Raw genomic sequence first — 115,343 nt, 5'->3', positions numbered from 1 at the left:
CTTCCGGCATCCGCACCTGGACCTTGCTCAGGGTGCTGATCACTTCATATTTCAGTGACTCAAGCATGGCGGCAAACATAGCGAACGATTCACGTTTGTACTCCTGCTTCGGATCCTTCTGCGCATAGCCACGCAGATGGATGCCCTGACGCAGATAATCCATCGCCGCCAGATGCTCTTTCCACAGCGAATCCAGCGTCTGCAACATCACGCCTTTTTCGAAGTTACGCATCATCTCAGCACCAACCACCTCTTCTTTGGCGGCATAGTTCTCCATCGCATGGGTCATGATGCGCTCACGCAGCACTTCTTCATGCAGATCGGGCTCTTTATCCAGCCACTCCGCAATCGGCAGATTAAGATCGAAGTCAGTACGCAGGCGCTCTTCCAGCCCTGGTACATCCCACATCTCTTCCAGTGACTGCGGTGGAATATAGGTATCAATAGTCGCTTTGTAGACGTCATGACGGATGCTGTTGATGGTTTCGCTCACATCCGACACATCCAGCAGTTCGTTACGCTGGCTGTAGATGGCACGACGCTGATCGTTGGCCACATCATCATATTCCAGCAGCTGCTTACGAATATCGAAGTTACGGCTCTCAACTTTGCGCTGCGCATTGGCAATCGCTTTGGTCACCCACGGGTGCTCAATCGCTTCACCCGGCTTCATCCCCAGTTTGCGCATCATGTTAGAGACGCGATCCGAGGCGAAAATACGCATCAGCGCATCTTCCATCGACAGGTAGAAACGGGAAGAACCGGCGTCGCCCTGACGGCCAGCACGACCACGCAGCTGGTTATCGATACGGCGCGACTCGTGGCGCTCAGTACCCACGATGTGTAAACCGCCGGAGGCCAGTACCGCGTCATGGCGAATCTGCCATGCGGCTTTAATCTCTTCGATCTGTGCTTCGGTCGGGTTTTCCAGCTCGGCTACTTCGGCGTGCCAGCTGCCGCCCAGCATGATGTCAGTACCACGACCGGCCATGTTGGTGGCGATGGTGACCGCGCCCGGCTGACCTGCCTGTGCCACGATTTCCGCTTCGCGGGCGTGGAATTTGGCGTTCAGAACGTTGTGTTTGATACCGGCACGTGTCAGTTCGTTAGAGACCACTTCCGATTTCTCAATCGAGATGGTCCCGACCAGCACCGGCTGGCCGTTGGCGGTACGTTCACGGATATCTTCGATGATCGCGTCGATCTTCTCTTTCTCGGTCATGTAGACCAGATCGGCCAGATCTTTACGCACCATTGGACGGTTAGTCGGTACCACAATGGTATCGAGCTTGTAGATAGAGCTGAATTCGAACGCTTCGGTATCCGCGGTCCCGGTCATACCGGCCAGCTTTTCGTAGATACGGAAATAGTTCTGGAAAGTGATAGAGGCCAGCGTCTGGTTCTCGTTCTGGATCTCTACCCCTTCTTTGGCTTCAATTGCCTGATGCAGTCCGTCTGACCAGCGACGCCCCTGCATGGTACGACCGGTGTGCTCATCAACAATCACCACTTCGCCATCTTTCACGATGTAATCCACATCGCGGGTAAACAGCGCATGGGCGCGCAGCGCCGCAGTAACGTGGTGCATCAGCATAATGTTGGTCGGTGAATAGAGTGATTCGCCGGCTTCCATAATGCCCTGGCTGACCAGCAGCTCTTCGACCTTAACCAGTCCACGTTCAGACATGTGCGCCTGACGGGCTTTTTCATCCACCCAGAAGTCGCCTTCACCCTGATGGGTTTCAGTGTCTTCTTTATCCTGACGAATCAGGTGCGGAATGATTTTGTTTACTTTGGTATAGAGCTCAGAACTGTCTTCCGCAGGTCCCGAAATGATCAGCGGGGTACGCGCTTCATCGATCAGGATGGAGTCAACTTCATCCACCAGTGCGTAGTGCAGTTTACGCTGCACGCGCTCTTCCGGGCTGAAGGCCATGTTGTCGCGCAGGTAATCGAAGCCATATTCGTTGTTGGTACCGTAAGTAATGTCAGCGGCGTAAGCTTCACGCTTCGCTACTGCAGGCAGACCCGACATGTTGATGCCGACGGTCAGACCGAGGAACTCAAACAACGGACGGTTATTCTCGGCATCACGCTGTGCCAGATAGTCGTTGACGGTAACGACGTGAACCCCTTTACCGGAGAGCGCATTCAGATAGGCTGGCAGCGTGGCGGTCAGGGTTTTACCTTCACCGGTACGCATCTCGGCGATGCAGCGATCGTTCAGTACCATGCCGCCGATCAGCTGGACGTCGAAGTGACGCATGCCGAACACGCGCTTACTCGCTTCACGCACGGTAGCAAAAGCTTCCGGGATCAGGCTTTCCAGCGTCTCGCCTTTTTTCAGGCGTTCACGGAACAGTTCGGTTTTGCCTTTCAGTTCATCATCAGAGAGCTTTTCAAAGTCCGGCTCCATCTTGTTGATGACATCCACCACTTTACGCATACGACGCAGAGTACGATCGTTACTGCTACCAAAAACCTTGGTTAACATTTTGATTAACATAGTAAATATATTCTCAATTCAGCCGGATCATTCCGGACTGCAAAATCTAAACAGAGTGAATAAAACCAAAAATATTAGCAGGACAATTGGGTGGGTCCGGCGCGGATGCCATGAACGCGGGCATGCCATTCAACCCATGAGCGGGTTACAGCCGTAAACAGCGGTGGAGTCGGGGTCATCTGCGGCACAGCACGCAACGCAGAGTGTGACGTCAGTAAGTCATGCAGCGAATCGATCAGCGCCAGCTTTTGCGCCGCCAGCGGCAGAGTTTGTTGTTCCGCCTGCGCCTGGGGCGTTAGCGTGAAAGAGAGGTGTCGAATAACGGTGCGGATGGCGTGCTGGTGCCAGTAATCCACATTGAAGCTGGGGCGGCGTGCCGCTTCCTGCAGGCGAATCAGGTGATCAAACCGCGCGGCGTTGCCCATGAACAGGCTACTGGCCGGCGATTCAGATGAAGCATTGAGTTCAGAACTTTGCGCACAGGCAGGTAAGCCGAGACTGGCCGCGACCATCCCTAACAGGAGATGAGGCCAGAAATAGCGTCTACCTAATTGTCGCCAGCGCAGAAGAATTCCGATCACAACCTTTCCATCGCGCATGCTCTGTTGCGCTTCCGTTTTCGTTCGCCCGCCGCGAGCGGCAGCGGTATTCAGCCTGTAAAAGCGCCAGAGATAGTATCACTAATGTGGGGCATCCACACCTGGGATTAAAGTGGCGGTGCGAGAAATTGCGCGCGTTTGTTCAGCAATTCAGCAAAACGGACGGCGCGATGCGAGCAGGCTCGACATCAGCAGAGGCGGGGACCGGAGCAATAAAAAAACGGCTGGCGCCGCTGACCGGAGAGGGTGTCAGCATAACCAGCCGTTTCACGTTCTGAGGTAATTAAGCCAGAACCAGATTCGGTGCTTTGAATGCCAGCGGCAGTTCAGCTTCGTCTTCGAAGGTTGCCCATTCCCAGGCTTCCTGCTTAGCCAGAACCGCTTGCAGCAGCTTATTGTTCAGCGCATGACCCGATTTGAACGCCGTGAAGGCGCCAATGATATTATGGCCACACATAAACAGGTCGCCGATAGCGTCCAGCATTTTGTGACGGACAAATTCGTCCTCAAAACGCAGGCCTTCTTCATTCAGTACGCGGAAATCATCCAGACCTATCGCACAATCTAAGCTACCGCCCAGGCACAGGCCTTTAGACTGCAGATATTCGATTTCACGCATAAAGCCAAATGTACGCGCCCGGCTGATTTGACGAACAAAGGCGTCAGCAGAGAAGTTCATCGCATAACGCTGCGAGCTGGAATCGATCGCCGGGTGTTTGAAGTCAATGGTGAAGTCGAGCGAGAAACCGTTGTACGGTTTGATCTCGGCCCATTTGTCACCCTCTTCCACACGCACGGTCTGCTTAACGCGCACAAATTTCTTCGCGCTGTTGAGCTGCTCAATGCCTGCATCCATCAGCAGATAGATAAACGGTGCTGCGCTGCCATCCATAATCGGGATTTCCGGTGCATCGACTTCAACAATGATGTTATCGATACCCAGACCCGCCAGGGCGGCATTAAGGTGTTCAACCGTTGAAATACGCACGCCTTCATCATTCACCAGGCAGGTACTCAGCATGGTGTCGCGCACGTATTTTGCATCAGCCGGAAAATCTACCGGTGGATTCAAGTCGGTGCGACGATAGATGACCCCGGTATTAGCCGACGCAGGGCGTAATGTCAGTGTGACTTTCTTGCCGGTATGTAAACCGACACCAGTCGCCTGAACAATACGTTTTAGTGTCCTTTGTTTGATCATCGTATTATCTCGCAATATTACCTTTCCGACCGCTAGTATACTTTACCAGCGGGCAGACACTTTAGCACAAAGAGCGGGGAAACCCAATTATAGGGTTAATCCTAGTCGGCCTGCTTACGCAAAAATGCCGGAATATCAAGGTAGTCTGGCTCTTTGTTTGACTGCGCAGCCTGGTCGTTAACCACTTTAGCTGCCGGTTTCTGCTCCTGCGGCAGCGGTGACATACCGTGCTGCTGATAGCGATGATCCATAACCGGCTGGCTGGCTGGCTTATTGGTCACCAGGGTGATTTCCGGACGTTTGTCCATGCCGATACCGGTTGCCACCACGGTGACGCGCAGTTCGTCATTCATTTCTGGATCCAGTGAAGTACCGATCACCACTGTCGCGTTGTCAGAGGCGAAGGCGCGGATAGTGTTACCCACGGTTTCGAACTCATCCAGACGCAGGTCGAAGCCAGCCGTGATGTTGACCAGCACGCCGCGCGCACCAGACAGGTCGATATCTTCCAGCAGTGGGCTGGAGATCGCCATTTCAGCCGCTTCTTCAGCGCGGTCTTCACCACAGGCAACGCCTGAACCCATCATGGCGTAACCCATTTCGGACATCACGGTACGCACGTCAGCAAAGTCGACGTTCATCAGACCCGGACGGGTAATCAGTTCGGCGATACCCTGAACCGCGCCTTTCAGCACGTCATTGGCTGCGCCAAAGGCGTCCAGCAGGGAGATACCGCGACCCAGAACTTTCAGCAGCTTGTCGTTTGGAATAGTAATCAGTGAATCGACATGCTTAGAGAGTTCCGCGATCCCCTGCTCAGCAAACGCCATGCGTTTCTTGCCTTCGAAGTTGAACGGCTTGGTGACAACGGCCACGGTCAGGATACCCAGATCCTTCGCCACTTCCGCTACCACAGGCGCTGCACCGGTACCGGTACCGCCGCCCATGCCTGCTGCGATGAAGACCATGTCTGCCCCTTCCAGCGCAGAACGCAGTGCTTCGCGATCTTCTTCTGCAGAGTTACGGCCGACTTCCGGGTTCGCACCCGCACCCAGACCTTTGGTAATGTTATTACCGATCTGAATCGTCTGGCCGACAGCTGTTTTACGCAGCGCTTGCGCGTCGGTATTCACAGCAAAGAATTCCACACCTTCGATACGCTCGCGTACCATGTGCTCTACGGCGTTGCCACCGCCACCGCCGACGCCGATGACTTTAATCACCGCGTCATTGGTTAATTCCATAGGTTCAAACATGATTTCTCTCCGTTATGTGCCTGTCGCCTGGAGATCACTAAAGAAAACAGCATGATCCCCTTTTACAAAAATTAAAACTCTTTTTTCAACCAACTATTGATGCGCTTGAACCAGTTGCCTACCGAAACCCGTTTTTCGGTCTCTGCATCGCCGTTCATGTGCGACTCTTTGCCGTAATGCAACAGTCCCACCGCGGTGGAGTAGTACGACTCCTGCGCATAGTCAGTTAAGCCGGTAATATTCAGCGGTTGTCCGATACGCACCTGCGTATGGAATACGCGTTGCGCACAGGCCGCCAGTCCTTCGATTTGCGCGGCACCGCCGGTCAGGACAATGCCCGCCGCAAGATGGTGCTTCACGCCCTGCTGACGCAGTTGTTCCTGTAACTGCAGAATCTCGTCATTGACCAGATTCAAAAGCTCGGTATAACGCGGCTCAATCACTTCGGCCAGCGTCTGACGCTGCAGGCTGCGCGGCGGACGTCCGCCCACGCTCGGCACTTCAACGTTCTCATCTTTGCCGACAATCGAGCCCAGCGCGCAGCCGTGACGCACTTTGATCGCTTCCGCATCGGTTGGCGGTGTGCCAAATGCATAGGCGATGTCGCTGGTGACCACGTTGCCTGCATAAGGAATAACCTTAGTGTGCCGTAAAGCACCGCCGGTATATACGGCAATGTCCATTGTACCGCCACCGATGTCGACAACACAGACACCCAGCTCACGTTCGTCTTCGGTCAGAACCGCAAAACTGGATGCCAGGCCGGCAAAAATCAGTTGGTCAACTTTCAGGCCACATCGTTCAACGGCTTTAACAATATTTTTCGCCATATCGTTGTGACAGGTGATCAGATGCACTTTTGCCTGCATCCGCACCCCGGAAAGCCCGACCGGATTTTTGATCCCTTCCTGATAATCAATGGCGTATTCCTGAGGAATAACATGCAGGATGCGATGCTCGTCACGCACACGCACCGACTTAGCGGTATGCACTACGTTCTCTACATCATCCTGAGTCACTTCCTCTTCGGAAATCGGAACCATCCCGATTTCGTTCTGACAACTAATATGTTTGCCCGATAACGCAAGGTAGACGGAGGAAATCTGGCAATCTGCCATCAGCTCAGCCTGATCGATGGCGCGCTGTACGCATTTCACCACCGACTCAAGGTCATTCACGCCACCTTTATCCATACCGCGGGACGGGCAGCTGCCCACCCCAATAATATTGACCATACCATCGGGCAGAATTTCCCCAACCAGGGCGGCAACCTTCGCGGTGCCAATTTCGAGTCCAACTACCAGTTTTCTGTCCGTTGCCTTGATCATTGTTGTTTAGCCTGTGCCTGGTTCTGTTGCTGATTACTGTCCTGTGGCTCCATCACGACCGGCGTCCAGCCAACAGAGGCGCCCGAGTCGTATCGTAAATCCACGTAGCTGATACGTTTGCTCTCGTTCTGACCTTGCTGTTGCAGCACCGGGTAGAGCTCAATAAAGCGGTTCAGACGCTTCATGGTGTCGCTGCGCCCCAGTTCGATGCGCACATCGTCACTGGTAACCAGCTGCCATGAACGCCGGGCCGTCATCGACGCGACCTTCAGGGTAAACTTTCTGGCCTTCAGTACATCGTCCATGCTGTGATAACCCGCCAGCACCTCTTTCTCACTGCCTTCTGGTCCATACAGCATCGGCAGGGTTTCTTTGCCGATATGGTTAGCCGGGACGCTGAAGGAGACGCCATCCGCGTCAACCATATGCAGATCGTTCCAGCGCGCCACCGGGGTATATTCCACCAGATGGATCTTCAGCTCGTCCGGCCACTGTTTACGCACGCTGACCTGCTTAATCCACGGCAGCCTCTCTATCTGCTGCTGCAGAATATCCACGTCCTGCGACATGAACGTGCCCGGCGCGCCAAGTGACAGAATCGCCTGGCGAATGTCATCGTGGGTGGTGTAATGGGTTTGCCCGGTCACCACCAGTTTCGATAACGGCAGACGTGATGCATCGTTCATCCACTTCAGCACCACCAGCCCGCCAGAAATCATAATGCCTATCACGATCAGCAAAAAAACGATGCCGAACAGTCGGGCTCCGTTACTGCGCCCGGTGCGTATACGCTCCTGCGGTTCACGGTTTCGAACTCTCATCGCCGCCTGTGACATATCAGTCGGCCAACTCCAGAATATGCGCAACCAGCTGCGCGAAGCTCATGCCGGCCTGTTTCGCCGCCATCGGCACCAGGCTGTGGCTGGTCATTCCCGGTGAGGTATTGGCTTCCAGCAGCTGGAAATTGCCCGCACCATCGGTCATCACATCCACCCTGCCCCAGCCGCGACAGCCAAGCGCACGCCAGGCCGCCAGCACCAGTTGCTGTAATTCAGCTTCACGCGCCGGGCTCAGGTCGGCCGGACAGACGTACTGAGTATCGTCAGAAATATATTTTGCTTCATAGTCATAGAACTCGCTGGCGCTCTTTATTTCGATAGAGGGCAGGATGCGATCGCCCACAATCGCCACCGTGTACTCCGCGCCGCTGAGAAACGCCTCGACCAGCACGTTATCGTCGTGCTCAAAAGCGGTTGCCAGCGCGTCAGGCAAGGCGCTCAGCGCATTGACCCGGCTGATTCCCACGCTGGAACCTTCACAGGCGGGTTTGACGAATAACGGCAGTCCGAGCGCAGCAATGGCCGCTTCCGTCTCTGCATCCAGCCCGGAATCGAACTGCTGGCGCGTCAGCCAGACAAACTGCCCGGAAGGCAAACCGCGTCCCTGCCACAGCAGCTTGGTGCGCAGCTTGTCCATGGTGACCGCTGACGCCATCACGCCGCTGCCGGTGTAAGGCAGCTGCAGAAATTCCAGCACCGCCTGTAGCGTGCCATCTTCGCCGCCACGACCATGCAGAGCGATAAACGCTTTGGTAAAGCCCTGCTCTTTGAGCGTCAGTACCGACACATCGCGGGTGTCGACAGCGTGCGCGTCAATCCCGCTTTCACGTAGCCCGGCCAGCACCGCCTGACCAGACATCAGCGAAACCTCACGCTCGGCGGACGTCCCGCCCATCAATACTGCAACTTTGTCAGCCATGACGATCCTCCGCTTTACGTTCCGGCTGGAGCTTACAATCCGCCAGCTTGCGGGCAACCTTGCCGACGTTACCGGCACCCTGCACCAGAATCAGATCGTTGCCAGACAGCAGCGGTGCCAGCATTTCTGGCAATGCGTCATGCTCAGGCACCAGAATCGGATCAACCTTGCCGCGATTGCGAATCGCACGGCACAGCGAGCGACTGTCAGCACCAGGAATCGCCGTCTCGCCGGCAGAGTAGACATCCAGCATCAACAGGACATCGACCTGTGACAGCACGTTAGCGAAGTCATCAAACAGATCGCGGGTACGGGTATAGCGGTGCGGCTGAAATACCATCACCAGCTTTTTATCTGGCCAGCCGGCGCGTGCCGCTTTAATCGTCGCATCGACTTCGGTCGGATGATGACCATAATCATCCACCAGCATCGCACTGCCCACCTGACCGTTTACCGGTTCGGTCGGGAATTCACCCAACAGATCGAAACGGCGGCCGGTGCCCTGGAAACTCTCCAGCGCGGCCAGAATCGCGTTGTCATCGATGCCCTCTTCGCTAGCCACGGCTACGGCCGCCGCCGCGTTCAGTGCGTTATGACGACCCGGCGCATTCAGGGTAATCTGCAGCAGCGGTTTATCCTGACGGACCAGCGTAAAGTGCCCTTGTGAGCCGCGCTGATGATAATTTTCAATGCGGAAGTCCGCATCATCACTGAAGCCGTAAGTGGTGATTTGACGTCCCACGCGCGGGATCAGGTCACGAATAACCACATCATCCACACACATCACTGCACGGCCATAAAACGGCAGGTTGTGCAGGAAGTTAATAAAGGTCTGCTTCAGGTTCTCGAAGTCGCCCTGATAGGTATCCATATGGTCGGCTTCGATATTGGTGACAATCGCCACCATCGGCTGCAGGTGCAGGAACGACGCATCGCTCTCATCGGCCTCCGCAATCAGGTAACGACTGCTGCCCAGGCGCGCATGGGTACCTGCGGCTTTCACCAGACCGCCGTTAACAAAGGTCGGATCGAGACCGCCCTCTGCATAAATACTCGACACCATCGCCGTGGTGGTGGTTTTGCCATGGGTACCGGCAACGGCAATGCCATGACGGAAACGCATCAGTTCAGCCAGCATTTCGGCCCGGCGGATCACCGGGATGCGCTGCTCACGTGCAGCGACCAGCTCAGGGTTGTCCTGCGCAACGGCGCTGGAGACCACAACCACACTGGCGTCGGTCACATTCTCAGGGCGATGGTTGAAATAAATGGTGGCACCCAACGCAATCAGGTTCTGGGTCACCGGGTTAGGGGCCAGATCTGAACCGCTGATATGGTAGCCTTCATTTGCTAACACTTCGGCAATACCGCCCATGCCAGCACCGCCGATGCCGACAAAGTGGATGTGCCGGACGCGACGCATCTCGGGCACGATAGTTCGCAGTTTTGCCAATTGTTGTGTATTCATCGCTCTCAATTACCTGCTCTTTCAGTTTGTGCTCAACCCGAGCACGGGTCAGACGCGCTGACCGGAATGATTACTTTGCGGCGCGAGCCACTTCCTGCGCGACCCGCTCGGTCGCATCGGGGATCGCAACCTGACGGGCCTGTTCGGCCATCGTCAGTAATGTCGGGCGATCCCAGTGGCGCAGCAGATCCGCTACCGCCTCCGCCGTAAACTGCGGCTGCTCAAAAATTCGGGCCGCGCCCGCTTTCTCCAGCGGCAGCGCGTTCCAGTACTGCTGGCGATCCTTGTGCTGAAACGGCACAAAAATCGCCGGTAAACCGGCAGCAGCCACTTCGCTCACCGTTAAGGCGCCGGAGCGACAGACCACCACATCAGCCCATGCATAGGCTGCGGCCATATCATCAATAAACTCGGTCACCTTGTGCTGGGTCTGACCGACCTGCTGATAGGCTTTTTCAACTACCGGCAAGCCGCCTTTCCCGGTCTGGTGCCACAGCGTGATCTGATCACCCAGTTCAGCGGCAACCTGCGGCAGCGTCTGGTTCAGCACCCGCGCGCCCTGACTGCCACCAATCACCAGTACCCGTATCGGGCCACTGCGCTGGGCCAGACGTTCAGCCGGCAGCGGCAGCGCCAGCACATCGGTACGCACCGGATTGCCGACCACATCCGCCCGGGGAAACGCGCCGGGAAATGCCTGCAGCACTTTGGTGGCGATTTTCGCCAGCCACTTGTTGGTCAGGCCGGCAATGCCATTCTGCTCATGCAGCACCACCGGGATACCGCAACTCCAGGCCGCTAAGCCGCCCGGTCCGGAGACATAACCGCCCATCCCCAGTACTACATCCGGTTGCCAGGCTTTCATGATGCGACGCGCCTGACGCCATGCGTTGAAGATGCGCAGCGGAGCCAGCAGTAACGCCTTAACGCCTTTGCCGCGCAGTCCGCTGATGCGAATGAAATCGATGTCGATGCCGTGCTTCGGCACTAAATCCGCTTCCATACGGTCGGCAGTACCTAACCAGCGGACCTGCCAGCCCTGTTCCATCAGATGATGGGCAACAGCCAGACCGGGAAAGACATGCCCACCGGTTCCGCCTGCCATCACCATCAATCGCTTACTGCTCATCGACCACCTCGGGTAAACGCCTGCGCTTTCGCCAGGCGCGTTTCATAATCTATGCGTAACAAAAAGACGATGGCGGTCGACATAATAATCAGACTCGACCCGCCGTAACTGATCAGCGGCAGGGTCAGACCTTTAGTGGGCAGCATACCTGCTGCCGCGCCGACGTTAACCAGAGCCTGAAAGCTAAACCAGACACCAATTGAACAGGCCAGAAAGCCGGAAAAACGCTGATCCAGCTCCAGTGCACGGCGGCCAATCGACATCGCACGAAAAGCGACGAAGAATACCATTAACAGCGCCATAACCACACCGATGTAGCCGAGTTCTTCACCGATAATCGAGAAAATAAAGTCGGTGTGCGCTTCCGGCAGATATTCCAGTTTTTGCACCGAGTTACCCAGCCCCTGGCCCCAGAATTCACCGCGGCCAAATGCCATCAGCGACTGGGTCAGCTGGTAGCCGCTGCCGAACGGATCTTCCCACGGGTTCCAGAACGATGTGACGCGGCGCATACGGTACGGTTCGGCGATAATCAGCAGCACCACGGCAAAAATGCCGGAGCCGATGATGGCCAGGAACTGCCACAGTTTGGCACCGGCCAGGAAGAGCATGGCCAGCGTGGTGACGAACAGCACCACCACGGTACCGAGGTCCGGTTGCGCCAGCAGCAGTACTGCCAGCACCACCATCACGCCCATCGGCTTACAGAAGCCCCAGAAGTTGTTACGCACCTCTTCCACTTTGCGCACCAGATAGCTGGCGAGATAGCAAAACAGGGTAAGTTTGGATAACTCGGCTGGCTGGATACGCAGCGGTCCGAGGGCGATCCAGCGCGATGCACCGTTAACCGAACTGCCGACCACCAGTACAATCAGCAGCATGGCGACGGATGCCATTAACATCACGTTGCTGTAGCGCTGCCAGAAATCCATCGGCACCCGCAGCGTGACCAGCGCCATACCGACCGCCAGCGCGATATAAAACGCATCACGCTTGGCAAAATAGAACGGGTCATCGTTGAGACGCTGACCAACCGGCATTGAGGCGGAAGTCACCATCACAAAACCAATCACTGCCAGGCCGAACGTCAGCCACAGCAGCGTGCGGTCATACAGCACCAGCGAGGTATCATCGCTTTCGCGCGATCCCATCACCCAATCTTTCAGACGACCCGAGAAGAACCGCGCCAGACCCGCGCCAGGAATATGCATCAGCTCAGCTCCTTCGCCAGTTGGGCGAACTGTTCGCCACGCTGTTCAAAGTTACGGAACTGATCAAGGCTGGCGCAGGCGGGTGACAACAGCACCATATCGCCTGACTTCAGCTGCGGGACGATCTGTTCCAGCGCCTGACGCAGGGTTTCGGTGCGCACCGCAATCTCCGGACGCAGCGAAGCCAGCGCATCGCCATCGCGGCCAAAGCAGTAGGTCCGCACGTTGTCACCCTGCAGATAAGGCGTCAGCGGTGAAAAATCGGCTGATTTACCGTCGCCGCCCAACAGCAGCCACAGGGTGCCGGTAACCTGCAGGCCATTCAGCGCCGCCTCGGTACTGCCCACGTTGGTGGCTTTGGAATCGTTGATCCAGCGCACGCCCTGATGCTCAAGCACCAGCTGGAAGCGATGCGCCAGACCATTAAACTGGGTTAATGCAGCCAGGCTGGAAGCGCGCGGCAGCCCTACTGCATCGGCCAGCGCCAGCGCCGCCAGCGCGTTGGTGTAGTTGTGTTGTCCCACCAGCTTCATTTCAGCGGTGTTCAGCACCTTCTCGCCTTTCACCCGCAGCCAGACATTGCCCTGCTGCTTATTAAGATGATAGTCACCGAAGTCAATGCCAAAGCTGACGCAACGCGCATCTGCGCCGCGTACCGGCATGGTCAGCGCGTCATCTGCATTGACGACGCACACCTTCGCATTTTCATAAATACGCAGTTTGGCAGCACGATACTGCTGCATGCCCAGCGGATAGCGATCCATATGATCTTCACTGACGTTAAGTACCGTCGCCGCTGCCGCTTTCAGGCTGTGAGTGGTTTCAAGCTGGAAGCTGGAAAGTTCCAGTACATAAAGTTGCGCCGGTGACTGCAACAGGCTGAGCGCCGGCAACCCGATATTGCCGCCCACGCCGACCTGCCAGCCGGCCGCTTTCGCCATCTCACCCACCAGCGTAGTCACGGTGCTTTTACCATTGGAGCCGGTAATCGCCACGATCGGCGCCTGGGCTTCACGGCAGAACAGCTCAATGTCGCCGACGATTTCAATGCCGGCTTCTATCGCTTCGCTCAGAATCGGATGGGCCAGCGCGACGCCTGGGCTGGCGACAATCAGGTCGGCATCCAGCAGCCAGTCACCGTTAATGCCACCCAGATGGCGTTCCACCTGCGCCGGCAATTTCTCCAGCCCCGGCGGCGACACACGGGTGTCCATAACGCGAGGCGTTACGCCCTGCGCTAAAAAGAAATCAACACAGGAGAGACCGGTCAGGCCTAACCCGATGATGACAACTTTTCTTCCCCGATAGTCAGCCATGATTAACGCACCTTCAGCGTGGCCAGGCCAATCAGCACCAGCATTAGCGAAATAATCCAGAAGCGCACAATGACGCGCGGTTCCGGCCAGCCCTTCAGTTCATAGTGGTGATGGATCGGTGCCATGCGGAAAATACGCTGGCCGCGCAACTTAAACGATCCCACCTGCAGGATCACCGACAGCGTTTCAACCACGAATACGCCACCCATGATCACCAGTAAAAACTCCTGACGCAGCAGCACCGCAATAGTGCCCAGTGCGCCGCCTAACGCCAGCGAACCCACATCGCCCATAAAGACCTGAGCCGGATAGGTGTTGAACCACAGGAACCCCAGCCCTGCCCCGACGATAGCGGTACAGACAATCACCAGCTCACCGGCATGACGCAAATAAGGAATATGCAGATACTCGGCAAACTTCACGTTCCCGGTTGCCCAGGCCACCAGCGCGAAGCCAGCCGCCACAAATACCGTTGGCATAATTGCCAGCCCATCAAGGCCATCGGTCAGGTTGACGGCATTGCCGGTGCCGACAATCACAAAGTAGGCCAGCAGCACATAAAACAGCCCCAGTTGCGGCATGATGTCTTTGAAAAACGGCACCACCAGTTGCGTTGCGGGGGTATCCTTGCCGGCGACATACAGGGCAAACGCCACGCCGAGCGAAATCACCGACATCCAGAAATATTTCCAGCGGGCGATCAGGCCCTTAGTATCTTTGCGCACCACCTTGCGGTAGTCGTCGACAAAACCGATGATCCCGAAGCCGATCAGCACCACCAGCACGCACCAGACATACGGGTTTGACGGATAAGCCCACATCAACACCGAAATGGTGATTGAGGTAAGGATCATGATGCCGCCCATGGTCGGGGTGCCGCGCTTGCTGAAGTGCGATTCCGGGCCATCGTTACGAACTACCTGACCAATCTGCAATTTTTGCAGCCAGGCAATCAGGCGCGGCCCCATCCACAGGGAGATAAACAACGCGGTCAGCAGGCTGACAATGGCGCGAAACGTCAGATACGAAAAGACGTTAAAGCCCGAATAAAAAGCGACCAGATGCTCGGCCAGCCAAACTAACATGTTCCTTTCTCCTGTAAGCTCTGTACTACCTGCTCCATGGCGGCACTACGCGAACCTTTAATCAAGACAGTCATTTCTTTGTGTTCGGACAACAACTGACGTAAACGTTCAGTCAGGGCGGTTTTATCGCTGAAATGTTCGCCAACGCCGCTGCTTTCGCTGATCAACTGGCTAACGTTCCCCACGCTCAGGACCTTATCGATACCGGCAGCACGCGCCGCCAGCCCGACTTCACGGTGACACTGTTCGGTCTCTTCACCCAGTTCCGCCATATCGCCAGTGACCATCACCCGATAACCCGGCATTTCTGACAGTACCTGCGCCGCAGCGGTCATCGATCCGACGTTAGCGTTATAGCTGTCATCCAGCAGCAACTGGTGCGCAGATAAACGTATCGGGAACAGGCGGCCCGGCACCGACTGCAGGGTTTTTAGCCCTTGCTGTATCGCACTCAGCGGAGCATCAACCGACAGCGCCAGAGCCGCCGCGGCCAGCGCGTTGGCGACGTTATGCCGTCCCGGCAGCGGCAGCGTAATCGCCACCTCACCGCGCGGCGTCACCATCACAAAGTGGGTGCCATCATGCGCAATGCTGATATCACGAGCAGAGAAGTCACATCCGGCCGCCTGCGGCGAGAAGCGCCACACCGTCTGGTCCTGCAGATGCGCCTGCCAGTTCGGCCAGTCATTGCTATCCGCATTAAGGATCGCCGTACCGTTGGCGGGCAATCCCATAAATATTTCACCTTTGGCTTTAGCGACGCCTGCCAGCGAGCCAAATCCTTCCAGATGCGCCGCCGCCAGGTTGTTGACCAGCGCGCTCTCCGGCCGCACCAGATCGGTGGTGTACGCGATCTCGCCCTGATGATTAGCACCCAGCTCAATCACCGCATACTGATGCTCTCTGGTCAGACGCAGCAGCGTCATCGGGACGCCAAAATCGTTGTTAAGGTTACCGGCGGTATAGAGGGTTTCACCGCACTGGCGCAGGATCGCTGCGGTCATCTCTTTGACCGACGTTTTTCCGGATGAACCGGTCAGCGCTACGACCCGGGCTGTCGCCTGCTGGCGTACCCAGGCCGCCAGCTTGCCAAAGCCCAGTCGGGTATCTTCAACCACTACCTGCGGAACGGCGACAGGTAAATGCTTACTCACTAACAGCGCCTGCGCGCCGCTAGCAATTGCATCACCCACAAAGTCATGGGCATCAAAACGTTCGCCAACCAGCGCGATAAACAGGCTGCCTGCCGTTACCTTGCGGGTGTCCGTGGTGACGTCCGTCACGGTTAAATCACTGCCATACAGCGTGCCGCCGGTGATGTCAGCGAGCGTCTTTAAGGAAACCGGGATCATGCCGCGCCTCCCAGCAGCGCCGCTACCGTGGCACGATCGGAGTAATCCAGCCGGCGATTGCCGATAATCTGGTAGTCTTCGTGGCCTTTACCCGCCACCAACACGATATCTTCCGGCTGCGCCTGCATGATGGTGTTGGTCACCGCCTGCGCACGCCCGGAGACGACGCGGGCGCGACCCGGGTCCAGCAGGCCGGTCAGGATATCTTTCACAATCGCCTGCGGATCTTCACTGCGTGGGTTGTCATCGGTGATCACCACTACATCGGCGAATTGCTCAGCAATGGCGCCCATTAACGGACGTTTGCCTTTATCACGATCGCCGCCGCAGCCAAACAGGCACCACAGTTTTCCTGTGCAGTGCAGGCGTGCGGCTTCCAGCGCTTTTTCCAGCGCATCCGGGGTGTGGGCATAATCAACCACTACCGTCGGTTTGCCATCAGCACTAAACACTTCCATCCGGCCGTTGACCGGCTGCAACTTCGATGCTGCGTTGATCAGTGCGTCAAGCGGATAGTCAAGTGCCAGCAGCGTCGCCAGCGCCAGCAGTAAGTTGCTGACGTTGAACGCTCCCATCAGACGGCTGTCGATCTCGCCTTCGCCCCAGCTGGAGCTGAAGCGGATGTTCGCGCCGTTATCGTGATACTGCACCGCGTCGGCTTTCAGCCAGCGGCCGTGGCAGCCAGGCTGTAAATTATTTTCCATCGTCACGGCAACGGCATCAGGCAGGCTGGCCAGCCAGCGACGGCCGACTTCATCATCGGCGTTCAGAATCGCCTGACCAACCTGATGCTCAGAGAACAGCAGCCATTTGGCGGACTCATAGCGCTGCATATCGCCGTGATAATCGAGGTGATCGCGGCTGAGATTGGTGAATACGGCGGCCGCAAACGGCAACGCCGCGACACGGTGCTGAACCAGGCCGTGTGAAGAAACCTCCATCGCGGTCAGTGTGGCACCTTGTTCCGCCAGATCGTGCAGCAGATGCTGAACATCGACCGCTGAGCCGGTGGTGTTTTCCGCCGGCACAAGCTGGCCGATCAATCCGTTGCCCACCGTCCCCATCACTGCACTGGTTTCGCCCAGCAGGTTGGCCCACTGCGCCAGCAACTGGGTGGTGGTGGTTTTTCCGTTGGTGCCGGTGACGCCGATCAGCGTCTGTTTTTCGCCCGGCTGCTGATAGAAACGTCCGGCTAATGCTGACAGACGCTGATGCAGCTGCGTCAGATAGATAACCGGTACGCCGTGCATTTCACGGATTTCGCCATCGGCCGCTTCCCCTTCGGCTTCGGCCACCACGGCGGCAACGCCTTGTGCAATCGCCTGCGGGATGAAACGGCGTCCATCGGCCTGATGGCCTGCAATAGCGACAAACAGATCGCCGGAAGCCGCGGTACGGCTATCCAGTGTCATGTCACGCAGTGGACGCGCCGGCGCGCCTGGCACCCAGGGGCCGAGTAAGTCGCGCAGGTTACGATCTGTCACTTGATTCCTCACTTCTGTTAGTCACCAACTCGTTCTTGTCATTGGTTGGTAACGCATCCGGCTCGATGTTCATGGTGCGCAGTACGCCGCCCATGATGGCACCAAACACCGGCGCAGAAACCGCACCACCGTAGTACTTGCCGGCCTGGGGATCGTTGATCACCACCACCAGCGCGAATCGAGGATGACTGGCAGGCGCGACGCCTGCGGTATAAGCAATGTATTTATTGACGTAGCGTCCATCCGGCCCGACTTTTTTAGCGGTACCGGTTTTGATGGCGATGCGATAGCCTTTAATCGCCGCTTTCACCCCGCCGCCGCCGGGCAGCGCCACGCTTTCCATCATGTGCATCACGGTTTTAACCAGTGACTCATCGAAAACGCGTTGTCCCGCGACAGGGGGATCGACCTTAGTGATCGACAGCGGACGGTTGATGCCGTAGCTGCCAATGGTTGCGTAGACTCGCGCTAACTGTAACGGCGTTACCATTAGCCCGTAGCCGAAAGAGAAGGTGGCCCTCTCTATGTCGGACCACCGTTGTTTTTGAGGGTATAAGCCACTGCTTTCCCCGACCAGCCCCAAATTGGTCGGTTTACCTAGCCCAAAGCGCGCGTAAGTATCTACCAGCGCTGAGGAAGGCATCGCTAACGCCAGACGTGAAACCCCGACGTTACTCGATTTCTGTAAAACCCCGGTCAGGGTCAGTTCGCTGTAGCGCGCCACGTCTTTGATCTCATGACCATTGACGCGGTACGGCACGGTATTCAGTACGCTATTCTCTTTGACCACACCGCGCTGCAGGGCGGTCATCACCACCATTGGCTTGACGGTAGAACCCGGCTCGAAGATGTCGGTGATGGCGCGGTTACGCATCAGATCTTTCGGCGTGTTGCTGAGGTTATTCGGGTTGTAAGCCGGGCTGTTGGCCATCGCCAGCACTTCGCCGGTATTCACGTCTACCAGCACCGCAGTGCCCGATTCAGCTTTGTTAAAGGCGACGGCGTTGTTCAGTTCGCGATAGACCAGCGCCTGTAAGCGCTCATCGATGCTCAGGGTCAGGTTATGCGCAGCGCGGCTATCCACCGAGGAGATATCTTCGATTACCCGACCAAATCGGTCTTTACGCACCGTTCGTTCGCCCGGTGCACCGGTCAGCCATTTATCAAAGCTTTTTTCGACCCCTTCGATACCCTGACCGTCGATATTGGTAAAACCAATCAGATGAGACGTGACCTGCCCCGCCGGGTAGTAACGGCGTGACTCTTCACGCAGATGGATACCAGGCAGTTTCAATTTTTTGACGTACTCGCCGATGGCCGGATTGACCTGGCGCGCCAGATAGACAAAGCGGCCTTTGGGATTGGCGTTAACCCGCGCGGCCAACTGGTCGAGCGGAATCGAAAGCGCATCCGACAGCGCCTTCCAGCGGCTGTCCAGCGTTACGCCGCCGCCGGCATGCAGCTCTTTGGGATCGGCCCAGATAGCGTTGACCGGCACGCTCACTGCCAGCGGTCGTCCGGCGCGGTCGCTGATCATACCGCGCGACGTCGGCACCGCCTGAACGCGCAGCGAGCGCAGATCGCCCTCTTTCACCAGCCTGTCAGGATTAATCACCTGCAGCCAGGCAACACGCGACAGTAATCCTCCCAGTGCCAGCAAAATACAGCCGCACAGCAACGCAAAACGCCAGCTTACAAAGCTGGCTTTATCTTCCGGTTTCTTCAACTTCAGCGTTCTGCCTGCGCCGCTCATTCGCTATCTGAGGTCCTTATTTCTGCACCACAATATTTTCTTGTGAAGGATCAACATGCTGCAATTGCAACTTCTCGGTTGCGATTCGTTCAACACGACTGTGATCGCCCAGGGCGTTCTCTTCCAGGATCAGGTTGCGCCATTCGATATCCAGCGCATCCCGCTCCAGTACCAGCTGTTCACGTTGCGCCGTCAGCAAGCGCGTTTTGTGCGTGGTGGTGACCACCAGTACCGCAGAAACCAGCACGGCGATCAGCAGCAACACCGGAATCTTGCCTTTCCGCAGCAGATCGCCGCCAATCACGCCAGGCAGGCTGTGGCGCTCATTACCGATCATGCGTCGGTCTTCTCCGCGATTCGTAATACCGAGCTGCGCGCGCGTGGGTTTTCAGCCACTTCAGCCTCGCCCGGCGACAGTTTGCCCAGCAACTTAAGTTCTCGTCCGCCCAGCGCGCGTAACTGCTGTTCCGTCATTGGTAATCCAGCTGGCACCTGCGGCCCGCGGCTCTGATCGCGCATAAAGCGCTTCACCAGCCGATCTTCCAGTGAGTGGAAGCTGATGACCGACAGACGTCCCTGCGGTGCCAGCACCTCAACCGCGCCTTTCAGCGCGATGTCGATCTCTTCCAGTTCACTGTTGATCCAGATTCGAATCGCCTGGAAGCTGCGCGTCGCCGGATGCTTAAATTTATCTTTCACCGGCGTGGCGATGGCGATCACCTCAGCCAGCTCTTTGGTGCGTGTCATCGGCTGCTCGCGGTTGCGCTCAACAATGGCGCGGGCGATACGTTTGGCGAAACGCTCTTCGCCATAGGTCTTCAGCACGAAAGCGATGTCGGCTTCTTCAGCGTGGAGCAACCACTCAGCGGCGGAATGACCCCGCGACGGGTCCATTCGCATATCCAGTGGTCCGTCGCGCATAAAGGAGAAGCCGCGTTCGGCATCATCCAGCTGCGGCGACGACACGCCTAAATCCAGTAAAATGCCGTCAATTTTGCCGACTAATCCCCGTTCAGAAACGTACTCCGCCAGCGCGGAAAAAGGACCATGAATAATGGAGAAGCGCGGATCGGTGATCTCAGCGGCCGCGGCAATAGCTTGCGGGTCACGATCGATAGCGATGAGCTTTCCCTTCGCCCCAAGCTGCGAAAGAATTAAGCGCGAATGACCGCCACGACCGAATGTGCCGTCGATGTAAATCCCGTCTTCCCTGATATTGAGGCCGTTAACCGCCTCATCCAACAGCACGGTGGTATGTTTAAAATTTTCCTGCATAGCTATAGCGACAAGTCCTGCAACCGCTCAGATAAAGGCTCCTGAGCCGACTGTTCTGCGTCAATATCGTCCCTGACTTGTTGATACCAGGTCTGTTCATCCCACAGTTCAAACTTATTGAACTGTCCAACCAGCATCACTTCTTTGGTTAATTTAGCGTGTTGGCGAAGCGTATTCGCCAGCAACAAGCGCCCTGCATTATCCATCTGACACTCACTGGCATGGCCCAGTAACAGGCGCTGCACGCGGCGCTCAAGTGGATTCATACTGGATAAGCGGGCCAGCTTTTTTTCAATGATTTCCCATTCGGGCAGGGTATAAAGCAACAGGCATGGCTGGTGGAGGTCGATGGTACAGACCATCTGCCCCTGAGACTCGCTGTTCAGTAAATCGCGATATCGCGTTGGTACTGCGAGCCGCCCTTTACTGTCGAGATTGACTAACGTTGCTCCGCGGAACATGCCAGCCTTACCCCCCGCTCACCCATTTGCGCCACTTTATCCCACTTTTTACCACGAAACGAGTTTAAGGACCCGATGAAATCCTTGTCAAGCCGGAGCGGCAGTTGAATATCACTATTTGCAGACCGGTGAATTAGCGTCTGGCGACGTTATATTCAAATAAAAGGCAAAAATAAAAATTAAGCTGATGAATACCTGAATAAAAATAGCGGGCCGGGGAAAAACGGCTAAAAATGAAACAATGTAAAGCGCTAAATATTTATCGCAGTTTCTGAGACAGCGGCGGCATTTTAGGGGATTTCTTAAAGGAAGCCCAGCGGCTTCAGGCGGGACGGGAACAGAAGGTTTGTTGAAGTTGTAAACAAATAATAAAAAATAAAGCTTTTTGATTTGTTAGATTCAGTGAGCAGAATTTACGCTTTTTTACCTCCTCCCGCTATCAGAACCGCCAAAGGCCACAATTTAAAACAGGCGGGCAGCTTAATACTGCCCGTCACTCATTTAACTTTTCGGCTTAATTGTCCGCGACGGTATAAATTACGCCGGATGCGGGTTAACCCCGGTTTCGGTTTTCTCGGTTCGTCTAAGGAGGCTAAAACTAATTCCAGTACCCGCTCCGCCACGTCACGATGGCGCTGACCCACCGCCAGCACCGGACACTCAAGAAAGTCCAGTAATTCGTGGTCGCCAAAGGTCGCGATAGCCAGCTCGGTCGGGAGCCGTCCGTCACGTTTCAGCGTCACATCCATCACGCCCTGTAGCAGGCCAAACGACGTGGTGAACAGCGCCTCAGGCATCGGATGATCTTCAAGGTACTTTTCGAACAGCGCCGCAGCAGCGGTACGCTCAAAACTGTTGCAGTAGATGTAGTCGATTGGACGACTATCCTCTTTCCACGCGTCGCGGAAGCCCATCTCACGCAGGAAACTGACCGACAGTTCGGGTAGCGCGCCGAGAAACAGCACATTTTTAACCTCGAGCTGACGTAATTCGGCGGCCAGCGTATAGGCATCATCCTGATCGGCACCCACCACGCTGGTGAAGTGCTCGCGATCGAGGGCGCGGTCTAAGGCGATGATGGGCAGAGGATCGTTGATCCAGCGCTGATAAAACGGATGCTCTGGCGGTAATGAAGTAGAAACGATGATCGCATCAACCTGCCGTTGCAGCAGATGCTCAATGCAGCGCATCTCATTATCCGGCTGATCTTCTGAACAGGCGATCAGCAACTGATAACCTCGCTGCCGTGCCTGACGCTCAAGATAATTCGCGATGCGGGTATAGCTGGTATTTTCCAGATCGGGAATGACTAAGCCAATGGAACGGGTGCGCCCGGCGCGCAGTCCGGCCGCCACTGCATTCGGGTGGTAATTGTGCTCACGCACCACCGCCATCACTTTCTCAACGGTTTTGTCGCTGACACGATACTGCCGCGCTTTGCCATTAATCACATAACTGGCCGTGGTACGCGACACGCCCGCCAGACGCGCAATTTCATCCAGTTTCACGATAACCCTCAATCAAAGCCGTTCGCACGACTAAAATAGCCGCAGTTAAGCTATGGACAACTCATGGTTATCATCTAACAGCAGAAAAGTGCGCGGAGCAACCGCTTTTCTGAATGTAACTGGTCTGGCGCATAAAAAATAAAAAAACCCGGCATTTCGCCGGGTTAGAGTCATCCTGAGTGATTACGCAAGGTGATTAACGCATGATGCGATCGCCACGCGACACCCCGACGATTCCGGAGCGTGCCACTTCGACAATTTCCGCCACATCGCGCACGGTATTCAGGAATGCGTCCAGTTTGTCGCTGGTGCCGGCAAGCTGAACCGTATACAGCGTCGGGGTCACATCAATAATCTGGCCCCGGAAGATTTCCGCATTGCGCTTCACCTCTTCCCGGCCGTAGCCGCTGGCCTGAATTTTCACCAGCATAATTTCACGCTCAACGTACGCGCCCTGCCCCAGTTCGGTCACGCGCAGCACATCAACCAGCTTGTGCAGCTGCTTCTCGATCTGCTCCAGCACCTTCTGATCGCCGACGGTCTGTATCGTCATTCGCGATAGCGTCGGATCGTCCGTTGGCGCAACGGTCAGGCTTTCGATGTTATAGCCACGCTGTGAGAACAGGCCGACCACGCGAGATAATGCGCCGGATTCGTTCTCCAGCAGAACCGATAAAATGCGACGCATAGTTATGTCCTCTCCGTTTTGCTTAACCACATCTCATCCATGCTGCCACCGCGAATCTGCATCGGATAAACGTGCTCACTGCCGTCGACGGTGACATCCACAAATACCAGCCGTCCCTGCGCCAGTGTTTCCAGCGCCAGCGTCAGCTTCTCTTCCAGCTCCGCCGGATGCTCAATGGCGATTCCGACATGCCCATAGGCTTCTGCCAGACGGACGAAATCAGGCAGCGATTCCATATAAGACTGGGAGTGGCGGCCGGAATAGATCATGTCCTGCCACTGTTTCACCATGCCGAGGAAACGGTTGTTAAGGTTCAGCACCAGCACCGGCAGATTGTACTGCAGCGCGGTCGACAGCTCCTGAATGTTCATCTGGATACTGCCGTCGCCGGTGACACAAATAACGGTTTCATCCGGCAACGCCATTTTCACGCCGAGCGCGGCAGGCAGGCCAAAGCCCATGGTGCCGAGACCGCCGGAGTTGATCCAGCGACGCGGCTTATCAAACTGGTAGTACAGCGCCGCAAACATCTGATGCTGACCGACGTCAGAGGTGACATAAGCGTCGCCTTTGGTCAAGCGGCAGATGGTTTCAATAACCGCCTGCGGCTTAATTTTTGCGCTGGTACGATCAAATTCCAGGCACTGACGGCTGCGCCAGCTTTCAATCGATTGCCACCAGTCACGCAGGCTGTCGAGCGGCTGTTTGCTGTCAGTCTGGGCCAGTAGCTCCAGCATCTGCTGCAGCACCTGGCGGGCATCGCCAACGATCGGGATATCGGCCGCCACCGTTTTTGAGATGGAGGTGGGATCGATATCAATGTGCATCACCGTGGCATCCGGGCAATATTTTGCCAGGTTGTTAGTGGTACGATCATCAAAGCGAACCCCAACGCCGAAAATCAGGTCGGCATTGTGCATGGTCATATTGGCTTCGTAGGTGCCGTGCATCCCCAGCATGCCGACGCATTGACGGTGAGTACCAGGAAACGCGCCCAGCCCCATCAGCGAGGTGGTGACCGGGATGTTCAGGCTCTCCGCCAGCTGCAGCAGTTCCGCCTCACAGCCTGAGGTGATCGCGCCGCCACCGACGTAGATCACTGGCTTATGGGCTGCCAGCAGCGTATTCAATGCACGTTTGATCTGCCCTTTGTGCCCCTGAATCGTTGGATTGTAAGAGCGCATGCTCACTTCTTCCGGCCAGTGATAAGGCAGTTTATTGGCCGGATTAAGAATGTCTTTTGGCAGATCGATCACCACCGGTCCCGGACGTCCGCTCGACGCCAGCCAGAACGCCTTTTTCAGCACGGTCGGGATCTCTTCGGTGTTTTTCACCAGGAAACTGTGTTTCACCACCGGACGGGAGATGCCGACCATGTCGCACTCCTGAAAGGCGTCATAGCCGATCAGCGACGAAGGCACCTGCCCCGACAGAATCACCAGCGGGATTGAATCCATATAGGCCGTGGCGATACCGGTAATCGCATTGGTGGCGCCGGGTCCGGACGTCACCAGCACCACGCCGACTTCGCCGGTCGCGCGCGCCAGGCCATCGGCCATGTGCACCGCGCCCTGTTCATGGCGCACCAGAACGTGGTCGATTCCCCCGACCGTTTGCAGCGCGTCGTAAATATCCAACACCGCGCCACCCGGATAACCGAATACCTGCTTAACGCCCTGATCGATTAACGAACGGACGACCATTTCGGCTCCTGACAACATCTCCATCTTCTGCCTCCAGGCGTGAGGGCCAGGCTGCGTTAACGCGCGTGGTGCGTTACGTCATCCAGGCACCTGCTTTGCCAATGTAAGATCAAAACCTTATGTTTATGCCAGCAGGGCGGAAACGCGTTCCGCCCAGCGGATACAGAGAAATCTGTTGAGTTCATTGTTTTGAGAGTAGGACGATTACCATAACCGCAGTTAACCTGGCAGGCAAACCGCAAACTCGCGCAAATTAAACCGCGCCAACGTAAAGGCTCTGCGCGATAAGAAAGGGCTACGCGGAATACACTAATCACGTCGCACAACCGCAGAGGAAAATGCTGGCGATGAAATTATTTTCAGCGTGATCTAAGAAATAGCGAAAAGTTATTGCCGCTTACCGCAGCCCACAATTTGCTGTGGCATTTCTTTTCTGGCGTAATTAACCTTAAAATCATTAAAGTTCATACGATTATGCTGAAGCAGCGAAAATAAATCCGGTCACTCCGACTGAAAGATAAATTATAAAATCTTTTAATTTCAGTTAATTAATAAAATACAAAGCCACAGCCAGCCGCCACCGATCGTCTGTTTTAACCCGCGCCGCGTGCGCAGTTGTTCAATACGCTGGCTGGCCGATATCTGACAGAATATTTTCCTTATTTAGCCGCATAAATAGCCCTTCATTGAAGGTTGACATCCCTCCGGGATTCCAGTACCAATATGTGCAGCACACAATTTTATGAGGTTTGAATCCATGTTTCGTTCTTCTCGCCTACTCGGTCTACTACTAAACGCATTCAGTTTGCGCGGTAGACTTGTGGGCGGAATCAAACACTGATTCAAACCTGCTGAAAGTTAAAAACCCGCGCCTGTCGCGGGTTTTTTTATGCTCGTTGCAAGGCAAGAAATGCATAAGGATGAATACGATGAGCCAGCAAGTCATTATTTTCGATACCACTCTGCGCGACGGTGAACAGGCATTACAGGCCAGCCTGAGTGTGAAAGAAAAATTGCAGATTGCGTTAGCGCTGGAGCGCATGGGCGTAGACGTGATGGAAGTCGGTTTTCCGGTTTCCTCACCCGGTGATTTTGAATCTGTACAAACCATTGCGCGGACCATCAAAAACAGCCGGGTTTGCGGCCTGGCGCGCTGTGTAGAAAAAGATATCGACGCCGCCTACGAGTCACTGCGCGTTGCTGACGCCTTCCGTATTCATACCTTTATCGCCACCTCACCGATGCACATCGCCACCAAACTGCGCAGCACACTGCCCGAGGTCATTGAACGTGCAGTGAAGATGGTGAAACGCGCCCGTAACTACACCGACGACGTTGAGTTTTCCTGTGAAGACGGTGGCCGTACCCCGATTGACGATCTGTGCCGGATGGTTGAAGCGGCAATTAATGCCGGTGCTCGTACCATTAACATCCCGGATACCGTCGGCTATACCCTGCCGGGTGAATATGCCCACATCATCAGCCAGTTGATTCAGCGCGTACCGAACATCGATAAAGCGATTCTGTCAGTACATACCCATGATGACCTGGGCATGGCGACCGGTAATGCGCTGGCTGCGGTTCAGGCAGGCGCCCGCCAGGTTGAAGGCACGCTGAATGGATTGGGTGAACGTGCCGGTAACTGTGCGCTGGAAGAGGTGATCATGGCGATCAAAACCCGCCAGCAGATCATGAATGTCCACACCAATATCAATCATCAGGAAATCTACCGCACCAGCCAGATGGTCAGTCAGATCTGTAATATGCCGATCCCGGCTAACAAAGCAGTGGTCGGCTCAAACGCCTTTGCCCACTCCTCTGGTATTCACCAGGATGGCGTGCTGAAGAACCGCGAGAACTATGAAATCCTGACCCCTGAATCGATTGGCCTGCACAAAATCCAGCTCAACCTGACCTCTCGTTCTGGCCGCGCCGCGGTTAAACACCGTATGGAAGAGATGGGCTATGCAGAGCACGATTACAATCTGGACACCCTGTACGACGCCTTCCTGAAGCTGGCCGATAAAAAAGGTCAGGTATTTGATTACGACCTGGAAGCGCTGGCCTTCATCAATAAACAGAATGAAGAGCCGGAATATTTCCAGCTGAACGAATTCAACGTCCAGACCGGTTCGAGCATTACCGCCACGGCCTCGGTCAATCTGGGCTGCGGCGAGAGCACCAAATCAGATGCCGCCACCGGCAATGGTCCGGTTGACGCCGTTTATCAGGCGATCAATCGCATCACCCAGCTGGATGCAGAACTGGTTAACTACAAACTGACCGCGAAGGGCCACGGCGAAAATGCGCTGGGTCAGGTGGATATCGTGGTGAGCTACAACAACCGTAAATTCCACGGCGTCGGTCTGGCGACCGATATCGTCGAATCTTCTGCCAAAGCGATGGTTAACGCCCTGAATAACATCTGGCGTGCCAGACAGGTTGAACAAGAATTGCAGCGCAAATTTAAAGATCAGAAGGAAACGGTATAACTATGTCCAGCTCTTCCCATATTGCAGTTTTATCGGGTGACGGTATCGGCCCGGAAGTGATGGCGCAGGCAATGAAGGTGTTAGATGCGATTCGTCAACGCTTCGACATGCGCATCACTACCAGCGAATACGCGGTTGGAGGCATCGCCATCGATCAACACGGCGAGCCGTTACCGCCAGCTACCGTGGCAGGCTGTGAGCAGGCCGATGCTATTCTGTTCGGTTCGGTTGGCGGGCCAAAGTGGGAACACTTACCGCCAGCATCTCAGCCTGAACGTGGTGCGCTGTTGCCGTTGCGTAAACACTTCCGTCTGTTCAGCAATCTGCGTCCGGCAGCACTCTACAGTGGACTGGAAGCTTTTTGCCCGCTGCGCAGCGACATCGCCGCCCGCGGCTTCGACATTCTGTGCGTACGTGAACTGACTGGCGGCATCTACTTCGGCCAGCCGAAAGGCCGCGAAGGCAGCGGTCCGCACGAGCGGGCATTCGATACCGAGGTTTACCACCGTTTCGAAATCGAACGCATCGCCCGCATCGCGTTTGAGTCGGCGCGCAAACGTCGTCATAAAGTGACCTCAATCGATAAAGCCAACGTGTTGCAGACCTCGGTAATGTGGCGCGAGATCGTCAACGAGGTTGCTAAAGATTATCCGGATGTACAGCTGAGCCACATGTATATCGACAATGCCACCATGCAGCTGATCAAAGACCCGTCGCAGTTTGACGTGCTGCTCTGCTCTAACCTGTTCGGTGACATTCTCTCTGATGAGTGCGCCATGATCACTGGCTCAATGGGCATGCTGCCTTCCGCCAGCCTGAATGAAGAGGGTTTTGGTCTGTTTGAACCGGCCGGTGGCTCTGCGCCAGACATTGCGGGCCAGAACATCGCCAACCCGGTGGCGCAGATCCTGTCACTGGCGTTGCTGTTACGTTACAGCCTGAATGCCGATGACGCCGCCGACAGCATTGAGCGCGCCATCAGCCGGGCGCTGGAAGAGGGCTACCGCACCAAAGATTTAGCCGGCGACGGCCCTGCGGTCAGCACCGATGAGATGGGCAGCATCATTGCCCGCTTTATCGCCGAGGAAAAATAAAATAATGAAAACCTTATACCAGAAGTTATTTGATGCACATGTCGTCCACGAAGCGCCAGATGAAACGCCATTACTCTACATCGATCGTCATCTGATCCATGAAGTGACCTCGCCACAGGCGTTTGATGGCCTGCGCGCGCACGGACGTAAAGTTCGTCAGCCTGAAAAAACCTTCGCCACCATGGATCACAACGTCTCAACCCAGACCAAAGATATCAACGCATCGGGTGAGATGGCGCGTATTCAGATGCAGGAGCTGATGAAAAACTGCGCCGAGTTTGGCGTCCAGCTGTATGACCTGAATCACCCGTTCCAGGGCATCGTTCACGTTATCGGTCCTGAGCAGGGTATGACCCTGCCGGGCATGACCATCGTCTGCGGCGACTCGCACACCGCCACACACGGCGCGTTTGGCTCGCTGGCCTTTGGTATCGGCACCTCAGAAGTCGAGCATGTGTTTGCCACCCAGACGCTGAAACAGGGTCGGGCGAAAACCATGAAGATTGAAGTGCTGGGCGAAGCCGCGACCGGCATCACCGCCAAAGATATCGTGCTGGCGATCATCGGCAAAACCGGCAGCGCGGGCGGTACCGGTCACGTAGTGGAGTTCTGCGGTCCGGCGATTGAAGCGCTGAGCATGGAAGGCCGTATGACCCTGTGCAATATGGCGATTGAGATGGGTGCCAAAGCGGGCCTGGTCGCGCCGGATGAGACCACATTCAACTACCTGAAAGGCCGTCAGTTCTCGCCAAAGGGTGAGAAATGGGAACAGGCTGTGGCCTACTGGCGTACCCTGAAGTCAGATGAAGGCGCGAAATTTGATGCAGTCGTCACTCTGCACGCAGAAGAGATCGCTCCTCAGGTCACCTGGGGCACCAATCCAGGCCAGGTGATCGCCGTCGATCAGGTGATCCCGAATCCCGCCTCGTTCGCCGATCCGGTCGAGCGCGCCTCGGCGGAGAAAGCGCTGGCCTACATGAACCTGCAGCCAGGCATTAAACTGACCGATGTGGCGATTGATAAGGTGTTTATCGGCTCCTGCACCAACTCACGCATTGAGGATCTGCGCGCTGCCGCCGCCATCGCCAAAGGCCGCAAAGTCGCGCCTGGCGTGATTGCCATGGTGGTGCCAGGTTCCGGTCCGGTCAAAGCTCAGGCTGAAGCCGAAGGTCTGGATAAAATCTTCCTCGACGCTGGCTTTGAATGGCGTCTGCCCGGCTGTTCAATGTGTCTGGCGATGAATAATGACCGTCTGAATCCAGGCGAGCGTTGCGCCTCAACCAGCAACCGTAATTTTGAAGGTCGTCAGGGCCGCGGTGGCCGGACCCATTTAGTCAGCCCGGCGATGGCCGCCGCCGCCGCCGTTTCCGGCCATTTTGCCGATATCCGTCAACTGACGACAGGAGCTTAACCGATGGCGAATAAATTCACCCAGCACACCGGTATTGTTGCGCCACTGGATGCGGCTAACGTCGATACCGATGCCATTATTCCTAAGCAGTTTTTGCAGAAAGTAACCCGCACCGGTTTCGGCCAGCACCTGTTCCACGACTGGCGTTTTGAAGATGATGCCGGCACCGTACCGACGCCCGGTTTTGTGCTCAACAAGCCCGAGTTCAAAGGCACCAGCATCCTGCTGGCGCGTGAAAACTTCGGCTGCGGCTCATCACGTGAGCATGCGCCCTGGGCGCTGACCGATTTCGGTTTCCACGTGGTGATTGCGCCGAGCTTCGCGGACATTTTTTACGGCAACAGCTTCAATAACCAGCTGTTGCCGGTGAAATTAAGCGAACAGGAAGTAGATGAGATGTTTAAACTGGTGGCGTCGCAACCCGGCATTCGCTTTACGGTCGATCTGGAAGCTCAGACGGTCACTGCGGGTGAGAAAGTCTATCCGTTCGAACTCGACAGCTTCCGCCGCCACTGCATGATTAACGGCCTCGACAGTATTGGCCTGACGCTGCAACACGAAGCGTCGATCTCGCAATATGAGCAGAACCAGCCCGCTTTCCTGCGCTGATTGAGTTAAAGCAGGGCGACATCGGGTCGCCCTGCTGTTACTGACAACCTCTGCTCTGCCCCAGTGGTTAGACCGAGCCTGCGAAGGGAACACAGTCAGATCGGAAAGTCGCGTAAACCATCCCTGGCCGCTCGTCCCGCGCCTTCCCTGCCGCGGGACGCCTTCCTCCTTTGCCGGTGTTCTCTGCGAATAGAGCTTGTCAGCTGCGGTCTGGTTCACCCGGATTTGGGTTTATCAGCACAATGAGGGCGGCATCCTGTCGCCCTTCTTCTTTATACGTTGCGTACCCGCGCTGACATAATAAAAGCCGCTATCGCCAGCACAAATGCCAGCCAGTAGACCGCTTCATGTCCCAGCCGCTCACTTAACGTTCCCTGAATAACCCCAGCCAGAATCATGCCGGTCGAGATCGAGTTGGTGAACATCGTTGTCGCGGCACCTGGCCGCCCCGGCATTAAATCCTGGAACCACAACATTCCGATGCCAGCGATAATCCCGACAAACACCGCATTAAACAGCTGTAGAACCATCAGTGAGGTGCGCGAGTTGAACAGCACCAGCCCGAGATAAAACAGCACCCCTGCCGCCACCGCCAGCAGCATCAGCCGCCGCTTGCCCAGCCTGCGGGCGTAATGCCCGGCCAGCAGCATCACCGGAATCTCCAGCCCGGCCGCGGTCCCCATCAGCAAACCGGCCAGCTTTTCCGGCAATCCCAGCGTGGTACTGATGTAGAGCGGCATGTCGATGATGTACATGGTGTTGCAGGTCCACATGGTCACCGAGGCCAGAAATAGCAGCCGCACATCCCGGTCACGCCAGCCGCTTAACGGCAGACCACCGCTTTGCAGCAGCGGCTCAGCACGCGGCACCGACGGCAGGGTAAACCACACCAGTACGATGCAGATCAGGAACAGCGCCGCCGCCACCATAAACAGCGTCACGAAACCGTAGTTCAGCGCCAGGGCGAACGACAGCGGCGGTCCGATCACCCACGCCAGCGACAGCTGCGCACGCATCACCGAACTGAACATCACCGCTTCCCGCGCCGACTGGTCAGCATATTCACGCGCCAGCGCGAACAGCTGCGGCATCGACACGCTGGCTAAGGCAGACAATAGCACCCCGAGGGTAATCAGCGTCAGATAATGACGGGTAAAGGCAAACAGCAGCGCATTGACCAGCGCCATCAGGCAGCAGAACAGAATGATGTTGCGGCGATCGCCGACGCTGTCCGATCGCTTTGCCACCAGCATGCTTACCACGATACCGGCCACCGCATTGATAGTGAAAAAAAGCCCGACCCAGAATGGGCGGGCCTGCACCTCACGGGTCAGAAACAGGCTGAGGGTCGGTGCCTGCAATGCGCCCGCCACACCGAGCATGAACGAGGCGACCATAAAAGCGAGGTAAACCGGATTGATGCGGCGCTGCCGCGTTAACAGCGATTTCATACCGAAATCCCTTACAGGATGAACAGGGGAAGAGAAGAAGGGTAGACGATACCGTGCGGCATGAAAAAAGCCAGCAGAGATCATCTGCTGGCGGTGTAATTGCACCCTACTCAGAAAAGCATCCCGCTGAACAGCGGCATGAGGGTCGAACGCCATTCATAGCTGAATGCCTCCCGCTCTTCCCATAGAGCAAAGTTTGCCCTTAAAATGAGGCAAGAAAAACAGAGCGCTTTTCACCGGGAGTTCCCCTTTTATGTCCTCATCTCGCCTGAAGCAGCAGTTCATACGTCTGTGGCAAAGCTGCCAGGGTCAGACGCAGGAGATCACCCTGAGTGAACTGGCTGACCTGCTGCACTGTTCACGTCGTCATATGCGCAACTTACTCAACCGGATGCAGGCGGCTGGCTGGTTAATCTGGCAGGCCGAAGCCGGACGCGGTAAGCGCTCACAACTCACCTTCTGCTACACCGGACTGGCGCTACAGCAGCAGCGCGCTGAGGATCTGCTGGATCAGGATCGCATCGATCAGCTGGTGCAGCTGGTCGGCGATAAGAATCAGGTCAGGCAGATGATTGGTGCTCACCTTGGCCGCAGTTTCCGTCAGGGAAAACACATTCTGCGGGTGCTTTACTACCGCCCGCTGCTGAATCTGCTGCCGGGCTCCGCCCTGCGCCGCTCCGAAACCCATATTGCCCGTCAGATTTTTAATGGCCTGACGCGCATAAATGAGGAAAACGGGGAAATTGAGGCCGATATTGCCCATCACTGGCAGCAGACTTCCCCGCTCCACTGGCGCTTCTTTCTGCGTCCGGCGATTCGCTTTCATCATGGCCGCGAACTGGAGATGGCCGATGTTATCGCCACGCTGGAACGTCAGCGTCAGCAGCCGCTGTTTTCCCATATTCAACAGCTCGACTCGCCCGCTCCGTGGACGCTGGATATCACCTTAAGCCAGCCCGACGACTGGTTACCCTGGTTGCTGGCCAGCGTCAGCGCGATGATCCTGCCACGCGAATGGCCCACGCAGCCTGACTTTGCCCGCCAGCCGATCGGCACCGGTCCTTACAGCGTGATCCGTAATCAGGAAAGTCAGCTGAAGATAGAAGCCTTTGATGATTACTTTGGCTTTCGCGCGCTGATTGATGACGTCTCTATCTGGGTATTGCCGGATATCAGCGATGAGCTGGTCTACGCGGGCGTGCGCCTGCAGGGCGACGGCGCGGATGAGATCCAGGAAGAGAGCCGGCTGGAAGAAGGCTGCTACTATTTGTTGTTCGATCAGCGTTCGGAAAAAGGCCGTGACGAGGCGATACGGCGCTGGGTCAGCTATCTGTTTAATCCTATCGCCCTGCTCAACCACGCCGGCGTCGGCTATCAGCGCTACTGGTTTCCGGCGTATGGTCTACTGCCGCGCTGGCATCACCGCCGCGATCTGGCCCCGGTCGAAAAGCCGCCCGGCCTGACTCATCTGACGCTCACCTGGTACAGCCAGCACGTTGAGCACGAAGGGATCGCTAATGCGTTACGTCCGCTGCTGGCGCAGCACGGCGTCACGCTGGAGACGCGCGAGGTCAGTTACGAATGCTGGCATCAGGGCGACGCCGATAGCGACATCTGGCTCGGCAGCGTGAACTTCACACTGCCATTGGCCTGGTCGCTGTTCGCCCAGCTGTATGAGGTCCCGCTGCTGCATCACTGCCTGCCGATCGACTGGCACGCTGATGCCGCCCGCTGGCGTGAAAAAACGCTGCCGCTGGCCGAATGGAGCAAGCGGTTAGTGGAAGAGGCCGGTCTGCATCCGCTGTTCCATCACTGGCTGCTGCTTGAAGGTCAGCGCAGCATGCGCGGCGTGCGGATGAATACCCTCGGCTGGTTCGATTTTAAATCTGCCTGGTTTGCGCCGCCCGCGCTGTAACGCTTTCGCGCTGACGCTGAAATGACTAGAATGTGACGTTCTCAACGGGGTGCCGCCTGCTGACCGCAAACGGCTGAGAGAGACCCGTCGAACCTGATTCGGTTAATACCGACGTAGGGATTTGAGAGACCTGCTGCTCAGATCCTTTGCGACTCATCCCCTATTCTCCTGAAGGAGCGCAAAGTGTTTAACAAAGTTCTGCCACTGCTGCTGTTACTTTCCACCCCGGTACTGGCTGCCAAACCGGTTCTGACGGTTTACACCTACGACTCCTTCTCCGCTGACTGGGGCCCCGGTCCGGCGGTCAAAAAAGCCTTTGAAGCCCAGTGCGATTGCGAACTGAAATTTGTCACGCTGGAAGATGGCGTGTCGCTGCTGAATCGCGTGCGAATGGAAGGCAAAAACAGCAAAGCGGATGTGGTGCTGGGACTGGATAACAATCTGGTGCAGGCGGCGCAAAAAACCGGTCTGTTTGCCGCCAGCAAGGTCGATACCGCACAGCTGACGCTGCCGGGCGGCTGGCACGACAGCACCTTTGTTCCGTTTGATTATGGCTATTTCGCCTTCGTCTATGACAAAACCCGTCTGAAAAATCCGCCGAAAAGCCTGAAAGAGCTGGTAGAGAGCCCGGAAAAATGGCGGGTCATCTATGAAGATCCGCGTACCAGTACCCCGGGATTAGGTCTGCTGCTGTGGATGCAGAAAGTCTATGGCGATCGGACCCCGCAGGCATGGCAAAAGCTGGCGCAGAAAACCGTGACGGTAACCAAGGGCTGGAGTGAAGCCTACGGTCTGTTCCTGAAAGGCGAAGGCGATCTGGTGCTGAGCTATACCACCTCGCCGGCCTATCACATTATCGAAGAGAAAAAAGAGAACTACGCCGCCGCACCGTTTGCCGAAGGCCACTATCTGCAGGTCGAGGTTGCTGCGCAGTTAGCCAGCAGTAAACAGCCGAAACTGGCGCAGCAGTTCATGCAGTTTATGGTCTCGCCGGCGTTCCAGAACACCATCCCGACCGGCAACTGGATGTATCCGGTGATCGATACCACCCTGCCTGCTGGCTTCGCCACGCTGCAGGTGCCCGCCACCGCGCTGCACTATTCGCCGGAAGAGGTAGCCAGCCAGCGCTCTGGCTGGATTAGCCAGTGGCAACGCGCCGTCAGCCGTTAATGCCGCGCTGGCTGATCCCCGGTTCGCTCGCCACGCTGCTGTTAATCAGCGTGGCGCTGTTCGCCTTTATCTCACTGTGGAATGCCGCACCGGTCACCGACTGGCGTAGCGTGCTGCTGGATGAGTACCTGCAACACGTTGTGGCGTTCTCCTTTGGTCAGGCGCTGCTCTCCGCCCTGCTGTCGCTGCTGCCTGCGGTGCCGCTGGCGCGCGCCCTCTATCGCCGCCGCTTTCCCGGCCGTCAGCTGTTGCTGCGTCTGTGCGCCATGACGCTGGTGCTGCCGGTGCTGGTGGCGGTGTTCGGCCTGCTGACGGTTTATGGCCGCGTCGGCTGGCTGGCACAGTTGTGTCAGTGGCTGGGCATCGACTATCACTTCTCGCCCTATGGATTGCAGGGCATTTTGCTGGCGCATGTCTTTTTTAACCTGCCGCTGGCTACGCGCCTGATGCTACAGGCGCTGGAGAGCATACCGGCGGAGCAGCGTCAGCTGGCCGCACAGCTTGATCTGCGCGGCTGGCACCACTTTCGCCTGCTGGAATGGCCGTGGTTGCGACGTCAGCTGCTGCCGACCGGCGCGCTCATCTTTATGCTCTGCTTCGCCAGCTTCGCCACCGTGCTGTCGCTGGGCGGCGGCCCCCAGGCCACCACCATTGAACTGGCGATCTTTCAGGCACTCAGCTACGACTACGATCCCGGTCGCGCCGCATTGCTGGCGCTGATTCAGCTCAGCTGTTGCCTGACGCTGGTGCTGCTCAGCCAGCGATTCAGTAAAGCGATACCCGCCGGCACCAGCCAGCTGCACGGCTGGCGCGATCCGCAGGATTCGCGTCTGGCCCGGCTAACGGATGGGTTGCTGATTCTGCTGGCGTTACTGCTGCTGCTGCCGCCGCTGGCGGCGGTAGTGGTGGATGGCTTGCACGGCGGACTGCGCGGCGCACTGGCCCAGCCAGCGTTGTGGCAGGCGACCCTGACCTCATTGCGCATCGCGGTCGGTGCCGGCCTGCTGTGCGTGATACTGACGCTGATGCTGCTGTGGAGCAGTCGCGAATTGCGTCTGCGTCAGCGCCCGCTCGCCGCACAGCTGATCGACACCAGCGGCATGCTAATTCTGGCGATGCCCGGCATCGTGCTGGCGACCGGCTTCTTTTTGCTGTTTAACGCCACCGTTGGCCTGCCGGCGTCGGCAGACGGGCTGGTGATCTTCACTAATGCGCTGATCGCCATTCCCTATGCGCTGAAAGTGCTGGAAAACCCGATGCGTGACGTCGCCGAGCGCTACGGCAGGCTATGCGATTCACTGGATATCCACGGCTGGAACCGGCTGCGGTTGATAGAACTGCGTGCGCTGAAACGTCCGCTGGCACAGGCGCTGGCGTTTGCCTGCGTGCTGTCGATCGGTGATTTTGGCGTGGTGGCGCTGTTTGGCAATGCCGACTTCCGCACCCTGCCGTTCTACCTTTATCAACAGATCGGTGCCTATCGCGGTGCCGACGGTGCAGTGACCGCCCTGCTGCTGCTGCTGCTCTGTTTGTTGCTGTTCACCCTGATGGAAAAATTACCGGGCCGCCATGCTGACACTGAATAACCTTACTTACCTTTATCAGCATCTGCCGATGCGCTTCAGCCTGCACGCCGAACGTGGCGAGCGGCTGGCGATCCTCGGGCCAAGCGGTGCCGGAAAAAGTACGCTACTCAGCCTGATCGCCGGTTTTCTGCCGATCCGCCAGGGCACGCTGATGATTGATGGTCAGGATCATAGCCACAGCGTGCCAGCCAGACGGCCGGTATCAATGCTGTTTCAGGAGAACAATCTGTTTCCGCACCTCAGCGTGCAGCAGAACATGGCGCTGGGCTTGCACCCGGGACTGAAGCTCAACGCGGAGCAGCGCCAGCAGCTTGCTGCGCTAGCCGAACAGGTGGGATTAGGCGATCTGCTGGCGCGACTGCCGGGCGAGCTGTCGGGGGGCCAGCGTCAGCGGGTGGCGCTGGCACGCTGTCTGCTGCGCGATCGCCCGGTGCTGCTGCTGGATGAGCCCTTTTCGGCGCTGGATCCGGCGCTGCGCAGCGAAATGCTGCAGCTGGTGCGCTCGGTGTGCGAAGCCCGCAGCATCACGCTGCTGATGGTGTCGCACAGTCTGGAAGATGCGCAACAGATCGCGCCGCGCAGCGTGGTAATTGTTGATGGACGGGTTTACTGGGACGGCGAGACCCGACAGTTGCTGTCGGGCGAGACGCGGGAGGCTGATGTCCTGGGCATCCCGCGCCGCTAACCGGTGATTATTCGAAAAAGACCTGCCACAGCAGATGACGGAAAATCGGCATCATCGGATGGAACTGAATGCCGACCAGGGCGGCGATGGCGATCACCAGCCCCAGCGGTCCCAGCCAGCGCAGTCGTTCCGGCGGCAGCCAGGCGGTCGCCCAATCCTGACTCTTGCCGCTGCGCCACCAGCGCCAGCCTAACCAGCCGCCCAGCCACACCACTATCGCTGCCGTCAGCAGCAGCCACTTAAAGTTACCGCCCTGCGCCGCCTCGGGCACATCGACTGCCACACCAGCCAGAATGCCGGGCAGCAGATAGAGCGGTGGCCACAGCAGGCAGCCAATCAGATTCGGCGGCAGGAATTTACGTACCGGCAATTCCAGCATACCGGCCGCCAGTGGGATCAGCGGGCGCGTCGGGCCGACAAAGCGTCCGACCAGAATGGTAAACATACTGTGCTGATGCAGCGCGTGTTCGGTTTTATCCAACAGCCCTTTGTACTTTTGCAGATACTTCCAGCGATGCAGCGGTCCCTGAAATTTCCAGCCGATACCGTAAGAGACCCAGTCGCCAATCAGGCAACCGGCAAACCCGGCCGCCCAAGCCGGATAGAGACCAATTTGTCCGCTCCCGACCAGCGCGCCCAGACTCGCCATCAGCACGGTTCCCGGCAGCAACAGCCCGACCAGCGCCAGTGATTCCAGAAAAGTGACCAGCGCAACCGCAAACAGCGCCCACTCCAGCGACTGCGTAAACAGGTGTTGAACCCAGGCTTCCATAAACTTCCTTAGAAAAAGCAGAAGGCTGGATTGTCCTGAGCCAGCCGCACAGCGTCAAGGCAAGAATTGTAGGACAATATTGACAAAAGCCAACCGCGGGAACTGTATAAATATCCATGTTATACTGAGCGGGTTTTATCACCGTTCAAAAATCCTGAGTCTGGAGACGATGTGAATAGACCCCGCGCAGGTTTTCTGCTTACCCGCCACTGGCGCGACACCCCGCAAGGCAGTGAAATTGTTCTCTGGCTCGCCACCGATCAGGGTGCCCAGCGCGTGGTGCTGCCGGCTCAAGAGTCGGTCGCGTTTATTCCGCGTGAGTTTCAGTCTCAGGTCAGTGAGCTGCTGAAAGATGAGCGTCAGCTGCGCATCCAGCCGCTTGAACTGAAAGATTTCCGCCAGCGCCCGGTAGCCGGGATCTACTGCCGGCAGAATCGCCAGCTGCAACGCATCGAAAAGCTGCTGCGCGAACAGGGCATCCCGATCTATGAAGCCGATATCCGCCCGCCCGAGCGCTACCTGATGGAGCGCTTTATTACCGCGCCGGTCTGGTTTGACGGCGAGCCGCAGGGCGACAGCGTGGTAAATGCCCGGCTGAAACCGCATCCCGATTATCGGCCGCCGCTCAAGTGGGTTTCGCTGGACATTGAAACCACCCAACATGGCGAGCTTTACTGCATCGGGCTGGAGGGTTGCGGCCAGCGCCAGGTCTATATGCTGGGTCCGCCCAACGGCGATGCCAGCGCGCTCGATTTTGAGCTGATCTATCTGGAGACGCGTCCGCAGCTGCTTGAGGCGCTGAACCAGTGGTTCGCGCAGCACGACCCCGATGTGATCATTGGCTGGAACGTGGTGCAGTTTGATCTGCGGGTATTGCAGAAACATGCCGATCGCTACGCTATTCCGCTGCGTCTGGGCCGTCAGCAGACGACGCTGGAGTGGCGTGAGCACGGCTTTAAGCCCGGCATATTTTTCGCCCAACTCAGCGGCCGGCTGATCATTGACGGCATCGATGCGCTGAAATCCGCCTTCTGGGATTTCCCGTCATTCAGTCTGGAATCGGTGTCGCAGCAACTGTTGGGAGAAGGCAAGGCGATCGATAACCCGTGGCAGCGCATGGAGGAGATCAACTGGCGCTTCGCCAATGATAAACCGGCTCTGGCGCGCTATAACCTGAAAGACTGCGAGCTGGTCACCCGGATTTTCCACAAAACGGCGATTATGCCGTTTCTGCTGGAGCGTGCGGCGGTGAATGGCCTGGCGGTCGATCGTCACGGCGGCTCCGTCGCGGCATTCAGCCATCTCTATATTCCGCGGATGCACCGCAGCGGATTTGTCGCGCCGAACCTCGGCGATGTGGCACCGGAAGCCAGTCCCGGCGGCTACGTGATGGATTCGCGTCCGGGACTCTACGACTCGGTGCTGGTGCTGGATTACAAAAGCCTCTATCCGTCGATTATCCGTACCTTTCTGATCGATCCGGTTGGCCTGGTGGAAGGGCTGGCGCATCCTGACGATGCTGATTCGGTGGCCGGCTTTCGCGAAGCGCGCTTTTCCCGTCATACCCACTGCCTGCCCGCCATCGTTGAGCAGATCTGGCTGGGCCGCGAAGCCGCCAAACAGCAGGGCAACCAGCCGCTGTCGCAGGCGCTGAAGATTATCATGAACGCCTTTTATGGCGTGCTCGGCACCAGCGCCTGCCGCTTTTTCGATCCACGGCTCGCCTCTTCGATTACCCTGCGTGGCCATGCCATTATGCAGCAGACCCGCACGCTGATTGAGGAAGAAGGCTACGATGTGATTTACGGCGATACTGACTCGACCTTCGTCTGGCTGAAATCCGCCCACAGCGAGCAGGACGCCGCCGCGATTGGTCAGCAGCTGACGCAAAAAGTAAACGCCTGGTGGCGTGACCATCTGCAGCAGACTCAGGGGCTGACGAGCACACTGGAGCTGGAGTATGAAAATCACTTCTGCCGTTTCCTGATGCCCACTATCCGTGGCGCCGAACAGGGCAGTAAAAAACGCTATGCCGGACTGATCCGCGAAGCGGCGGGCGAACGTATGGTGTTTAAGGGACTGGAATCCGTTCGCACCGACTGGACGCCGCTGGCACAGCAGTTTCAGCAGCAGCTCTACAGCCGTATTTTTCGCCGTGAGCCGTGGCAGGACTATATTCGCACCACCGTAGCGCAGCTGCTGGCCGGCGAACTCGACGATCAGCTGATTTATAAGAAACGTCTGCGCCGTCCGCTGATAGAGTATGAACGAAATGTGCCGCCGCACGTGCGCGCCGCCCGGCTGGCGGATGAGCAGAATCGCAAATTAAACCGGCCGTTGCAGTACCAGAAGGGGGGCCGGATTCGTTACGTGATGGCGACGGCTGGCCCGGAGCCGCTGGAGGCTCGCACCACGCCGCTGGATTATGATCACTACGTCAGTAAGCAGTTACAACCGGTTGCCGACGGCATTTTACCCTTCGTCGGAGGGGATTTTGCTACACTGATTACCGGGCAGTTGGGTCTTTTTTGACAGGTGACGAATGCCCTGCCATCCAGTACCATAGCGCCCTTCCTGAAACTCACCGCGCTAAGAGAGACTCTCCAGACCTTTTCGTTTGGATGAAATGCTATTGCCTGAGTATCCGGGAACACCTTCAAAAACGTTAAAAATTCGAGCTAAAAATATATGGTTTTTACATTAGGTCAGCGCTGGATTAGTGATACGGAAAGTGAACTGGGACTGGGCACGGTGGTGGCGGTCGATACCCGCATGATCACCCTGTTGTTCCCGGCCACCGGGGAAAACCGCCTCTACGCCCGCAACGATTCGCCTGTTACCCGCGTCATCTTCAATCCGGGTGACACCATCACCAGTCATGAAGGCTGGCAGATGCGCGTCGATGAAGTACGCAACGAAAATGACCTGATGACCTATATCGGCACGCGTCTTGATACCGATGAAAGCGACGTGATGCTGCGCGAAGTGATGCTCGACAGCAAGCTGGTCTTCAGCAAGCCGCAGGATCGCCTGTTTGCCGGCCAGCTCGACCGGATGGATCGTTTCGCCCTGCGTTTCCGCGCCCGCAAATACCAGAGTGAGCAATATCGTCTGCCGATCAGCGGCTTGCGCGGTATGCGCACCAACCTGATCCCGCATCAGCTGCATATCGCCCATGATGTGGGCCGTCGCCACGCGCCACGCGTGCTGCTGGCGGATGAAGTCGGTCTCGGGAAAACCATTGAAGCCGGGATGATCATTCAGCAGCAGCTGCTGGCCGGACGTGCCGACCGCGTGTTAATCGTGGTGCCGGAGACCCTGCAGCATCAGTGGCTGGTCGAGATGCTGCGCCGTTTCAACCTGCGTTTCGCGCTGTTTGATGACGATCGCTATACCGAAGCCCAGCACGACAGCGATAACCCGTTTGAAACCGAACAGTTAATTATCTGTTCACTCGACTTTGTGCGCCGTAACAAGCAGCGTCTTGAGCTGCTGGCCGATGCCGAGTGGGATCTGCTGGTGGTGGATGAAGCGCATCATCTGGCGTGGTCAGAAGGCCAGCCGAGCCGTGAATATCAGGTGATTGAACAGCTGGCGGAAAAAACCGCCGGGGTACTGCTGCTGACCGCGACCCCGGAACAGCTGGGCATGGAGAGTCACTTCGCCCGCCTGCGCCTGCTCGATCCTAACCGCTTCCACGACTTTGCCGCTTTTGTTGAAGAACAGCAGCATTTCCGCCCGATCGCCGATGCGGTGACCTCGCTGCTGGCTGACCAGCCAATCTCACAGGATGAGATGAACCGGATTAACGATCTGGTCGGCGAGCAGGACATTGAACCGCTGCTGCAGGTTGCTAACAGCGATCGCGACGGCAAGCAGGACGCGCGCCAGGAACTGATTTCAATGCTGATGGATCGCCACGGCACCAGCCGTGTGCTGTTCCGTAACACCCGTAACGGCGTCAAAGGCTTCCCGAAACGCGAACTGCACCAGATTCGTCTGCCGCTGCCGGCGCAGTATCAGACCGCAATTAAAGTCTCCGGCATTATGGGTGCCCGCAAAAGCGCAGAAGAACGCGCGCGTGACCTGCTCTATCCGGAACAGATTTATCAGGAATTTGAAGGCGACAGCGGCACTTGGTGGAACTTCGATCCGCGCGTGGAGTGGCTGATGGGTTATCTCACCAGCAACCGCAAAGAGAAAGTACTGGTGATCTGCGCCAAAGCCGCCACCGCACTCCAGCTGGAGCAGGTGCTGCGTGAGCGCGAAGGTATCCGGGCGGCGGTGTTCCATGAAGGTCTGTCGATCATTGAACGTGACCGTGCCGCCGCGTGGTTCGCCTCAGAAGAGAACGGCGCTCAGGTGCTGCTCTGCTCGGAGATTGGTTCTGAAGGCCGTAACTTCCAGTTTGCCAGCCGTCTGGTGATGTTTGATCTGCCGTTCAACCCGGATCTGCTGGAGCAGCGTATCGGGCGTCTTGATCGTATCGGTCAGGCGCACGATATCCAGATTCTGGTGCCGTGGCTGGAGAAGACCGCGCAGGCGGTGTTACTGCGCTGGTATCACGAAGGGCTGGATGCGTTTGAACATACCTGCCCGACCGGCCGGACCATTTATGACAGCGTGCATTCACAGCTGATCGACTATCTGGCCGCACCAGAAAACAGTGACGGCTTCGATGCCTTTATCACTGACTGCCGTAAGCAACACGATGCCCTGAAACTGCAGCTGGAACAGGGACGCGATCGCCTGCTGGAGCTGAACTCCAACGGCGGCGACGCTGCTCAGGCGCTGGCTAACGCCATCGGCGAGCAGGACAACGATACCGGTCTGGTGAACTTCGCGCTCAACCTGTTTGATATCGTCGGTATCAATCAGGAAGATCGCAGCGATAACCTGATCGTGCTGACGCCGTCCGATCACATGCTGGTGCCCGATTTTCCCGGCCTGCCGGAAGATGGCTGTACCATCACCTTTAACCGCGACCAGGCGCTGTCACGCGAAGATACCCAGTTCATTACCTGGGAACATCCGCTGATCCGTAACGGTCTCGATCTGATCCTGTCGGGCGACACCGGCAGCAGCGCTATCTCGCTGCTGAAGAACAAGGCGCTGCCGGTCGGTACGCTGCTGGTCGAACTGATCTACGTGGTCGAAGCGCAGGCACCGAAGCATCTGCAGTTGACCCGCTTCCTGCCGCCGACGCCCATTCGTCTGCTGCTGGACCGTAACGGCACTAACCTTGCGGGCAAGGTGGAGTTCGAAAGCTTTAACCGTCAGCTGAATGCCGTCAATCGTCACACCGGCAGCAAGCTGGTTAACGCGGTACAGCAGGATGTGCATGCCATTCTGACCCAGGGTGAAGAGAAAGTGGTCAGCGAAGCGCGCGCAGTGATTGATGCTGCCCGTGCCGAGGCGAACGAGAAGCTGGGGGCGGAACTGGCCCGTCTTGACGCGCTGAAAGCGGTTAATCCGAACATCCGTGAGGATGAAATTGAGGCGCTGGAAAGTAACCGTCAGCAGGTGCTGGAAAGTCTCGATCAGGCTAACTGGCGTCTCGACGCGCTGCGCCTGATTGTGGTGACTCACCAGTAAGCTCAGGGGCCGGGATGAATCTGGCCGCAACTGAGAAACTCAGGATGCAGGGAAAGGAAAGCGTCCCGCGCCATAAATGGTGCGGGCCGGGCCTGTCAGGGATGACAGCTTTTGCGTCTTTCCGATCTGCCCGTGTTTCCTGCGCTGGCACGCTATCACAGCTAATCGGGCCAGACTTTGTAAACAATCTCAGCCGCAGGCCCCTTATTTTTGGAAAGAACCATGGAACCCTACAATCCACCGCGTGAACCCTGGCTGCACATTCTCTATCAGGATGCGCACATCATGGTGGTTAACAAACCCAGCGGCCTGCTTTCGGTGCCCGGCCGGCTGGACGAACATAAAGATAGCGTGATGACACGCATCCAGCGTGATTATCCGCAGGCGGAATCGGTGCACCGGCTGGATATGGCCACCAGCGGCGTGATTGTGGTGGCGCTGAACAAAGCCGCAGAACGCGAGCTGAAACGCCAGTTTCGTGAGCGTGAACCCGCAAAGACCTATGTGGCCTGCGTCTGGGGCCATCCGGCCGCGGAGAAGGGAGTGGTTGATTTGCCGCTGATTTGTGACTGGCCAAACCGTCCAAAGCAAAAAGTCTGCTTCGAGACCGGCAAAGCCGCGCAGACCGAATATCAGGTGCTGGAGTACCGGGCTGATAACAGCGCACGCGTATCGCTCAAACCGATTACCGGCCGTTCACACCAGCTGCGGGTACACATGCTGGCGCTGGGCCATCCGATTCTGGGCGACAATTTTTATGCTCATCCTGAGGCTAAAGCGATGGCGCCGCGCCTGTTGCTGCACGCCGAGTCACTGACGATTACCCATCCCGCATTCGGTAACGCCATGACCTTCCGTCAGCCCGCCGACTTTTAATCTCAATCTGACCTTGCGCCCGTGACGTCTGCCCCAGGGCAAAACGTCACGGTAACCTGGATTTATTTAAAGCCTTTTTCTTTGCGGATCAGGTCATAAGCGGCCTGAATTTCCTGCGCTTTCTGCTTGGCCATCTCCATCATCTCCGGCGGCAGGCCTTTCGCCACCAGCTTATCCGGATGGTGTTCACTCATCAATTTACGGTAAGCGCGTTTGATGGTGGTGGCGTCATCGCTGCTCTTCACGCCCAGCACGCTACAGGCATCTTCCAGCGTCGGTCCGCGTTGCGCCTGCTGGAAACCGCCCGCAGAACGCTGGCCGCCGCCAAATTGCTGACCGCCTTCCATCATCCGCAGGAACTGATCGAACTGACCGCGTGAAATTCCCAGCTCTTCCGCAATCACATACAGCACCTGGCGCTCATTAGGATGCAGCGAACCGTCCGCGAAGGCGGCCTGAATCTGAATCTCAAGGAACATCCGAATCAGGTCAAAGCGGCCGAAACAGGCGCTACGCAATTCACGCAGTTTGCTGCGCAGCGGATAATCGGCCTGTTTACCCTCACGAAACGCCCGCTGAGCAGCGGTACGTGACTCCCCGTGCAGCTGCATCCGCTCCATTAACAGCGAGGCAATCTGGATATCCGCTTCGGTGACGCGCCCTTTTGACTTGGTCAGATGGCCCATCACCTGAAAGGTGGTGCTGAAAAACAGCGTCTGTCGGGTTTGATTATTTGAGAAGTAAGCCTTGCCTTGTGCGCCGCGAACTTTGTCAATCATATGGCCAATGATCAAACCGATCACAATACCCCAAAAGCCTGCGCCGGAAAGTAAACCCAGTGCCAGACCCACAACTTTTCCCCAGTAGCGCATAAACTCCTCAATTCGCCATGCTTGCGGCTGAAAATTGCATTATCATACCTGTCATTTATCTCAGCGCCTAACGGCAACGCGGACAGAAAAGGATTAACACTGGCACAACGCCGGGCAGTAAGTTAGTCTCTGACCCGATTGTCGGCATGATGCCAGTTTTCATGGAATTCTCGATACCGCGTATGAAAAAACATATACCTACCCTGCTGGCCACTCTGATCGGCTCAGCCATTAGCCAGCAAGCCTTTGCCGACGATTTAATGTCGCAGTGTATGTTAGGCGTGCCGAGTTATAACCGCCCGCTGGTCAGTGGCGACACTAACCAGCTGCCGGTGACCATTCACTCCGACGCCGCAAAAGGGAATTACCCTAACGATGCGGTCTTCACCGGCAATGTGAATATTGAACAGGGCAACAGCCGGATGCAGGCTGATGAAGTACAACTTCATCAGCGTCAGCAGGAGGGCCAGACTACGCCGGTGCGTACCGTCGATGCCCTCGGTAATGTGCACTACGACGACAATCAGGTCATCCTGAAAGGTCCGAAAGCCTGGTCAAACCTCAACAGCAAAGATACCAACGTCTGGAATGGCGACTACCAGATGGTGGATCGTCAGGGACGCGGTAACGCCGACCAGATGAAGCTGCGCGGCAACAACCGCTACACCATTCTGGAAAACGGCAGCTTTACTTCCTGCCTGCCGGGCTCGAACAGCTGGAGCGTGGTGGGATCGGAAGTGATCCAGGATCGGGAAGAAGAAGTGGCGGAAATCTGGAATGCCCGCTTCAAACTCGGTTCGGTACCGGTGTTCTATAGCCCCTATCTGCAGTTACCGATCGGCGATCGTCGTCGCTCTGGTTTCCTGATCCCGAATGCAAAATATGGCAGCAACAACGGCTTTGAGTTCATGCTGCCTTATTACTGGAACATTGCGCCTCAGGCCGATGCCACCATTACGCCGCACTACATGAGCAAGCGCGGCATGCAGTTCGAAAACGAATTCCGTTATCTGACGGTGGCAGGCGCGGGCCTGGTCGAATTCGACTATCTGGCATCGGACAAACAGTACGATAACGACAAAGCGGTGCGTGGCATCGCCGACGACGACAGTTCTGACCGCTGGTTATTTTACTGGCGTCATGCCGGGGTTTATGACAAAAACTGGCGCTTCAGCGCGGATTACACCAAGGTCAGCGATAAGTACTACTTCAACGATCTCGACTCGAAGTATTACAGTTCGACCAACAACTACGCTACGCAGAAATTCAGCATTGGCTACGCAGAGTCCAACTGGGACGCCACGCTCTCCACCAAAGACTTCCAGGTGTTTGGCGACACCACCAGCAACGTCTACCGTGCAATGCCGCAGCTGGACCTGAATTTCTATCAGAACGATATTGGTCCGTTTGACGGCCGTATCTATGCTCAGGCAGTGAAATTTACTAACGTCAGCAATCGCTATCCTGAAGCGACCCGTTTGCATGTTGAACCGACGCTCAACCTGCCGCTCTCCAATGGCTGGGCCAGCCTGGATACCGAAGCGAAGCTGCTGGCGACCCATTATCAGCAGACGAACGTCGATTTTTATAACAACCCCGCTAACCGATTACGCGGCAACCAAAGTGGCGCGCTTGATGAGTCTGTAAACCGCACCCTGCCGCAATTTAAAGTCGATGGCCGGATGGTGTTTGACCGCGACATGAGTTCGGCGGCGGGCTATACCCAGACGCTGGAACCGCGGGTGCAGTATCTCTATATCCCGTATCGCGATCAGAGCAACATCTATCCGTACGACTCGACCCAGCTGCAAACCGACTACACCGGCCTGTTCCGCGACCGCACCTATAGTGGTCTGGATCGCATCGCCTCGGCCAATGAAGTGGCCACCGGTGTGACCTCACGTATTTATGATACCGATCTGGTTGAACGTTTTAACGTTTCCGTGGGTCAAATCTACTCGTTTACCCCTTCGCGCACTGGCGTTAATCAGACCAGTGAAGAAGATGATACCGGCAGCCTGATCTGGGCTGGCGATACATACTGGAAAGTAAGCGATCGTTGGGGCGTTCGGGGTGGGATTCAGTATGATACCAAACTCGATAACGTCTCCCAGGGAAATGCCGTCCTGGAATACCGTCGTGACGCCGATCGTATGGTGCAGCTGAGCTATCGCTACAGCAGCCCGGAATACGTGGCGACTGCGCTGAACAATAGCGGATTGGTGGATAACCCCATCTATAAAAATGGGATTTCTCAGGTCGGCACCACGGCCAGCTGGCCGATCGCGGATGCATGGTCTGTGGTAGGGGCTTACTACTATGATACCCGCAACACGCGTCCGGCATCGCAACTGGTTGGTCTGCAATACAGCTCATGCTGTTACGCGATTCGCCTGGGCTACGAGCGCAAAATTAACGGTTGGGAAAACAACGACAGTAAGTATGACAACCAAATCTCATTCAACATTGAGCTGCGTGGTCTGAGTTCCAACTATGGCTTAGGCACCAACCAAATGCTGCGTCAGGGCATCATTCCTTACCAGCGCGCTTTCTGATGTTGTGATGTTTGACAGGCAATCCCGCAGTGCGGAACCAACAATGGATAAAGTATGAAGAACTGGAGAATGCTGATTCTTGGTGTGGCGATGAGTGCCAACACCGCGTTCGCAGCACCACAAGTGGTTGATAAAGTTGCAGCCGTGGTCAATAACGGCGTGGTTCTTGAGAGCGACGTGGACGGTATGATGAGCACCGTCAAATCTCAGGCCCAGCAGGCAGGTCAGCAGTTGCCAGATGACAAAACGTTGCGCCACCAGATTCTGGAACGTCAGATCATGGACAACATCATTCTGCAGATGGGCGAAAAAGCGGGTGTTGAGATCAGCGATCAGCAGCTGGATCAGGCCATTCAGAACATCGCTGCGCAGAACCACATGAGCCTTGATCAGCTGCGTAGCCGCCTGGCGTACGACGGCATGAACTACAGCACTTATCGCTCGCAGATCCGTAAAGAGATGCTGATTGCGGAAGTGCGTAACAACGAAGTGCGCCGTCGCGTCACCATCCTGCCGCAGGAAGTGGATACGCTGTCAACGCAGATCGCCTCCCAGAATAGCCAGGGTACCGAGCTGAACGTCAGCCATATCCTGCTGCCGCTGCCAGAGAACCCGACGCAGCAGCAGGTCGATGAGCAGGAAACCCTGGCCAAACAGCTGGTGGGTGAACTGAAAAACGGCGCAGACTTCGGCAAAATGGCGGTCACCTACTCGGCTGACTCACAGGCGCTGAAAGGCGGCAACATGGGCTGGGGCAAAATCGAAGAGTTACCTACCCTGTTTGCGCAGGCACTGGCAACCGCGAAAAAAGGCGACATCGTCGGTCCGGTTCGCTCCGGTGTCGGCTTCCACATTCTGAAGGTGAACGATCTGCGCGGTGAGAGCAAAAACGTCTCGGTCACCGAAGTGCATGCCCGTCACATCCTGCTGAAGCCGTCGCCAATTATGACTGATAACCAGGCACGTGCGCAGTTAGAGCAGATTGCTGCCGATATCCGCAGCGGGAAAACCACCTTCGCCGCCGCCGCCAAACAGTACTCTGACGATCCCGGCTCAGCTAACCAGGGCGGCGATCTCGGCTGGACCTCTCCGGAAGCCTTTGATCCGGCGTTCCGTGATGCGCTGCTGCGCCTGCAAAAAGGCCAGACCAGCCAGCCGGTTCACTCCTCTTTCGGCTGGCATTTAATCCAGCTGCTGGATACCCGTCAGGTGGATAAAACCGATGCGGCCCAGAAAGAGCGTGCCTATCGCATGTTGTTCAACCGTAAGTTTGCTGAAGAAGCGCAGACCTGGATGCAGGAACAACGCGCCAGCGCCTACGTGAAGATTCTGGATAACAATGCAAAGTAATGCCCGAGTGGTGATCACGCCCGGCGAACCCGCCGGGATTGGTCCCGATCTGACGGTGCAACTGGCCCAGCAGGACTGGCCAGTTGAACTGGTGGTGTGCGCCTCGCCGGCGCTACTGCAGCAGCGTGCAGCGCAGCTTGGCCTACCGCTGACGCTGCGGACTTACCAGCCTGGCGTAGCGGCACAGCCGCAGCAGGCCGGCACGCTGACCATCCTGCCGGTCGATACCGCACAGCCGGTTACACCAGGCGAACTCTGCGTGGCCAACAGCGATTATGTGCTGACCACGCTGGCGCGCGCCTGTGACGGTTGTCTGAGCGGTGAGTTTGCCGCCCTGATTACCGGCCCGGTGCATAAAGGCGTGATCAACGATGCCGGTATCGCCTTCACCGGTCATACCGAGTTCTTCGCCGATCGCGCAGGCGGCCATCGGGTCGTGATGATGCTGGCAACCGAAGCGCTGCGGGTGGCGCTGGCCACCACCCATTTGCCGCTGAAAGAGGTCTCTGCCGCGGTGACGCGCGAGTGCCTGCATGAAGTCATCACCATTTTGCATCACGATTTGCAGCAAAAATTCGCCATTGCCGAGCCGCATATTTACGTTTGCGGTCTTAATCCGCATGCGGGCGAAAGCGGCCACATGGGTCGGGAAGAGATCGACGTTATCATCCCGGCGCTGAATGAACTGCGTCAGCAGGGTATTCAGTTAACCGGCCCGCTACCGGCGGATACGCTGTTCCAGCCCAAATATCTGCAACATGCGGATGCGGTGCTGGCGATGTATCACGATCAGGGCCTGCCGGTGCTAAAATTTCAGGGGTTTGGCCGGGCGGTAAATATCACCCTTGGCCTGCCCTTTATCCGGACTTCAGTTGACCACGGTACCGCGCTTGAACTCGCCGGACTGGGTCAGGCTGAGCCGGGCAGCTTCATCACGGCGCTTAACCTCGCCATCACTATGATCAAGAGCAGTAATGAATAATCGCGTCCATCAGGGGCACTACGCCCGTAAACGTTTCGGGCAGAACTTCCTGAACGATCAGTACATTATCGACAGCATTGTCTCCGCAATCCACCCGCAGCGCGATGAAGCGCTGGTGGAGATCGGTCCTGGCCTGGGTGCCTTAACCGAGCCGGTGGGCGAACGCCTCGACAGCTTAACGGTGGTGGAACTGGACCGCGATCTCGCTGCGCGCCTGCAAACCCATCCGTTCCTCGGACCAAAGCTGACCATTTTCCAGCAGGATGCCATGACCTTCGACTTCGCCGCGCTGGCGCAGGAAAGAGGCCAGCCGCTGCGCGTATTTGGCAACCTGCCGTACAACATTTCGACCCCGCTGATGTTTCATCTTTTCAGCTATACTGGTTCGATCAAAGACATGCACTTCATGCTGCAAAAAGAAGTGGTCAACCGTCTGGTCGCCGGTCCGGGTAGCAAAGCCTACGGCCGTCTGACGGTGATGGCGCAATATTACTGTCAGGTGATTCCGGTGCTGGAAGTTCCTCCGCACTCGTTCACGCCGCCGCCGAAAGTTGATTCTGCCGTGGTACGCCTGGTGCCGTTTGCCGAGCCGCCACATCCGGTCAGCGACGTGCGTATCCTGAGCCGCGTGACCACTGAAGCATTTGGTCAGCGTCGTAAAACGCTGCGCAATAGCCTGAGTCACATGGTGACCGCCGGTGCGCTGGAAGAGTTGTCGATTGATCCAACCCTGCGGGCTGAAAACGTTTCGGTCGCGCAATATTGTCAGCTGGCAAACTGGCTGGCGAACCATCTGGGAAAATCGCAGGAGTAAGTGATGAGTGAAACGGCCCGCGTCTCGGTTCATGTGCAAAGCCAGTACGTCGCCTCGCAATCCTCACCGGATGACGAGCGTTACGTCTTCGCCTATACCATTACCATTCGCAACCTCGGCCGTTCACCGGTGCAACTGCTGGGACGCTACTGGCTGATTACCAATGGTAACGGCCGGGAAACCGAAGTTCAGGGCGAAGGCGTGGTCGGCGAACAGCCGCATATCGCAGCCGGCAATGAATTTCAGTACACCAGCGGTGCAGTGATTGAAACCCCGATGGGCACCATGCAGGGACACTATGTGATGATCGACGAACAGGGTGAAACCTTTCAGGTCGAAATCCCGGTTTTCCGCCTCGCAATTCAAACTCACATTCATTGATTTGCACGCCTGTTGCCCGCTTCGTCGGGCAAATTTTCATACTGGATAAAAGTCTATGAGCACATACCTGATTGGCGACGTTCACGGGTGCTACGACGAATTACGTGCGCTGCTGCAGCAGGTCGATTTCAATCCTCAGCAGGATACTCTGTGGCTGACCGGCGACCTGGTGGCGCGCGGCCCGGGTTCGCTTGAGGTGCTGCGCTACGTGAAATCACTGGGCGATGCGGTGCGACTGGTGCTGGGCAATCACGATCTGCATCTGCTGGCGGTCTACGCAGGTATCAGCCGTAACAAGCCTAAAGATCGCCTGACGCCACTGCTGGAAGCGGACGATGCGGATGAGCTGATCAACTGGCTGCGGCGTCAGCCGCTGTTACAGGTCGATGAAGAGCACAAGCTGGTGATGGGCCATGCCGGTATTACGCCGCAGTGGGATATCGAAACCGCGAAAAAGTGTGCGCGTGAAGTCGAAGCAGTGCTCGCCAGTGACAGCTATCCGCTGTTCCTGGATGCGATGTATGGCGATATGCCGAACAACTGGAGCGAAGACCTTACCGGGCTGGCCCGCCTGCGCTTCAGCACCAACGCCCTCACCCGGATGCGCTACTGCTTCCCGAATGGTCAGCTGGATATGATCTGCAAGGATGCGCCGGAGTCGGCACTGCCGCCGTTAAAGCCGTGGTTCAACATCGAAGGACCGGTGGCGCGTGACTATACCATTGTGTTCGGTCACTGGGCCTCGCTGGAAGGCAAAGGCACGCCAGAAGGAATTATTGGCCTGGATACCGGCTGCTGCTGGGGTGGTACGCTGACCCTGCTGCACTGGGAAAGCCAGCGCTACTATGTGCAGCCTTCCAATCGCCAGCAACCGTTGCCGGATGAGGTTATCACTCAGCAATCCGCCGGCTGACCCGACAAACAAAAACGCCCTGCAATATGCAGGGCGTTTTTTTATTGCGATCGGGCTTAACGGCGGCGATCGAGGATCTCAAAACAGTAGCTGTGTGAGTTCTGTGCATCAGCGTCATGAAATTCGCTGAAGGTCGACTGCCACTCGTCTGGCTCGTAGTCCGGGAACTGAGTATCACCCTCCACTTCTGCATCAATGTGGGTCAGATAGAGACGGTCGGCACGCGGCAGCATCTGCTCATAAATCCGACCACCACCAATCACCATAACCTCTTCAGCATCACCGGCGGCCTGCAACGCCGCATCCAGCGAGGTGACCCAGGTGACGCCTTCGGCGCTACCCGGCTTGCTGCTGACCACGATGTTCAGCCGGCCCGGCAGCGGACGACCAATAGATTCAAAGGTCAGCCGGCCCATAATCACCGGCTTTTTCAGCGTATTGCGCTTAAACCACGCCAAATCTGCAGGCAGGTCCCACGGCATGGCGTTCTCCATACCAATAATGCGATCTGCTGCTAATGCCGCGATAAGACTAATCATGTTAACCACTCACTGGAAAAAATTGGCGCCATCATACGTAAAGGCGAAACTTTCGTCGATAGCGAGAAAGGTCTATTTGAGTAAAGCTTTTTTGCCACCGCTTTTTTGCGCTGAGGCAGAGTTTTTCACCGTGCAATGACGATGGCTGGCCGCAGCACGCCAGAGATCCGGCTTATGCTGGTACAAAAGGAAGAGACAAATAAAAACGGCTCCCGCAGGAGCCGTCAGCGTAATCAGAAATCGTAGCGCAGACGCACCAGATTCATATCACCGAGGTTATCGGTGCTGGAGGTGAAGACGTGTTCGTAATCGACGCGGAAACCGTAGTCGAGGAACAGCGTCACGCCCAGTCCGTTATCGATGCGCTGGTAGTTACGGCCGTTAGCATATTCGATACGGTCACCCATCACGTAAGGCTGCACCGCTTTCAGACCATATTGCGCCACCGGGACTTTATAACCGGCAAAGTACTCAATGCCCCACGCGTCGCCAGCAAAGTAGTCATGCACATCTTTGCGCTTGGTGGTCATGAAGTTCTGATACCAGCCACCGCCTGCTGACAGGGTCCAGTTGCCTGGTGTCCAGCTCAGTGCGGTACCCAGAATGTTCTGGTCATAGTCTTTGCTGTCGCCGTTGTCCGGGTTACGCATCGCCGCATGCGTATAGTTCCACGCCGTGCCCCAGCTCAGATCGTCGGTAATGTGATAATCCAGCCCCAGCGAGCCGCCGCCTTTGCGCTTGTAGCGCAGGCCGTTACCCTGCAGATATTCGTTATCCTCGAACAGATAAGAAGCGTAGAGATCGACATCGCCGAAGGTGTTTTTATACTTCAGCTGCTTACGCGAACGGTAAGATCCGTCATAGTCACCGTTGATTCCGTTGCCCGGTGCCTGGCCAATCATGTCGTAATCCCAGATATCGGTTTTAGCGCCGACCGTATCGTAATAAACGCTGTTCTGCTGGCCAAAGGTCAGCTGGCCCCAGGTCTTGCTTTTCAGGCCGGTGTAAAGCTGGCGACGGGTGGTGTTATTCGCGCCATCTGCGTAGTGGCGATCCCAGTCGAACACGGCGGGTACGTTGACGCCCAGCTCGTAGTAGCTGATCCAGCTGACATCATCAAACAGATAATAGTCAGCGCCAAAACGGAAACGGGTACCGCCGTCAAAGCCGTCGCGCTTGTAAGATTTGTCGTTCACGCCAGTCTGGTGATTAACCTGGGCACGAATACTGCCGCCCACGGTAAAGTTCAGCCGGCTAAGCGGATCGCCCGCCTGCGGGTCCTGTTTTAACAGGGTGATTTCCGCCTGGCTGGCGAAAGGAAGCATTGCCATCAGTGCAGCCACTGCACTCAGAGAAAAAGTACGCATTTTCATTTTATTTATGTCCTGAAGCCGCTCTGGTAATGAGCGGCAGGCATAGTACTGATGAAAAATCTGTACAGGAAGTGTTTCATTTATAAAAATGTGCGAAACGGCGTTATTCGCACCGAAAGCTAAAAAATTAAGCCAAATCAGCAGCTTTAATTCAAATGCGTCTGTTTCTGATACGCGATTCAGGGCCAGCGAATGCCAAAAAAAACGGCCCCCGAAGGAGCCGTTGCGACGATTATTTCGCTTTGATTTGCGCGTGCATTTCCTGTACCGAGATAACCTGCTCGGTTGGATCAGCATTCAGCGCCATCGCCGTGGCGAATCCGCCGTTCAGCGTGGTGTCATAGTGCACTTTATACTGCAGTGCGCTGCGGCGAATCAGCTTCGAATCTTCAATCGCCTGACGTCCCGCGGTGGTATTGACGATGTAGGTATATTCGCCATTCTTCAGACGATCCTGAATGTGCGGACGCCCTTCATGCACTTTGTTGACCAGGCGCGGATTGATGCCCGCTTCACCCAGCACCACCGCCGTACCGTGAGTCGCATCCAGTTCGAAACCAAACTTCTGCAGCTTGGCCGCCAGGTCGACGATACGTTTCTTATCGCCTTCACGTACCGACAGCAGCGCACGACCTGACTTCTTCATGTTACTCTGCGCACCGAGCATCGCTTTGGCAAAGGCTTCAGCGAAGGTCCGGCCGACACCCATCACTTCACCGGTAGAGCGCATTTCCGGGCCAAGAATCGGGTCGACGCCCTGGAACTTGTTGAACGGCAACACCACTTCTTTCACCGAATAGTAAGGTGGGATCACCTCTTCGGTCACGCCCTGCTCGGCCAGCGTTTTGCCGGCCATCACGCGCGCCGCTACTTTTGCCAGCGGCACACCGGTCGCTTTGGAGACGAACGGTACGGTACGGGCCGCACGCGGGTTGACTTCAATCAGGTAAACTTCGTTGTCTTTGACCGCGAACTGCACGTTCATCAGACCACGTACGTTGAGTTCAAACGCCAGCTTCTCAACCTGCTGACGCATCACATTCTGAATCTCCTGATTCAGGGTGTAGGCGGGCAGCGAACAGGCGGAGTCGCCGGAATGCACGCCAGCCTGCTCAATGTGTTCCATGATGCCGCCAATCAGCACCCGCTCACCGTCGCAAATCGCATCGACATCAACTTCTACCGCGTCATCAAGGAAGCGATCCAGCAGTACCGGCGCATCGTTAGAGACCGAGACTGCCGTCTGGAAGTAGCGCTTGAGGTCGATTTCGTCGTAGACAATCTCCATCGCGCGACCGCCGAGCACATACGAAGGACGCACCACCAGCGGATAACCCAGGCCGGCAGCTTTCTCAACCGCCTGCTCCAGCGTCGCTACCGTGGCGTTAGCCGGCTGCTTAAGGTTCAGGCGATCGACTGCCTGCTGGAAACGTTCACGGTCTTCAGCACGGTCAATCGAGTCCGGGCTGGTGCCGATAACCGGCACGCCGGCCGCTTCCAGTGCACGTGCCAGTTTCAGCGGCGTCTGACCGCCATACTGGACGATGACGCCTTTCGGCTGCTCAATGCGCACAATCTCCAGCACATCTTCCAGCGTGACCGGTTCGAAGTAGAGGCGATCAGAGGTGTCGTAGTCGGTCGACACGGTTTCCGGGTTACAGTTGACCATAATGGTCTCGTAACCGTCTTCACGCAGCGCCAGCGCCGCGTGAACGCAGCAGTAGTCGAACTCGATGCCCTGGCCGATACGGTTAGGCCCGCCACCCAGCACCATGATTTTTTCACGGTCCCGGTTCGGATTCGCTTCGCACTCTTCTTCATAAGTGGAGTACATGTAGGCGGTGTCGGTCGCGAATTCTGCGGCGCAGGTATCAACGCGCTTGTAAACCGGATGCAGGTTGAACTGCTGACGCAGCTTACGAATTTCGCTTTCGGCCACACCGGCCAGCGTCGCCAGTCGTGCATCGGCAAAGCCTTTACGCTTCAGGGCACGCAGGAACGTATAGTCGAGGCTGTTCACCCCTTCGCGTGCAACCTGCTCTTCCAGCCGCACCAGCTCTTCAATCTGCACCAGGAACCAGCGGTCAATGTTGGTCAGGTTGAACACGCCGTCGACGGACATGCCAGCGCGGAACGCATCAGCGATGTACCAGATGCGGTCGGAACCGGCATCTTTCAGTTCGCGACGGATGCGGGTCAGCGCTTCCGGGTCGTCGAGATGAACTTTCGGGTCGAAGCCGTTGGCACCCACTTCCAGACCACGCAGTGCTTTCTGCATCGACTCCTGGAAAGTGCGGCCAATCGCCATCACTTCACCCACCGATTTCATCTGGGTGGTCAGGCGATCGTTAGCGCCGGCAAATTTTTCGAAGTTGAAACGTGGGATCTTGGTGACAACGTAGTCAATCGATGGCTCAAACGACGCTGGCGTTAAGCCACCGGTGATGTCGTTCATCAGTTCGTCGAGGGTAAAGCCGACCGCCAGTTTGGCCGCCACTTTGGCAATCGGGAAGCCGGTGGCTTTCGAGGCCAGCGCGGAAGAACGCGAGACGCGCGGGTTCATCTCGATCACAATCAGCCGGCCGTTTTTCGGGTTGACTGAGAACTGCACGTTGGAGCCACCGGTTTCGACGCCGATTTCACGCAGCACCGCCAGCGAGGCGTTACGCATGATCTGGTACTCTTTATCGGTCAGCGTCTGGGCAGGCGCTACCGTGATCGAGTCACCGGTGTGGATGCCCATCGCATCAAAGTTTTCGATCGAGCAGACGATGATGCAGTTGTCATTCTTATCGCGCACCACTTCCATCTCATACTCTTTCCAGCCAATCAGCGACTCATCGATCAACAGCTCATTGGTTGGAGAGAGGTCGAGACCGCGTTCGCAAATCTCTTCAAACTCTTCGCGGTTATACGCGATACCGCCACCGGTGCCGCCCATGGTGAACGAAGGACGGATAATGCACGGGAAGCCGACATCTTCAGCCACTGCCAGCGCTTCTTCCATGGTGTGCGCGATGCCTGAACGGGCAGTATCCAGCCCGATGCTTTTCATCGCGACGTCAAAACGGCGACGGTCTTCGGCCTTATCAATCGCATCGGCAGTGGCACCAATCATGGTGACGCCAAACTCTGCCAGCACGCCCTGACGTTCCAGTTCCAGCGCACAGTTCAGCGCCGTCTGGCCGCCCATAGTCGGCAGTACCGCATCCGGACGCTCTTTTTCGATGATTTTACGTACCACTTCCCAGTGAATAGGTTCGATGTAGGTCGCATCGGCCATTTCCGGGTCAGTCATAATGGTCGCGGGGTTGGAGTTGACCAGAATGACGCGGTAACCCTCTTCACGCAGCGCCTTACACGCCTGCGCACCGGAATAGTCAAATTCGCAGGCCTGGCCGATCACAATCGGACCGGCGCCAAGAATCAGGATGGATTTTATGTCTGTACGTTTTGGCATGATTAGCTCCTGATTACTTCGCTTTCGAACGGAATGCGTCAATCAATTCAATAAAGTGGTCAAACAACGGCGCGGCATCGCCCGGTCCAGGACTGGCTTCAGGGTGGCCCTGGAAACTGAAAGCCGGCTTGTCAGTGCGGTGAATGCCCTGCACGGTCTTATCAAACAGTGAAATGTGGGTCACACGCAGATTAGTCGGCAGATCGGTTTCATCAACCGCGAATCCGTGGTTCTGCGCGGTAATCATCACGCGGTTGTTATCGAGATCTTTCACCGGATGGTTACCACCGTGGTGGCCCAGCTTCATCTTGACGGTCTTTGCACCGCTGGCCAGCGCCAGCAACTGGTGGCCGAGGCAGATACCAAACAGCGGGATATCGGTGTTCAGAAATGCCTGAATGGCGGTGATCGCATAGTCACACGGCTCCGGGTCACCGGGACCGTTGGAGAGGAAAATGCCATCCGGGTTCAGCTTCAGCACTTCTTCCGCAGACGTCTGAGCCGGCACTACCGTCAGGCGACAGCCGCGATCCACCAGCATCCGCAGAATATTGCGCTTGGCACCGTAGTCGTAGGCGACCACATGGTAAGGCAGCGCATCGGCTGATGACTGCTCTGGCAGTCCTCCTTCCAGCTGCCAGCTGCCCTGCTGCCAGCTGTAGGTTTCGGCCGTGCTGACTTCTTTCGCCAGATCCATGCCTTTCAGACCCGGGAACGCCTGGGCTTTTTGCAGCGCCAGCGCTGCATCCGGGTTGTCACCGGCGATGATGCAGCCGTTTTGCGCCCCTTTCTCGCGCAGTAAGCGAGTCAGCTTACGGGTATCAATATCGGCAATCGCCACAATGTTATTGCGCTGCAGATAGGCGGATAAGCCCTCTTCACTGCGGAAATTGCTGGCAATCAGCGGCAGGTCGCGAATAACCAGGCCCTGAGCGTGAATCTGACTGGATTCTTCGTCGGCGGCATTGGCACCGACATTGCCGATATGAGGATAAGTGAGAGTGACGATTTGGCGGGAATAGGAGGGATCAGTGAGGATTTCTTGATAACCGGTCATTGAGGTGTTGAAAACGACTTCCCCCACTGCCGACCCTGTTGCCCCGATGGCCCGACCGTGGAATTGGGTTCCGTCTTCCAGAACCAAGAGCGCTGACTTAATCAAAACATCCTCCAGGGAATAAACAGTCACAATATCTGCATATTAATTCAAAATAGTAGCCTGAATCAATGCAAAAACCGCCTGAATTGTCGATTTTTGGCAAATTGCGCGCATTCTAATGATCGACCTGGTACTTGTCTACCCTGAGCCGGAATTTTTTTACTATTATCTGCCTTCTGAACATGAAACCGCGCATAAGCGGCAAAAATAGAGGAAAACTCGGCGGAATAATCGTTTGCCAGACGGTAAAAAAGCGAAACAGCCAGCAGGAGACTGTTATTTTTGACCAAATGGTCAAAAACAGCGAAAGCGACAGAAAAAGATCACAGCAAATAACGAAAAATAAAACTTCCGAGAGGAATTTTATCAGAGAGGATTATTTTTTATAAAATTAAGGGCAATGAAAACATTGCCCCTTTTCAATCAAGCTATTACCGATTGAAATAACCACATCACGATGGTTCACAACACTCAAAACATCGACAAATCCAGCACATCACGCATGTCAAACAGGCCAGATTTCTTATCTTTCAACCAAAATGCCGCCTTAACCGCCCCCTTTGCAAAGGTCATCCGGCTTGAAGCCTTGTGGGTTATCTCTACCCGCTCGCCGATATCTGCAAACATTGCCGTATGCTCGCCGACGATATCCCCTGCCCGCACCGTGGCAAAGCCGATGGTCTGCGGCTGGCGTTCGCCGGTGTAACCTTCACGGCTGTATACCGCATGCTCATCCAGTTTCCACTGCATGGCATCGGCAATGGCTTCCCCCATCGCCAGCGCGGTGCCAGAAGGCGCATCCACTTTGTGGCGATGGTGAGCTTCAATAATTTCGATATCCGCGTAGTCGCCCATGACTTTGGCGGCCTTCTCCAGCAACTTCAGCACCAGGTTAACGCCAACGCTGAAGTTAGCGGCAAACACGATCGCAATCTCTTCTGCGGCCGCCCGGATCGCCGCTTTACCGGCTTCATCAAACCCGGTGGTGCCAATCACCATCGCTTTACCGTGCTCACGGCAGACAGCCAGATAATCCAGCGTACCTTCAGGACGGGTAAAGTCGATCAGCACATCGAAGTCATCGATCACCGCGCGTAAGTCGTCAGCGATGATGATGCCATTTTTGCCGATACCGGCTAATTCACCGGCATCGCTACCGATCAAAGAGGAGCCAGGACGCGCCAGTGCCGCACCCAGTTCCACCGCTTCCGTCTGCTGCGTCGCCTGGATCAGATTACGGCCCATACGACCCGGTGCGCCGACAATTGCAATACGGATAATTTTCATATTTATTCATTCCTAAAACAAAACTATGCATCCAAAGCGTGATCAGGTTAACCACGAGTTAACAGGCACGCCACTATTAATCAGGGATAATAAGAATTTTATGCCAGCCGCGCACGATTATCAGTAAAAGCAATCGCGATGGCGTAAAGTGCCGTGTCGGCTGTATAGAAAAACAAAAAAGGCCGAACTGAGTCGGCCTTTATTTTTGAATTACATCAGAAGGTTACTGCACTTCACGTACATCGACGCGCAGCTCTTTCGGCACTTCGAAGACGATATTCTCTTCCCGGCCAATCAGCTCAATCGCCGCTTCGCCGCCCATCTCACGCAAACGCTGGATCACCTGCTGCACCAGAATATCCGGCGCAGAGGCACCCGCGGTGACGCCGATGCACTCAACGCCCTTGACCCACTCTTCCTGAATATCATCTGCCGAGTCAATCAGCTTCGCCAGCTTACCGGCACGCTGTGCCAGTTCCGCCAGGCGGTTAGAGTTGGACGAGTTCTTCGAGCCGACCACCAGCACCACGTCTGCGTCACGCGCCAGAGTACGTACGGCTTCCTGGCGGTTGGTAGTGGCGTAGCAAATATCATCTTTGCGCGGCCCGATAATCGACGGAAAACGCTGACGCAGCGCGTCAATGATATCAGAGGTATCGTCCACCGACAGCGTGGTCTGGGTCATGAAGCTGAGATTGCTCTCGTCTTTAACCGTCAGCTTAAACACATCTTCCGGCGACTCGACCAGGTACATTCCACCGTTGGGGTTGTTGTACTGCCCCATGGTGCCTTCTACTTCCGGATGACCAGCGTGACCAATCAGAATCGCTTCCACACCCTTACGGCTGGCGCGGGCCACTTCCATATGCACTTTGGTCACCAGTGGACAGGTAGCGTCAAATAGCATGGTGAGATTGCGCGCTTTGGCTTCTGCGCGCACGGCCTGAGAAACACCGTGCGCAGAGAAAATCAGAATCGCGTCATCCGGCACTTCGCTGATCTCTTCAATAAAGATCGCACCACGCTCACGCAGGCTGTTGACCACGTAGCGGTTGTGCACCACTTCATGACGCACATAGATCGGCGCACCATACATCTCCAGTGCGCGCTCGACAATACTGATTGCCCGATCAACGCCAGCGCAGAAACCGCGCGGATTAGCCAACAGGATTTGCATCGTTCGCCTCCAGCGCTGGATCAATTTCCAGCACCTCAATATCAAACTGAATGCGATGGCCTGCCAGCGGATGGTTGAAATCCACAGTGATGGAATCACCCGAGACTTCACGGATCACGCCTGGCATTTCGCTGCCGCCCATGCCGGTAAACAGCATAATGGCACCCACTTCTGGCTCGCCCGCATCGATAAAATCACGCCGGGAGAAGTACTGAATCAGATCAGGACTGACGTTACCGAACGCCTCTTCCGGTGCCAGGGTGAACTGTTTAGTTTCACCGGCTTTCAGCCCGAGCAACGCCTGTTCCAGCGCGGCCGACAGGCTGCCATCGCCCAGACGAAACAGCGCCGGCTTACCGTTTGCACGGGTCGATTCCGCCGTCGAGCCATCTTCCAGCTTCAGCGTAAAATGCACCAACACCGCGCTGTCGCGCTGTACAGACTCACTCATCACTTACCCTTTCTGTTTTGCCTGTTTGCCGGTAGGGCTGAGAAAGCCCTCCAGCACCACTAACGCCGCACCAATACAGATGCCGCAGTCAGCGATATTAAATGTAGCGAAGTGCCAGTTACCGACGTAGAAATCGATAAAATCGACCACAAAGCCGTGATAAGAGCGATCGAACAGGTTGCCTATCGCCCCGCCGATGATCAACGCATAAGCGATGTTGGCGATCTTCTGACTGGCACGGTTGCGATACATCATCACCAGCAGCGAGACCACAATTGCCAGCGCGATGCCGGCAAAGAACCAGCGCTGCCAGCCACCTTTGTCCGCCAGGAAACTGAACGCCGCACCGTAGTTGTGGGCGTAAAACAGGTTCAGGAACGGTATCAGCGGCTGCGTTTCGTGCAGCATCATGTTGTTCATCACCCACTGCTTACTGGCGAAGTCGACAACAATTACCACCAGCACCAGCCACAGCCAGCGCAATCCGGTTGATAAAATAGGTTTACGCATCAGGCAAATTTACGCTCTTCACCGTTACCGGCTACGTTGGTATAACAACGACCGCAGACCTCAGCGTGCTCCGGGTTCTGACCGACGTCGGTAGTGTAATGCCAGCAGCGCTGACATTTCTCGCCTTCCGCTTTATGCAGGGCAATTTTCAGACCTTTCAGCAATTCGCTCTGCTGCGCTTCGTCGTTCGCCAGGGCGTAATCCGCCACCTGCGCACCTGAGGTCAGCAGCACAAAGCGTAGCTCATTGCCCAGCGCCTGCAGTTTAGCTGCCAGCTCCGGCTCGGCATACAGTGTCACCGTTGCTTCCAGTGCACCACCGATGCGTTTGTCGGCACGCGCCTGCTCAATCACCTTGTTCACTTCACCGCGTACTTGCAGCAGCTCAGCCCAGTAGGCGTCGTTCAGCGCTTCATTGTCCGCCAGGCCAAACAGGCCCTGGTACCACTCTTCGGTGAAGACGTACTGAGCGCGTTCGCCTGGCAGGTAGCCCCAGATCTCATCCGCAGTAAACGACATGATCGGTGCCATCCAGCGCACCAGCGCTTCAACGATGTGCCACAGCGCGGTCTGACAGCTGCGACGCGCCAGGCTGTCGCCTTTGGCGGTGTACTGACGGTCTTTGATGATGTCGAGATAGAAGCTGCCCATCTCCACCGAACAAAACTGCATCAGACGCTGAATCACTTCATGGAAGTCGTAGTTTTCGTAGGAGGCGGTGATATCGGCCTGGGCCGCCTGTGCGCGGCCCACTGCCCAGCGATCCACGACCACCATCTCTTCCGGCTGCACCAGATCGGTGGCCGGATTGAAACCGCTGAGGTTAGCCAGCAGGAAACGTGCGGTGTTGCGGATACGACGATAGGCATCGGCAGAGCGTTTCAGGATCTCATCCGAAACCGCCATTTCGCCAGAGTAATCGGTAGAGGCGACCCACAGACGCAGAATATCAGCGCCCAGTTTGTTCATCACATCCTGCGGCGACACGGTGTTGCCGATCGATTTCGACATCTTACGGCCCTGACCATCCACGGTGAAACCGTGCGTCAGTACCTGACGATAAGGCGCTTTGCCTTTCATCGCCGTCGAGATCATCAGTGAAGACATAAACCAGCCGCGATGCTGATCCGAGCCTTCCAGATACATATCCGGGGTGTGACCGCCAAATTCAGGACGCGCATCGACCACCGAATAGCTGGTTGAACCGGAGTCAAACCAGACGTCCAGGGTGTCAGGCACCTTAACGTAGTGATCGGCATCGTCGCCCATCAGGTCACGCGGATCGAGATCCCACCACGCCTGAATGCCATCCTGCTCAACGCGCTGCGCCACTTTCTCCATCAGCGACAGGGTGTCCGGATGCAGCTGCTCTGTCTCTTTATGGACGAACAGCGCCATCGGCACGCCCCAGGTACGCTGACGCGAGATGCACCAGTCAGGACGGTTAGCCACCATTGATTCAATACGCGCCTGGCCCCAGTCCGGGATCCACTGCACGCCTTTGATCTCCTGCAGCGACTGCGCACGCAGGCCTTTCTGATCCATGCTGATGAACCATTGCGGCGTGGCACGGAAGATAATGGGCGTTTTGTGACGCCAGCAGTGCGGATAGCTGTGCAGCAGTTTCTCAACGTGCAGCAGCGCGCCTTTCTCTTTCAGCAGCTCAACGATCATGTCGTTGGCTTTAAATACGTTGACCCCATCCAGCGTCGGATAGGTGCCTGGCAGATAGCTGCCATCCGGGCCGACCGGATTGGCGGTTTCGATGCCATATTTCTGGCCGATGACATAGTCATCCGGGCCGTGGCCAGGCGCCGTGTGTACCGCACCGGTACCGGCTTCCAGCGTCACGTGATCGCCCAACACCACCAGCGACTGAATCGCCAGGAACGGATGCTGGAATTTCTGCAGCTCCAGCGCCGCGCCTTTGCATTCGCCCAGCACACGCCATTCGCTGACGCCCGCGCGCTTCATCACGCTTTCGACCAGATCTTTCGCCAGGATCAGCGCACGACCGTCGATCTGCAGCAACTGATAGTCAAATTCCGCGTTTAACGAGATGGCGCGGTTAGCCGGCAGCGTCCACGGCGTGGTGGTCCAGATCACCAGTGAAATCGGACCCTCAACCTGCGCAGCGCCAAAGGCCTGACGTACCGCATCGGCATCAATAGCGTTGAACATCACGTCAATCGAAGGGGAAGTCTTGTCGTAGTACTCTACTTCCGCTTCTGCCAGCGCAGAACGGCAATCAAGGCACCAGTGCACCGGCTTGGCGCCTTTGTGCAGGTGGCCGTTGTCGATGATTTTACCCAGCGCGCGAATGATGTTGGCTTCGGTCGCAAAGTCCATCGTCAGGTAAGGACGATCCCAGTCGCCCAGCACGCCCAGACGGATAAAGTCCGCTTTCTGGCCTTCAACCTGTTCGGCGGCATATTTACGACACGCTGCGCGGAACTCGGCAGCGCTGACCTTCTCGCCTGGCTTGCCGATCATCTGCTCAACTTTGTGTTCGATAGGCAGACCGTGGCAGTCCCAGCCCGGTACGTACGGCGAGTCATAGCCCGCCATGCCTTTCGACTTGACGATAATGTCTTTCAGAATCTTGTTAACGGAGTGACCAATATGAATGCTGCCGTTCGCATACGGAGGGCCATCATGCAGGATAAAGGTTTTTTTCCCTTTTTTGGCTTCGCGGATAATGCCGTACAGGTTGTCAGCATTCCAGCGTTGCAACATTCCCGGTTCGCGTTTGGCCAGATCGCCACGCATCGGGAATCCCGTTTCCGGCAAATTCAGGGTAGATTTATAGTCACTCATCAGATTCTCGATTCCGTTTTTCGCTCAGGTTAACGCCCGAAGAACTGCCGGGCCGTTACCACATCTTTCGCAATTTGTTCTTTCAACGCCTCCAGTGAGGCAAAGCGCTGCTCGTTTCGTAATTTCTGCTTCAGCACCACGTCAATGTGCCGGCCATATAGATTCATATTGATGTCAAGCAGGTGAACTTCAAGCTGCTGGCGTAAACCTTTTACGGTCGGACGGGTGCCAATGTTGGCCACGCCGGGGATCGGCTCAGGCGTCAGGCCATGAACCTCAACCGCATAAACGCCTTTCACCGGCGAAACGCTGCGGCGCAGAGGAAGGTTAGCGGTCGGAAAACCCAGCGTGCGTCCCAGTGCATCACCGTGCACCACACGACCTGAAATACTAAAAGGGTGGCCTAACAGCGATTGCGCCAGCGCTAAGTCATCTGCGGCCAGTGCCTGACGCACGGCGGTGCTGCTGATGCGCTTGCCGCCGTCACAGAAGGTTTCAGTGCTGACAACATCAAAGCCATACTCCGCACCGGCTTTCTGTAATAACAGGAAATCGCCCTGGCGACCAGCGCCGAAGCGGAAGTCATCGCCCACCGCGAGGTATTTCACGTCGAGTTTTTCAACTAATAATTCGCTGATAAAACTCTGCGCCGACAGCGCCGCAAAACGGCGATCAAAGCGAACGCACAGCACTTTATCGACACCGGCTTCAGCCAGATAGCGCAGTTTTTCACGCAGACGCGTCAGGCGCGCCGGGGCTTTGTCGCCAGCAAACAGTTCCAGCGGTTGCGGTTCAAAAACCATCACCACCACCGGTAAATTACGCTTCCGTCCCTCTTCACACAGGCGGGACATCAGCGCCTGATGACCGCGGTGCACGCCATCGAAATTACCAATGGTCAGAACGCAGCCGCGATGCTGCTCGTTAAGATTATGAATACCGCGGATAAACTTCATGGCTGACTCAAACCGGTGGAAATCGGCGGATTATACCCTTGAAACCGGCTAAGGTTAACCCGTCAGCACGCCTTTCATGCTTAACGGTGCGCATTTACTGGCGCGGAGGCCGCGGATAAGAATTTTGTCGCGAAATACTGTATTCAGCGAGGGGAAGCTGGTAGAATCTTGCGCCATCAAATACGTAACCGAGTGCTGCTCATAGAGCGACGCTTATTTGCACAAATCCATTGACAAAATCAGGTTGGAAGGGCATAGTCCTCGGCCTTTGATTTGTCTCTATAGAACACATTTGGGAGTTGGACCTTGGCTAATATCAAATCAGCTAAGAAACGCGCCGTAACATCTGAGAAACGCCGTAAGCATAACGCTAGCCGCCGCTCTATGATGCGTACCTTCGTTAAGAAAGTATACGCGGCGATCGCTTCAGGCGACAAAGCTGCTGCGCAGAACGCATTCAATGAAATGCAACCAATCGTGGACCGTCAGGCTGCTAAAGGTCTGATCCACAAAAACAAAGCTGCACGTTATAAAGCAAACCTGACTGCACAGATCAACAAACTGGCTTAATCGCCGCTTGTTCATCGCTTTGTTGAAAGAACCGGCTTTTACGCCGGTTTTTTTTCGTCTGTAACAGGGCGTGGAAACAGCGTGCTGAAGTCTGCATGACAGATGCGCTGTACCGCCGGATGCTGAATCATTCGCTCAGCAAAGATGATGTGATACTCCTCTAATACCGTATCCAGCCGCCCGACCTCTTCGATCACCTCACGCTGCCAGATATCCTGCCGGTCCAGCACCGGAGCGACAAAAATGGCATTCTGCCCGGCCCCGAACGCTTTCATTAACGCCGCATCATCAAATTCGCCCAGGATGTCGACCTGCAATCCCTGACTATTGATCCAGTTAAGAATCTTACGTCCCAGCATCGAACGGCGTCCCGGAATCAACAGCCGGCGCGTCTCCAGACAGGCCGGAAAAGGCCGCTCGGGCAGCGGCAGCGTTGACCAGAAGCTGACCGGACACTCGCCCAGCTTGACCGAAAACAGCCCCTCCTGCTGGGTCGAATCGATCGGGCAGTCAGAGATAATCATATCCAGCTTGTGCTGGCTGAGCTGCTCCAGCAGCATTTCATGGGTCGACTCAAAGCAGCGCAGATGAATCTTCTCATCCGCCACCACCGCCGTCTCCAGCACCTTGCTCACCAGTTGTTTAGACAGCGCGTCCGCCACGCCGACGTCAAACAGCAGATGCGACTCTTTGCGGTAGTTAACGATATCCAGCATCTCCTGGCCGAGCATGAACATCCGGTCCGCATAGCGGAACACCAGCTGTCCCAGCTCGGTCGGCACCAGCCCGCGCCCCTGCCGGCGGAACAGCTTGCCCTGCAGGCGCTCCTCAAGCGCCTTAATCTGTCCGGTGATGGTTTGCGGCGTCAGGGAGAGCGCCTCAGCGGCACCGACAATCGATCCGGTCCGGCAGGCGTGCCAGAAGTAGTAGAGATGATTGTAGTTAATGTGCGACATCATTCCTCACTCCCAGCTGCTCAACCGGCACGCTGTGCCAGACGCCGCCACAGAATCAGGTAGCCCAGCACCGCCGAGAGAATCGATCCGATCAGAATGCCCAGCTTCGCCAGGGTAATCAGTTCAGCATTAGTGTCGCCATAAGCCAGCGAGCCGATGAAGATCGACATGGTAAAACCGATGCCACATAACACCCCAACCGCTGCGATATCCTTAATGTGAGTATTTTCAGGCAGCCGGGCGAGGCCCATTTTTACCGCCAGCCAGCAGAACAGCGTGATACCCAGCGGCTTACCAATCAGCAGACCAGCAATGATGCCGAGCGGCAGCAGCGAGAACAGGCTGTCGAAGGAGACGCCGTCCAGCGAGACGCCGGCATTAGCGAAGGCAAACAGCGGCAGGATCAGCCAGCGCACCCACGGATGCAGCGCATGCTCAAGGTGGATTGCCGGTGAATGCCCCTCTTTCTTCGCCAGCGGGATCAGGAAACCCACCACCACACCGGCCAGCGTGGCGTGTACGCCTGACTTAAGCACCGCGGTCCACAGCACCATGCCCACCAGCAGATAGAGGCCGGTATTGCGCACGTTAAGCAGGTTCATCAGCGCCAGCACCCCAATCGCGGCGGCAGCGACGCCCAGTGACGCGACCGACAGATCGTGGGTATAGAACAGCGCGATAATCACAATCGCCCCGAGGTCATCAATGATCGCCAGCGCCATCAGGAAGATCTTCAAAGCCGGTGGCACCCGGCTGCCTAGCAGCGCCAGAATACCCAGCGCAAATGCAATGTCGGTGGCGGTCGGGATCGCCCATCCGCTGCGCGTCTCAACGTCAGCGCCGTTAAACAGCAGGAACAGTATTGCCGGGGCCACCATGCCACCCAGCGCGGCGATCAGCGGAAAGATGGCCTGCTCACGTTTCGCCAGCGCGCCCATCACCAGTTCACGCTTAACCTCCAGCCCGACCATCAGGAAAAACAGCGCCATCAGCGCGTCATTGATCCACAGCAGCAGGTTTTTGTTGATATCGAGATCGCCGAAACGGAACTGCACCGGAATCGCCAGCAGATCGCGATAGCCCTGCTGCGTTGCGTCGTTATTGGCGAGGATCATCGCCAGCGCGGCGGCCAGGATTAATACCACGCCACCGGTGGCATCACTATGCAGGATTTTTTTTAGTCTGATATTCACACGCAGGGTCCTTCTCCAGAGATCAATCAAGGCTCTAAGAATACCGATAATGATAGCTCGAAAAAAACAGATTATTTAGCGTATATCACTCGGAAAAGACGAGTTATGGTAACAGGCAAAAAAAAGCCAGCGACAATGCGCTGGCTTCAGAGGGTGATGCGCTTAACGGGTTAAGTCATCAAAGAATTTTTTCACGCCGTCGAAGAAGCTTTTGGAGCGCGGGCTGTTGTGTTCACCGCTCGGGCCACCAAAGCTCTCTTCCAGTTCACGCAACAGCGCTTTCTGTTTCTCATTGAGGCTGACAGGCGTTTCCACCACTACCCGGCACAGCAGATCGCCGACCGCGCCGCCGCGTACCGACTTCACGCCGCGTCCACGCATGCGGAACAGTTTGCCGGTCTGGGTTTCAGACGGCACTTTGAGCTTCACGCGACCATCCAGCGTTGGCACTTCAATCTCACCGCCCAGTGCTGCCATCGCAAAGTTGATCGGCACTTCACAGTAGAGGTTGTTCTCTTCACGTTCGAAAATCGGGTGTTTCTTCACCGATACCTGAACGTAGAGATCGCCGGCTGGTGCGCCCTGCTCACCCGCTTCACCTTCACCGCTCAGCCGAATGCGGTCACCGGTGTCGACCCCGGCCGGGATTTTCACTGACAGCGTTTTCGACTTCTCTACCCGGCCATGACCATGACAGGCATTGCACGGATCTTTAATCACCGAGCCACGACCGTGGCAGGTCGGACAGGCTTGCTGTACGGTGAAGAAGCCCTGGCGCATCTGCACCTGGCCGGCACCGTGACAGGTCGAACAGGTCTGAGGCTGCGTGCCCGCTTTCGCGCCGCTGCCGTGGCAGACGTCACACTCTTCCAGCGTTGGAATGCGGATCTCTTTGGTCACGCCGCGTACCGCTTCTTCCAGCGACAGCTCCATGTTGTAGCGTAAATCGGCGCCACGGGCTGCGCGCTGACGGCGGCCACCACCAAAGATGTCACCGAAAACGTCGCCAAAGATATCGCTGAAATCTGCGCCGCCGCCACCAAAGCCGCCGCCGCCGAATCCACCGCCGCCCATGCCGCCCTGTTCAAAGGCTGCGTGGCCATATTGATCGTAAGCCGCCCGCTTCTGCGCGTCGGTCAGGATTTCGTAGGCTTCCTTAACCTCTTTGAATTTGGCTTCGGCCTCTTTGTCACCGGGATTACGGTCCGGGTGAAACTTCATTGCCAGGCGTTTGTAAGCCTTTTTGATTTCACGCTCGTCTGCGGATTTGGCGACGCCTAAAATCTCGTAGTAATCACTCTTCGCCATATTTATTTAGCCCTTAACATGATCGCACGGGCGTGGAGAGAACTCCTACGCCCGTGCTGGTTTCAACGGCTGTCAGGCCAACCGTCGCGCCCGGTCAGGGGCAATTATTTCTTGTTGTCTTTCACTTCTTCGAATTCAGCGTCGACAACGTCGTCATCTTTCTTCGCTGACGCATCGCCGGCATCCGCCGCACCCGCCTGAGACTGCTGTGCTGCTTCCATCAGTTTGCCGGACACTTCCATCAGCGCCTGCATTTTGGCGTCGATTTCCGCTTTATCTTCGCCTTTCAGCGCGGTTTCCAGTGCAGCCAGCGCAGCTTCGATAGGTGCTTTATCGTCAGCGGTCAGTTTGTCGCCCGCTTCATCCAGCTGCTTACGCGTGCTGTGGGCAATCTGGTCACCCTGGTTACGCGTCTGTACCAGCTCTTCGAACTTACGGTCAGATTCGGCGTTCGCTTCCGCGTCGCGCACCATTTTTTCGATCTCTTCATCGTTCAGACCAGAAGAGGCTTTAATGGTGATTTTCTGCTCTTTACCGCTGTTCTTATCTTTCGCTGACACGTGCAGGATACCGTCCGCATCGATGTCGAAGGTCACTTCGATCTGCGGCATACCGCGCGGTGCAGCCTGGATACCGTCGAGGTTGAACTGGCCCAGTGACTTGTTGTCATTGGCGCGCTTACGCTCACCCTGCAGCACGTGAATGGTCACGGCTGACTGGTTATCTTCAGCAGTTGAGAACACCTGGCTGTGCTTGGTCGGGATCGTGGTGTTCTTGCTGATCAGCGACGTCATCACGCCACCCATGGTTTCGATACCCAGTGACAGTGGGGTAACGTCCAGCAGCAGCACATCTTTCACGTCGCCGCCCAGTACACCACCCTGAACCGCTGCACCCACTGCAACCGCTTCATCCGGGTTCACGTCTTTACGTGGCTCTTTACCAAAGAACTCAGTCACTTTGGCCTGAACCAGTGGCATACGAGTCTGACCACCGACCAGGATAACGTCGTTGATGTCAGAAACGGACAGACCGGCATCCTGCAGCGCAACTTTCAGCGGCGCGATAGAACGGGCAACCAGATCTTCGACCAGTGATTCCAGCTTCGCACGCGTCACTTTGATGTTCAGGTGTTTAGGACCGGTCGCATCAGCCGTGATGTACGGCAGGTTCACGTCGGTCTGCTGAGCAGAAGAGAGCTCGATTTTCGCTTTTTCTGCCGCTTCTTTCAGACGCTGCATCGCCAGCGGATCGTTGTGCAGATCGATGCCCTGATCTTTCTTAAATTCAGCCACCAGGTAGTTGATCAGGCGGCTATCGAAGTCTTCACCACCGAGGTGAGTATCACCGTTGGTTGCCAGTACTTCGAAGGTTTTCTCGCCGTCAACTTCGTCGATCTCAATGATTGAGATATCGAAGGTACCGCCACCCAGGTCGTAAACTGCGATGGTGCGGTTGCCCTGGCCTTTATCCAGACCATACGCCAGCGCTGCTGCCGTTGGTTCGTTGATAATACGCTTAACTTCCAGACCCGCGATACGGCCGGCATCTTTGGTCGCCTGACGCTGCGCATCGTTAAAGTAGGCCGGAACGGTAATAACGGCTTCAGTTACTGGCTCACCGAGGTAATCTTCGGCGGTTTTCTTCATTTTTTTCAGCACTTCAGCAGAGATCTGCGGCGGTGCCATTTTCTGACCTTTCACTTCCAGCCAGGCGTCACCGTTGTCTGCATTGGTGATTTTGTACGGCATGATTTTAATGTCACGCTGTACTTCTTCGTCCTGGAAGCGACGACCGATCAGACGCTTAATCGCGAACAGGGTGTTCTGCGGGTTGGTCACTGCCTGACGTTTAGCCGGTTGACCGACCAGAGTTTCGCCGTCCTGCGTGTAAGCAATAATTGAAGGCGTGGTGCGATCGCCCTCGGCATTCTCCAGCACGCGTGCTTTAGTGCCATCCATGATCGCAACACAAGAGTTGGTTGTACCCAGGTCAATACCAATAATCTTACCCATCTAAACATCTCCCACTTAAATTCGTTGCCAATTTGGGTTGTGAACCTTTTATGTGGGCGAGTTGTTTGCATTCAACCTGCCAGCACATGCTTTTTTTCCAACGTTCACAACGCTCGATGACAAGTAAATGGGGCCGCTTCGATGCGCATCAAGGGTTAAACCAAAAAAAATTTTTCAATATTGGCCCTGTTGGGATCAAAGACCGTGGGCAGGACACTGAATATGATGCGGCGCTCTGCTCACCTCGCGGATCGAGGCTGAGACCTTTTTTATCATCAATGATCATTTTACCGCCGAGGAACTATGGCAAATTCAACACTGGCTAACCCTGCCCCGCTGGGATTAATGGGATTTGGCATGACAACCATCCTGTTAAATCTGCACAACTCGGGCCTGTTCGCCATGGACGTGGCGATTCTGGCCACCGGCATTTTTTATGGCGGTATTGCGCAGGTGCTGGCCGGACTGCTGGAATACAAAAAGAACAATACCTTTGGGCTGACCGCGTTTACCTCTTACGGCATGTTCTGGCTGAGCTTTGTGGCGATACTGTTGCTGCCGCAAATGGGCCTGACAAAAGCCACTGACCCACACTTTCTGGGAGCCTGGCTGGCCCTGTGGGGCATCTTCACGCTCTTTATGTTCGTCGGGACGCTGAAGGGTGCGCGGATGCTGCAGTTTGTGTTTGCCTCGCTCACGCTGCTGTTTGCCCTGCTGGCGGTAGCGCATCTCGCCGATCTGCCGGCTCTGGTGCCGTATGCCGGCTGGGTGGGTATCGTCTGTGGTGCCAGCGCCTGTTATCTGGCCATGGGTGAAGTGCTGAACGAAACCTTCGACCGTACCATTCTGCCGATTGGCGCAAAGCCGGTCTGATTGCGTTAACACGCGGAGCCCGGCTCCGCGTGTCGCTACTACGCCTGTTTCACCGCCTCAGGCAGGCCAGGCGCATGGCTGATATCACGCCGCAGCCAAATCCCGGTAACCAGTCCTGCCAGCGCCAGCGCCATCACATACCAGCACGGTGCCATCACTGAAACATTCATCAGCAACGACACACAGATCGGCGTCAGGCCGCCAAAGATCGCATAGGAAAGATTGTAGGAAAAAGAGAGTCCGGTGAAGCGCACTTCCGGCGGAAAGGCCCGCACCATCACAAACGGCACCACGCCGACCACGCCGACGCTCAGCCCGACCAGCCCATACAGCAGGAACAGCTGCTGCGGATAGAGTGCGGTCAGGTGATAAAACTGCCAGCTGCAAAGTGCCAGCAGCACACTACCGGCACACAGCGTACGGCTGGCACCAAAACGGTCAGCCGCCATACCGGCAATAATACAGCCGAAGCAGAGCATAATAGTGGCGATGCTGTTGGCCTGCAGGGTCAGCGCAGGCGCCATCCCTTGCTGCTTCTGCAGCCAGACCGGTGACATCAGGATCACCACCACAATGCAGGCGGAGAGCAGCCAGGTCAGCAGCATTGAGATCACAATCGATTTCTTATGATTCGCCAGCACGGTTTTCAGCGGCAGGGTTTCGGCCAGCGCTTTGCGCTGCTGCATCTCAGTAAACACCGGCGTTTCATGCAGCCAGCGACGCAGGTACATCGCAGCCAGTCCAAACAGGCCGCCGAGGAAGAACGGGATACGCCAGCCGCCATCATGAATCGCCTGCGGTGACAGTGAAGTATTGATCAGCGTCGCCACCACCGAACCCAGCAGAATACCGACGGTCAGCCCGGCCGTCAGCGTGCCGCAGGCGATGCCGATGCGTTTATAGGGCACATGCTCAGCGACAAATACCCAGGCGCCCGGCACTTCGCCACCAATCGCCGCTCCCTGCAACATGCGCATCAGCAGCATCAGCAACGGTGCGGCGATACCGATAGTCTGATAAGTCGGTAGCGCGCCCATCATCAGTGTCGGTAACGCCATCAGCAAGATGCTCAGACTGAACATCTTTTTACGCCCGACCTTATCGCCAAAGTGCGCCATGATGATGCCGCCCAGCGGACGCGCCAGATAACCTGCCGCAAAGATGCCAAAGGTTTGCAGCTGACGCAGCCATTCCGGCATGTCGGCGGGGAAAAACAGTTCGCCAATCACCGTGGCGAAGAAGACAAAAATAATGAAGTCGTAAAATTCCAGCGCGCCGCCCAGAGCGGCCAGCGCCAGCGTTTTGTAATCTTTGCCAGTCAGGCGCTGAGCAGGTGTCGGATTCATAATATTCCACAGGCAAAAGAAAAAGGTTGTAAAGCTGGGCTTACTATACCGTCAATCTTTTGCCACACCAGTCAGGCTGTAGCTTATGCCTGAAATGCGGAATATTTAGTTATTTATCTCACGTATCGCGCTTTTAGGCCGAAAAGCTGCTACCACTTCGGCGTGCGTTTCGACGTACGGCCCTTCCAGCAACTGTAAACAATAAGGTACGGACGCGAAGATACCGTGCACCTTCACCTTGCCCTGCTGGTCCTTCAATCCTTCCAACGTCTCTTTAATCGACTTTGGCTGGCCGGGCAGGTTGAGGATCAACGACTGCTTACGGATCACGCCGACCTGACGCGACAGAATGGCGGTTGGCACAAACTGCAGGCTGATCTGGCGCATCTGCTCACCAAAACCGGGCATTTCACGGTCGGCGACGGCTAAGGTGGCGTCGGGTGTAACGTCACGTCGTGCCGGTCCGGTACCACCGGTGGTCAGCACCAGATGGCAGAAACGCTCATCAACCAGTTCACAAATGGCCTGCTCAATCATCGGTTGCTCATCCGGCACCAGCCGTGACTCAATCTCAAATGGCGTGCTGATGGCGCTGCTCAGCCAGCTTTCCAGCGCCGGAATGCCCTGATCCTGATAGATGCCGTTGGCGGCGCGATCGGACACCGAGATCAGGCCTATGCGTAGTGTGTTCATGATTATGTTCGCTGTGATGTACCGCTGTGCGGCAGAAAAAAAGGGAAGAGCAGAAAGGATAATACAAAGCGAAAGTGACGGAAAAGGGAAACCGTGACGGACGGTGCCGTCACGGTGAATCATTACAGCAGTTCTGCCAGCATTTTCTCAAGTTTGCCCTGATCAACGGCAAAATTGCGGATACCTTCCGCCAGTTTCGCCACCGCCATTGGGTCCTGGTTGTGCTGCCACAGGAACTCAGACTCGGTCATTTTAGCCGGACGCGCTTTCACTTCGCCGCTGTAGCTCAGTTTACGCTCCAGTGTGCCTTCGCTCTCTGCCAGCTCTTTCAGCAGCGCAGGTGAAATGGTCAGACGGTCACAGCCAGCCAGCTCGATGATTTCGCCAACGTTACGGAAGCTGGCGCCCATCACCACGGTTTCATAGCCGTGCTGCTTGTAGTAGTTGTAGATTTCAGAGACGGAAACCACGCCTGGATCTTCGTGTGCCGCATACTCTTTCTTATCGGTGTTGGCTTTGTACCAGTCGAGGATACGGCCAACAAACGGTGAAATCAGGAACACGCCCGCTTCGGCACAGGCACGGGCCTGAGCGAAGGAGAACAGCAGCGTCAGGTTACAGTTGATGCCCTCTTTTTCCAGCTGTTCCGCCGCGCGGATACCCTGCCAGGTTGAGGCCAGTTTGATCAGAATGCGGTCGTTGCTGATGCCGGCATCGTTATAGAGTTTGATCAGGCTGCGGGCTTTAGCGATGCTGCCTTCAGTATCGTAAGAGAGACGGGCATCGACTTCAGTCGAGATGCGGCCCGGGATCAGCTTAAGAATTTCCAGACCAATGTTAACTGCCAGCTTGTCAGAAACCAGCTGCAACTGCTCTTCTTTGTTGCTGCTCTGCTCACGCGCCCAGCCGATCGCTTCATCGATCAGTTTGCGGTATTCAGGGATTTGTGCGGCGTTGAGAATCAGAGAAGGGTTGGTGGTAGCGTCTTGCGGCTGATACAGCTTCATGGCTGCAATATCACCGGTGTCGGCTACCACGGTGGTGAGCTGACGCAGGGAAGTAAGTTTGTCCGTCATGTTCTTTTCTCTTAGTTAACTGTCAGGGTGAAAAAAGGCTGTTGCGATAATATCACGCGGCACCGGTGGCGCAAGGTCAGGGAATGCCGTTTACCCTCGCCTGAACAAATCGGTGTGATTCGTCATTCTTTACGCCTTTTTTGTTACACTGCGCAGCTATACCCACTGCCAATGCCCTGTAAAACCAGGTGTTAACCGAGGAAGCAACTATGTTGATGGTGATCTCGCCCGCCAAGACGCTGGATTATGAAAGTCCGCTGGCGACCCCGCGCTTTACCCAGCCGGCCCTGTTAGAAAAGTCACAACAGCTGATTGAGATTGCGCGCGATCTGTCACCCGCCAACATCGCCTCGTTAATGGGGATCAGCGACAAACTGGCCCACCTCAACGCCGAGCGTTTCAATAGCTGGCAGCCTGATTTCACCCCGGACAACGCCCGTCAGGCGATTCTGGCGTTTAAAGGCGATGTGTATACCGGTTTACAGGCAGAGACCTTCAGCGATCAGGATTTCGACTTTGCTCAGCAGCATTTGCGTATGCTGTCAGGTCTGTATGGCGTACTGCGTCCGCTCGACCTGATGCAGCCCTATCGGCTGGAGATGGGCATCCGGCTGGCCAATCCAGCGGGCAAAGATCTCTACAGCTTCTGGGGCGATTTACTGACTGAGACGCTGAATGCGGCACTGGCGGAACAGGGTGATGCGGTGCTGATTAACCTCGCGTCAGACGAGTACTTCAAAGCGGTCAAAGCGAAGAAACTGCAGGCACAGGTGATCAAGCCGGTCTTCCTCGATCAGAAAAACGGCAGTTATAAAGTGATCAGCTTCTACGCCAAGAAAGCGCGTGGATTGATGAGTCGCTATGTGATTCAGCAGCGCCTGACGCGACCGGAGCAGCTGAAGCAGTTTGATCTGGAGGGTTACTGCTTTGATGCCGCCAGCAGCAGCGAGACTGAGCTGGTCTTCAAACGCGCCGAACAGTAAGCGTCCGTATCGCCTGTGCTGGCCAGCAACGGCAAGCACAGGCGGAACCGGGTTCGCGCTTATTTCAGTAAAAACGCCCGCAGCGCGGCAAAATCGGCCTGCATCGGGTGTGACAGCAACGGCAATTCTGCCCGCTCGGCTAACTCTGGCGGCAGTGTCAGCGTCTGCTGCAGAATCTCTTCCACGCTCTCTCTGAATTTCGCCGGATGCGCGGTGCCGAGGAACAGACCATATTCCCCTTCCTGCAGCTGATCGCGCAGCAGACGCCAGGCAATTGCAGCGTGCGGTTCAGAGACATAGCCAATTTCGGCCAGCTCACGCATCGCAGCGCGGGTGGTCTCATCCGAAACGGCACCGTAGGCCAGATCGGTTAAACGCCAGGTCTTACGACGGAACAGCTCTTCGACGCGCGGCCAGTTGTTTGGCTGGCTGACATCCATCGCATTCGACAAGGTAGACACCGTTAGATTAGGCTGCCACTCACCATTCCCCAGGAAGCGCGGCACCGTATCGTTGGCGTTGGTGGCGGCAATAAAGCGCTTGATTGGCAGGCCCAGCGATTTCGCCAGCAGACCGGCAGTCAAATCACCAAAGTTACCGCTCGGTACTGACACCACCAGCTGATTCCGCTTCTCTTGTGGCAGCTGGGCGACCGCTTCAAAGTAGTAACAGATCTGCGCCAGCAGACGGCTGATGTTGATCGAGTTCGCAGAGTTCAGGCCAATCGCCTGCTTCAGTTGCTGATCGTCAAACGCCTGCTTCACCAGCGACTGACAGGCATCAAAGTCACCGTCGATGGCGATGGTTTCGATGTTGCCGCCCAGGGTACAGAACAGTTTTTCCTGCAGCGGACTGATTTTGCCCTGCGGATAGAGGATCACCACCCGCACATTTTTCATGCCGTAAAAGGCGTGCGCCACCGCTGCGCCGGTATCGCCGGAGGTGGCGGTTAAGATGGTGATTTGCTCATCTGAGCCGCTGACGTAAGCCAGCATCTGGGCCATAAAACGGCCACCGAAATCTTTAAACGCCAGCGTCGGGCCGTGGAACAGCTCAAGGCAGGCGATATCTTCACTGACCGCTTTGACCGGTGCCGGGAAAGCAAACGCGGCTTCGACGCGCTCGGCCAGCTGGTGGGCCGGAATTTCGTCACCAATATAAGCCGAGAGAATTTTGCTGCTGCGGCTGACAAAATCCATCTCCAGCATCGCGTCGATGTCGGTCAGTTCAAACTCTGGCAGCTCGAGCGGAAAAAACAGCCCCTGCTGCGAACCCAGACCCTGTTTCACCGCCTGGGCGAAGCTGACCTGCTCGTTGTGATCCTTAAGATTGTAGAGTTTCATGCGTTATCCCAATTGTCGTGCGCCAGCCGTGTCAAGACGGCAGATATGGACGAAGCCTTCATCATTCTGCAGATAGTGCTGGCTCAGCCAGTCAGCCATCCGCTGTGCCGTTTCCATCTGATTGCAAACGGCGAAAAGGGTCGGACCGGAGCCGGAAATACCGCAGGCCAGTGCGCCAATATCCTGCGCGGCCTGTCGCGCTTCGGCAAAGCCGGGCAGCAGGCGGGTGCGATAAGGTTCGGCAATCACATCCTGCATAAGTTTAGCTGCCAGCTGCGGCTGACGCGTATGGCAGGCATGAATGAAGCCCGCCAGCAGGCGACCGTGCTTGATGCAGTCCTCTTTGCGGTACTGCGCCGGCAGGATCGCCCGCGCTTCGGCGGTAGAGACTTTAATGCCCGGATAGGCCATCACCCACAGCCAGTCATCAAAGCCCGGCACCGGCTGGCTGATGATGCCATTCTCTTCCAGCATCAGCTGAATGCCGCCGAGGAAGCACGGTGCCACATTATCATAATGGATGCTGCCGGAAATCCGCCCTTCCAGCTCACCCATCAGGCTCAGCAGCTGGCTGTCGCTGAGCGGTTTGCCGCAGAATTCATTCATCGCCATCAATCCGGCAACCACCGAACAGGCGCTCGACCCCAGCCCGGAGCCGATCGGCATGTTCTTCTCCAGCGTCATCGCCACCGGAATCTCTTTACCCACCGCCTCGCAAAACCGCTGCCAGCACTGATAAACGATATTCTCTTTGGGATCGGCCGGCAGCTTGCTGACAAAGCGGCCCGCGTTGGTCAGGGTGAAACGATCGGCCGCTTCGACCGAAACGCAGTCGCCCAGCAGTGAACCATCCACCGGCGATACTGCCGCGCCCAGCACATCAAAGCCGACGCTGACGTTGCCTATTGAGGCCGGTGCATAAATTTTTACCATTATTAAACTCCCAACTTCCACGACAGCGTGCGCAGCAGGTCAGCAAAAACACCGGCTGCCGTCACATCATTTCCTGCACCGTATCCGCGCAGCACCAGCGGAATCGGCTGATAGTAGCGGCTGTAAAACGCCAGGGCATTCTCGCCGTTTTTCACTTTATACAGCGGATCGTTACCGTCGACTGCGTCGATTTTCACTTTGCAGACGCCGCCCTCTTCAATCACACCGACGTAGCGCAGCACTTTAACCTCATCGCGTGCCTGTGCCACTCGCGCGGCAAACGCATTATCCAGCTCGGGCAGACGCTGCATAAACTGTTCGACATCCTGAATGGCGGTCAGGTTATCCGGCAGCAACGGCTCAATCTCAATGTCGCTCAGCTCCAGCTGATGACCCGCTTCACGCGCCAGAATCAGCAGCTTGCGCGCCACGTCAGTACCGGAGAGATCGTCACGCGGATCGGGCTCGGTGAATCCCATCTCCCGCGCCATGTTTGTCGCCTGCGACAGCGACACGCCCTCATCCAGCTTACCGAAGATAAACGACAGCGAGCCGGAAAGGATACCGGAGAAGCGCAGCAGCTCATCACCGGCATTCATCAGGTTCTGCAGGTTTTCGATCACCGGCAAGCCCGCGCCGACGTTGGTGTCGTAAAGGAATTTACGCCGTGACTTCGCGGCCGCCGAGCGCATCTGCTGGTAGTAATTCCACGACGAGGTATTGGCTTTTTTGTTCGGCGTCACCACGTGGAAGCCCTCGCTGAGGAAATCCGCATACTGATCGGCCACCGCCTGGCTGGAGGTACAGTCGACAATCACCGGATTCAGCAGATGGTACTCTTTCACCAGACGGGTCAGACGGCCGAGGTTGAACGGCTCTTTGGCTTCGCTCAGCGCCGCTTTCCAGTTGCTGAGATCGATGCCGTGCACGTGGGTCAACAGCGCGCGCGAGTTGGCAATGCCGCAGACCCGCAGATCGATATGTTTCTGCTTCAGCCACGTCTGCTGACGATGTAACTGATCCAGCAGCGCGCCGCCAACCCCGCCGACGCCGACGACAAACACCTCGATCACCTGATCGGTGGCGAACAGCATCTGGTGTACGACGCGTACGCCGGTGATCACCTCGTCATTGTTAACCACCACTGAGATTGAGCGCTCGGAAGAGCCCTGAGCAATCGCCACGATGTTGATATTGGCGCGCGCCAGCGCCGAGAAGAATTTTGCCGAGATGCCGCGCAGAGTGCGCATGCCATCGCCGACCACCGAAATCACCGCCAGGTTTTCAATGATATCCAGCGGATCAAGCAGGCCATCTTTCAGTTCAAGATAGAACTCCTCTTCCAGCACGTGACGCGCCCGCGCCAGCTCATTTTGCGGCACGCAGAAGCTGATGCTGTATTCGGAAGAGGATTGGGTGATCAACACCACTGAGATACCGGTGCGTGACATCGCAGCGAACACCCGGGCCGCCATGCCCACCATCCCTTTCATGCCGGGACCGGAGACGTTCACCATCGCCATATTATTCAGGTTGGTGATGCCTTTGACCGGATTCTCATCCAGCTCGCCGTGGCCGCCGATCAGCGTGCCTGGCGCCTGCGGATTGGCGGTATTTTTAATCAGGCAGGGGATCTGGAACTGGGCGATGGGCGCGATGGTGCGCGGGTGCAGAACTTTGGCGCCGAAGTAAGAGAGCTCCATCGCCTCCTGGTAGGACATCGACTTCAGCAGACGCGCATCCGGTACCTGACGCGGATCGCAGGTATAGACGCCATCCACATCGGTCCAGATTTCGCAGCAGTCGGCGCGCAGACAGGCTGCCAGTACCGCCGCCGAATAGTCTGAACCGTTGCGCCCCAGTACCACCAGTTCACCACGTTCGTTGCCTGCGGTGAAGCCGGCCATCAGGATCATGTTGTGCGGCGGAATCTGGCTGGCGGCAATGCGGCGGGTCGATTCGGCGATATCCACGGTCGATTCGAGGTAGTGACCGACCGCCAGCAGTTTTTCCACCGGATCGATTACGCTAACTTCGTGACCACGCGCCTGCAGCAGCGCTTCCATGATCGCAATCGAGAGTTTTTCACCACGGCAGATAATGGCCGCATTGACGCTGTCGGGGCACTGGCCTAACAGGCTGATGCCATGCAGCACCTGTTTCAGTTGCGCAAATTCAAGATCAACGCGGGTTTTCAGGCGATCATACTCAAAGCCGGGCTGGGCGGCAGCCAGACCGGTCAGCAGCTCGCTGAAGATGCGTTCGGCATCGCTGATATTCGGCAAAGCATCCTGACCGCTGATGGTTTTTTCAATCATCGCCACCAGATGGTTAGTAATCTTTGCTGGCGCAGAGAGCACGGTTGCAACCTGTCCTTGTTGCGCATTACTTTCCAGAATGTCGGCGACGCGAAGAAACCGTTCCGCATTCGCCACCGAGGTCCCGCCGAATTTCAGCACTCGCATGATATAAACTCTCCTGAATTTAAGCCGAAAAAAAAGCCCGCACTGTTTAGGTGCGGGCTTTTTTCTGTTTTTTCCTGTATGCGTCAGCCCGCACCGTTACCTGTGGTAATGGTGGTGGTAATAATTGTGGTGTTCAGGCTGATTTTACGCATTAAGATTTATTTTCTGTCTGTTTTTGTCTGTCCGTCTGGCTTTCAGAAGTAAAGCAAAGCGCACGTTAAGTCAACGAATTTGTCCGAAGCTCAAATTTCCATCACTGCGCACAGCTGCCTGTGAAAGCGCAAAATGGTGTGCGATCGTTTGCCTTGCTAAAATTCTCTACGATCTGTTGCTGTGAAATCAGCTTTTTCCCGAGGATTTATCTATAAGTTTTTTTTCTATGTCGTGCAGCAGGCGATGCAGCATCGCGCTGTCACGCTGTTCCAGCAGGCCAATACGCTGATCGATCCAGTCTGCCATTTTCTCGTCGTCACTGACCTCCAGCGATTGCAATAACTGGTGAAAACGCTGACGCAGCGCCTGCAGCTGCTGCCCATCTGCCGCTGTTACCACCGGTGCCGCAATCTGATTCAGCTTCGCCAGCTGGTAACAATAAACCATCACCGCCTGCCCCAGATTCAGCGACGGGTAGTCATTTGCCATCGGGATACCGGTCAGCAGATCAACCTGCTCCAGCTCCTCGTTAGTCAGCCCACTGTCTTCGCGGCCAAACACCAGCGCCATGCTGTTTACCCACTGCCGTTTTTCCAGTAGCTGGGTTTCGACCTGTTCAGGCGTGGCATAGTAGCGGAACTTTGCCCGGCTGCGCGCGGTGGTCGCTACGGAGAAATCGATGTCAGCTAACGCCTCGGCTAGGGTCGCAAACGTCTGAAGGTTATCGAGAATATCACCGGCGCCATGTGCAACCCGGCGTGCAGCCGGCTCCTGCCAGGCATCGCTGGCGACAATCCGCAGTTGGCTAAAGCCCATGGTTTTCATGGCACGCGCCGCAGCGCCAATATTTTCAGCCCGTGCAGGCGAGACGAGAATCAGGGGGAAAAGCATGTTTATTCCATTGGTTTGCTGACATAACGCCATATTAACACGGCTGTTAATGATTAAGCCGCCCGCTGAGAATAAGAAAACAGGATGTTAAAACTGGTTAAAATCATCGATCGGTGGCCTTTTCGGCCTTAAGCATCTGTTCTTGACGAAAGGTTTATAAAGTTTTTTTAATTCAATAAGATAAAATATCATTGCCGGCCGGTTTTAGTTTGCGATTTGTCCGTCATAAATGTAGCGAAAAAGCTGCTTTTTGTGAGCTAAGCAGGCAATCTACGAGAAGTTTTTCACAAAAGTGTTAACGTGCTACAATTGCATTTGATATAAGTCAACGAAGCGTTGTTTTTATGCTTATCGGTTGTAGTTGGTGCTGTTAGGTTGCTGTTAATGCAGTTAGGATATGCGCCATTATTATTCTCTCACGGGGCATGCAATTTTCATCCTGACTGGCTGAGCTAATCCTGTTGTTGACGTTGATAGATGGCTTATCAAAATAGTATTCCATACAACGGTTCAGCACGGTCCGCCGCTCTCGATGATGAAGAACGCCATACCGATGTACGCCCTGTTTTCAATTTGTTGGCAAATTTTAGGTAGCTAAACATGCAGACCCCGCACATTCTTATCGTTGAAGACGAACTGGTCACGCGTAATACCCTCAAAAGTATTTTTGAGGCGGAAGGTTATGTGGTGTATGAGGCGACTGATGGTGCTGAAATGCATCAGGTGCTGACCGACAATGACGTCAATCTGGTGATCATGGACATCAACCTGCCCGGTAAAAACGGCCTGTTACTGGCCCGTGAACTGCGCGAACAGGCTAACGTCGCCCTGATGTTCCTGACCGGCCGTGATAACGAAGTCGATAAAATTCTCGGTCTGGAAATTGGCGCTGACGACTACATCACTAAACCGTTTAACCCGCGTGAACTGACGATTCGAGCCCGTAACCTGCTGTCACGCACCATGAATCTGGCGCTGCCAAGCGAAGAGCGTCGTCAGGTTGAAAGCTATAAGTTCAACGGCTGGGAGCTGGATATCAACAGCCGCTCACTGATCAACCCGAACGGTGAACACTATAAGCTGCCGCGCAGTGAATTCCGCGCCATGCTGCACTTCTGCGAGAATCCGGGCAAGATCCAGACCCGTGCGGATCTGCTGAAAAAAATGACCGGTCGCGACCTCAAGCCGCATGACCGCACCGTTGACGTCACCATCCGCCGGATCCGTAAGCATTTCGAATCCACGCCGGACACGCCAGAGATTATTGCCACCATTCACGGTGAAGGTTATCGCTTCTGCGGTGATCTGCAGGACTAATCGCTGCGCAGAGAAAAAACGCCCTGACGGGCGTTTTTTTTTGCCTTAGTGCCACGGCATTATTGGTACGGCGCTCAGCGCATTTTTCGGCGAGCCTTCCACCACTTTGTCGGAGTAGGTCAGATAGACTAAGGCGTTGCGCTTTTTATCGAAGAAGCGTACAACCTGCAGCTTCTTGAAGATCAGCGAGGTGCGCTGGCGAAACACCACGTCGCCCTGCGCTTTGCCCTGCGCAATCTTGTCGCTCAGCTCGACCGGACCGATCTGCTGACAGGAGATTGCCGCATCCGAGGTATCTTCCGCCAGACCCAATCCGCCTTTAATGCCGCCGGTTTTCGCCCGACTGATATAACAGGTTACATTTTTAACATCAGGATCATCGAAAGCCTCAACGACAATTTTATGGTCGGGGCCAAATATCTTGAATACCGTATCTACCGAGCCGATCTCCTCGGCGAGCAGCGGGCTGGAAAAGGTCAGGGTGGCAAATGCGGCGATCATAAGGCGAGATATTGTCATGGAGTTACCATTGCAAATGGAATAGATGTGACTGTAATGTACTGTCAATCGAGTTAATGACCAAACCAAAACGGGTTTAAGCCCGCACTGACGTAGCACAATCTTCCCGAGAAAGCTGCCCACGCCTTTTGAGCATTTAGTGCTATTATTCGACGACTGCGTTTAGCTGCACCACCAGAGTATGAGGATGTTTTATGGACCAAGCCGGTATCATTCGCGATTTGCTTGTCTGGCTGGAGAGCCATCTGGATCAACCCCTTTCACTGGATAACGTTGCCCTGAAAGCCGGTTACTCTAAATGGCATTTACAAAGGATGTTCAAGGACGTCACCGGCCACGCGATAGGCGCTTATATTCGTGCGCGGCGTCTGTCAAAAGCCGCGGTCGCGCTTCGCCTGACCAGCCGTCCGATTCTGGACATCGCCCTGCAGTATCGTTTCGACTCGCAGCAGACCTTCACCCGCGCGTTTAAAAAGCAGTTTAATCAGACGCCGGCCTGGTATCGTCGCTCTTCGGAGTGGAACTCATTCGGTATTCGTCCGCCGATTCGCCTCAGCGATGAGAAGCAGCCTGAACCGACGTTTGTCACCTTGCCGGAAACGGTGCTGGTGGGTCAAACCCAGAACTACACCTGTACACTGGAACAGATTTCCAGTTACCGCGACGAAATGCGCATCCACTTCTGGAAGCAGTTCCTGCTGGAAACCGACACGGTGCCGCCGGTGCTGTATGGCCTGCATCAGGTGCGCGCCAGTCAGGATAAGGATGACGAGCAGGAAATTCTCTATACCACGGCGGTGCCGGCCGACAGCGCAATGAACCTGCACTCCGGCCAGAGCGTCATCCTCGAAGCGGGCGACTATGTGCAGTTCACCTACACCGGGCCGCGCGTCGAGCTGCAGGAGTTTATCCTGTTGCTGTACGGCACCTGTATGCCAACGCTGGGGCTGACCCGCCGTCAGGGACAGGATATTGAACGCTTCTACACCCACGGTGGCAAAAAGCGCAGCGAGCCGCCATCCGAAATCCAGTGTGAATATCTGATTCCGATTCGTCGCCAGCCCGCCGGCAACTAAGCGATTCTGCCGTCATCACGACGGCAGAGGCGCTTCACCGTCGTTAGCGTTGCAGCTCATCGAGCGCAGGCGCATCCAGATGGGAAATATCCCCGGCGGTTTCCACCACCCAGCCTTCTGCCAGCCAGGCGCTCTGCTGATGATCGACGCGTGAGATCGAGCAGTTGCGCAGCCGCAGGCGCCGTTCCGCATGCGCTGGCAGGCCGAGGATGGTGCTGACCAGCACGCCCAGCGCCATACCGTGACTGACAATCAGAGGCCGGCTGCCGGCAGGCAGTTCGAGACAGGCATTCAGCGCCTGATGCATCCGCTCCGCCATCTCGGTCATCGACTCACCTTCCGGGATGCGTCCCCCTTCCGTGCCGTTAACCAGCGTGGCGCGCCACTGTTCCTCTTCGGCGGTTAACTCATCCAGCGGGCGCTTCTCCAGCACTCCCATGTTCAGTTCGCGCAGCCGGGGATCGAGCGTCACCACGCAACCACAGGCATCAGCAATGATCTCAGCAGTGCGACGCGTACGCCCGAGATCGCTGGAGATGACGTGCGTAATGCCCAGTTTTTTGACGCGTTCTCCCACCTGATGGGCTTGTTGCTCACCTTTTTCCGTCAGCGGACTGTCGGACTGACCCTGAATGCGGCGTTCCGCATTCCATACCGTTTCACCGTGACGAACAAGATAGACCTGTAGCATGCTTAGTTTCCGTTATACTGCGACAAAAATCGCCTTAGAGCCTCCCCCCATCAGGCGTCATTGTTGCAGCCAGTCTGGACACGGATAGCGCGAAACAACCGGAGCGTACACGGAGTACGTGAGGATTGTGAGCACTGCCCAACTTCAGACTGCCAAATAAAATAGCCCGATGGGATAGGCTCTTAATCACCTAAGGGTTCAATCAATTATGTACCATGTTGTCGCAGCCACCACCAACCCAGCGAAGATTCGCGCGATTGCGCAGGCATTCAACGACGTTTTCGGCGAGGGATCCTGCCATATTGAGGGGGTCGAGGTCGATAGTGGCGTTGCAGCACAACCGTTAACCCACCTTGAAACGCGAACCGGCGCACGCCAGCGCGTGATGAATGCGCGACAGGTCCGACCTGAAGCGGCATTCTGGGTGGCCATCGAGGCCGGCATTGAAGATGACTGCGCCTTCGCCTGGATGGTGGTAGAAAATCAGAAACAGCGGGGAGAATCGCGTTCGGCCAGCTTCACCCTACCGCCGGTGGTACTGGCTGGATTACGTGAAGGCCGCGAGCTGGGCGAAGAGATGGCACGGTTAACCGGCATTGAGAATATTAAACAGCAGGGCGGCGCGATTGGTGCCTTTACTCAGGGTCTGCTCAGCCGCTCCAGCGTCTATCATCAGGCACTGATTCTGGCGCTCTGCCCGTTTGTTCATCCGCTTTATCAGCAGTAATCAGCCGCGACCCAGGCGCGCTTCCAGCCAGCGTTTCAGCTCCGGTGGCGCCTCTTTCAGACTGTTTGAGCCACGTGTGATGGTCGCGATGCCGACGCCAAGCTCGTTTTTCAGCTCGCGCTGGCTCATCTCGCCGTTCATCAGCTCTTCAATAATCCGCAGACGGGTGCCAAAGGCTTCGCGCTCATCTGGCGTCATCATCAGCTGCATCAGCGGCAGCGCATGGCCGTCTGTAAAGGCCTGCTGCATCAGCGCGACAAAGCGATGCCAGCTATCTTCGGTGGCGTGAGAATCAGGTTGGGTCATGAAGAGGCTTCCGTACTCGCTAAAGAGTACGGAAGCTTAGCACAGCTAGTAACGGCGATTCCACTCGCCATCTGACAGGATCTTGTCAGGCTGGCCCATGAAGTGACGATAGTAGGCGTCATACGCCAGCACGTTCTTCACGTAGCCGCGGGTTTCTGAGAACGGAATGGTCTCAATAAACGCCACCGCATCGAGATTACCGCCACTGGTTTTCTGCCAGCTACGTACCCGGCCGGGACCGGCATTGTAAGCCGCCGAGGCGAAGATCCGGTTCTGACCAAACTGCTGGTAGACATACTCCAGATACTGGGTGCCGATCTGAATATTGGTCTCAGGGTCCAGCAGCTGACTGGCGTTCGCATAGCCCGGCATGTTGTACATCTTAACGGTATGCGCCGCAGTGGCGGGCATAATCTGCATCAGGCCGCTGGCTCCGACCGGTGAACGTGCTTTCGGGTTCCACGCGCTCTCCTGACGTGAAATGGCCATCGCGTAGCTCGGTGGAATCTGCTTATCCTGAGTATTACGCTGATAAACGCTCTGCCACGCCAGCGGGAACCGCTCTTTCAGGCTGTCCCACATCTTCGCAGTAATGGTGGCCTGCACGCTGAGATCCCACCAGTCCTGCTCGTTAGCGTAACGCGCCAGCATCTGCTGCTGATTGTGCGGACGGCTGGCAATCAGGTTGGCCCATTCGCTGCGCGCCAGGTTATCCAGACCCCAGTACATCAGTTCACGCACCCGGGCCAGTTCTGCGCCCTGCACCGTTGCGCTATCCGGCTTCGGTGCTTCATCAACCTGCAGCGGATAATCGACGCCTAACCGCTGCGCCGCCACCATTGGATAGAAACCGCGAGCCTGCATCAGCTTGCGCAGGATCTCTTCCGCTTCCTCTTTACGATCTTTCTCAAACAGCAGATCGGCCTGCCAGTACTGCCATTCATCTTTCTGTTTGGCTTCCAGCGGCAGACGGGCGATCCAGGTATTCAGGCCGCGTCGATCGTGCTGGCTGAGCGCCAGCCGCACCCGGCGCTCCACCAGCGCGGTCGATTCACTGTTCATGACTACCGCATCACGCCAGCGCGCCTGTTCCGATGTCAGATCGCTGCCCATCATGCGCCATACCACAATCTCTTTCAGCGCCTGCTCATCTTCCGGCCCCATCTTCTGCGCCCGCACCAGAATCGGGATCAGGCTGCGGGCATTCTCCATATCCTGGCGGGCGACCCGGGTGAAGGCGTAGATCGTCGCCTGGCGGGTAAAGTCTGTTGGCCCGACGGCGCTGGCAAAGGTGCTGACCGTCAGCGGGTCCTGCTGCAACGCCTGGATCGCGTCAGACATGGTCTGGTAATCAGCCGGCAGCGTTTTCGCCAGGAAGCTCACCAGGCTGTCGTTACCGGCTTTCATCGCCAGCCGGATACGTTCGAGAATGGTGATCGGTGAGAGCTGGCCAGAGGATTGCCATACCGAGAAGAGTTTATCGCAGTCATTGGGCAGCGCCGTGCCGCGCAGCCAGATCTGTTTGGCACCGTCAAAGGCCGCCTGCTGCTGACCGGTGGCCCATTTGGCGTAGTACCAGTTACAGCGTGCCTGCACCGGTTTCGGCTCGGTCGGGCTGAAGTTGAGCACGCCCTGCCAGTCCTGACGATGCGCCAGCACGTTGATAAAACGGGTGCTGAGCGATCGCGCCGGCGGCAACGTCGGATATTGTCGGATAAAGTTTTGTACCGCCAGGCTGGTCTCCTGATCGAGATCCTGCGCCAGCAGGCGATATTGCAAATAAGGATAGAGCGGATAATCCTGTAGCGTTGGCAACAGTTGATCCACCGTGGCCATCTGGTTACTGTCCCAGGCCTGTTTAATTTGTTGATAACGCTGTCGTTGTTGATCAAGCGAATCGGCCCATGCGCTGCTGGCCGTGCCGACCAGGCAGATCCCTACCATCCAGTTACGCCACTTCACCACGTAAATCTCCTCTGTTGCTGGGCGTCGGCGAGTTGCCAGACTCCCTTCATGCTAACCAGGCCACCCGGCTCTTGCCATGTTCTTCACAAAATTTACGCACGGCAGGACTAAACGCACCGCTATCGCCCGCCTCCTGCGCCGCCATTGTGCAAATAATCATCACAAATTCTTATGACAAACGCGGATAACCCGTTGAATCAGGGTGTTAAAAAAATGGCACAGCCTTTGCTCTGTTGAACTCCATCTTGTATACCAGCTGGAATTCATCGTATGGCTTCGACCTTTGGCTTGACCCTTCACGACTGGCAGCAACGGCTGCAACTGGCCCCACAGCAGGTCATTCCGCTGCTGGCGTCCCATCTGGCGGCGCTGGATCCGCAGGATAATGCCTGGATCTATCTTGCCACGCCGGCGCAGCTAATGGCGCAGCTGGAACCGCTGCTGGCACAGTTTCAACGCGATCCGGCGTCGCTGCCGCTGTTTGGCGTCCCGTTCGCCGTCAAGGACAACACCGATGTCGCTGGCTGGCCGACCACCGCCGCCTGTCCGGCCTTCACTTACATCGCTGACAATGATGCGACGGTGGTCGCCAGGCTGAAAGCCGCCGGCGCGGTGGTGATCGGCAAAACCAACCTTGACCAGTTCGCGACCGGCCTGGTCGGTAGCCGCTCGCCGTATGGCGCGGTCACTAATACCTTTGATGCCGACTACGTCAGTGGCGGCTCCAGCTCCGGTTCAGCTTCGGTACTGGCGCGCGGGCTGGTCGGCTTCTCCCTCGGTACCGACACCGCCGGATCGGGTCGGGTCCCGGCCGGGTTTAACAATATTGTCGGTCTGAAACCGACCAAAGGCTGGTTCTCTGCCCGCGGCGTGGTGCCAGCCTGCCGGCTAAATGACACCCTGTCGGTGTTCGCGCTGACGGTGGAAGACGCTTTTACCGTCGCCAGCCTCGCCGGGGGATTCGACGCCGGTGACGCCTATTCGCGCGTCAATCCGCATACGGCCCCGGCCAGCCTGCCCGCTCATCCACATTTTGCCGTACCGGCCAATCCCGAATTCTTTGATGATGCGGCGGCCGAAGCGGCCTGGGATCGGGCGCTGGAAGCGCTGCTGGTGGCGGGCGTGACGCTGCATCCGATTGATTTCACTCCGTTCCGCCAGCTGGCTGAGCAGCTCTATTCCGGTCCCTGGGTAGCCGAGCGCACCGCCGCAGTCGGCGAGATGCTGCAACGTCCGGCTGAGATGGACCCGGTGGTGCACGGCATCGTCGCCAGCGGCCTGAAATACAGCGCCGTTGAGGCTTATCAGGCGGAGTACCTGCGGGCCGAGCTGACGCGACAAATTCAGCAGACCCTGGCGCAGTTTGACGCGCTGGTGGTGCCGACCTCCCCCACCATCCACACGCTGGAGGAGATGGCTCAGGAGCCGGTGCATTACAACTCGCAGTTCGGCACCTATACCAACTTCACCAATCTGGCCGACCTCGCCGCGCTGGCGCTGCCCGGTCCGTTCCGCAATGACGATTTACCGGCGGGCATCACGCTGATCGCACCCGCCTGGCACGATCGTGCACTGGCTGAGTTCGGTCTGCGCTGGCAGCAGCAACTGGCGCTGCCGCTCGGTGCCACCGGCCAGCCACAGCCCACCCGATCGCGCGCCCTGCCGCCCTCCTCCGATCACGTGCGTGTTGCGGTGGTCGGCGCTCACCTCACCGGTATGCCGCTCAATTTCCAGCTGACCAGCCGGGATGCGGTGTGGGTAGAGGAGACGCAAACAGCCGCTCACTATCGGCTGTTCGCACTGCTGGACGGTGCGATCAAAAAACCGGGCCTGATGCGCGATGAACGCGGTGCCGCCATCACCGTCGAGCTGTGGGATATCCCGCTGGCGCGCTTTGGCGAGTTCGTGGCAGAAATCCCGCCACCGCTGGGCATCGGCAGCCTGACGCTGGCAGACGGTCGGGTAGTGAAAGGCTTTATCTGTGAAGGCTCGGCGCTGAACAACGCGCTGGAAATTACCGAAACTGGCGGCTGGCGCAACTGGCTGGCGACACAAGGGAGTCTCTGAACCATGTTCAGCACCGTATTAATTGCCAACCGCGGCGAAATTGCCTGTCGCGCCATCCGTACCCTGAAGCGCCTCGGCGTGAAAAGCGTGGCGGTCTACTCCGATGCCGACCGTAATGCGCAGCACGTTCAGCAGGCCGATGTGGCGATTGCGCTGGGCGGCGATAAAGCCAGCGACAGCTATCTGCGCATCGACAAAATTCTGGCAGCGGCACAGCAGAGCGGTGCTGACGCTATCTGGCCAGGCTACGGCTTCCTGTCAGAGAGCCTGCCGTTCGCCGAAGCCTGTGAGCAGGCGGGAATCGCTTTTGTCGGCCCGACGGCACAGCAGATCGGTGAGTTCGGCCTGAAGCACCGCGCCCGTGAACTGGCCGCGCGAGCCGGTGTGCCAATGACGCCCGGCACGCCGCTGCTGGATTCGCTGGAGACGGCGTTGCAGGCCGCCGAACAGATCGGCTATCCGGTGATGCTGAAGAGTACCGCCGGCGGCGGTGGGATTGGTCTGACGCGCTGCGCCGATGCCGCCGCGTTAGCCAGTGCCTGGGAGAGCGTGCGCCGCCTCGGCGAACAGTTTTTCAGTGACGCGGGCGTCTTTCTGGAGCGCTGCATCGATCGCGCGCGTCATGTTGAAGTGCAGATTTTCGGCGATGGCCGCGGCACCGTGGTGGCGCTGGGTGAGCGCGACTGCTCGCTGCAACGCCGTAATCAAAAGGTGGTAGAGGAGACCCCGGCGCCGGGCCTGTCCCCGGCCACGCGTGACGCGCTACTGGCCTCGGCGGTCCGTCTGGGCCAGCTGGTCAACTACCGCAGCGCCGGCACCGTGGAGTACATCTACGACGTCACCCAGCAGGCGTTTTACTTTCTCGAAGTGAATACCCGTCTGCAGGTTGAGCATCCGGTTACCGAATGCGTGACCGGGCTGGATCTGGTCGAGTGCATGCTAAAAGTGGCGGCGGGCGATGAGATTGACTGGCCGCGCCTGCAGCAGGCTCCCCAGGGTGCCGCCATTGAAGTGCGACTCTACGCGGAAGATCCGCTGAAGAACTTCCAGCCCAGCCCAGGCCTGTTAACCGCCGTCAGCTTTCCCACTGGCGTGCGCATCGACAGCGGCATTGAAACCGGCAGCGAAGTCTCCAGCTTCTACGATCCGATGGTAGCGAAGCTGATTGTACATGCCGACAGCCGCGAGGCGGCGCTGGCAAAAATGCAGCAGGCGCTGGATGCCACCCAGCTGCACGGCATCGCCACTAACCTCGACTACCTGCGCCAGATCGTGGCGACTGAGGCCTTTCACAGCGGCACGGTCTGGACACGCTTTCTCGACAGTTTCACCCCGGCCGCCCCGGTGATTGAAGTGCTGCAGCCGGGTACCTTCAGTTCGATTCAGGATTATCCGGGCCGCCTCGGCTACTGGGATATTGGCGTTCCGCCGTCTGGTCCGATGGATGATTTCGCCTTCCGTCTGGCGAACCGGATTGTCGGCAATGACGAATCGGCGGCCGGCCTCGAGTTTACCTTGCAGGGCCCGACGCTGCGCTTTCACACTGATGCGACGGTGGCACTGACCGGCGCTGACTGCGCCGCCACGCTGGATGGCGAACCGGTCAGCAACTGGCAGCCGCTGACGGTGAAAGCGGGACAAACCCTGGCACTGGGCCGCGCGCAGCAGGGTTGCCGCGGCTACCTCGCGGTACGCAACGGTTTCGACGTACCGGAATATCTCGGCAGCCGCAGCACCTTCTCGCTGGGTCAGTTTGGCGGCCATGCCGGACGGACGCTGCGGGTTGCGGATATGCTGCCGATCTCCCAGCCTGCGCTGGCAGCCTGCACCACTCCGCCTCCGGTCAGCGCCCCTCAGGCGCTTGATGCCGCATTGATTCCGCACTACGGCACCGAATGGCGTATCGGCGTGCTCTACGGTCCGCACGGCGCACCAGACTTCTTCACCCAGGCTGCCATCGACGAATTCTTTGCCAGCGACTGGCAGGTACATTACAACTCCAACCGTCTCGGCGTGCGGTTAGTCGGTCCGAAACCGAGCTGGACCCGCGCCAACGGCGGCGAGGCGGGCCTGCACCCTTCTAACGTTCACGACTGTGAATATGCCATTGGCGCCATCAATTTTACCGGTGACTTTCCGGTGATCCTGACGCACGACGGCCCGAGCCTCGGCGGATTCGTTTGTCCGGTGACCATCGCCAAAGCCGAACTGTGGAAAGTCGGTCAGGTTAAACCAGGCGATCGCATTCGTTTCCATCCGATCAGTGCCGATGACGCGCTGGCACGAGAAAAGGCGCAGCAGCAGGTGATCGCCACCCTGCGTCCGCACCATGCGCCGACGTTTGCCGTGCCGTCGCTGGCCGAAACCGCCAGCGGCTCCGCGACCATACTGGCGGCGATTGACGCCACCGCAACCACGCCGCAAGCGGTCTACCGTCAGGCCGGTGACAAATATGTGCTGATTGAATATGGCGACAACGTGCTGGATCTGGCGCTGCGACTGCGCGTTCACCTGCTGATGATGGCGCTGAGCGAACGAGCGGTGCCCGGCGTAGAAGAGCTGTCACCCGGCGTGCGTTCACTGCAGGTGCGCTACGACAGCCGCATCATCAGCCAGTCCGACCTGATGTCGCTGTTGCTGGGGCTGGAGGCGACGCTGGGCGATGTCAGCACGCTGAAAGTGCCGTCGCGAGTGGTGTGGATGCCAATGGCGTTTGAAGACAGCGCCACCCTCGGCGCGGTAGCGCGCTACCAGGAAACGGTACGCGCCTGCGCTCCCTGGTTGCCGAACAACGTTGACTTTATTCAGCGCATCAACGGCTTAACCCAGCGTGAACAGGTCAGAGACACCCTGTTCAACGCCAGCTATCTGGTGCTAGGACTGGGCGACGTTTATCTTGGCGCGCCCTGTGCAGTGCCCATCGATCCGCGCCATCGTCTGCTGAGTTCCAAATACAGCCCGGCCCGCACCTTCACCGCCGAAGGCACGGTCGGCATCGGCGGCATGTACATGTGCATCTATGGCATGGACTCACCCGGCGGCTATCAGCTGGTCGGCCGGACGTTACCGATCTGGAACACCTTCCTGAAAAATCCCCAGTTTGCCGCCGAACAGCCGTGGCTGCTGCGCTTCTTCGATCAGGTGCGTTTCTATCCGGTGAGTGAAGCCGAGCTGACGCAGCTGCGGGAAGATTTCCGCGAAGGCCGCGCCAGCCTGCGGATCGAAGAGACGCTGTTTGATTTTGCTGCCCACCAGCAGTTCCTGGCGGACAACGCTGATGATATCGCCGCATTCCGCCAGCGTCAGGCCGCCGCGTTTGAGCAGGAGGTGACGCTGTGGGCGCAGGAAGAGCAGAGTGCGCCGCCGACGCTGGACCCGCCGCCCCCGATCGCTGAGCAGGATGACAGCGCGCTGGCGGTGCAGGCCGATATGAACGGCAACATCTGGAAAGTTTTGGTGCAGCCGGGTGAAACGGTCAGCGCCGGTCAGACGCTGGTTATCGTCGAAGCGATGAAGATGGAGCTGGCGATTGTCGCTCCCCGGAGTGGTCAGGTGAAACGCATTACCTGCCAGGCGGGCCGTCCGGTCAGTCCGGGCGAAACCCTGCTGTGGCTGGAATAAGGAGTCACCATGACGATGCAGTCTCCCTCCCCGAAAGCCCGCCCGGAAGCGCTGGCGGAACGGGTTTATCAGGCGCTGAAGGAGGAGATTTTCGCCTTTCGCCTGATGCCCGGCGATCGCTTCAGTGAAAGTGAAATTGCCGGGCGGATGGCGGTCAGCCGCACGCCGGTACGTCAGGCGCTGTTCCGGCTGGAACGCGAAGGCTTTGTTGAAGTCTGGTTCCGCAGCGGCTGGCAGATCAGGAACTTCGATTTCGCCTGGTTCGAAGCGCTGTATGACCTGCGAACCGTGCTGGAGTGTGAAGCGGTAAAACGGCTGTGCGCCCTGCCCGCCGCCCAGTGCAGCGCCCTGTTAACCGGGCTGACGCGCTTCTGGTGCCAGGCGGAGCGACTGACCGCCGGCCTGACGGTATCGCAGCACGATGAGGCGTTTCACATGACGCTGGTGGCCGCTGCGGGTAATCCGGAAATGGCGCGTATTCACGCCGAACTGACGGAGAAAATCCGCATTATCCGCCGTCTCGACTTCACCTCTGACGATCGGATAACCGCCACCTATCAGGAGCATGAACAGATTTTACAGGCAATTTTTCAGCAACAGACCGAGGAGGCACAACGCATCCTGACTGACCACATCGCCGTCAGCAAGGCGGAAGTCAGGAAAATTACTTTGCACCGACTCCAGCAGGCCCGGCTTCAACCCATTGAATAACAAACACAACATTGAGGGGTTTTAACACGATGAAAAGACGTTCATTGCTCAAGGCTTTTGCTCTCTCCGCTACCGTTGCCAGCATCGGCCTCGCCTGGGGCGCGCAGGCGGCTGACACCATTAAGGTCGGCATCATGCACTCCCTGTCAGGGACCATGGCGATTTCGGAAACACCACTCAAAGATGTGGCGCTGATGACCATCGATGAGATCAACGCCAAAGGCGGCGTGCTGGGGAAAAAGCTGGAGCCGGTGGTGGTCGATCCCGCCTCTAACTGGCCGCTGTTTGCCGAGAAGGCACGACAGCTACTGACCCAGGACAAGGCGGCGGTGGTGTTTGGCTGCTGGACCTCAGTATCGCGCAAATCGGTGCTACCGGTGTTTGAGGAGCTGAATGGCCTGCTGTTCTATCCGGTGCAGTATGAGGGCGAAGAGATGTCACCTAACGTGTTCTATACCGGCGCAGCGCCCAACCAGCAGGCGATCCCGGCGGTTGAATACCTGATGAGCGAGGATGGCGGCAGTGCTAAACGCTTCTTCCTGCTCGGCACCGATTATGTCTATCCCCGCACGACCAACAAGATCCTGCGTGCCTTCCTGCACAGTAAGGGCGTCCAGGATAAAGATATCGAAGAGGTCTACACCCCGTTTGGTTACAGCGATTACCAGACCATCGTCTCAAACATCAAAAAGTTTGCTGCCGGCGGCAAAACAGCGGTGGTTTCCACCATCAACGGTGACTCTAACGTTCCGTTCTATAAAGAGCTGGCTAATCAGGGCATTAAAGCCACCGATATTCCGGTCGTGGCCTTCTCGGTCGGGGAAGAAGAGCTGCGCGGTATCGATACCAAACCGCTGGTCGGTCAGTTAGCGGCGTGGAACTATTTTGAGTCAATCGATAACCCGACCAACGCTAAATTTGTCGCTGACTACCGTGCTTATGCCAAAGCCCATAACCTGCCGAACGCCGCCAGCGTGGTCACCAACGATCCGATGGAAGCGACCTATGTCGGTATTCATATGTGGGCGCAGGCGGTAGAAAAAGCCGGCACCACCGACGTGGATAAAGTACGGGCGGCGATGGCCGGTCAGACCTTCAAAGCGCCAGACGGCTTTACCCTGACCATGGATCAGACCAACCACCATCTGCATAAGCCGGTGATGATCGGTGAAGTGGAAGAGAACGGTCAGTTCAACGTGGTGTGGCAGACCGATCAACCGGTACGCGCTCAGCCATGGAGCCCGTACATAGCCGGTAATGATAAGAAGCCCGACCACCCGGTGAAAGCCGCGCAGTAAGCGCGTGACGCGCCGGTCTGCGGCTCTGCCGACCGGCGCCTGCCCGTTGCGCTGATGGCGGACGGCAAAACAGATCGTCCGCTGCCATCCATTTAACGAGGTCCTCTCTATGAACCTTTGCCGCTGCCTTTTCAGCCTGCTGCTGCTGATGCCGCTGTTTGCCAGTGCCGGACCGGCGGCAGACTTCGCCGCTGCCAGCCGTAGCCAGCAGGCGACGCTGCTGCAACAGTGGGCTGCCGCGCCAGACAGCAGCCGGTTACCGCTGCTGGAAGCGCTGCACGCCGAAAACGTGGTCATCGACCAGAATAAACAGCCGTTCAGCCAGCAGGGCAGCAGGTTGCTGCCGCTGGATGCCCAGCCACAGCCGAACGGCAGCCTGAAAAAACTGTTTATGAACAACCGGCTGCGGGTGCTGGTCAACGGCGCGCTGGCGGCGCATCAGCTGGTGAGCGACGATGCCGGACTGCGGTTGCGCGCGGCGCGACAGTTGCAAAATGACGGCGCAGCCGATCAGCTGTCGCTGATTGAGCAGCGGCTGGCCGCCGAAAAGGATAGCCGGGTGCATGCCGCACTGGCGCTGGCGCTGGCCAACCTGCAGCTGGCAGATGCCCAGCCGATGGTGCGGCTGAAGGCAGTTAAGCTGCTGGGCGAATCCAGCGATCCCAATACTCAGGCCAGCCTGCAACGCTTAACCCAGCCGGCGAACGAACCAGACGCCACGGTGCGTGCCGCCGCCGCCGACAGCCTGCAACAGATTCAGAAACGCCTGATGTGGGGCGATCTGCTGGGTCAGGCGTTCAGCGGCCTGTCGCTGGGCTCGGTTTTGCTGCTGGCGGCGCTGGGACTGGCGATCACTTACGGTCTGCTTGGCGTAATCAATATGGCGCACGGTGAAATGCTGATGCTCGGTGCTTATGCCACCTGGTGGGTACAGAGCCTGTTTCAGCAGTTTGCGCCGCACTACCTGGCCTGGTATCCGCTGCTGGCACTGCCGGTGGCGTTTATGGTGACGGCCGCCATCGGAATGGCGCTGGAACGCACGGTGATCCGCCATCTTTACGGTCGCCCGCTGGAAACGCTGCTGGCAACCTGGGGTATCAGCCTGATGCTGATTCAGGCGGTGCGCATGCTGTTCGGTGCGCAAAACCTCGAAGTGGCAAATCCGCAGTGGCTGTCAGGCGGACTGCAGGTGCTGCCTAACCTGGTGCTGCCGTGGAACCGCATCGCCGTGATTCTGTTTGTGATCTTTGTGCTGGCACTCACCTGGCTGTTGCTGAATCGCACCCGTCTTGGCATGAACGTGCGCGCCGTTACGCAGAATCGCGCCATGGCCGACTGCTGCGGCGTGCCGACCGGCCGGGTCGATATGCTGGCGTTTGGTCTGGGGTCTGGTATTGCCGGACTGGGCGGCGTGGCGCTGTCGCAACTCGGCAACGTCGGGCCAGAACTGGGACAGGGCTACATTATCGACTCGTTTCTGGTGGTGGTGCTGGGCGGCGTCGGCCAGCTGGCGGGCACCGTGGTCGCTGCCTTCAGCCTCGGCATTGTTAATAAAGTGCTGGAACCGCAGATCGGCGCGGTGCTCGGCAAGATCCTGATTCTGGTAATTATCGTGCTGTTTATCCAGAAACGTCCTCAGGGACTGTTTGCGGTGAAAGGAAGGGTGACTGACTGATGACGCAACCCATAACGCTCCGCGCCGCGCGCAAAGCGCCGCGCCTGACCCTCAGCATCGGCATGGTGGTCACTCTGGCGCTGCTGGTGATGCCGTTTCTGGCGCTGCTGCCCGCCGGCCATCCGCTGGCGATCTCCACCTATACCCTGACGCTGATCGGCAAAATCCTCTGCTATGCGGTGGTGGCAGTGGCCCTCGACCTGGTGTGGGGTTACGCCGGATTACTGTCGCTGGGTCACGGCCTGTTTTTTGCTCTCGGTGGTTATGCGATGGGCATGTATCTGATGCGCCAGGCGGCAGGTGAAGGCTTACCGGCGTTTATGTCCTTTCTGTCGTGGCGTGAGCTGCCGTGGTTCTGGAGCGGAACCGAGCACTTCGCCTGGGCGCTGTGCCTCAGCGTACTGGCACCGGGATTGCTGGCGCTGGTATTTGGCTTTTTTGCCTTCCGTTCCCGCATCAAAGGCGTTTACTTTTCGATCATCACCCAGGCGCTGACCTACGCCGGTATGCTGCTGTTTTTCCGTAATGAAACCGGCTTTGGTGGCAACAACGGTTTCACCGGCTTTACCACCCTGCTCGGCTTTTCAGTGAGCGCGACCGGCACCCGCATCGGCCTGTTTATCGCCACGGTAGGATTGCTGTTGCTGAGCCTGGCGATTGGTTTCGCACTGGCACGCAGCAAGTTTGGCCGGGTGCTGACTGCGGTGCGCGACGCCGAAAACCGCCTGATGTTCTGCGGCTACGATCCGCGCGGCTTTAAGCTGTTTGTCTGGACCCTGTCGGCGATGCTGTGCGGACTGGCCGGGGCGCTTTACGTACCGCAGGTCGGGATCATTAATCCCGGCGAGATGTCGCCAGCCAACTCGATTGAAGCCGCCATCTGGGTGGCGCTGGGGGGGCGCGGTACGCTGATCGGCCCACTGCTGGGTGCCGCGATTGTTAACGGCGCGCGCAGCTTTTTCACCGTCGCTTTCCCGGAATACTGGCTGTTTTTCCTCGGCCTGATGTTCATCCTGGTGACGCTGTTTCTGCCGCACGGCGTGATTGGCCTGCTGCGCCGGAGGAAACATGACTGACGCACTGTTTACTCAACCTCATCCGGCGGATCGCCATCGGGCGCAGCGCGATCCGGTGCTGCAACTGGAGAAGATCAGCGTCTCGTTCGACGGCTTCCGCGCCCTGAGCGATCTCTCGTTGCAGATCGGCGTCGGCGAACTGCGCTGCGTGATCGGCCCCAACGGCGCGGGCAAAACCACGCTGATGGATGTGATCACCGGTAAGACGCGGCCCGATTCCGGGCGGGTGATCTACGATCAGGACAGCGATCTTACCCGCCTGTCGCCGGTTGAGATCGCCCGTGCCGGGATCGGCCGTAAGTTCCAGAAACCAACGGTGTTTGAAGCGTTAACCGTGTTCGAGAATCTTGAGATCGCCCTGAAAGCCGAAAAAACGGTGTGGGCCAGTCTGCGCGCGCGCCTCAATGGCGAGCAGCAGGATCGGATCGATGAGGTGCTGAAGCTGCTGCGGCTCGGCGCAGAACGACAGCGTAGCGCGGGCCTGCTGTCGCACGGCCAGAAGCAGTTTCTGGAGATTGGCATGCTGCTGGTGCAGGAGCCGCACCTGCTGCTGCTGGATGAGCCAGCGGCGGGAATGACCGACGCTGAAACGGACTACACCGCCGAGCTGTTCCGCAACCTGGCGGGTAAGCATTCGCTGATGGTGGTGGAGCACGATATGGGCTTTGTCGAAACCATTGCCGACCACGTGACGGTGCTGCATCAGGGTCAGGTACTGGCCGAAGGATCATTGCGTGATGTGCAGGCCAATGAGCAGGTTATCGACGTTTATCTGGGGCGATGAGATGTTACAGGTTACTGAACTGAATCAATATTATGGCGGCAGTCATATTTTGCGTGGCCTGTCGTTTGAGGTAAAAGTGGGCGGGATCACCTGCCTGCTGGGCCGCAACGGCGTGGGCAAAACCACGCTGCTGAAATGTCTGATGGGGTTAATCCCGGCTAAATCGGGTGAGATCCACTGGCAGCAGCAGAAGCTTAACGGCCGTAAACCGCACCAGCGGGTGCAGTCCGGCATTGCTTACGTGCCACAGGGTCGGGAGATTTTTCCGCGGCTGACGGTGGAAGAGAATCTGCTGCTCGGTTTGTCCCGCTTTCCGGCATCACAGGCCCGCCAGGTGCCGGATGAGATCTACCAGCTGTTTCCGGTGTTGTTTGCCATGAAGTCGCGGCGCGGCGGCGATCTGTCCGGCGGCCAGCAACAGCAGCTGGCGATCGGCCGGGCGCTGGCCTGTCGGCCGCAGCTGTTGATCCTGGATGAGCCAACCGAAGGGATCCAGCCGTCGGTGATCAAAGAGATCGGCGCGGTGATCCGTCAGCTGGCGCAGCGCGGGGATATGGCGATCCTGCTGGTTGAGCAGTTTTATGACTTTGCGGCTGAACTGGCGGACAGCTATCTGGTGATGTCGCGCGGTGAAATCGTGCAGCGTGGCCGCGGCGACAGCATGGAAGCCGATGGCGTGCGCGGCCTGGTGGCGATTTAGGCCGCGCATCGGGTTTACAGCAATCCGGTCTCGACGGAAAAGTGGCGTTGTTCGCCGCTGGCGAGGGTGATTAAGCTGCCCGCCTGCTGCGCCGCCAGAAACCCTTCCGGCCGACAGGTGGCCGGCAGGCTATAGGCCGCGACCTGTTGGTCGGCATTGTGCAGCAGCCAGCGGGTGGCGTGAGGAAACTGAGCGGTAGAGAAGCGCGTCATCATGGCGTATCCCGCCGGCGCGTGCAGCTCAAACTGCACCTCATCGCCATACTGCGGCAGATCGTCGGCGAAAAAGACGATCTCCGGATCGCATAACTGTGGCTGAACGAGCTGCTGCAACGCCTGCGGATCCTGCGCCAGCCGTGCGGTGTAGTCGCGCCAGGCGGGCGTCGGCCGTAAATGTGCCGGTATTGAGGTGCGCAGCCGGAATGCCCGATCCGGGATCGACTGCCGGAAACGTCCCTGCGCAATCCAGCTGCTGTTGAGATGACACATATACTGCAACGGCATCGGCGCACCGGCCAGATTGGTGACCGTCATCTCAATCTGCAGCCGCGGCCGATCGGCATGCAGGCGTACCGCCGGTGCGGCCAGATAGTGATGGCCGAAGCCTTTGACATATTCACACTCTCCCTCCAGTGACAGCGTATCCGCGTCCAGCACCAGCCACGCACTGTCCATCCGAGCGCAGGGCATTTCGCCATGCAGCGGATGATCGTCCTCGGGCGACGGACAGCCGTTAGCCAGCAGTCCGGAGTGGAAAGCGAAACAACCATAGGTGTCGATGATCGAATTGCCGGGCAGCGGCTGCTTAAAGCTGTTGCCCATGGTCAGCGTATGCCCTTCAAACTGCACATCCCAGATCATCTGACCAAAGAACGGCAGCACCGTCACCGACCCGCGCCGGTTATGGATCCGCACCGCTTCAATCCCCGCCGGATAACGGAACAGTTCCACCCGGAAGTCATCGCTCTGCAGCAGAACCTCAGGGGTCAAATGAAATTGCTCACGGCGCAACGGTAAACGGGTTTTCATGATGCATCCTCCACCAGACGACCGCCGGACACGGTCTGTTTCTTGTGGCGCAGTTCGCCATAGAAGTAAAAACCGACCCAGGCGAAGCAGAGCAGCGAGACGCCAAACGCCAGCTGCATTGAGCCAACCGAGTCAGAGACCAGCCCCTGCAGCGCGGGCACAAATGCTGCACCGACAATCGCCATCACGATAAACGCCCCCGCCACTTCGGTATATTTATTATCGACCGTCGCCAGGGTACCGGCGTAAATGGTCGCCCAGCAGGGACCAAACAGCACGCTGACGAACACCGCGGCGTAAACGGCGGTAAAGTCAGGCACCAGCATCACATAAGCCAGCGTCAGCACCCCCAGCACCGAATAGGCGATCAGCACTTTTTCAGCGCGGAAACGGGTCATCAGGAAGTTCGCCACGAACTTGCCGATAAAGAAGCAGATAAAACTGTAGATCATGAAGTTAGAGGCGTGACGTTCATTGGCTGCGCCCAGCGTCAGCGCCAGACGAATGGTGAACGACCAGACCGCTACCTGCATCCCGACATAGAGAAACTGCGTCACGATGCCGCGTTTAAAGTGACGGTTGGTCGCCAGATAGCGAAGGGTCTCCGCCAGTGAAGGCAGCGATGTTTCGTTACTTTGCGGTTTGCAGCGCGGATAGCGGGTGAACATAAACAGCAGCATCACCACCACTAACACCATCACCAGATATTTGTAGGGTTCCAGCGTATGCTCCAGCATCGTCAGGCGAAACGCATGCGCCTGTTCAGCGGTCATGGTCGCCATCTGGCTCTGCAGGCTGTCCCCCTCCTGGAACACCAGATATTTACCCAGCACGATGCCCATCAGTGCGCCAATCGGATAGAACGTCTGGCTGATGTTGAGCCGCAGAGTTGCGTGATCCCGATGCCCAATCATTGAGCTGTAGGTATTGGCCGCGGTTTCCAGAAAGCTCAGGCCGATGGCGATGGCAAAGATCGCCGCGAGAAACATGGTGTAGGTCGCCATGTGCGAGGCGGGATAAAACGCCACGCAGCCCAGGATGTAGAGCGCCAGCCCGGTCAGGATCGCCAGCTTGTAGCTGGTTTTGCGGATCACCAGTGACGCCGGGATCGCAATCAGAAAATAGCCGCCGTAAAAGGCACTCTGTACCAGCGCGCTGGCAAAATCGCTTAAGGCGAAGACGCTTTTGAACTGGGTAATCAGGATATCGTTAAGGCTGGCAGCGCAGCCCCACAGCGGAAACAGGCACGACAGCAGAATGAACTGAAAGCGCGGCGTTTTATTCAGGTAGCCATCCGATTGCTGAACAATTTTCTGTTGCATAGCATCACCTCAGTGAAGATTAAGAAAGCGCTGAAAACCCTCTGCGTCGGGATAGGCGCGCTGGGTGCCGCGTCCGGTCACGCTGCAGGCGGCATAGGCCGAAGCCTGGGTCATGGCGGCCGCGATATCGCCGGTTTTAACCAGCAGGTGGGCAAAACAGCCGATAAAGGCATCGCCGGCACCGCTGGTGTCGACCGCCCGGACTGGCGTTGCCGCCACCCGGTGTACCGTATCGCCGTTCATCCATACCGAACCGCGACTGCCCAGTGTGATAATCAGGTTTTTCAGACCGCGCTTCAGCAGCGACCGCCCGGCAGCGATCACCTCCTCATCGCTGGCTACCGGCAGACCGGTGAGGATCTCCAGTTCGGTTTCATTAGGCATAAAGAAGTCACACTTGCAGGCGTAGTGGATGTCGAGATCGGCCACCGCTGGCGCAGGGTTCAGGATCACTTTGATCTGATGCTGACGGGCAAAATCGATGGCGTAATAGACCGTTTCCAGCGGGATCTCCAGCTGCAGAATGATCAGCTGGCAGGCTTTCAGCGCCTCAGCGGCGGCGTCGATATCGGCCGGCTTCAGCTGCTGGTTGGCACCTTTAATAATCAGGATGCGGTTCTGTGACCGATCGTCGACAAAGATCGGCGCCACACCGCTTGAAGTGCCCGCCGCCGTAGTGACGAAGCGGGTATCCACGCCCTGCTGTTGCAGATTCGCCACGGTATTGGGCGCAAACAGATCGTCGCCCACTTTGCTGACCATCATCACTTTCGCACCCATTCGGGCGGCAGCAACCGCCTGGTTAGCCCCCTTTCCGCCACAGCCAAGGGCAAAATCGGGTGCTTCAAGGGTTTCGCCCGCTTTCGGCAGGCTGTTGGTATAGGTAATCAGGTCGACCATGTTTGAGCCGATGACCGCGATATCCATGACTGTTTTCTCCCGGATGTTTTTTAACCATCAAATGTTATAAAATTAACAATAACAATTCTAAAAGGTTAAATATGTGATAAAAACCACATCCTGAAGGCGCAGTTCTGCCAATATATGCCGAATTACGGCCGCCCATCGTGTTACGATTGTAACAATCAGACATTACCGGACACCACCGCGCCGGACGCCGCCTGGCCGGTTTGATATCACCGCCGGACGGTAGCGGATGAGGTTTGCGGGGTTTAGCCGTTGCAGGTAAGATTGAAAATCAGCCTGGCGGAGAGGACGCAACTCCTTAAAATCTGTTAGGTTTGTCGCGATGATTACGCCGGTTTCCGGCTCCCTCAATCAGCCCAGCAGGATACTGAACAGACAGAGATGACCATGGAAACCCGGCGCGACGAACGTATCCACAAGCTGACTCAGGCGCTTAAACGCACCGATAAACTGCATCTGAAAGACGCAGCTCAACTGCTTGGCGTGTCAGAAATGACCATTCGCCGCGATCTTAGCGAGCCCGCCTCCAGCGTGGTGCTGCTGGGCGGCTATATCGTCAGCGACCCGAAGAGCCACGCCAGCCACTACTTTGTTACCGATCAGCACGGTCAGAATGCCGCCCGAAAACAGCGGCTGGCCCAGGCTGCGGCTAGCCTGATCGGCGAAAATGACACGGTATTTTTCGACTGCGGCACCACCCTGCCTTATATCGTCGATGCGATCCCGGACACCCTGCCGTTTACCGCGATCTGCTGCGCTATGAATACCTTCCTGGCGTTAAAGGAGAAACCGGCCTGCAATGTGATCCTCAGTGGCGGCGAGTTCCACGCGGATAATGCGCTGTTCACACCGATCGGCGGCCATTCGATCCTCGACGATCTCTGTCCGACGCTGGCGTTTATCTCGGCGGCCGGGATCGACAAAGATCAGGGTGCAACCTGCTACAACACCAATGAGCTGGCGATGAAGCACCACGCGATGCTGCGGGCGCGTCAGTGCATTTTAGTGGCTGACAGCAGCAAATATGGCAAGGTGCTGCCGGCCCGCATCGCCGAACTGCGCCGCTTTGATCTGCTGGTCAGTGACAGCGCGCCCGATCAGGCGCTGCAGGACTGGCTGGCACAACAGGCGATTCCGCTGCGCCTGCCGTAAGTTCACGCCCAGCGGTTTGCCACCGCTTCGCCGTCACGCAGGCGGCGCAGGTTGTCACACACTCCGCTCAGGTTGCCCGCCAGAGAGATATCTGTGACGCCGCCAATGTGCGGCGTGGCGATGACGTTATAGCGAAACACCTCATCCTGCGGATCGGGCGGCTCCTGCCAGAATACATCCAGCCCGGCCCCGGCCAGCGACCGGTTTTTCAGCGCGCTGAGAAAGGCCGCTTTGTCGATTAATCCACCGCGACCAAGGTTGATCAGAAAGCTCTGCGGTTTCATCTGCGCCAGCGCCGTGGCGTCAATAATCTGGTGAGTCTGCGGGTTATCCGGCAGGCTGAGCACCACAAAATCGGCCTGCTGCAACAGCTGCGGCAGTTGAGTCATGTCACCCAGCCACGCCAGGCCGTGCTGGTGAGCGAAAGCCGCATCGGCTTCACGCCTGACGCCGATCATCCGCATGCCAAACGGCCTGAGCCGCGCCGCCAGTGCTTTGCCGATGCCGCCTAAACCGACCAGCCCGACCGTTTTGCCCTTCAATCCCAGGCCGACCGGCTGGCCCAGCTGCTGCTGCGCCAGGCAATCAGCGATTTCGTGATAGCGACGCGCCAGGCCAATCATCATCCAGATACCGAGTTCCGCCACCGAATCGGCATTGCCTGAGCTGTCGGACGGCACATTGGCGACCATGATGCCGCGCTGTTTCGCCGCCGCGATGTCGATCCCCTCCAGCCCGGTGCCCGCCTGCTGGATCAGCGCTAAGCGATCGGCGGTCGCCAGCAGCGCCGCGTCCACTTTGCACATGCCGGGGATCAACGCATCGAAGCCGGCGAGACTTTCGGCGGCGTGGCCTGCCGAGGCGACAAACTCCACGTCCGGTAGCCGCTGACGAATAGACGGAATCAGTCCGCCCCAGGCGTGTTCATCTGCTGCGATCAATACTCTCATCGTCACTCTCCCGGTTTTTAAGGCAAAAAAGCAGCATAGTGTCGGGGTTGTGCGGAAATCAAACAGTTATCCCGAACTGCGGCACGCATCGGAATATTCGCCGCGGCCCGGCTGTGATTAGACGGTGAAAAAGGCTAAACTTCGACATCATCCAAATGACCAACAGACCCAGAGGCTCAATACAACGTGGCTCAATTCGTCTATAGCATGCACCGCGTCGGCAAAGTCGTTCCGCCGAAGCGACACATCCTGAAGAACATCTCCCTTAGCTTCTTCCCGGGCGCCAAAATCGGCGTACTCGGCCTGAACGGCGCGGGTAAATCCACCCTGCTGCGTATCATGGCCGGCATCGATAAAGATATCGAAGGGGAAGCGCGTCCGCAGCCTGGCATCAAGATTGGCTACCTGCCGCAGGAGCCGCAGCTTAACCTCGAACATACCGTGCGCGAGTCCGTTGAAGAGGCGCTGTCTGAAGTGGTTGGCGCGTTAAAACGCCTCGACGAAGTCTATGCGCTGTATGCCGAAGAGGGCGCGGACTTTGACAAACTGGCCGCTGAGCAGGGCCGTCTGGAAGAGATTATCCAGGCACATGATGGCCACAACCTGAATACCCAACTGGAACGTGCGGCAGATGCGCTGCGTCTGCCAGACTGGGAGGCGAAAATCGCCACTCTCTCCGGGGGTGAACGTCGCCGCGTCGCACTGTGCCGTCTGCTGCTGGAAAAGCCAGACATGCTGCTGCTCGACGAACCAACCAACCACCTGGACGCCGAATCTGTCGCCTGGCTGGAACGCTTCCTGCACGACTTCGAAGGCACCGTGGTGGCGATTACCCACGACCGTTACTTCCTTGATAACGTTGCCGGCTGGATTCTGGAGCTGGACCGTGGCGAAGGCATCCCGTGGGAAGGTAACTACTCTTCCTGGCTGGAGCAGAAAGATGCGCGTCTGGCGCAGGAAGCCTCTTCTGAAGCGGCCCGCCGCAAGTCGATTGAGAAAGAGCTGGAGTGGGTTCGTCAGGGCACTAAAGGCCGTCAGTCTAAGGGCAAAGCCCGTCTGGCGCGCTTCGAAGAGCTGAACAACACCGAATACCAGAAGCGTAACGAAACCAACGAACTGTTTATTCCGCCTGGCCCACGTCTGGGTGACAAAGTGCTGGAAGTCAGCAATCTGCGTAAATCGTACGGTGACCGCGTGCTGATCGACGATCTCTCGTTCTCCGTACCGAAAGGGGCGATTGTCGGCATCATCGGTCCGAACGGCGCCGGTAAATCGACGCTGTTCCGCATGATGTCCGGTCAGGAACAGCCTGATTCCGGCAGCATTGTGCTGGGCGATACCGTCAAACTGGCGTCAGTGGATCAGTTCCGTGACAGCATGGATAATTCCAAAACCGTGTGGGAAGAAGTCTCCGGCGGTCAGGACATCATGCGTATCGGCAACACCGAAATGCCAAGCCGCGCCTACGTCGGCCGCTTTAACTTCAAAGGCGTCGATCAGGGTAAACGCGTCGGTGAGCTGTCGGGCGGTGAGCGTGGTCGTCTGCATCTCGCCAAGCTGCTGCAGGTTGGCGGCAACATGTTGCTGCTGGATGAACCTACCAACGACCTGGATATCGAAACCCTGCGCGCGCTGGAAAACGCCCTGCTGGAGTTCCCAGGCTGCGCGATGGTGATCTCGCATGACCGCTGGTTCCTCGACCGCATCGCGACCCACATTCTGGACTACCAGGATGAAGGCAACATCGAATTCTTCGAAGGTAACTTCACTGAATACGAAGAGTACAAGAAGCGCACCCTCGGCGCTGAAGCGCTGGAGCCGAAACGTATCAAGTACAAGCGTATAATTAAGTAACAGAACAGTGTTAAGGGCGGCAGCAATGCCGCCTTTTTTATTGCTCGATTAACGATAAAACTCCCTGAACACCGGCGAGTGCAGCGCGAACTCCACGAAGCGTGCCAGCGCCGGGGAATTGAGTTTACGTCCCGGATAGACCAGCCACAGCTCATTTCCTTCCATCTGCCACTCCGGCAGCACCGGCACCAGACGCGGGTCCGCCATCATTCCATCGGTGAGAAAACGCGGCAGCAGCGTGATACCGGCATCGCCGAGCGCCGACTCACGGGCATAGATCAGATTATCGGTCAGATGCGCGGGCGGCAGCAGCCAGCGATAAAATTCCTCATCCCGCTGTAATACCCATTCATTCCAGGCACGATGGGCGATGCAGCGATGGGCAGAAAGCTGTTGCGGATGAATAATGGGTGGATGCTGATCAAGATAGTGCTGCGAGGCCACCAGCAGCCGCTGGCAGTAACCGACCCGACGACCAATCAGCGATGACTCCTGCGGCTGACCGGTGCGCAGCGCCACATCAAAGCCCTCCTGCACCAGATCGCGAATATCATCTGAGATCGAAATATCCAGCGTCACATCGGGATAGAGCCGTAAAAACTCCGCATTGCAGCGCGCCAGCAGGGTTGCGCCGATGCCCGCCGGGCTGGTGATGCGCAGCCGGCCGCTGGGGTTTTCACGCAGGCTGGCGATCGCCTGATCGGCACGTTCGCTGGCCTGCATCATCTCCTGGCAGTGCAGCAGATAGCGCTCACCGGCAAAGGTCAGGTTGAGCTGGCGGGTGGTGCGATTCAGCAGCCGGATGCCGAGTCGGTGCTCCAGCTGGCTGATGCGCTGGCTGACGCTCGATTTTGGCAAACCGGCGCGTTCCGCCGCGCCGGTAAAACTGCCGCACTCCGCCACCAGCGCGAAAAGAGCCATGTCCTGCCACTGACGAAACGCCATTGTTCACCTCAGACGAACACTCTATGAAAGATTGTCCATCTTATCACCGCTAAATCCAGGTTCTACACTTAGCGTAACAACACAGGAGATCCACTATGTCTATTCGCGCTATTGCTGTTAATCCAGAGAGTCCTGAGAACTTCATTGAAATCTTCCCCGAAACCCCGACGCCAGGCGAGTACGACCTGCGGGTTGAGGTCAAAGCCGCCTCGGTCAACCCGGTCGATACCAAAGTTCACAAAGGCGCAATCAAAAACGGGCTGCAGGCACCGCGTATTCTCGGCTGGGATGCCAGCGGCGTAGTGCTGGAAGTTGGCAGCAAAGTCAGCAACTTCAAGCCGGGCGATGAAGTCTACTATGCCGGCGATCTGACCCGTGCCGGCAGTAACAGCACCGAGCAGCTGGTCGATTCACGTATCACTGGCCACAAGCCGAAGAGCCTCGACTGGGCGCAATCGGCGGCGATCCCACTGACGGCACTGACGGCGTGGGAAGGATTGTTTGAGCGACTGAATCTCGACGCGGCGACCGCGGATCAAACGCTGCTGATCGTGGGCGGCGCTGGCGGTGTCGGATCGCTGGCGATCCCCCTGGCGAAGCTGCACAGCAAGGTGAAAGTCATTGCAACAGCCTCCCGCGAAGATTCGGCGCAGTGGTGCCGCGATCGCGGTGCCGATCTGGTGATTAACTACAAAGATATGCCGGGTGAACTGGAGAAACAGGGGATTAAGCAGGTCGATTATATCTTCTGCCTCAACGATACCGACGGTCACTGGGAAACCATGGCGAAGCTGATTGCGCCGCAGGGCCACATCTGCACCATCGTTGAGAACGAGCATCCGCTGTCGATGGATCAGCTGAAGCTGAAAAGCGCTGCGCTGCACTTTGAGCTGATGTACACCCGCAGCATGTTTAACACGCCGGACATGGCGCGCCAGGGTGAAATTCTGGATGCCGTGGCAGCCTTGCTGGATGAAGGTAAGCTGCAAACCACGCTGAGTGAGACGCTGCAGGGCTTAAGCGTTGAAACGCTCAAAGCGGCCCATCAGCGGGTGCTGGAAGGCCATATGCGTGGCAAGGTCGTGATGGTCTATTAATCTGTCCGCCAGGGGGGCCGCGCCGGTCCCCCTGGTTCGATCACGGCTGGGCGTTCTTCTCGCCCAGCATCGCTCTCACCAGTTCAATGCAGCGCAGGAAACGGGTGTCGTAATCATCCTCACGCACATGAACAAAATCGATATTGTTTTCACGCAGCATCGTCACCAGCATCGACTGGAATTCGCGACGATCGACTGAACTGCCCAGACTGCGCAATCCATCCGCCACCCACGGCACATTGTTCTCAAGCAAAATGACTAAATCGAAGCGATATTCGTCGATCAGTGCCTGAACAAAGGGATGTTCGCGCCCTTCGTACTTCAGGCAGAACGCCTGGGTCGTCACGAAATCGGTGTCGATAAACGCCACCTTGTTGGCATATTTTACCGCGAAATCGATGTACTGCGCCTGACCGAGCGCGATTTTGTCGTAGTCCGAATATTGCAGCGCCATTTCATCGCCACCGAGGTGCGAAAAGACATAGTCGCGGCCATATTCCCAGGCACTGGTGGTGTTGAAAATATTAGCGAGCTTATTCACCAGCGTCGATTTGCCGCTTGATTCCCCGCCCAGTATCGCCACGGTGCGGACAAAGAACGGCTTCACTTCGGTCGGGATATATTCCCAGAAGCGGAACGGATCCTGACGGATCTGCGCGCCGCTGATGCTCATGAAAGATCGGTCGGGATCGACCAGCACCGTCCGAATCCCCAGGTGCTGCTGATACATCTCCGCATCAGGCGCTTCGCTGGTGTAAATGCAATCCGGCGCGATGCCGTGCTCGCCGAGAAACGCGCTGACCCCTTCACTCCAGACGTCCCAGCCGTGCGGATACGGCTCAATCCCCTCCTCGTTAAAGGCGTGGATACGGATGTTTTTCTGATATTTAAAGGTCTGTAGCAACCAGCGCAGTCGGTCGCTGACCGTCGGCTGCTGCGACATGGCGCTGTTATCAAACAGCTGGCGATCGCGCGGCTCGTCATAGCCCATGATGATGTGCAGCTCATCCACCTGACTACAGGCGCGCTGAATCAGATAGATATGGCCGGTGTGCAGCGGGTAAAACTTGCCGAATACCACGCCGACCGTTTTATCACGGCGCGGAAACTCCAGTCCGAGAAAGCGGTGCAGTGCTTCCAGTTTCTGCGCGCTGGGGCTTTTGATTTTGGCGTTGAGCAACTGGCTCAGATAGCCTTTGGTCATGCCGCTGGCATCAGCGACCTGTTGCAGCGTGTGGCCCTGCTGGCGAATGGCCGTTTTCAGATAATCAAACGACGACATGTCGTGCCTCCTGCGTGAATGCGTATAAGGTTGAACGCGCCGCCCTCGCCCGCTGACGGCAAGCCATCAGCGGACGCCAGCCGCATTACAGATCGTCGAGAATCGCCAGCGCGTCGGCCAGCTTCTTCGCGCTGAAAACCTGCATGCCATCGATCGGTTTTTTCGGCGCATTGCCAGCCGGCACAATGGCGCGTTTAAAGCCATGTTTCGCCGCTTCCGAAATTCGTTCCTGACCGCTGGGGACCGGACGGATTTCGCCCGCCAGCCCCACTTCGCCGAAGATCACCAGATCCTGCGGCAACGGGCGATCGCGCAGACTCGATACCATCGACAGCATCAGCGCCAGATCGGCACTGGTTTCGGTCACCTTGACCCCGCCAACCACGTTAACGAACACATCCTGGTCCGCCATCTGCAGGCCGCCATGACGATGCAGCACCGCCAGCAGAATCGCCAGACGGTTCTGTTCCAGCCCGACCGCAACGCGACGTGGATTGCCCATCATCGAATGGTCTACCAGCGCCTGAATCTCCACCAGCAGCGGACGCGTCCCTTCCCACAGCACCATCACTGAGCTGCCGGAAGTGACCTCTTCGCCGCGCGACAGGAAGATAGCCGACGGGTTGCTGACTTCACGCATTCCCTGCTCGGTCATGGCGAAAACGCCTAACTCGTTGACCGCGCCGAATCGGTTTTTATGGCTGCGCAGGGTGCGGAAGCGGGAGTCGGCATCGCCATCCAGCAGAACCGAACAGTCGATGCAGTGCTCCAGCACTTTAGGACCGGCCAGCGAGCCATCTTTGGTGACGTGACCGACCATAATGATCGCCACGCCGCGCGTTTTGGCGAAGCGCGTCAGGTAGGCGGCAGTTTCTCGCACCTGCGCCACGCTGCCCGGCGAAGACTGAATCTCCGCCATGTGCATCACCTGGATCGAGTCGATTACCATCAGCTGCGGCTGCTCCTGCTCGGCGATCAGGCAGATCTGCTCGATGCTGGTTTCCGACAGCATATTGACGTTTTCGGTGGGTAATCCCAGACGATGGGCGCGCATCGCTACCTGTTGCAGCGACTCTTCCCCGGTGACGTAGAGGGTTTTCATCCCTTCCGACAGGCGGCACATCACCTGCAACAACAGGGTCGATTTACCGGCACCCGGACTACCGCCGATTAAAATGGCGCTGCCCGGCACTACGCCGCCGCCGAGCACCCGGTCAAACTCTTTAAAGCTGGTCGAGAAGCGCGGTAGCGCCTCCAGACTGATTTCGGACAGCTTCTGTACCCGACTGGTACCGGCACTGCCCGCATAGCCGCTCAGACGCTCGTTACGCGCCGCAGCAGGCGAGGCGGCAATCCGCACCTCGGTGATGGTGTTCCAGGCGTGACAGGCGCTGCACTGCCCCTGCCAGCGTGGATAGTCTGCGCCGCATTCGTTACACACAAATGCGCGTTTTGCCGCTTTGGCCAAATCAATACCTCAGTTAACGCTCTTCATGGATCAGGCTGCCGGAGAGGATGCAGAACACCCCCATCAAATCGGCATGGCGAATGGTGACCGCAGTCTGCTCATTCACCTTAGGTTTAGCATGGTAGGCAATGCCCAGCGCTGAGGCTTTAATCATCAGCAGGTCATTGGCCCCATCGCCGACCGCGACGGTCTGTTCCGGCGCGATGTCAAAACGCTGCGCCAGCTTTTTCAGCGTATCGGCTTTGTATTGTGCGTCGACAATCGGACCCAGCAGGTTGCCGGTCAGTTTGCCGTCGCGAATTTCCAGTTCATTGGCCACTACCGCCGACAGATGCAGCTTATCGCGCAGGTATTCGGCGTAATAAGTAAAGCCGCCCGAGGCAATCGCCACCTGCCAGCCCAGCGCCTGTAATTTTTGCGTCAGGGTAGTCAGGCCCGGCATCAGCGGCAGCGCATCGCGCACCTGCTTCAGAATATTAGCATCGGCCCCCTGCAGGGTCGCCACCCGCTGACGCAGGCTGGCAGTAAAGTCGAGTTCGCCGCGCATCGCGCGTTCGGTCACTTCTGCCACCAGCTCGCCACTGCCAGCCAGTTTTGCAATCTCATCGATACACTCGATCTGAATGGCGGTCGAGTCCATATCCATCACCAGCAGGCCCGGCGTTTTCAGGTGCGGGATTTTGCCGAGTGGCGCCACGTCCAGTCCGGCGTCGTGCGCCAGTCTGCTGGCGAACGGCGTCAGCGAGCCAGCCAGGCGAATCACCTGATATTCATCTACGTTCCAGGCACTGACGATCACCATCGCCGCACCCAGCCGGTGCTGGTAATCGGTCAGCCGTTGCTTATCCAGCCCGCGGCCATACAGTAGCCAGCCAGTCCGGCCAGCGCGATAATCCAGCGGCATCACTTCATCACCGCTAAGGGAAAGGGGCAAACCCGGCCAGAGGGAAACATCGGCGGGCAGATCGCACCAGGTTAAACGATTTGGCATCACAGCTCCTGTAGGGACAACAAAACCACGCAAGAGGCTACCTTGTCTGCGCCGCTTCTGGCAACATAATCTCCAGGCTTTCTGTTGTGACGTGACACGGATTATTGATGGCTAAAACCGCACTAAAATTTCGCTTACATCGCACGGTGATCGTTCTGATCTCAATGGCACTGCTGGTGGCCCTGATGCAGGGTGCCTCCTGGTTCAGTCTCGGCCATCAAATGGCACGGTCTGAACAGGTTGAGGAGCTGGCGCATACCCTGACCAATCAGGTGGCGTTCAGCCTGAAGCCCCTGATGGACAACAGCGAAAATAACCGCAACCAGATTGAAGCCATTCTCAATCAGATGACCGCTAACAGCCGCATTCTCGACGCCTCGGTGTATGACGGCGACGGCAGCTTAGTGGCGCACAGCGGTGAAAACATCAACGTGCGCGACCGGCTGGCGCTGGACGGCAAACGCGCTGGCAGCTACTTCAATCATCAGATTGTGCAGCCGCTGGCGGGTAACGACGGCCCGCTTGGCTTTTTGCGCGTTACGCTCGATACCCACGTGCTGGTCACCGAATCGCGTCAGGTGGATAACACCACCAATATTTTGCGCCTGATGATGCTGCTGGCGCTGGCGATCGGCATTATTCTCTCCCGCACCCTGCTGCGCCA

Annotated in this window: 94 protein-coding genes, 1 riboswitch and 1 other annotated feature (2 of these 96 running past the window's edge); of the genes, 36 read left to right on the top strand and 58 right to left on the bottom strand. The window is 57.1% G+C overall.

From position 1 onward, the window contains the following. The 21 genes from secA to ilvI form a co-directional block, all read right to left on the bottom strand. On the bottom strand, window positions 1-2,506 hold the 5' portion of the coding sequence (secA, locus tag FHW04_RS07885; protein ID WP_031376702.1) for a preprotein translocase subunit SecA. Its footprint begins 200 nt before the window's first position; the window shows 2,506 of its 2,706 coding nt (coding positions 1-2,506); its start codon is at window positions 2,504-2,506; its stop codon lies beyond the left edge, outside the window. 74 nt (window positions 2,507-2,580) lie between these two features. Further along, window positions 2,581-3,087 (bottom strand): secA translation cis-regulator SecM, encoded by a 507-nt coding sequence (gene secM, locus FHW04_RS07880; RefSeq protein ID WP_338137928.1) that lies wholly within the window; start codon window positions 3,085-3,087, stop codon window positions 2,581-2,583. A gap of 301 nt (window positions 3,088-3,388) precedes the next feature. Next, window positions 3,389-4,306, bottom strand: coding sequence for a UDP-3-O-acyl-N-acetylglucosamine deacetylase (gene lpxC, locus FHW04_RS07875; RefSeq protein WP_031376704.1), 918 nt, complete (start codon window positions 4,304-4,306; stop codon window positions 3,389-3,391). A gap of 101 nt (window positions 4,307-4,407) precedes the next feature. Beyond that, complete coding sequence (gene ftsZ / locus FHW04_RS07870) at window positions 4,408-5,562, bottom strand: cell division protein FtsZ (protein ID WP_009092127.1); 1,155 nt, start codon at window positions 5,560-5,562, stop codon at window positions 4,408-4,410. Between the two features lie 71 nt (window positions 5,563-5,633). Next, a complete protein-coding gene (ftsA, locus tag FHW04_RS07865) occupies window positions 5,634-6,890 on the bottom strand; it encodes a cell division protein FtsA (RefSeq protein ID WP_003854739.1) in 1,257 nt (418 codons plus the stop codon). Next, window positions 6,887-7,726, bottom strand: coding sequence for a cell division protein FtsQ (gene ftsQ / locus FHW04_RS07860; RefSeq protein ID WP_031375972.1), 840 nt, complete (start codon window positions 7,724-7,726; stop codon window positions 6,887-6,889). The genes ftsA and ftsQ overlap by 4 nt, the downstream gene beginning before the upstream one ends. A gap of 1 nt (window position 7,727) precedes the next feature. Then, window positions 7,728-8,648 (bottom strand): D-alanine--D-alanine ligase, encoded by a 921-nt coding sequence (locus FHW04_RS07855; RefSeq protein ID WP_089561378.1) that lies wholly within the window; start codon window positions 8,646-8,648, stop codon window positions 7,728-7,730. Then, window positions 8,641-10,116 (bottom strand): UDP-N-acetylmuramate--L-alanine ligase, encoded by a 1,476-nt coding sequence (gene murC, locus FHW04_RS07850; RefSeq protein WP_031375974.1) that lies wholly within the window; start codon window positions 10,114-10,116, stop codon window positions 8,641-8,643. Before murC ends, FHW04_RS07855 begins: the two co-directional genes overlap by 8 nt. A 70-nt stretch (window positions 10,117-10,186) precedes the next feature. Then, window positions 10,187-11,245 carry an undecaprenyldiphospho-muramoylpentapeptide beta-N-acetylglucosaminyltransferase gene (gene murG / locus FHW04_RS07845; RefSeq protein WP_031375975.1) on the bottom strand — a complete coding sequence of 353 codons (1,059 nt, stop codon included), beginning with the start codon at window positions 11,243-11,245 and terminating at the stop codon, window positions 10,187-10,189. Continuing rightward, window positions 11,242-12,456, bottom strand: coding sequence for a cell division protein FtsW (ftsW, locus tag FHW04_RS07840; RefSeq protein WP_031375976.1), 1,215 nt, complete (start codon window positions 12,454-12,456; stop codon window positions 11,242-11,244). Before ftsW ends, murG begins: the two co-directional genes overlap by 4 nt. Then, window positions 12,456-13,772 (bottom strand): UDP-N-acetylmuramoyl-L-alanine--D-glutamate ligase, encoded by a 1,317-nt coding sequence (gene murD, locus FHW04_RS07835; protein ID WP_089561377.1) that lies wholly within the window; start codon window positions 13,770-13,772, stop codon window positions 12,456-12,458. Before murD ends, ftsW begins: the two co-directional genes overlap by 1 nt. A gap of 2 nt (window positions 13,773-13,774) precedes the next feature. After that, complete coding sequence (mraY, locus tag FHW04_RS07830) at window positions 13,775-14,857, bottom strand: phospho-N-acetylmuramoyl-pentapeptide-transferase (protein ID WP_031375978.1); 1,083 nt, start codon at window positions 14,855-14,857, stop codon at window positions 13,775-13,777. After that, entirely contained in the window at window positions 14,851-16,209 is a 1,359-nt protein-coding gene (gene murF, locus FHW04_RS07825) for a UDP-N-acetylmuramoyl-tripeptide--D-alanyl-D-alanine ligase (RefSeq protein ID WP_089561376.1), read from the bottom strand. The genes mraY and murF overlap by 7 nt, the downstream gene beginning before the upstream one ends. Further along, the gene (murE, locus tag FHW04_RS07820; RefSeq protein ID WP_089561375.1) at window positions 16,206-17,693 is read right to left on the bottom strand and encodes a UDP-N-acetylmuramoyl-L-alanyl-D-glutamate--2,6-diaminopimelate ligase; all 1,488 of its coding nucleotides are present in this window, start codon (window positions 17,691-17,693) and stop codon (window positions 16,206-16,208) included. The genes murF and murE overlap by 4 nt, the downstream gene beginning before the upstream one ends. Then, the gene (locus FHW04_RS07815; protein WP_031375981.1) at window positions 17,680-19,446 is read right to left on the bottom strand and encodes a peptidoglycan glycosyltransferase FtsI; all 1,767 of its coding nucleotides are present in this window, start codon (window positions 19,444-19,446) and stop codon (window positions 17,680-17,682) included. Before FHW04_RS07815 ends, murE begins: the two co-directional genes overlap by 14 nt. Before the next feature lie 16 nt (window positions 19,447-19,462). Beyond that, window positions 19,463-19,783 carry a cell division protein FtsL gene (gene ftsL / locus FHW04_RS07810; RefSeq protein ID WP_031375982.1) on the bottom strand — a complete coding sequence of 107 codons (321 nt, stop codon included), beginning with the start codon at window positions 19,781-19,783 and terminating at the stop codon, window positions 19,463-19,465. Next, the gene (gene rsmH, locus FHW04_RS07805) at window positions 19,780-20,721 is read right to left on the bottom strand and encodes a 16S rRNA (cytosine(1402)-N(4))-methyltransferase RsmH (RefSeq protein ID WP_031375983.1); all 942 of its coding nucleotides are present in this window, start codon (window positions 20,719-20,721) and stop codon (window positions 19,780-19,782) included. The genes ftsL and rsmH overlap by 4 nt, the downstream gene beginning before the upstream one ends. A gap of 2 nt (window positions 20,722-20,723) precedes the next feature. Continuing rightward, window positions 20,724-21,182: a division/cell wall cluster transcriptional repressor MraZ gene (mraZ, locus tag FHW04_RS07800; protein ID WP_069728434.1), complete on the bottom strand. Its 459-nt coding sequence runs from the start codon at window positions 21,180-21,182 to the stop codon at window positions 20,724-20,726. Window positions 21,183-21,679: 497 nt separating this feature from the next. After that, the gene (gene cra, locus FHW04_RS07795; RefSeq protein ID WP_031375985.1) at window positions 21,680-22,690 is read right to left on the bottom strand and encodes a catabolite repressor/activator; all 1,011 of its coding nucleotides are present in this window, start codon (window positions 22,688-22,690) and stop codon (window positions 21,680-21,682) included. A gap of 196 nt (window positions 22,691-22,886) precedes the next feature. Next, window positions 22,887-23,378: an acetolactate synthase small subunit gene (gene ilvN / locus FHW04_RS07790; RefSeq protein WP_010253849.1), complete on the bottom strand. Its 492-nt coding sequence runs from the start codon at window positions 23,376-23,378 to the stop codon at window positions 22,887-22,889. A 2-nt stretch (window positions 23,379-23,380) separates the two neighbouring features. Beyond that, window positions 23,381-25,105: an acetolactate synthase 3 large subunit gene (gene ilvI / locus FHW04_RS07785; protein ID WP_031375986.1), complete on the bottom strand. Its 1,725-nt coding sequence runs from the start codon at window positions 25,103-25,105 to the stop codon at window positions 23,381-23,383. Window positions 25,106-25,823: 718 nt separating this feature from the next. Here ilvI and leuL point away from each other — a divergent pair. The 5 genes from leuL (at window position 25,824) to leuD (ending at window position 30,687) form a co-directional block, all read left to right on the top strand. Then, a complete protein-coding gene (leuL, locus tag FHW04_RS07780) occupies window positions 25,824-25,922 on the top strand; it encodes a leu operon leader peptide (protein WP_193387671.1) in 99 nt (32 codons plus the stop codon). Window positions 25,923-26,010: 88 nt separating this feature from the next. Continuing rightward, the gene (leuA, locus tag FHW04_RS07775) at window positions 26,011-27,573 is read left to right on the top strand and encodes a 2-isopropylmalate synthase (RefSeq protein WP_046289188.1); all 1,563 of its coding nucleotides are present in this window, start codon (window positions 26,011-26,013) and stop codon (window positions 27,571-27,573) included. Between the two features lie 2 nt (window positions 27,574-27,575). Further along, window positions 27,576-28,667 carry a 3-isopropylmalate dehydrogenase gene (leuB, locus tag FHW04_RS07770; protein ID WP_046289187.1) on the top strand — a complete coding sequence of 364 codons (1,092 nt, stop codon included), beginning with the start codon at window positions 27,576-27,578 and terminating at the stop codon, window positions 28,665-28,667. A 4-nt stretch (window positions 28,668-28,671) separates the two neighbouring features. Then, window positions 28,672-30,078: a 3-isopropylmalate dehydratase large subunit gene (gene leuC / locus FHW04_RS07765; protein ID WP_031375987.1), complete on the top strand. Its 1,407-nt coding sequence runs from the start codon at window positions 28,672-28,674 to the stop codon at window positions 30,076-30,078. A 3-nt stretch (window positions 30,079-30,081) separates the two neighbouring features. Continuing rightward, the gene (leuD, locus tag FHW04_RS07760) at window positions 30,082-30,687 is read left to right on the top strand and encodes a 3-isopropylmalate dehydratase small subunit (RefSeq protein WP_089561374.1); all 606 of its coding nucleotides are present in this window, start codon (window positions 30,082-30,084) and stop codon (window positions 30,685-30,687) included. Between the two features lie 272 nt (window positions 30,688-30,959). Here the strand turns inward: leuD and FHW04_RS07755 are convergent, their stop codons facing one another. Beyond that, entirely contained in the window at window positions 30,960-32,138 is a 1,179-nt protein-coding gene (locus FHW04_RS07755) for an MFS transporter (protein WP_031375989.1), read from the bottom strand. A 253-nt stretch (window positions 32,139-32,391) separates the two neighbouring features. Here FHW04_RS07755 and sgrR point away from each other — a divergent pair, with 253 nt between their 5' ends. The 4 genes from sgrR to thiQ all read left to right on the top strand — a co-directional run bounded on the left by sgrR (window position 32,392) and on the right by thiQ (window position 37,494). Continuing rightward, the gene (gene sgrR, locus FHW04_RS07750) at window positions 32,392-34,053 is read left to right on the top strand and encodes an HTH-type transcriptional regulator SgrR (protein ID WP_046289186.1); all 1,662 of its coding nucleotides are present in this window, start codon (window positions 32,392-32,394) and stop codon (window positions 34,051-34,053) included. A 35-nt stretch (window positions 34,054-34,088) separates the two neighbouring features. Further along, window positions 34,089-34,191, top strand: a riboswitch (TPP riboswitch). A gap of 45 nt (window positions 34,192-34,236) precedes the next feature. Then, window positions 34,237-35,223, top strand: coding sequence for a thiamine ABC transporter substrate binding subunit (thiB, locus tag FHW04_RS07745; RefSeq protein WP_089561373.1), 987 nt, complete (start codon window positions 34,237-34,239; stop codon window positions 35,221-35,223). Beyond that, window positions 35,199-36,809 (top strand): thiamine/thiamine pyrophosphate ABC transporter permease ThiP, encoded by a 1,611-nt coding sequence (gene thiP, locus FHW04_RS07740; RefSeq protein WP_031375990.1) that lies wholly within the window; start codon window positions 35,199-35,201, stop codon window positions 36,807-36,809. Before thiB ends, thiP begins: the two co-directional genes overlap by 25 nt. Then, window positions 36,793-37,494, top strand: a complete 702-nt coding sequence (gene thiQ / locus FHW04_RS07735; protein WP_031375991.1) for a thiamine ABC transporter ATP-binding protein ThiQ — start codon at window positions 36,793-36,795, stop codon at window positions 37,492-37,494. The genes thiP and thiQ overlap by 17 nt, the downstream gene beginning before the upstream one ends. 7 nt (window positions 37,495-37,501) lie before the next feature. On the opposite strand, the gene FHW04_RS07730 is transcribed toward thiQ, so the two are convergent. Then, a complete protein-coding gene (locus FHW04_RS07730) occupies window positions 37,502-38,266 on the bottom strand; it encodes a DedA family protein (RefSeq protein ID WP_031375992.1) in 765 nt (254 codons plus the stop codon). 171 nt (window positions 38,267-38,437) lie between these two features. Here FHW04_RS07730 and polB point away from each other — a divergent pair, with 171 nt between their 5' ends. The 3 genes from polB (at window position 38,438) to rluA (ending at window position 44,737) form a co-directional block, all read left to right on the top strand. After that, window positions 38,438-40,798 (top strand): DNA polymerase II, encoded by a 2,361-nt coding sequence (gene polB, locus FHW04_RS07725; RefSeq protein ID WP_089561372.1) that lies wholly within the window; start codon window positions 38,438-38,440, stop codon window positions 40,796-40,798. A gap of 156 nt (window positions 40,799-40,954) precedes the next feature. Continuing rightward, window positions 40,955-43,861, top strand: a complete 2,907-nt coding sequence (gene rapA / locus FHW04_RS07720; RefSeq protein WP_031375994.1) for an RNA polymerase-associated protein RapA — start codon at window positions 40,955-40,957, stop codon at window positions 43,859-43,861. Between the two features lie 222 nt (window positions 43,862-44,083). Further along, window positions 44,084-44,737 carry a bifunctional tRNA pseudouridine(32) synthase/23S rRNA pseudouridine(746) synthase RluA gene (rluA, locus tag FHW04_RS07715; RefSeq protein ID WP_069728440.1) on the top strand — a complete coding sequence of 218 codons (654 nt, stop codon included), beginning with the start codon at window positions 44,084-44,086 and terminating at the stop codon, window positions 44,735-44,737. Window positions 44,738-44,799: 62 nt separating this feature from the next. Here rluA and djlA read toward each other — a convergent pair whose 3' ends face one another. Further along, window positions 44,800-45,609: a co-chaperone DjlA gene (gene djlA, locus FHW04_RS07710; protein ID WP_069728441.1), complete on the bottom strand. Its 810-nt coding sequence runs from the start codon at window positions 45,607-45,609 to the stop codon at window positions 44,800-44,802. Window positions 45,610-45,791: 182 nt separating this feature from the next. Here djlA and lptD point away from each other — a divergent pair, with 182 nt between their 5' ends. From lptD to apaH, 6 genes are read left to right on the top strand one after another with little or no spacing between them, the layout of a single operon-like run. Further along, a complete protein-coding gene (gene lptD / locus FHW04_RS07705) occupies window positions 45,792-48,164 on the top strand; it encodes an LPS assembly protein LptD (RefSeq protein ID WP_089561371.1) in 2,373 nt (790 codons plus the stop codon). Between the two features lie 54 nt (window positions 48,165-48,218). Next, complete coding sequence (surA, locus tag FHW04_RS07700) at window positions 48,219-49,514, top strand: peptidylprolyl isomerase SurA (RefSeq protein ID WP_031375998.1); 1,296 nt, start codon at window positions 48,219-48,221, stop codon at window positions 49,512-49,514. After that, the gene (gene pdxA / locus FHW04_RS07695; protein WP_031375999.1) at window positions 49,504-50,496 is read left to right on the top strand and encodes a 4-hydroxythreonine-4-phosphate dehydrogenase PdxA; all 993 of its coding nucleotides are present in this window, start codon (window positions 49,504-49,506) and stop codon (window positions 50,494-50,496) included. Before surA ends, pdxA begins: the two co-directional genes overlap by 11 nt. Beyond that, window positions 50,489-51,310, top strand: a complete 822-nt coding sequence (gene rsmA, locus FHW04_RS07690; protein WP_031376000.1) for a 16S rRNA (adenine(1518)-N(6)/adenine(1519)-N(6))-dimethyltransferase RsmA — start codon at window positions 50,489-50,491, stop codon at window positions 51,308-51,310. The genes pdxA and rsmA overlap by 8 nt, the downstream gene beginning before the upstream one ends. A gap of 3 nt (window positions 51,311-51,313) precedes the next feature. Continuing rightward, window positions 51,314-51,691 (top strand): Co2+/Mg2+ efflux protein ApaG, encoded by a 378-nt coding sequence (gene apaG, locus FHW04_RS07685; RefSeq protein ID WP_031376001.1) that lies wholly within the window; start codon window positions 51,314-51,316, stop codon window positions 51,689-51,691. A 55-nt stretch (window positions 51,692-51,746) separates the two neighbouring features. Beyond that, on the top strand, window positions 51,747-52,604 hold the full coding sequence (gene apaH, locus FHW04_RS07680; RefSeq protein ID WP_089561370.1) for a bis(5'-nucleosyl)-tetraphosphatase (symmetrical) ApaH: 858 nt from the start codon (window positions 51,747-51,749) through the stop codon (window positions 52,602-52,604). A gap of 56 nt (window positions 52,605-52,660) precedes the next feature. On the opposite strand, the gene folA is transcribed toward apaH, so the two are convergent. From folA to ribF, 10 genes are all read right to left on the bottom strand, one after another. Then, window positions 52,661-53,143, bottom strand: coding sequence for a type 3 dihydrofolate reductase (gene folA / locus FHW04_RS07675; RefSeq protein ID WP_031376003.1), 483 nt, complete (start codon window positions 53,141-53,143; stop codon window positions 52,661-52,663). A gap of 233 nt (window positions 53,144-53,376) precedes the next feature. Beyond that, window positions 53,377-54,510: a porin gene (locus tag FHW04_RS07670; RefSeq protein ID WP_371600673.1), complete on the bottom strand. Its 1,134-nt coding sequence runs from the start codon at window positions 54,508-54,510 to the stop codon at window positions 53,377-53,379. A 238-nt stretch (window positions 54,511-54,748) separates the two neighbouring features. Further along, window positions 54,749-57,976 carry a carbamoyl-phosphate synthase large subunit gene (carB, locus tag FHW04_RS07665; RefSeq protein ID WP_031376005.1) on the bottom strand — a complete coding sequence of 1,076 codons (3,228 nt, stop codon included), beginning with the start codon at window positions 57,974-57,976 and terminating at the stop codon, window positions 54,749-54,751. 13 nt (window positions 57,977-57,989) lie between these two features. Next, window positions 57,990-59,138 carry a glutamine-hydrolyzing carbamoyl-phosphate synthase small subunit gene (carA, locus tag FHW04_RS07660; RefSeq protein ID WP_089561368.1) on the bottom strand — a complete coding sequence of 383 codons (1,149 nt, stop codon included), beginning with the start codon at window positions 59,136-59,138 and terminating at the stop codon, window positions 57,990-57,992. 468 nt (window positions 59,139-59,606) lie between these two features. Further along, a complete protein-coding gene (gene dapB, locus FHW04_RS07655) occupies window positions 59,607-60,422 on the bottom strand; it encodes a 4-hydroxy-tetrahydrodipicolinate reductase (RefSeq protein WP_089561366.1) in 816 nt (271 codons plus the stop codon). Window positions 60,423-60,645: 223 nt separating this feature from the next. Next, window positions 60,646-61,599 carry a 4-hydroxy-3-methylbut-2-enyl diphosphate reductase gene (ispH, locus tag FHW04_RS07650; RefSeq protein ID WP_031376008.1) on the bottom strand — a complete coding sequence of 318 codons (954 nt, stop codon included), beginning with the start codon at window positions 61,597-61,599 and terminating at the stop codon, window positions 60,646-60,648. Then, entirely contained in the window at window positions 61,580-62,050 is a 471-nt protein-coding gene (fkpB, locus tag FHW04_RS07645) for an FKBP-type peptidyl-prolyl cis-trans isomerase (protein WP_089561365.1), read from the bottom strand. The genes ispH and fkpB overlap by 20 nt, the downstream gene beginning before the upstream one ends. Window positions 62,051-62,053: 3 nt before the next feature. Further along, window positions 62,054-62,560, bottom strand: coding sequence for a signal peptidase II (gene lspA, locus FHW04_RS07640; protein WP_031376010.1), 507 nt, complete (start codon window positions 62,558-62,560; stop codon window positions 62,054-62,056). Beyond that, complete coding sequence (gene ileS / locus FHW04_RS07635) at window positions 62,560-65,376, bottom strand: isoleucine--tRNA ligase (protein WP_089561364.1); 2,817 nt, start codon at window positions 65,374-65,376, stop codon at window positions 62,560-62,562. Before ileS ends, lspA begins: the two co-directional genes overlap by 1 nt. Window positions 65,377-65,405: 29 nt before the next feature. Beyond that, window positions 65,406-66,332 (bottom strand): bifunctional riboflavin kinase/FAD synthetase, encoded by a 927-nt coding sequence (ribF, locus tag FHW04_RS07630; protein WP_031376012.1) that lies wholly within the window; start codon window positions 66,330-66,332, stop codon window positions 65,406-65,408. 306 nt (window positions 66,333-66,638) lie between these two features. On the opposite strand from ribF, the gene rpsT reads away from it, so the two are divergent. Beyond that, the gene (gene rpsT / locus FHW04_RS07625) at window positions 66,639-66,902 is read left to right on the top strand and encodes a 30S ribosomal protein S20 (RefSeq protein WP_006117633.1); all 264 of its coding nucleotides are present in this window, start codon (window positions 66,639-66,641) and stop codon (window positions 66,900-66,902) included. A gap of 38 nt (window positions 66,903-66,940) precedes the next feature. Here rpsT and nhaR read toward each other — a convergent pair whose 3' ends face one another. The 4 genes from nhaR to dnaK form a co-directional block, all read right to left on the bottom strand. Beyond that, complete coding sequence (gene nhaR, locus FHW04_RS07620; protein ID WP_069728486.1) at window positions 66,941-67,858, bottom strand: transcriptional activator NhaR; 918 nt, start codon at window positions 67,856-67,858, stop codon at window positions 66,941-66,943. 20 nt (window positions 67,859-67,878) lie between these two features. Next, window positions 67,879-69,051 carry a Na+/H+ antiporter NhaA gene (gene nhaA, locus FHW04_RS07615; RefSeq protein ID WP_031376014.1) on the bottom strand — a complete coding sequence of 391 codons (1,173 nt, stop codon included), beginning with the start codon at window positions 69,049-69,051 and terminating at the stop codon, window positions 67,879-67,881. 162 nt (window positions 69,052-69,213) lie between these two features. Further along, a complete protein-coding gene (gene dnaJ, locus FHW04_RS07610; RefSeq protein ID WP_031376015.1) occupies window positions 69,214-70,359 on the bottom strand; it encodes a molecular chaperone DnaJ in 1,146 nt (381 codons plus the stop codon). 104 nt (window positions 70,360-70,463) lie between these two features. After that, window positions 70,464-72,374 (bottom strand): molecular chaperone DnaK, encoded by a 1,911-nt coding sequence (gene dnaK / locus FHW04_RS07605; RefSeq protein WP_031376016.1) that lies wholly within the window; start codon window positions 72,372-72,374, stop codon window positions 70,464-70,466. Window positions 72,375-72,677: 303 nt separating this feature from the next. On the opposite strand from dnaK, the gene satP reads away from it, so the two are divergent. After that, on the top strand, window positions 72,678-73,247 hold the full coding sequence (satP, locus tag FHW04_RS07600) for an acetate uptake transporter (RefSeq protein ID WP_031376017.1): 570 nt from the start codon (window positions 72,678-72,680) through the stop codon (window positions 73,245-73,247). 38 nt (window positions 73,248-73,285) lie between these two features. Here satP and FHW04_RS07595 read toward each other — a convergent pair whose 3' ends face one another. From FHW04_RS07595 to tal, 3 genes are all read right to left on the bottom strand, one after another. Then, window positions 73,286-74,593, bottom strand: a complete 1,308-nt coding sequence (locus tag FHW04_RS07595) for an MFS transporter (protein WP_069728449.1) — start codon at window positions 74,591-74,593, stop codon at window positions 73,286-73,288. A 105-nt stretch (window positions 74,594-74,698) separates the two neighbouring features. Continuing rightward, complete coding sequence (gene mog, locus FHW04_RS07590) at window positions 74,699-75,286, bottom strand: molybdopterin adenylyltransferase (RefSeq protein ID WP_031376019.1); 588 nt, start codon at window positions 75,284-75,286, stop codon at window positions 74,699-74,701. A 122-nt stretch (window positions 75,287-75,408) separates the two neighbouring features. Next, window positions 75,409-76,362, bottom strand: a complete 954-nt coding sequence (gene tal / locus FHW04_RS07585; RefSeq protein ID WP_069728450.1) for a transaldolase — start codon at window positions 76,360-76,362, stop codon at window positions 75,409-75,411. A 209-nt stretch (window positions 76,363-76,571) separates the two neighbouring features. On the opposite strand from tal, the gene yaaA reads away from it, so the two are divergent. After that, window positions 76,572-77,345: a peroxide stress protein YaaA gene (gene yaaA / locus FHW04_RS07580; protein WP_031376021.1), complete on the top strand. Its 774-nt coding sequence runs from the start codon at window positions 76,572-76,574 to the stop codon at window positions 77,343-77,345. A 59-nt stretch (window positions 77,346-77,404) separates the two neighbouring features. On the opposite strand, the gene thrC is transcribed toward yaaA, so the two are convergent. The 5 genes from thrC to FHW04_RS07555 all read right to left on the bottom strand — a co-directional run bounded on the left by thrC (window position 77,405) and on the right by FHW04_RS07555 (window position 83,130). Continuing rightward, window positions 77,405-78,688 (bottom strand): threonine synthase, encoded by a 1,284-nt coding sequence (gene thrC, locus FHW04_RS07575; protein ID WP_031376022.1) that lies wholly within the window; start codon window positions 78,686-78,688, stop codon window positions 77,405-77,407. Between the two features lie 3 nt (window positions 78,689-78,691). Further along, on the bottom strand, window positions 78,692-79,621 hold the full coding sequence (gene thrB / locus FHW04_RS07570) for a homoserine kinase (protein WP_089561362.1): 930 nt from the start codon (window positions 79,619-79,621) through the stop codon (window positions 78,692-78,694). A 2-nt stretch (window positions 79,622-79,623) separates the two neighbouring features. After that, window positions 79,624-82,086, bottom strand: coding sequence for a bifunctional aspartate kinase/homoserine dehydrogenase I (gene thrA, locus FHW04_RS07565; protein WP_089561361.1), 2,463 nt, complete (start codon window positions 82,084-82,086; stop codon window positions 79,624-79,626). A gap of 26 nt (window positions 82,087-82,112) precedes the next feature. Then, window positions 82,113-82,231 (bottom strand) — a sequence feature (Thr leader region). Next, window positions 82,170-82,238, bottom strand: coding sequence for a thr operon leader peptide (gene thrL, locus FHW04_RS07560; protein WP_071591720.1), 69 nt, complete (start codon window positions 82,236-82,238; stop codon window positions 82,170-82,172). It overlaps the preceding feature by 62 nt. A gap of 187 nt (window positions 82,239-82,425) precedes the next feature. After that, the gene (locus tag FHW04_RS07555; protein WP_069728452.1) at window positions 82,426-83,130 is read right to left on the bottom strand and encodes a tRNA/rRNA methyltransferase; all 705 of its coding nucleotides are present in this window, start codon (window positions 83,128-83,130) and stop codon (window positions 82,426-82,428) included. A gap of 600 nt (window positions 83,131-83,730) precedes the next feature. Here FHW04_RS07555 and arcA point away from each other — a divergent pair. Continuing rightward, entirely contained in the window at window positions 83,731-84,447 is a 717-nt protein-coding gene (gene arcA, locus FHW04_RS07550) for a two-component system response regulator ArcA (RefSeq protein ID WP_046289182.1), read from the top strand. A gap of 45 nt (window positions 84,448-84,492) precedes the next feature. Here arcA and creA read toward each other — a convergent pair whose 3' ends face one another. After that, a complete protein-coding gene (gene creA / locus FHW04_RS07545) occupies window positions 84,493-84,966 on the bottom strand; it encodes a protein CreA (RefSeq protein ID WP_031376026.1) in 474 nt (157 codons plus the stop codon). A gap of 194 nt (window positions 84,967-85,160) precedes the next feature. Between creA and robA the strand changes: the two genes are divergently transcribed. Continuing rightward, window positions 85,161-86,042, top strand: a complete 882-nt coding sequence (gene robA, locus FHW04_RS07540) for an MDR efflux pump AcrAB transcriptional activator RobA (protein WP_031376027.1) — start codon at window positions 85,161-85,163, stop codon at window positions 86,040-86,042. A 43-nt stretch (window positions 86,043-86,085) separates the two neighbouring features. Here the strand turns inward: robA and gpmB are convergent, their stop codons facing one another. Continuing rightward, complete coding sequence (gpmB, locus tag FHW04_RS07535) at window positions 86,086-86,733, bottom strand: 2,3-diphosphoglycerate-dependent phosphoglycerate mutase GpmB (RefSeq protein WP_046289181.1); 648 nt, start codon at window positions 86,731-86,733, stop codon at window positions 86,086-86,088. A gap of 208 nt (window positions 86,734-86,941) precedes the next feature. On the opposite strand from gpmB, the gene yjjX reads away from it, so the two are divergent. Further along, a complete protein-coding gene (yjjX, locus tag FHW04_RS07530) occupies window positions 86,942-87,460 on the top strand; it encodes an inosine/xanthosine triphosphatase (protein WP_031376028.1) in 519 nt (172 codons plus the stop codon). Here the strand turns inward: yjjX and trpR are convergent, their stop codons facing one another. Further along, complete coding sequence (trpR, locus tag FHW04_RS07525; protein ID WP_069728453.1) at window positions 87,461-87,766, bottom strand: trp operon repressor; 306 nt, start codon at window positions 87,764-87,766, stop codon at window positions 87,461-87,463. Between the two features lie 45 nt (window positions 87,767-87,811). Continuing rightward, window positions 87,812-89,731: a murein transglycosylase gene (sltY, locus tag FHW04_RS07520; RefSeq protein ID WP_069728454.1), complete on the bottom strand. Its 1,920-nt coding sequence runs from the start codon at window positions 89,729-89,731 to the stop codon at window positions 87,812-87,814. A gap of 270 nt (window positions 89,732-90,001) precedes the next feature. Here sltY and atzF point away from each other — a divergent pair, with 270 nt between their 5' ends. The 8 genes from atzF (at window position 90,002) to urtE (ending at window position 101,663) form a co-directional block, all read left to right on the top strand. Continuing rightward, entirely contained in the window at window positions 90,002-91,798 is a 1,797-nt protein-coding gene (gene atzF / locus FHW04_RS07515; protein ID WP_089561360.1) for an allophanate hydrolase, read from the top strand. Window positions 91,799-91,801: 3 nt separating this feature from the next. Then, entirely contained in the window at window positions 91,802-95,419 is a 3,618-nt protein-coding gene (gene uca / locus FHW04_RS07510) for an urea carboxylase (protein ID WP_089561359.1), read from the top strand. 9 nt (window positions 95,420-95,428) lie between these two features. Beyond that, on the top strand, window positions 95,429-96,130 hold the full coding sequence (locus tag FHW04_RS07505; protein WP_031376033.1) for a GntR family transcriptional regulator: 702 nt from the start codon (window positions 95,429-95,431) through the stop codon (window positions 96,128-96,130). Between the two features lie 29 nt (window positions 96,131-96,159). Further along, a complete protein-coding gene (urtA, locus tag FHW04_RS07500) occupies window positions 96,160-97,428 on the top strand; it encodes an urea ABC transporter substrate-binding protein (RefSeq protein ID WP_031376034.1) in 1,269 nt (422 codons plus the stop codon). 109 nt (window positions 97,429-97,537) lie between these two features. Further along, on the top strand, window positions 97,538-99,103 hold the full coding sequence (urtB, locus tag FHW04_RS07495; protein WP_089561358.1) for an urea ABC transporter permease subunit UrtB: 1,566 nt from the start codon (window positions 97,538-97,540) through the stop codon (window positions 99,101-99,103). Beyond that, window positions 99,103-100,179, top strand: coding sequence for an urea ABC transporter permease subunit UrtC (gene urtC / locus FHW04_RS07490; protein WP_031376035.1), 1,077 nt, complete (start codon window positions 99,103-99,105; stop codon window positions 100,177-100,179). The genes urtB and urtC overlap by 1 nt, the downstream gene beginning before the upstream one ends. Continuing rightward, a complete protein-coding gene (gene urtD, locus FHW04_RS07485) occupies window positions 100,172-100,963 on the top strand; it encodes an urea ABC transporter ATP-binding protein UrtD (protein ID WP_031376036.1) in 792 nt (263 codons plus the stop codon). The genes urtC and urtD overlap by 8 nt, the downstream gene beginning before the upstream one ends. Before the next feature lies 1 nt (window position 100,964). Further along, window positions 100,965-101,663: an urea ABC transporter ATP-binding subunit UrtE gene (gene urtE / locus FHW04_RS07480; protein WP_089561357.1), complete on the top strand. Its 699-nt coding sequence runs from the start codon at window positions 100,965-100,967 to the stop codon at window positions 101,661-101,663. A gap of 14 nt (window positions 101,664-101,677) precedes the next feature. Here the strand turns inward: urtE and FHW04_RS07475 are convergent, their stop codons facing one another. From FHW04_RS07475 to rbsK, 3 genes are read right to left on the bottom strand one after another with little or no spacing between them, the layout of a single operon-like run. After that, a complete protein-coding gene (locus tag FHW04_RS07475) occupies window positions 101,678-102,691 on the bottom strand; it encodes an aldose 1-epimerase family protein (protein WP_089561356.1) in 1,014 nt (337 codons plus the stop codon). Continuing rightward, window positions 102,688-104,013 carry an L-fucose:H+ symporter permease gene (gene fucP, locus FHW04_RS07470; protein WP_089561355.1) on the bottom strand — a complete coding sequence of 442 codons (1,326 nt, stop codon included), beginning with the start codon at window positions 104,011-104,013 and terminating at the stop codon, window positions 102,688-102,690. The genes FHW04_RS07475 and fucP overlap by 4 nt, the downstream gene beginning before the upstream one ends. A gap of 9 nt (window positions 104,014-104,022) precedes the next feature. After that, window positions 104,023-104,940 (bottom strand): ribokinase, encoded by a 918-nt coding sequence (gene rbsK / locus FHW04_RS07465; protein WP_031376039.1) that lies wholly within the window; start codon window positions 104,938-104,940, stop codon window positions 104,023-104,025. Between the two features lie 387 nt (window positions 104,941-105,327). Here rbsK and deoR point away from each other — a divergent pair, with 387 nt between their 5' ends. Beyond that, window positions 105,328-106,092, top strand: coding sequence for a DNA-binding transcriptional repressor DeoR (deoR, locus tag FHW04_RS07460; protein ID WP_031376040.1), 765 nt, complete (start codon window positions 105,328-105,330; stop codon window positions 106,090-106,092). Window positions 106,093-106,094: 2 nt separating this feature from the next. On the opposite strand, the gene FHW04_RS07455 is transcribed toward deoR, so the two are convergent. Continuing rightward, on the bottom strand, window positions 106,095-107,042 hold the full coding sequence (locus FHW04_RS07455; RefSeq protein WP_031376041.1) for a 2-hydroxyacid dehydrogenase: 948 nt from the start codon (window positions 107,040-107,042) through the stop codon (window positions 106,095-106,097). Window positions 107,043-107,228: 186 nt separating this feature from the next. Between FHW04_RS07455 and ettA the strand changes: the two genes are divergently transcribed. Further along, complete coding sequence (gene ettA / locus FHW04_RS07450) at window positions 107,229-108,896, top strand: energy-dependent translational throttle protein EttA (RefSeq protein WP_072051008.1); 1,668 nt, start codon at window positions 107,229-107,231, stop codon at window positions 108,894-108,896. A gap of 48 nt (window positions 108,897-108,944) precedes the next feature. On the opposite strand, the gene FHW04_RS07445 is transcribed toward ettA, so the two are convergent. Continuing rightward, on the bottom strand, window positions 108,945-109,841 hold the full coding sequence (locus tag FHW04_RS07445) for a LysR family transcriptional regulator (RefSeq protein ID WP_089561354.1): 897 nt from the start codon (window positions 109,839-109,841) through the stop codon (window positions 108,945-108,947). 95 nt (window positions 109,842-109,936) lie between these two features. On the opposite strand from FHW04_RS07445, the gene FHW04_RS07440 reads away from it, so the two are divergent. Next, entirely contained in the window at window positions 109,937-110,938 is a 1,002-nt protein-coding gene (locus FHW04_RS07440; protein WP_031376044.1) for a zinc-binding alcohol dehydrogenase family protein, read from the top strand. Window positions 110,939-110,978: 40 nt separating this feature from the next. Here FHW04_RS07440 and nadR read toward each other — a convergent pair whose 3' ends face one another. The 3 genes from nadR to serB all read right to left on the bottom strand — a co-directional run bounded on the left by nadR (window position 110,979) and on the right by serB (window position 114,679). Next, window positions 110,979-112,220, bottom strand: coding sequence for a multifunctional transcriptional regulator/nicotinamide-nucleotide adenylyltransferase/ribosylnicotinamide kinase NadR (gene nadR, locus FHW04_RS07435; protein ID WP_031376045.1), 1,242 nt, complete (start codon window positions 112,218-112,220; stop codon window positions 110,979-110,981). 85 nt (window positions 112,221-112,305) lie between these two features. Further along, the gene (gene radA, locus FHW04_RS07430; RefSeq protein ID WP_031376046.1) at window positions 112,306-113,688 is read right to left on the bottom strand and encodes a DNA repair protein RadA; all 1,383 of its coding nucleotides are present in this window, start codon (window positions 113,686-113,688) and stop codon (window positions 112,306-112,308) included. Window positions 113,689-113,701: 13 nt separating this feature from the next. After that, window positions 113,702-114,679 (bottom strand): phosphoserine phosphatase, encoded by a 978-nt coding sequence (gene serB, locus FHW04_RS07425; protein ID WP_031376047.1) that lies wholly within the window; start codon window positions 114,677-114,679, stop codon window positions 113,702-113,704. Window positions 114,680-114,786: 107 nt separating this feature from the next. Between serB and FHW04_RS07420 the strand changes: the two genes are divergently transcribed. Beyond that, window positions 114,787-115,343, top strand: partial view of a YtjB family periplasmic protein gene (locus tag FHW04_RS07420; RefSeq protein WP_046289178.1) — the 5' portion only. The gene runs 94 nt beyond the window's last position; only the first 557 of its 651 coding nucleotides appear in the window; the start codon lies at window positions 114,787-114,789; its stop codon lies off the right edge, out of view.

Source organism: Pantoea sp. AN62 (assembly GCF_050432985.1).
Classification (GTDB): Bacteria; Pseudomonadota; Gammaproteobacteria; order Enterobacterales; family Enterobacteriaceae; genus Pantoea; species Pantoea brenneri.
This window is presented reverse-complemented; position numbering and strand designations above follow the sequence as displayed.

Excerpts from the sequence above, each read along its gene's own strand:
- dnaK (WP_031376016.1), bottom strand. The coding sequence starts at position 72,374 with ATGGGTAAGATTATTGGTATTGACCTGGGTACAACCAACTCTTGTGTT.
- rbsK (WP_031376039.1), bottom strand. The coding sequence starts at position 104,940 with ATGGATATCGCGGTCATCGGCTCAAACATGGTCGACCTGATTACCTAT.
- leuB (WP_046289187.1), top strand. The coding sequence starts at position 27,576 with ATGTCCAGCTCTTCCCATATTGCAGTTTTATCGGGTGACGGTATCGGC.
- rluA (WP_069728440.1), top strand. The coding sequence starts at position 44,084 with ATGGAACCCTACAATCCACCGCGTGAACCCTGGCTGCACATTCTCTAT.
- thrC (WP_031376022.1), bottom strand. The coding sequence starts at position 78,688 with ATGAAACTCTACAATCTTAAGGATCACAACGAGCAGGTCAGCTTCGCC.
- carB (WP_031376005.1), bottom strand. The coding sequence starts at position 57,976 with ATGCCAAAACGTACAGACATAAAATCCATCCTGATTCTTGGCGCCGGT.
- ispH (WP_031376008.1), bottom strand. The coding sequence starts at position 61,599 with ATGCAAATCCTGTTGGCTAATCCGCGCGGTTTCTGCGCTGGCGTTGAT.
- leuL (WP_193387671.1), top strand. The coding sequence starts at position 25,824 with ATGAGGTTTGAATCCATGTTTCGTTCTTCTCGCCTACTCGGTCTACTA.
- leuC (WP_031375987.1), top strand. The coding sequence starts at position 28,672 with ATGAAAACCTTATACCAGAAGTTATTTGATGCACATGTCGTCCACGAA.
- serB (WP_031376047.1), bottom strand. The coding sequence starts at position 114,679 with ATGCCAAATCGTTTAACCTGGTGCGATCTGCCCGCCGATGTTTCCCTC.
- trpR (WP_069728453.1), bottom strand. The coding sequence starts at position 87,766 with ATGACCCAACCTGATTCTCACGCCACCGAAGATAGCTGGCATCGCTTT.
- ribF (WP_031376012.1), bottom strand. The coding sequence starts at position 66,332 with ATGAAGTTTATCCGCGGTATTCATAATCTTAACGAGCAGCATCGCGGC.
- ftsQ (WP_031375972.1), bottom strand. The coding sequence starts at position 7,726 with ATGTCACAGGCGGCGATGAGAGTTCGAAACCGTGAACCGCAGGAGCGT.
- mog (WP_031376019.1), bottom strand. The coding sequence starts at position 75,286 with ATGAACACACTACGCATAGGCCTGATCTCGGTGTCCGATCGCGCCGCC.
- FHW04_RS07455 (WP_031376041.1), bottom strand. The coding sequence starts at position 107,042 with ATGAGAGTATTGATCGCAGCAGATGAACACGCCTGGGGCGGACTGATT.
- FHW04_RS07475 (WP_089561356.1), bottom strand. The coding sequence starts at position 102,691 with ATGAAAACCCGTTTACCGTTGCGCCGTGAGCAATTTCATTTGACCCCT.
- lpxC (WP_031376704.1), bottom strand. The coding sequence starts at position 4,306 with ATGATCAAACAAAGGACACTAAAACGTATTGTTCAGGCGACTGGTGTC.
- uca (WP_089561359.1), top strand. The coding sequence starts at position 91,802 with ATGTTCAGCACCGTATTAATTGCCAACCGCGGCGAAATTGCCTGTCGC.
- murC (WP_031375974.1), bottom strand. The coding sequence starts at position 10,116 with ATGAATACACAACAATTGGCAAAACTGCGAACTATCGTGCCCGAGATG.
- leuA (WP_046289188.1), top strand. The coding sequence starts at position 26,011 with ATGAGCCAGCAAGTCATTATTTTCGATACCACTCTGCGCGACGGTGAA.
- satP (WP_031376017.1), top strand. The coding sequence starts at position 72,678 with ATGGCAAATTCAACACTGGCTAACCCTGCCCCGCTGGGATTAATGGGA.
- FHW04_RS07755 (WP_031375989.1), bottom strand. The coding sequence starts at position 32,138 with ATGAAATCGCTGTTAACGCGGCAGCGCCGCATCAATCCGGTTTACCTC.
- urtA (WP_031376034.1), top strand. The coding sequence starts at position 96,160 with ATGAAAAGACGTTCATTGCTCAAGGCTTTTGCTCTCTCCGCTACCGTT.
- rsmH (WP_031375983.1), bottom strand. The coding sequence starts at position 20,721 with ATGCAGGAAAATTTTAAACATACCACCGTGCTGTTGGATGAGGCGGTT.
- ilvI (WP_031375986.1), bottom strand. The coding sequence starts at position 25,105 with ATGGAGATGTTGTCAGGAGCCGAAATGGTCGTCCGTTCGTTAATCGAT.
- lptD (WP_089561371.1), top strand. The coding sequence starts at position 45,792 with ATGAAAAAACATATACCTACCCTGCTGGCCACTCTGATCGGCTCAGCC.
- robA (WP_031376027.1), top strand. The coding sequence starts at position 85,161 with ATGGACCAAGCCGGTATCATTCGCGATTTGCTTGTCTGGCTGGAGAGC.
- atzF (WP_089561360.1), top strand. The coding sequence starts at position 90,002 with ATGGCTTCGACCTTTGGCTTGACCCTTCACGACTGGCAGCAACGGCTG.
- FHW04_RS07855 (WP_089561378.1), bottom strand. The coding sequence starts at position 8,648 with ATGGCTGACAAAGTTGCAGTATTGATGGGCGGGACGTCCGCCGAGCGT.
- ileS (WP_089561364.1), bottom strand. The coding sequence starts at position 65,376 with ATGAGTGACTATAAATCTACCCTGAATTTGCCGGAAACGGGATTCCCG.
- tal (WP_069728450.1), bottom strand. The coding sequence starts at position 76,362 with ATGACGGACAAACTTACTTCCCTGCGTCAGCTCACCACCGTGGTAGCC.
- thrB (WP_089561362.1), bottom strand. The coding sequence starts at position 79,621 with ATGGTAAAAATTTATGCACCGGCCTCAATAGGCAACGTCAGCGTCGGC.
- pdxA (WP_031375999.1), top strand. The coding sequence starts at position 49,504 with ATGCAAAGTAATGCCCGAGTGGTGATCACGCCCGGCGAACCCGCCGGG.
- creA (WP_031376026.1), bottom strand. The coding sequence starts at position 84,966 with ATGACAATATCTCGCCTTATGATCGCCGCATTTGCCACCCTGACCTTT.
- ftsW (WP_031375976.1), bottom strand. The coding sequence starts at position 12,456 with ATGCATATTCCTGGCGCGGGTCTGGCGCGGTTCTTCTCGGGTCGTCTG.
- yaaA (WP_031376021.1), top strand. The coding sequence starts at position 76,572 with ATGTTGATGGTGATCTCGCCCGCCAAGACGCTGGATTATGAAAGTCCG.
- leuD (WP_089561374.1), top strand. The coding sequence starts at position 30,082 with ATGGCGAATAAATTCACCCAGCACACCGGTATTGTTGCGCCACTGGAT.
- urtC (WP_031376035.1), top strand. The coding sequence starts at position 99,103 with ATGACGCAACCCATAACGCTCCGCGCCGCGCGCAAAGCGCCGCGCCTG.
- thrA (WP_089561361.1), bottom strand. The coding sequence starts at position 82,086 with ATGCGAGTGCTGAAATTCGGCGGGACCTCGGTGGCGAATGCGGAACGG.
- deoR (WP_031376040.1), top strand. The coding sequence starts at position 105,328 with ATGGAAACCCGGCGCGACGAACGTATCCACAAGCTGACTCAGGCGCTT.
- FHW04_RS07505 (WP_031376033.1), top strand. The coding sequence starts at position 95,429 with ATGACGATGCAGTCTCCCTCCCCGAAAGCCCGCCCGGAAGCGCTGGCG.
- mraZ (WP_069728434.1), bottom strand. The coding sequence starts at position 21,182 with ATGTTCCGCGGAGCAACGTTAGTCAATCTCGACAGTAAAGGGCGGCTC.
- nadR (WP_031376045.1), bottom strand. The coding sequence starts at position 112,220 with ATGTCGTCGTTTGATTATCTGAAAACGGCCATTCGCCAGCAGGGCCAC.
- urtE (WP_089561357.1), top strand. The coding sequence starts at position 100,965 with ATGTTACAGGTTACTGAACTGAATCAATATTATGGCGGCAGTCATATT.
- FHW04_RS07670 (WP_371600673.1), bottom strand. The coding sequence starts at position 54,510 with ATGCGTACTTTTTCTCTGAGTGCAGTGGCTGCACTGATGGCAATGCTT.
- surA (WP_031375998.1), top strand. The coding sequence starts at position 48,219 with ATGAAGAACTGGAGAATGCTGATTCTTGGTGTGGCGATGAGTGCCAAC.
- FHW04_RS07730 (WP_031375992.1), bottom strand. The coding sequence starts at position 38,266 with ATGGAAGCCTGGGTTCAACACCTGTTTACGCAGTCGCTGGAGTGGGCG.
- rapA (WP_031375994.1), top strand. The coding sequence starts at position 40,955 with ATGGTTTTTACATTAGGTCAGCGCTGGATTAGTGATACGGAAAGTGAA.
- nhaR (WP_069728486.1), bottom strand. The coding sequence starts at position 67,858 with ATGTCGCACATTAACTACAATCATCTCTACTACTTCTGGCACGCCTGC.
- FHW04_RS07815 (WP_031375981.1), bottom strand. The coding sequence starts at position 19,446 with ATGAGCGGCGCAGGCAGAACGCTGAAGTTGAAGAAACCGGAAGATAAA.
- urtD (WP_031376036.1), top strand. The coding sequence starts at position 100,172 with ATGACTGACGCACTGTTTACTCAACCTCATCCGGCGGATCGCCATCGG.
- murD (WP_089561377.1), bottom strand. The coding sequence starts at position 13,772 with ATGGCTGACTATCGGGGAAGAAAAGTTGTCATCATCGGGTTAGGCCTG.
- murF (WP_089561376.1), bottom strand. The coding sequence starts at position 16,209 with ATGATCCCGGTTTCCTTAAAGACGCTCGCTGACATCACCGGCGGCACG.
- sgrR (WP_046289186.1), top strand. The coding sequence starts at position 32,392 with ATGTCCTCATCTCGCCTGAAGCAGCAGTTCATACGTCTGTGGCAAAGC.
- djlA (WP_069728441.1), bottom strand. The coding sequence starts at position 45,609 with ATGCGCTACTGGGGAAAAGTTGTGGGTCTGGCACTGGGTTTACTTTCC.
- yjjX (WP_031376028.1), top strand. The coding sequence starts at position 86,942 with ATGTACCATGTTGTCGCAGCCACCACCAACCCAGCGAAGATTCGCGCG.
- rsmA (WP_031376000.1), top strand. The coding sequence starts at position 50,489 with ATGAATAATCGCGTCCATCAGGGGCACTACGCCCGTAAACGTTTCGGG.
- fucP (WP_089561355.1), bottom strand. The coding sequence starts at position 104,013 with ATGCAACAGAAAATTGTTCAGCAATCGGATGGCTACCTGAATAAAACG.
- thiQ (WP_031375991.1), top strand. The coding sequence starts at position 36,793 with ATGCTGACACTGAATAACCTTACTTACCTTTATCAGCATCTGCCGATG.
- FHW04_RS07445 (WP_089561354.1), bottom strand. The coding sequence starts at position 109,841 with ATGGCGTTTCGTCAGTGGCAGGACATGGCTCTTTTCGCGCTGGTGGCG.
- FHW04_RS07595 (WP_069728449.1), bottom strand. The coding sequence starts at position 74,593 with ATGAATCCGACACCTGCTCAGCGCCTGACTGGCAAAGATTACAAAACG.
- mraY (WP_031375978.1), bottom strand. The coding sequence starts at position 14,857 with ATGTTAGTTTGGCTGGCCGAGCATCTGGTCGCTTTTTATTCGGGCTTT.
- FHW04_RS07440 (WP_031376044.1), top strand. The coding sequence starts at position 109,937 with ATGTCTATTCGCGCTATTGCTGTTAATCCAGAGAGTCCTGAGAACTTC.
- FHW04_RS07555 (WP_069728452.1), bottom strand. The coding sequence starts at position 83,130 with ATGCTTTTCCCCCTGATTCTCGTCTCGCCTGCACGGGCTGAAAATATT.
- apaH (WP_089561370.1), top strand. The coding sequence starts at position 51,747 with ATGAGCACATACCTGATTGGCGACGTTCACGGGTGCTACGACGAATTA.
- dapB (WP_089561366.1), bottom strand. The coding sequence starts at position 60,422 with ATGAAAATTATCCGTATTGCAATTGTCGGCGCACCGGGTCGTATGGGC.
- apaG (WP_031376001.1), top strand. The coding sequence starts at position 51,314 with ATGAGTGAAACGGCCCGCGTCTCGGTTCATGTGCAAAGCCAGTACGTC.
- arcA (WP_046289182.1), top strand. The coding sequence starts at position 83,731 with ATGCAGACCCCGCACATTCTTATCGTTGAAGACGAACTGGTCACGCGT.
- urtB (WP_089561358.1), top strand. The coding sequence starts at position 97,538 with ATGAACCTTTGCCGCTGCCTTTTCAGCCTGCTGCTGCTGATGCCGCTG.
- fkpB (WP_089561365.1), bottom strand. The coding sequence starts at position 62,050 with ATGAGTGAGTCTGTACAGCGCGACAGCGCGGTGTTGGTGCATTTTACG.
- gpmB (WP_046289181.1), bottom strand. The coding sequence starts at position 86,733 with ATGCTACAGGTCTATCTTGTTCGTCACGGTGAAACGGTATGGAATGCG.
- ftsA (WP_003854739.1), bottom strand. The coding sequence starts at position 6,890 with ATGATCAAGGCAACGGACAGAAAACTGGTAGTTGGACTCGAAATTGGC.
- ftsL (WP_031375982.1), bottom strand. The coding sequence starts at position 19,783 with ATGATCGGTAATGAGCGCCACAGCCTGCCTGGCGTGATTGGCGGCGAT.
- murG (WP_031375975.1), bottom strand. The coding sequence starts at position 11,245 with ATGAGCAGTAAGCGATTGATGGTGATGGCAGGCGGAACCGGTGGGCAT.
- lspA (WP_031376010.1), bottom strand. The coding sequence starts at position 62,560 with ATGCGTAAACCTATTTTATCAACCGGATTGCGCTGGCTGTGGCTGGTG.
- folA (WP_031376003.1), bottom strand. The coding sequence starts at position 53,143 with ATGATTAGTCTTATCGCGGCATTAGCAGCAGATCGCATTATTGGTATG.
- dnaJ (WP_031376015.1), bottom strand. The coding sequence starts at position 70,359 with ATGGCGAAGAGTGATTACTACGAGATTTTAGGCGTCGCCAAATCCGCA.
- ftsZ (WP_009092127.1), bottom strand. The coding sequence starts at position 5,562 with ATGTTTGAACCTATGGAATTAACCAATGACGCGGTGATTAAAGTCATC.
- ilvN (WP_010253849.1), bottom strand. The coding sequence starts at position 23,378 with ATGCGTCGCATTTTATCGGTTCTGCTGGAGAACGAATCCGGCGCATTA.